Source organism: Candidatus Jidaibacter acanthamoeba (assembly GCF_000815465.1).
In the GTDB taxonomy this organism is placed as follows: Bacteria; Pseudomonadota; Alphaproteobacteria; order Rickettsiales; family Midichloriaceae; genus Jidaibacter; species Jidaibacter acanthamoebae.
On sequence record NZ_JSWE01000092.1, the window covers coordinates 1 to 115,343 of the forward strand.

110 protein-coding genes, 5 tRNA genes and 1 pseudogene (1 of these 116 running past the window's edge) are annotated in these 115,343 nt (G+C 34.8%); 76 read left to right on the top strand and 40 right to left on the bottom strand.

Translation table 11 applies throughout. From position 1 onward, the window contains the following. Nucleotides 1-2: 2 nt before the first annotated feature. Together tuf and NF27_RS02965 are read left to right on the top strand one after the other, a co-directional pair. Nucleotides 3-1,178 (top strand): elongation factor Tu, encoded by a 1,176-nt coding sequence (tuf, locus tag NF27_RS02960; RefSeq protein WP_039455024.1) that lies wholly within the window; start codon nt 3-5, stop codon nt 1,176-1,178. Between the two features lie 59 nt (nt 1,179-1,237). After that, nucleotides 1,238-1,313, top strand: a tRNA-Trp gene (locus NF27_RS02965). A 369-nt stretch (nt 1,314-1,682) separates the two neighbouring features. On the opposite strand, the gene NF27_RS02970 is transcribed toward NF27_RS02965, so the two are convergent. Next, the gene (locus NF27_RS02970) at nt 1,683-1,961 is read right to left on the bottom strand and encodes a hypothetical protein (protein ID WP_039455628.1); all 279 of its coding nucleotides are present in this window, start codon (nt 1,959-1,961) and stop codon (nt 1,683-1,685) included. 761 nt (nt 1,962-2,722) lie between these two features. Here NF27_RS02970 and secE point away from each other — a divergent pair. The 9 genes from secE (at nt 2,723) to NF27_RS03010 (ending at nt 15,381) form a co-directional block, all read left to right on the top strand. Continuing rightward, the gene (gene secE / locus NF27_RS11740; protein ID WP_075260584.1) at nt 2,723-2,905 is read left to right on the top strand and encodes a preprotein translocase subunit SecE; all 183 of its coding nucleotides are present in this window, start codon (nt 2,723-2,725) and stop codon (nt 2,903-2,905) included. A gap of 3 nt (nt 2,906-2,908) precedes the next feature. Continuing rightward, a complete protein-coding gene (nusG, locus tag NF27_RS02975) occupies nt 2,909-3,445 on the top strand; it encodes a transcription termination/antitermination protein NusG (protein WP_039455629.1) in 537 nt (178 codons plus the stop codon). Nucleotides 3,446-3,460: 15 nt separating this feature from the next. After that, complete coding sequence (gene rplK / locus NF27_RS02980) at nt 3,461-3,901, top strand: 50S ribosomal protein L11 (protein WP_053332532.1); 441 nt, start codon at nt 3,461-3,463, stop codon at nt 3,899-3,901. A 28-nt stretch (nt 3,902-3,929) separates the two neighbouring features. Continuing rightward, nucleotides 3,930-4,634: a 50S ribosomal protein L1 gene (gene rplA, locus NF27_RS02985; RefSeq protein WP_039455631.1), complete on the top strand. Its 705-nt coding sequence runs from the start codon at nt 3,930-3,932 to the stop codon at nt 4,632-4,634. Nucleotides 4,635-4,677: 43 nt separating this feature from the next. Beyond that, nucleotides 4,678-5,190, top strand: a complete 513-nt coding sequence (rplJ, locus tag NF27_RS02990; protein ID WP_039455633.1) for a 50S ribosomal protein L10 — start codon at nt 4,678-4,680, stop codon at nt 5,188-5,190. Between the two features lie 28 nt (nt 5,191-5,218). Beyond that, on the top strand, nt 5,219-5,593 hold the full coding sequence (gene rplL, locus NF27_RS02995; protein ID WP_039455634.1) for a 50S ribosomal protein L7/L12: 375 nt from the start codon (nt 5,219-5,221) through the stop codon (nt 5,591-5,593). A gap of 98 nt (nt 5,594-5,691) precedes the next feature. After that, a complete protein-coding gene (rpoB, locus tag NF27_RS03000; protein WP_039455636.1) occupies nt 5,692-9,792 on the top strand; it encodes a DNA-directed RNA polymerase subunit beta in 4,101 nt (1,366 codons plus the stop codon). Between the two features lie 32 nt (nt 9,793-9,824). Then, the gene (gene rpoC, locus NF27_RS03005) at nt 9,825-14,039 is read left to right on the top strand and encodes a DNA-directed RNA polymerase subunit beta' (RefSeq protein WP_053332533.1); all 4,215 of its coding nucleotides are present in this window, start codon (nt 9,825-9,827) and stop codon (nt 14,037-14,039) included. A gap of 436 nt (nt 14,040-14,475) precedes the next feature. Beyond that, nucleotides 14,476-15,381, top strand: coding sequence for a 2-oxoadipate dioxygenase/decarboxylase family protein (locus NF27_RS03010; protein ID WP_039455638.1), 906 nt, complete (start codon nt 14,476-14,478; stop codon nt 15,379-15,381). A gap of 59 nt (nt 15,382-15,440) precedes the next feature. Here the strand turns inward: NF27_RS03010 and NF27_RS03015 are convergent, their stop codons facing one another. Continuing rightward, nucleotides 15,441-16,391 (bottom strand): hypothetical protein, encoded by a 951-nt coding sequence (locus NF27_RS03015; protein WP_039455640.1) that lies wholly within the window; start codon nt 16,389-16,391, stop codon nt 15,441-15,443. Between the two features lie 334 nt (nt 16,392-16,725). Between NF27_RS03015 and NF27_RS03020 the strand changes: the two genes are divergently transcribed. Then, nucleotides 16,726-17,148 carry a hypothetical protein gene (locus NF27_RS03020; protein WP_039455642.1) on the top strand — a complete coding sequence of 141 codons (423 nt, stop codon included), beginning with the start codon at nt 16,726-16,728 and terminating at the stop codon, nt 17,146-17,148. A gap of 14 nt (nt 17,149-17,162) precedes the next feature. Here NF27_RS03020 and NF27_RS03025 read toward each other — a convergent pair whose 3' ends face one another. Continuing rightward, nucleotides 17,163-17,984 (bottom strand): ATP-binding protein, encoded by an 822-nt coding sequence (locus tag NF27_RS03025; RefSeq protein WP_039455644.1) that lies wholly within the window; start codon nt 17,982-17,984, stop codon nt 17,163-17,165. A gap of 88 nt (nt 17,985-18,072) precedes the next feature. Here NF27_RS03025 and NF27_RS03030 point away from each other — a divergent pair, with 88 nt between their 5' ends. The 3 genes from NF27_RS03030 (at nt 18,073) to NF27_RS03040 (ending at nt 21,004) form a co-directional block, all read left to right on the top strand. Next, nucleotides 18,073-19,581: a YifB family Mg chelatase-like AAA ATPase gene (locus NF27_RS03030; protein ID WP_039455646.1), complete on the top strand. Its 1,509-nt coding sequence runs from the start codon at nt 18,073-18,075 to the stop codon at nt 19,579-19,581. Between the two features lies 1 nt (nt 19,582). Continuing rightward, nucleotides 19,583-20,050: a DUF721 domain-containing protein gene (locus NF27_RS03035; protein WP_039455648.1), complete on the top strand. Its 468-nt coding sequence runs from the start codon at nt 19,583-19,585 to the stop codon at nt 20,048-20,050. 111 nt (nt 20,051-20,161) lie between these two features. Next, a complete protein-coding gene (locus NF27_RS03040) occupies nt 20,162-21,004 on the top strand; it encodes an ankyrin repeat domain-containing protein (protein WP_039455650.1) in 843 nt (280 codons plus the stop codon). A 100-nt stretch (nt 21,005-21,104) separates the two neighbouring features. Here NF27_RS03040 and NF27_RS03045 read toward each other — a convergent pair whose 3' ends face one another. Then, nucleotides 21,105-22,535, bottom strand: coding sequence for an Npt1/Npt2 family nucleotide transporter (locus NF27_RS03045; RefSeq protein WP_039455652.1), 1,431 nt, complete (start codon nt 22,533-22,535; stop codon nt 21,105-21,107). 392 nt (nt 22,536-22,927) lie between these two features. Beyond that, on the bottom strand, nt 22,928-23,155 hold the full coding sequence (locus NF27_RS03050; RefSeq protein WP_039455654.1) for a hypothetical protein: 228 nt from the start codon (nt 23,153-23,155) through the stop codon (nt 22,928-22,930). Between the two features lie 166 nt (nt 23,156-23,321). Between NF27_RS03050 and NF27_RS03060 the strand changes: the two genes are divergently transcribed. Continuing rightward, complete coding sequence (locus NF27_RS03060) at nt 23,322-24,005, top strand: response regulator (protein WP_052646370.1); 684 nt, start codon at nt 23,322-23,324, stop codon at nt 24,003-24,005. Here NF27_RS03060 and NF27_RS03065 read toward each other — a convergent pair. Next, nucleotides 24,002-25,282 carry a PAS domain-containing sensor histidine kinase gene (locus tag NF27_RS03065; protein ID WP_039455656.1) on the bottom strand — a complete coding sequence of 427 codons (1,281 nt, stop codon included), beginning with the start codon at nt 25,280-25,282 and terminating at the stop codon, nt 24,002-24,004. The two genes, NF27_RS03060 and NF27_RS03065, sit on opposite strands and share 4 nt — an antisense overlap. Before the next feature lie 157 nt (nt 25,283-25,439). Between NF27_RS03065 and NF27_RS03070 the strand changes: the two genes are divergently transcribed. After that, nucleotides 25,440-26,180, top strand: a complete 741-nt coding sequence (locus NF27_RS03070; RefSeq protein ID WP_039455658.1) for a helix-turn-helix domain-containing protein — start codon at nt 25,440-25,442, stop codon at nt 26,178-26,180. Between the two features lie 190 nt (nt 26,181-26,370). Further along, complete coding sequence (locus NF27_RS03075) at nt 26,371-27,258, top strand: DMT family transporter (RefSeq protein WP_039455660.1); 888 nt, start codon at nt 26,371-26,373, stop codon at nt 27,256-27,258. Here NF27_RS03075 and NF27_RS03080 read toward each other — a convergent pair. Genes NF27_RS03080 through NF27_RS12350 form a run of 3 tightly spaced genes read right to left on the bottom strand, consistent with a single transcriptional unit; the run spans nt 27,251 to nt 29,180 of the window. Further along, the gene (locus tag NF27_RS03080; protein WP_039455662.1) at nt 27,251-27,895 is read right to left on the bottom strand and encodes a thiamine diphosphokinase; all 645 of its coding nucleotides are present in this window, start codon (nt 27,893-27,895) and stop codon (nt 27,251-27,253) included. The two genes, NF27_RS03075 and NF27_RS03080, sit on opposite strands and share 8 nt — an antisense overlap. Before the next feature lie 15 nt (nt 27,896-27,910). Next, a complete protein-coding gene (locus NF27_RS03085) occupies nt 27,911-28,951 on the bottom strand; it encodes an alpha/beta fold hydrolase (RefSeq protein WP_161791785.1) in 1,041 nt (346 codons plus the stop codon). Continuing rightward, nucleotides 28,905-29,180, bottom strand: a complete 276-nt coding sequence (locus NF27_RS12350) for a hypothetical protein (protein WP_039455666.1) — start codon at nt 29,178-29,180, stop codon at nt 28,905-28,907. The genes NF27_RS03085 and NF27_RS12350 overlap by 47 nt, the downstream gene beginning before the upstream one ends. A 45-nt stretch (nt 29,181-29,225) precedes the next feature. Here NF27_RS12350 and phaR point away from each other — a divergent pair, with 45 nt between their 5' ends. From phaR to NF27_RS03110, 4 genes are all read left to right on the top strand, one after another. Beyond that, the gene (gene phaR, locus NF27_RS03095; protein WP_053332534.1) at nt 29,226-29,717 is read left to right on the top strand and encodes a polyhydroxyalkanoate synthesis repressor PhaR; all 492 of its coding nucleotides are present in this window, start codon (nt 29,226-29,228) and stop codon (nt 29,715-29,717) included. A 21-nt stretch (nt 29,718-29,738) separates the two neighbouring features. Further along, nucleotides 29,739-30,287 carry an ATP-dependent protease subunit HslV gene (gene hslV, locus NF27_RS03100; protein WP_039456018.1) on the top strand — a complete coding sequence of 183 codons (549 nt, stop codon included), beginning with the start codon at nt 29,739-29,741 and terminating at the stop codon, nt 30,285-30,287. Between the two features lie 123 nt (nt 30,288-30,410). Beyond that, nucleotides 30,411-31,151 carry a hypothetical protein gene (locus NF27_RS03105; RefSeq protein WP_039455669.1) on the top strand — a complete coding sequence of 247 codons (741 nt, stop codon included), beginning with the start codon at nt 30,411-30,413 and terminating at the stop codon, nt 31,149-31,151. A gap of 194 nt (nt 31,152-31,345) precedes the next feature. Beyond that, nucleotides 31,346-31,939 carry a TetR/AcrR family transcriptional regulator gene (locus NF27_RS03110; RefSeq protein ID WP_038538985.1) on the top strand — a complete coding sequence of 198 codons (594 nt, stop codon included), beginning with the start codon at nt 31,346-31,348 and terminating at the stop codon, nt 31,937-31,939. 62 nt (nt 31,940-32,001) lie between these two features. Here the strand turns inward: NF27_RS03110 and NF27_RS03115 are convergent, their stop codons facing one another. Continuing rightward, nucleotides 32,002-32,835 carry a zinc-ribbon domain-containing protein gene (locus NF27_RS03115; protein ID WP_039455674.1) on the bottom strand — a complete coding sequence of 278 codons (834 nt, stop codon included), beginning with the start codon at nt 32,833-32,835 and terminating at the stop codon, nt 32,002-32,004. A gap of 87 nt (nt 32,836-32,922) precedes the next feature. On the opposite strand from NF27_RS03115, the gene dapD reads away from it, so the two are divergent. After that, nucleotides 32,923-33,744: a 2,3,4,5-tetrahydropyridine-2,6-dicarboxylate N-succinyltransferase gene (dapD, locus tag NF27_RS03120; RefSeq protein WP_039455676.1), complete on the top strand. Its 822-nt coding sequence runs from the start codon at nt 32,923-32,925 to the stop codon at nt 33,742-33,744. Continuing rightward, the gene (dapE, locus tag NF27_RS03125; RefSeq protein ID WP_039455678.1) at nt 33,745-34,884 is read left to right on the top strand and encodes a succinyl-diaminopimelate desuccinylase; all 1,140 of its coding nucleotides are present in this window, start codon (nt 33,745-33,747) and stop codon (nt 34,882-34,884) included. 51 nt (nt 34,885-34,935) lie between these two features. Here dapE and NF27_RS03130 read toward each other — a convergent pair whose 3' ends face one another. The 6 genes from NF27_RS03130 to NF27_RS03155 form a co-directional block, all read right to left on the bottom strand. Further along, nucleotides 34,936-35,865: a class I fructose-bisphosphate aldolase gene (locus NF27_RS03130; protein WP_039455679.1), complete on the bottom strand. Its 930-nt coding sequence runs from the start codon at nt 35,863-35,865 to the stop codon at nt 34,936-34,938. A 100-nt stretch (nt 35,866-35,965) separates the two neighbouring features. Next, entirely contained in the window at nt 35,966-36,883 is a 918-nt protein-coding gene (locus NF27_RS03135; RefSeq protein ID WP_053332535.1) for a TerC family protein, read from the bottom strand. 78 nt (nt 36,884-36,961) lie between these two features. Beyond that, nucleotides 36,962-38,116 (bottom strand): cell division protein ZapE, encoded by a 1,155-nt coding sequence (gene zapE / locus NF27_RS03140; protein ID WP_161791787.1) that lies wholly within the window; start codon nt 38,114-38,116, stop codon nt 36,962-36,964. After that, nucleotides 38,088-38,825, bottom strand: coding sequence for a 3-oxoacyl-[acyl-carrier-protein] reductase (gene fabG, locus NF27_RS03145; RefSeq protein WP_039455684.1), 738 nt, complete (start codon nt 38,823-38,825; stop codon nt 38,088-38,090). Before fabG ends, zapE begins: the two co-directional genes overlap by 29 nt. Nucleotides 38,826-38,837: 12 nt before the next feature. Then, on the bottom strand, nt 38,838-39,776 hold the full coding sequence (fabD, locus tag NF27_RS03150) for an ACP S-malonyltransferase (protein WP_039455686.1): 939 nt from the start codon (nt 39,774-39,776) through the stop codon (nt 38,838-38,840). Between the two features lie 10 nt (nt 39,777-39,786). Then, entirely contained in the window at nt 39,787-41,568 is a 1,782-nt protein-coding gene (locus NF27_RS03155) for an ABC transporter ATP-binding protein (protein ID WP_039455687.1), read from the bottom strand. 149 nt (nt 41,569-41,717) lie between these two features. On the opposite strand from NF27_RS03155, the gene NF27_RS03160 reads away from it, so the two are divergent. Together NF27_RS03160 and NF27_RS03165 are read left to right on the top strand one after the other, a co-directional pair. Continuing rightward, nucleotides 41,718-42,269 carry a hypothetical protein gene (locus NF27_RS03160; protein ID WP_039455689.1) on the top strand — a complete coding sequence of 184 codons (552 nt, stop codon included), beginning with the start codon at nt 41,718-41,720 and terminating at the stop codon, nt 42,267-42,269. A gap of 4 nt (nt 42,270-42,273) precedes the next feature. Continuing rightward, nucleotides 42,274-43,095, top strand: a complete 822-nt coding sequence (locus NF27_RS03165; RefSeq protein WP_039455691.1) for a WD_0702 family putative metalloprotease — start codon at nt 42,274-42,276, stop codon at nt 43,093-43,095. Between the two features lie 20 nt (nt 43,096-43,115). Here the strand turns inward: NF27_RS03165 and NF27_RS03170 are convergent, their stop codons facing one another. Next, nucleotides 43,116-43,436 (bottom strand): hypothetical protein, encoded by a 321-nt coding sequence (locus tag NF27_RS03170; RefSeq protein ID WP_039455693.1) that lies wholly within the window; start codon nt 43,434-43,436, stop codon nt 43,116-43,118. Between the two features lie 202 nt (nt 43,437-43,638). Between NF27_RS03170 and NF27_RS03175 the strand changes: the two genes are divergently transcribed. Together NF27_RS03175 and NF27_RS03180 are read left to right on the top strand one after the other, a co-directional pair. Beyond that, nucleotides 43,639-44,649, top strand: a complete 1,011-nt coding sequence (locus NF27_RS03175; RefSeq protein WP_039455695.1) for an aspartate-semialdehyde dehydrogenase — start codon at nt 43,639-43,641, stop codon at nt 44,647-44,649. 21 nt (nt 44,650-44,670) lie between these two features. Next, the gene (locus tag NF27_RS03180) at nt 44,671-45,969 is read left to right on the top strand and encodes a pentapeptide repeat-containing protein (RefSeq protein ID WP_039455697.1); all 1,299 of its coding nucleotides are present in this window, start codon (nt 44,671-44,673) and stop codon (nt 45,967-45,969) included. Here NF27_RS03180 and NF27_RS03185 read toward each other — a convergent pair. Beyond that, on the bottom strand, nt 45,966-47,696 hold the full coding sequence (locus NF27_RS03185; protein ID WP_053332537.1) for an aminopeptidase P family protein: 1,731 nt from the start codon (nt 47,694-47,696) through the stop codon (nt 45,966-45,968). The genes NF27_RS03180 and NF27_RS03185 overlap by 4 nt on opposite strands. 60 nt (nt 47,697-47,756) lie before the next feature. Between NF27_RS03185 and terL the strand changes: the two genes are divergently transcribed. Continuing rightward, nucleotides 47,757-49,166, top strand: a complete 1,410-nt coding sequence (gene terL / locus NF27_RS03190; RefSeq protein ID WP_068982003.1) for a phage terminase large subunit — start codon at nt 47,757-47,759, stop codon at nt 49,164-49,166. Between the two features lie 34 nt (nt 49,167-49,200). Continuing rightward, nucleotides 49,201-50,703, top strand: coding sequence for a methionine--tRNA ligase (gene metG, locus NF27_RS03195; protein WP_039455699.1), 1,503 nt, complete (start codon nt 49,201-49,203; stop codon nt 50,701-50,703). 50 nt (nt 50,704-50,753) lie between these two features. On the opposite strand, the gene NF27_RS03200 is transcribed toward metG, so the two are convergent. Then, the gene (locus NF27_RS03200; protein ID WP_039455701.1) at nt 50,754-51,077 is read right to left on the bottom strand and encodes an FtsB family cell division protein; all 324 of its coding nucleotides are present in this window, start codon (nt 51,075-51,077) and stop codon (nt 50,754-50,756) included. A 93-nt stretch (nt 51,078-51,170) separates the two neighbouring features. Here NF27_RS03200 and secG point away from each other — a divergent pair, with 93 nt between their 5' ends. From secG to dksA, 4 genes are all read left to right on the top strand, one after another. Continuing rightward, nucleotides 51,171-51,506 (top strand): preprotein translocase subunit SecG, encoded by a 336-nt coding sequence (secG, locus tag NF27_RS03205; RefSeq protein ID WP_161791788.1) that lies wholly within the window; start codon nt 51,171-51,173, stop codon nt 51,504-51,506. Between the two features lie 2 nt (nt 51,507-51,508). Continuing rightward, complete coding sequence (locus tag NF27_RS03210) at nt 51,509-53,140, top strand: CTP synthase (RefSeq protein WP_039455703.1); 1,632 nt, start codon at nt 51,509-51,511, stop codon at nt 53,138-53,140. A gap of 30 nt (nt 53,141-53,170) precedes the next feature. Further along, complete coding sequence (locus tag NF27_RS03215) at nt 53,171-53,644, top strand: hypothetical protein (protein WP_039455705.1); 474 nt, start codon at nt 53,171-53,173, stop codon at nt 53,642-53,644. 145 nt (nt 53,645-53,789) lie between these two features. Continuing rightward, a complete protein-coding gene (dksA, locus tag NF27_RS03220; protein ID WP_039455707.1) occupies nt 53,790-54,218 on the top strand; it encodes an RNA polymerase-binding protein DksA in 429 nt (142 codons plus the stop codon). Nucleotides 54,219-54,394: 176 nt separating this feature from the next. Here dksA and fliQ read toward each other — a convergent pair whose 3' ends face one another. Further along, nucleotides 54,395-54,661, bottom strand: coding sequence for a flagellar biosynthesis protein FliQ (gene fliQ, locus NF27_RS03225; protein ID WP_039455709.1), 267 nt, complete (start codon nt 54,659-54,661; stop codon nt 54,395-54,397). Continuing rightward, nucleotides 54,661-55,143, bottom strand: a complete 483-nt coding sequence (gene secB, locus NF27_RS03230; RefSeq protein ID WP_053332539.1) for a protein-export chaperone SecB — start codon at nt 55,141-55,143, stop codon at nt 54,661-54,663. The genes fliQ and secB overlap by 1 nt, the downstream gene beginning before the upstream one ends. A gap of 117 nt (nt 55,144-55,260) precedes the next feature. On the opposite strand from secB, the gene NF27_RS03235 reads away from it, so the two are divergent. The 5 genes from NF27_RS03235 to NF27_RS11095 all read left to right on the top strand — a co-directional run bounded on the left by NF27_RS03235 (nt 55,261) and on the right by NF27_RS11095 (nt 59,391). After that, on the top strand, nt 55,261-55,908 hold the full coding sequence (locus NF27_RS03235; RefSeq protein WP_039455711.1) for a Tim44/TimA family putative adaptor protein: 648 nt from the start codon (nt 55,261-55,263) through the stop codon (nt 55,906-55,908). Continuing rightward, on the top strand, nt 55,878-57,053 hold the full coding sequence (gene mltA, locus NF27_RS03240) for a murein transglycosylase A (RefSeq protein WP_084212772.1): 1,176 nt from the start codon (nt 55,878-55,880) through the stop codon (nt 57,051-57,053). The genes NF27_RS03235 and mltA overlap by 31 nt, the downstream gene beginning before the upstream one ends. A gap of 63 nt (nt 57,054-57,116) precedes the next feature. Further along, nucleotides 57,117-57,929 carry a PhzF family phenazine biosynthesis protein gene (locus NF27_RS03245; protein ID WP_053332540.1) on the top strand — a complete coding sequence of 271 codons (813 nt, stop codon included), beginning with the start codon at nt 57,117-57,119 and terminating at the stop codon, nt 57,927-57,929. Beyond that, nucleotides 57,919-58,434 (top strand): deoxycytidylate deaminase, encoded by a 516-nt coding sequence (locus NF27_RS03250; protein WP_039455715.1) that lies wholly within the window; start codon nt 57,919-57,921, stop codon nt 58,432-58,434. Before NF27_RS03245 ends, NF27_RS03250 begins: the two co-directional genes overlap by 11 nt. A gap of 111 nt (nt 58,435-58,545) precedes the next feature. After that, nucleotides 58,546-59,391 (top strand): ankyrin repeat domain-containing protein, encoded by an 846-nt coding sequence (locus NF27_RS11095; RefSeq protein WP_053332541.1) that lies wholly within the window; start codon nt 58,546-58,548, stop codon nt 59,389-59,391. 581 nt (nt 59,392-59,972) lie between these two features. Here the strand turns inward: NF27_RS11095 and NF27_RS03260 are convergent. From NF27_RS03260 to NF27_RS03275, 4 genes are all read right to left on the bottom strand, one after another. After that, the gene (locus NF27_RS03260) at nt 59,973-61,451 is read right to left on the bottom strand and encodes an amino acid permease (protein ID WP_038538941.1); all 1,479 of its coding nucleotides are present in this window, start codon (nt 61,449-61,451) and stop codon (nt 59,973-59,975) included. 27 nt (nt 61,452-61,478) lie between these two features. Next, nucleotides 61,479-62,381 carry a protein translocase subunit SecF gene (secF, locus tag NF27_RS03265; protein ID WP_039455717.1) on the bottom strand — a complete coding sequence of 301 codons (903 nt, stop codon included), beginning with the start codon at nt 62,379-62,381 and terminating at the stop codon, nt 61,479-61,481. A gap of 122 nt (nt 62,382-62,503) precedes the next feature. Next, complete coding sequence (locus NF27_RS03270; RefSeq protein ID WP_039455719.1) at nt 62,504-62,812, bottom strand: hypothetical protein; 309 nt, start codon at nt 62,810-62,812, stop codon at nt 62,504-62,506. A 105-nt stretch (nt 62,813-62,917) separates the two neighbouring features. After that, nucleotides 62,918-64,048 carry a DUF2066 domain-containing protein gene (locus NF27_RS03275; protein WP_039455721.1) on the bottom strand — a complete coding sequence of 377 codons (1,131 nt, stop codon included), beginning with the start codon at nt 64,046-64,048 and terminating at the stop codon, nt 62,918-62,920. A gap of 24 nt (nt 64,049-64,072) precedes the next feature. Between NF27_RS03275 and ispZ the strand changes: the two genes are divergently transcribed. After that, entirely contained in the window at nt 64,073-64,618 is a 546-nt protein-coding gene (ispZ, locus tag NF27_RS03280; RefSeq protein WP_039455722.1) for a septation protein IspZ, read from the top strand. On the opposite strand, the gene NF27_RS03285 is transcribed toward ispZ, so the two are convergent. After that, the gene (locus NF27_RS03285; protein ID WP_039455724.1) at nt 64,550-67,099 is read right to left on the bottom strand and encodes a phosphoenolpyruvate carboxylase; all 2,550 of its coding nucleotides are present in this window, start codon (nt 67,097-67,099) and stop codon (nt 64,550-64,552) included. The genes ispZ and NF27_RS03285 overlap by 69 nt on opposite strands. 132 nt (nt 67,100-67,231) lie before the next feature. Here NF27_RS03285 and NF27_RS03290 point away from each other — a divergent pair, with 132 nt between their 5' ends. After that, entirely contained in the window at nt 67,232-69,001 is a 1,770-nt protein-coding gene (locus tag NF27_RS03290; RefSeq protein WP_039455726.1) for a PHA/PHB synthase family protein, read from the top strand. A gap of 145 nt (nt 69,002-69,146) precedes the next feature. Here NF27_RS03290 and NF27_RS03295 read toward each other — a convergent pair whose 3' ends face one another. Both NF27_RS03295 and NF27_RS03300 read right to left on the bottom strand, forming a co-directional pair. After that, a complete protein-coding gene (locus tag NF27_RS03295) occupies nt 69,147-69,629 on the bottom strand; it encodes a DUF805 domain-containing protein (protein WP_084212773.1) in 483 nt (160 codons plus the stop codon). A 166-nt stretch (nt 69,630-69,795) separates the two neighbouring features. Beyond that, nucleotides 69,796-71,952, bottom strand: coding sequence for a RelA/SpoT family protein (locus NF27_RS03300; protein ID WP_152606832.1), 2,157 nt, complete (start codon nt 71,950-71,952; stop codon nt 69,796-69,798). A gap of 150 nt (nt 71,953-72,102) precedes the next feature. Here NF27_RS03300 and thyX point away from each other — a divergent pair, with 150 nt between their 5' ends. Then, nucleotides 72,103-73,038 (top strand): FAD-dependent thymidylate synthase, encoded by a 936-nt coding sequence (gene thyX / locus NF27_RS03305; RefSeq protein WP_053332544.1) that lies wholly within the window; start codon nt 72,103-72,105, stop codon nt 73,036-73,038. Between the two features lie 131 nt (nt 73,039-73,169). Further along, the gene (locus NF27_RS03310) at nt 73,170-74,072 is read left to right on the top strand and encodes a hypothetical protein (RefSeq protein ID WP_039455728.1); all 903 of its coding nucleotides are present in this window, start codon (nt 73,170-73,172) and stop codon (nt 74,070-74,072) included. Here the strand turns inward: NF27_RS03310 and NF27_RS03315 are convergent, their stop codons facing one another. After that, nucleotides 74,073-75,824, bottom strand: coding sequence for an ArnT family glycosyltransferase (locus NF27_RS03315; protein ID WP_039455730.1), 1,752 nt, complete (start codon nt 75,822-75,824; stop codon nt 74,073-74,075). Nucleotides 75,825-75,957: 133 nt separating this feature from the next. Between NF27_RS03315 and NF27_RS03320 the strand changes: the two genes are divergently transcribed. From NF27_RS03320 to fliN, 6 genes are all read left to right on the top strand, one after another. Next, nucleotides 75,958-76,032 (top strand) — tRNA-Cys (locus tag NF27_RS03320). Between the two features lie 35 nt (nt 76,033-76,067). Further along, nucleotides 76,068-76,883 carry an ankyrin repeat domain-containing protein gene (locus NF27_RS11570; RefSeq protein WP_275574606.1) on the top strand — a complete coding sequence of 272 codons (816 nt, stop codon included), beginning with the start codon at nt 76,068-76,070 and terminating at the stop codon, nt 76,881-76,883. Nucleotides 76,884-77,019: 136 nt separating this feature from the next. Continuing rightward, nucleotides 77,020-78,666 carry a flagellar basal-body MS-ring/collar protein FliF gene (fliF, locus tag NF27_RS03330; protein ID WP_053332545.1) on the top strand — a complete coding sequence of 549 codons (1,647 nt, stop codon included), beginning with the start codon at nt 77,020-77,022 and terminating at the stop codon, nt 78,664-78,666. A gap of 16 nt (nt 78,667-78,682) precedes the next feature. After that, the gene (gene fliG, locus NF27_RS03335; protein WP_039455732.1) at nt 78,683-79,678 is read left to right on the top strand and encodes a flagellar motor switch protein FliG; all 996 of its coding nucleotides are present in this window, start codon (nt 78,683-78,685) and stop codon (nt 79,676-79,678) included. Next, nucleotides 79,641-80,405 (top strand): FliH/SctL family protein, encoded by a 765-nt coding sequence (locus tag NF27_RS03340; protein ID WP_152606833.1) that lies wholly within the window; start codon nt 79,641-79,643, stop codon nt 80,403-80,405. The genes fliG and NF27_RS03340 overlap by 38 nt, the downstream gene beginning before the upstream one ends. A 29-nt stretch (nt 80,406-80,434) precedes the next feature. Continuing rightward, a complete protein-coding gene (gene fliN, locus NF27_RS03345; RefSeq protein WP_039455736.1) occupies nt 80,435-80,716 on the top strand; it encodes a flagellar motor switch protein FliN in 282 nt (93 codons plus the stop codon). 96 nt (nt 80,717-80,812) lie between these two features. On the opposite strand, the gene NF27_RS03350 is transcribed toward fliN, so the two are convergent. From NF27_RS03350 to NF27_RS03360, 3 genes are all read right to left on the bottom strand, one after another. Beyond that, a tRNA-Met gene (locus NF27_RS03350) sits at nt 80,813-80,888 on the bottom strand. 100 nt (nt 80,889-80,988) lie between these two features. Beyond that, nucleotides 80,989-82,371, bottom strand: a complete 1,383-nt coding sequence (locus NF27_RS03355) for a hypothetical protein (RefSeq protein ID WP_039455738.1) — start codon at nt 82,369-82,371, stop codon at nt 80,989-80,991. Nucleotide 82,372: 1 nt separating this feature from the next. After that, entirely contained in the window at nt 82,373-83,011 is a 639-nt protein-coding gene (locus tag NF27_RS03360; RefSeq protein WP_039455740.1) for a diacylglycerol/polyprenol kinase family protein, read from the bottom strand. A gap of 76 nt (nt 83,012-83,087) precedes the next feature. Here NF27_RS03360 and NF27_RS03365 point away from each other — a divergent pair, with 76 nt between their 5' ends. Next, on the top strand, nt 83,088-83,552 hold the full coding sequence (locus NF27_RS03365; protein WP_039455743.1) for a hypothetical protein: 465 nt from the start codon (nt 83,088-83,090) through the stop codon (nt 83,550-83,552). A gap of 122 nt (nt 83,553-83,674) precedes the next feature. On the opposite strand, the gene ruvA is transcribed toward NF27_RS03365, so the two are convergent. Further along, entirely contained in the window at nt 83,675-84,298 is a 624-nt protein-coding gene (ruvA, locus tag NF27_RS03370) for a Holliday junction branch migration protein RuvA (RefSeq protein ID WP_039455745.1), read from the bottom strand. Nucleotides 84,299-84,404: 106 nt separating this feature from the next. Here ruvA and NF27_RS03375 point away from each other — a divergent pair. Further along, nucleotides 84,405-84,490 (top strand) — tRNA-Leu (locus tag NF27_RS03375). Between the two features lie 109 nt (nt 84,491-84,599). Then, complete coding sequence (locus NF27_RS03380; RefSeq protein ID WP_039455747.1) at nt 84,600-86,150, top strand: hypothetical protein; 1,551 nt, start codon at nt 84,600-84,602, stop codon at nt 86,148-86,150. Between the two features lie 362 nt (nt 86,151-86,512). On the opposite strand, the gene NF27_RS03385 is transcribed toward NF27_RS03380, so the two are convergent. Next, a complete protein-coding gene (locus NF27_RS03385) occupies nt 86,513-86,866 on the bottom strand; it encodes a hypothetical protein (RefSeq protein WP_039455749.1) in 354 nt (117 codons plus the stop codon). Between the two features lie 10 nt (nt 86,867-86,876). After that, nucleotides 86,877-87,248: a DUF883 family protein gene (locus NF27_RS03390; RefSeq protein ID WP_039455751.1), complete on the bottom strand. Its 372-nt coding sequence runs from the start codon at nt 87,246-87,248 to the stop codon at nt 86,877-86,879. A 364-nt stretch (nt 87,249-87,612) separates the two neighbouring features. Between NF27_RS03390 and NF27_RS03395 the strand changes: the two genes are divergently transcribed. The 3 genes from NF27_RS03395 to NF27_RS03405 all read left to right on the top strand — a co-directional run bounded on the left by NF27_RS03395 (nt 87,613) and on the right by NF27_RS03405 (nt 91,919). Next, nucleotides 87,613-88,914, top strand: coding sequence for a hypothetical protein (locus tag NF27_RS03395; RefSeq protein ID WP_039455753.1), 1,302 nt, complete (start codon nt 87,613-87,615; stop codon nt 88,912-88,914). A gap of 6 nt (nt 88,915-88,920) precedes the next feature. Further along, nucleotides 88,921-90,198, top strand: coding sequence for a DNA recombination protein RmuC (locus NF27_RS03400; RefSeq protein WP_039455755.1), 1,278 nt, complete (start codon nt 88,921-88,923; stop codon nt 90,196-90,198). Nucleotides 90,199-90,443: 245 nt separating this feature from the next. Further along, nucleotides 90,444-91,919, top strand: a complete 1,476-nt coding sequence (locus NF27_RS03405; protein ID WP_039455757.1) for an ankyrin repeat domain-containing protein — start codon at nt 90,444-90,446, stop codon at nt 91,917-91,919. A gap of 108 nt (nt 91,920-92,027) precedes the next feature. Here the strand turns inward: NF27_RS03405 and dusB are convergent, their stop codons facing one another. Beyond that, nucleotides 92,028-92,999: a tRNA dihydrouridine synthase DusB gene (gene dusB / locus NF27_RS03410; protein ID WP_039455759.1), complete on the bottom strand. Its 972-nt coding sequence runs from the start codon at nt 92,997-92,999 to the stop codon at nt 92,028-92,030. A 148-nt stretch (nt 93,000-93,147) separates the two neighbouring features. On the opposite strand from dusB, the gene NF27_RS03415 reads away from it, so the two are divergent. From NF27_RS03415 to NF27_RS03475, 13 genes are all read left to right on the top strand, one after another. Then, nucleotides 93,148-94,413, top strand: coding sequence for a porin (locus tag NF27_RS03415; RefSeq protein ID WP_039455761.1), 1,266 nt, complete (start codon nt 93,148-93,150; stop codon nt 94,411-94,413). A 228-nt stretch (nt 94,414-94,641) separates the two neighbouring features. After that, nucleotides 94,642-95,907, top strand: a complete 1,266-nt coding sequence (locus NF27_RS03420; RefSeq protein ID WP_039455762.1) for a porin — start codon at nt 94,642-94,644, stop codon at nt 95,905-95,907. Between the two features lie 285 nt (nt 95,908-96,192). Then, the gene (locus NF27_RS03425; RefSeq protein ID WP_039455764.1) at nt 96,193-96,492 is read left to right on the top strand and encodes a hypothetical protein; all 300 of its coding nucleotides are present in this window, start codon (nt 96,193-96,195) and stop codon (nt 96,490-96,492) included. 158 nt (nt 96,493-96,650) lie between these two features. After that, on the top strand, nt 96,651-97,046 hold the full coding sequence (gene sdhC / locus NF27_RS03430) for a succinate dehydrogenase, cytochrome b556 subunit (protein ID WP_039455766.1): 396 nt from the start codon (nt 96,651-96,653) through the stop codon (nt 97,044-97,046). Nucleotides 97,047-97,048: 2 nt separating this feature from the next. Next, a complete protein-coding gene (gene sdhD / locus NF27_RS03435) occupies nt 97,049-97,441 on the top strand; it encodes a succinate dehydrogenase, hydrophobic membrane anchor protein (protein WP_039456057.1) in 393 nt (130 codons plus the stop codon). A gap of 11 nt (nt 97,442-97,452) precedes the next feature. Continuing rightward, nucleotides 97,453-99,237, top strand: a complete 1,785-nt coding sequence (gene sdhA / locus NF27_RS03440; protein WP_039455768.1) for a succinate dehydrogenase flavoprotein subunit — start codon at nt 97,453-97,455, stop codon at nt 99,235-99,237. Nucleotides 99,238-99,421: 184 nt separating this feature from the next. Next, the gene (locus NF27_RS03445; protein ID WP_039455770.1) at nt 99,422-99,682 is read left to right on the top strand and encodes a hypothetical protein; all 261 of its coding nucleotides are present in this window, start codon (nt 99,422-99,424) and stop codon (nt 99,680-99,682) included. Nucleotides 99,683-100,105: 423 nt separating this feature from the next. Further along, complete coding sequence (locus NF27_RS03450) at nt 100,106-100,864, top strand: hypothetical protein (protein WP_039455772.1); 759 nt, start codon at nt 100,106-100,108, stop codon at nt 100,862-100,864. Between the two features lie 108 nt (nt 100,865-100,972). Further along, a complete protein-coding gene (locus NF27_RS03455) occupies nt 100,973-101,203 on the top strand; it encodes a FeoA family protein (protein ID WP_039455774.1) in 231 nt (76 codons plus the stop codon). Nucleotides 101,204-101,221: 18 nt separating this feature from the next. Further along, entirely contained in the window at nt 101,222-103,504 is a 2,283-nt protein-coding gene (gene feoB, locus NF27_RS03460; RefSeq protein ID WP_039455776.1) for a Fe(2+) transporter permease subunit FeoB, read from the top strand. Continuing rightward, a complete protein-coding gene (locus NF27_RS03465; protein ID WP_039455778.1) occupies nt 103,485-103,718 on the top strand; it encodes a FeoC-like transcriptional regulator in 234 nt (77 codons plus the stop codon). The genes feoB and NF27_RS03465 overlap by 20 nt, the downstream gene beginning before the upstream one ends. 12 nt (nt 103,719-103,730) lie before the next feature. Next, the gene (locus tag NF27_RS03470; RefSeq protein WP_039455780.1) at nt 103,731-103,991 is read left to right on the top strand and encodes a hypothetical protein; all 261 of its coding nucleotides are present in this window, start codon (nt 103,731-103,733) and stop codon (nt 103,989-103,991) included. Nucleotides 103,992-103,993: 2 nt separating this feature from the next. Beyond that, the gene (locus NF27_RS03475) at nt 103,994-104,278 is read left to right on the top strand and encodes a hypothetical protein (protein WP_039455782.1); all 285 of its coding nucleotides are present in this window, start codon (nt 103,994-103,996) and stop codon (nt 104,276-104,278) included. Between the two features lie 148 nt (nt 104,279-104,426). Here NF27_RS03475 and ubiE read toward each other — a convergent pair whose 3' ends face one another. Then, nucleotides 104,427-105,173 (bottom strand): bifunctional demethylmenaquinone methyltransferase/2-methoxy-6-polyprenyl-1,4-benzoquinol methylase UbiE, encoded by a 747-nt coding sequence (ubiE, locus tag NF27_RS03480; RefSeq protein WP_039455784.1) that lies wholly within the window; start codon nt 105,171-105,173, stop codon nt 104,427-104,429. Next, nucleotides 105,160-105,894 carry an N-acetylmuramoyl-L-alanine amidase gene (locus tag NF27_RS03485; RefSeq protein ID WP_053332547.1) on the bottom strand — a complete coding sequence of 245 codons (735 nt, stop codon included), beginning with the start codon at nt 105,892-105,894 and terminating at the stop codon, nt 105,160-105,162. Before NF27_RS03485 ends, ubiE begins: the two co-directional genes overlap by 14 nt. 175 nt (nt 105,895-106,069) lie before the next feature. Here NF27_RS03485 and alr point away from each other — a divergent pair, with 175 nt between their 5' ends. From alr to NF27_RS13230, 6 genes and pseudogenes are all read left to right on the top strand, one after another. Beyond that, entirely contained in the window at nt 106,070-107,332 is a 1,263-nt protein-coding gene (gene alr / locus NF27_RS03490; protein ID WP_039455787.1) for an alanine racemase, read from the top strand. Nucleotide 107,333: 1 nt separating this feature from the next. Beyond that, complete coding sequence (locus NF27_RS03495) at nt 107,334-108,107, top strand: MlaE family ABC transporter permease (protein ID WP_039455789.1); 774 nt, start codon at nt 107,334-107,336, stop codon at nt 108,105-108,107. Between the two features lie 3 nt (nt 108,108-108,110). Beyond that, on the top strand, nt 108,111-108,881 hold the full coding sequence (locus NF27_RS03500; protein ID WP_039455791.1) for an ABC transporter ATP-binding protein: 771 nt from the start codon (nt 108,111-108,113) through the stop codon (nt 108,879-108,881). Between the two features lie 271 nt (nt 108,882-109,152). Further along, a tRNA-Arg gene (locus NF27_RS03505) sits at nt 109,153-109,229 on the top strand. Between the two features lie 719 nt (nt 109,230-109,948). Continuing rightward, nucleotides 109,949-110,344 carry an integrase family protein gene (locus NF27_RS12985; RefSeq protein WP_239647814.1) on the top strand — a complete coding sequence of 132 codons (396 nt, stop codon included), beginning with the start codon at nt 109,949-109,951 and terminating at the stop codon, nt 110,342-110,344. A 15-nt stretch (nt 110,345-110,359) separates the two neighbouring features. Further along, nucleotides 110,360-110,800, top strand: a pseudogene (locus NF27_RS13230) (site-specific integrase); the annotation flags it as partial. Nucleotides 110,801-111,030: 230 nt separating this feature from the next. Here NF27_RS13230 and NF27_RS03515 read toward each other — a convergent pair. Beyond that, nucleotides 111,031-112,203 (bottom strand): hypothetical protein, encoded by a 1,173-nt coding sequence (locus tag NF27_RS03515; protein ID WP_039455793.1) that lies wholly within the window; start codon nt 112,201-112,203, stop codon nt 111,031-111,033. Nucleotides 112,204-112,752: 549 nt separating this feature from the next. Next, nucleotides 112,753-114,714: an NAD(P)-dependent oxidoreductase gene (locus NF27_RS03520; protein ID WP_039455795.1), complete on the bottom strand. Its 1,962-nt coding sequence runs from the start codon at nt 114,712-114,714 to the stop codon at nt 112,753-112,755. A gap of 392 nt (nt 114,715-115,106) precedes the next feature. On the opposite strand from NF27_RS03520, the gene NF27_RS12355 reads away from it, so the two are divergent. Together NF27_RS12355 and NF27_RS03525 are read left to right on the top strand one after the other, a co-directional pair. After that, nucleotides 115,107-115,271 carry a hypothetical protein gene (locus NF27_RS12355; protein ID WP_161791789.1) on the top strand — a complete coding sequence of 55 codons (165 nt, stop codon included), beginning with the start codon at nt 115,107-115,109 and terminating at the stop codon, nt 115,269-115,271. Then, nucleotides 115,240-115,343, top strand: partial view of a hypothetical protein gene (locus NF27_RS03525; RefSeq protein ID WP_152606834.1) — the 5' portion only. The gene runs 358 nt beyond the window's last position; only the first 104 of its 462 coding nucleotides appear in the window; its start codon is at nt 115,240-115,242; the stop codon falls past the right edge of the window. Before NF27_RS12355 ends, NF27_RS03525 begins: the two co-directional genes overlap by 32 nt.

A 115,343-nucleotide genomic window follows, 5' to 3' on the forward strand; every position in this document is an offset into this window, starting at 1 on the left:
AGATGGCCAAACAGAAGTATGAAAGGAATAAGCCGCACGTTAACATAGGTACGATAGGGCACGTTGACCATGGGAAGACGAGTTTAACGGCAGCAATAACGAAGTTTTTTGGAAATTTTGTAAGTTACGATAATATTGACAAAGCGCCTGAAGAGAGAGAAAGAGGTATTACAATTAATACCGCGCATGTTGAGTATGAGACTGAAAGTAGGCACTATGGGCACGTAGATTGTCCTGGGCACGCTGACTATGTTAAGAACATGATTACCGGTGCTGCACAAATGGATGGAGCGATATTGGTGGTTAGTGCAGCTGACGGACCTATGCCGCAAACCAGAGAACATATATTATTAGCACGTCAGGTTGGTGTACCTGCGCTTGTAGTGTTCTTAAATAAAGTAGATATGGTAGATGATCCCGAGTTACTGGAACTGGTAGAGATGGAAGTAAGAGACTTGTTAAGCAAGTATGACTATCCTGGTGACGATATTCCGATTATCAGAGGATCTGCATTGTGTGCGCTTGACGGAAGTAACCCCGAGCTTGGCGAGAATGCGATCAGAGAGTTATTAAAGCAGGTTGATGCGTATATACCGTTACCTGAGCGTCCGGTTGACAGGCCGTTTTTAATGCCGATTGAAGATGTATTCTCTATTTCCGGAAGAGGGACTGTGGTTACCGGAAGAGTTGAGCAGGGTGTAGTTAAAGTTGGAGAAGAGATTGAAATAGTTGGTCTTAAGCCTAATGTTAAGACGACTTGTACGGGAGTTGAGATGTTCCGTAAGCTTCTTGATCAAGGACAGGCGGGGGATAACGTTGGTGTGTTGCTACGCGGTATTGGTAAAGAAGATGTAGAGAGAGGGCAGGTTTTAGCTAAGCCCGGAACTATAAAGCCGCATAAGAAGTTTAAGGCTGAAATATATGTATTGAATAAGGATGAGGGTGGAAGACATACACCGTTCTTTAGTAACTATAGACCTCAGTTTTACTTCAGGACTACTGATGTAACGGGCTCTATCGCGTTACCTGAAGGAGTGGAGATGATTATGCCGGGAGATAACACAGCTATAACGGTTGAGTTAATATCTCCGATTGCTATGGACAAGGGTCTTAAGTTTGCTATCCGTGAAGGCGGCAGAACTGTAGGTGCAGGCGTCGTAGCTGAAATAATTGAGTAATTAAAAAGAAAGGGATTTTACCTATTTTCTCCTTTTAAAGCAAAATAGGTATCTTTTGTAGGAGTGTAGCTCAATTGGTAGAGCACCGGTCTCCAAAACCGGGGGTTGGGGGTTCGATCCCTCTCGCTCCTGCCAGCTTTTCGGTAATATTCTACATAGTTATTTATAAAAAATATTATTTTTTTAACCGATAGACTAAAAGTACTCCTTGTCGGATTTATAGCTTAATTTACTATATATGCAGTAGGTAAGGTATTGTTGCCGATATAAGGCATGTATTTATGAGTTCCTATAAACCCATACATATCAACTTTTATTCTTAACATATTATATAACAAATATGAGTTTTTTATAGAGATATAAAAAGGTTTAGTAAAGTAATGCTTAAACTTTATAAAATTAATTTAATTTCTTAAAGATTGAATTTTATATAATAAAAAAACTGTAATAGAATTTTAAATATTTACTACAGCTTAATTAAAGGTAGATGTTTTAGTAATGATTTTATAAAGGAAAGCCGTCAGGCAGAAATGCTACAGGATCACAAATTACAAATTCAGTAATAAAGTCTTTTGAACATTCATTATAAGAACAATATTCCTTTAATAGCTCACTGAGCTGTAAGTGTGCTTCATTAGCGGTATTATGAAGTGATTTACATTGTGCTTTAATAAAATTATTTTTAGTATCTTTTAGAACTTGAACTTTCTCAATTTGATTAAATGCCTTAATTAGATCGTCATTTTGCTCGTTTATTTTAGCTCTATAATCCCCTAACTCCACAGTAATTAATTTAGAATGTCTGCTTTCACACTTATTAGATTGTGCTTTATGTTTCTTATATTCTGGTGTTTCTACTCTCTTACCATCTTCTTCGCGTAGAGTATCTACAAATTCCCAGGTACTCCAATCAAAGCTACGTTAATATTCATATTTTGCACTTTTAGGAAAGCCTGTACCACACTCATTTCTGCTATTCAGTAATTTTTCATACCTTTCTAAAATAGGAGCAGCAATGCTTACAAACTTTTTAGCATCAAAGATATTTCCAATAGATTTTTTTACTTTTACTTGGTGAGCAGGAGTAAGTATTGAGCTCTTTTCATCTTCGGGTTGAGATTGAGAAGTACTGTGTTTGTGAGCTTTATATTTATTTATAATAGTACACTTAATAAGTTAATAACTTAAGTATTATACACTACAAGTAGTTACAAAAATATTAAGGCATTGAGAAAAACTTTATTTTTTTGAATTATACGATTTGTACAGGATTCAGATCATCTTATCCCGTTTTAAATTGCTGCATGTTAGTGAATTAAGTTTGAATAACGGTTAATGTAATTTGCTGTAGAAGAATTGTAAAAAGAATAAATTATATGTTTTGTATAAATATTGATCAAAATGTAAGCAGATTAATCTTGCCGAAAAGCTAAGCACTTAAAAAAACGCCGCAAATGAATTATATTACCTTGACATTAAATAGGTTTAGATATAAAAGTCACTCTCATATATTGATTAAAGAGTTATTTTTTTTAGAGTAAAGTGTGAAAATAGCGGAGTTTGCCAGAGAAGTAAAATTAGAGACAATGAAGATATTGTGGCCTACACGCAAGGAAAGCTTAATGACTTGTGTAATGGTGCTATTTATCACAGCAATCTCTGGTGTGTTTTTTTTGCTTGTTGATTCGGCTATATACAAAATTATTCAGTTTATATTAGGTATTTAAATAATGGAATCGCCGGCTCGTTGGTATATAATAAATACATTGTCTGGTTATGAGCAGAAGGTTGCAAAAGCAATCCGTGAAACCGCAGAGCAAAAGGGTGTATTGCCTTCATTTGAAGATATTATCGTTCCGGTTGAAAATGTTACTGAGTTAAGAAGAGGAACAAAAGTTACCTCCGCAAGGAAGATCTTCCCCGGATATATTTTGGTAAAGATGGTATTAAACGACTTAACATGGAATATTGTAAAGAATACTCCAAGAGTTGCAGGTCTTTTGGGTGGTAGTAAACCGCTTCCGGTTCCTGAAGTTGAAGTTAATAGAGTTTTGAAGCAGGTCGAAGAAGGTGCGGTTACTAAAGAAATTGAAGTGATGTACGATATTAATGAAACCGTGAAAATAATTGATGGGCCGTTTGAGACGTTTGCAGGTGTGATTGAAGAAGTTGATTCAGAGAAAAAACGAATAAAAGTTTTGGTATCTATATTCGGCAGATCAACCCCTGTGGAATTAGAATTTGGTCAAGTTGAGAAGTTAAAATAAGAAAGGAGTCTAGTTGTGAAAGGCGGAGCAAAAAAAACTGTAGTAGCCAAGATAAAATTACAAATCCCTGCAGGGAAGGCTAATCCTTCTCCTCCCGTAGGGCCGGCATTAGGGCAGAGGGGTTTGAATATAATGGAGTTCTGTAAGCAATTCAATGACAGAACTAAAGATATGGAAGTCGGTATGCCGATCCCTGTAGTGATTGAAGCATATGCTGATAAAACATTCACCTTTATAACCAAGACACCTCCTACTTCTTACCTTGTGAAGAAAAAAGCCGGAGTTGCGAGTGGTTCTAAAACTCCCGGGAGAGAGTTTGCCGGTAAGATTACGATGCCTCAAATTGAAGAGATCGCTAAAATGAAAATGGCGGATATGGGAGTAGATTCATTAGAAGCTGCTATTTCTCAAGTAATAGGAACAGCGGCTTCAGCTGGAATTAAAGTTGAAGCTTAATTAACGTTTAGAGGTTGTGATAAATAAAATGGCTAAACTTAGCAAGAGATTAAAAAAATCATTTGAATTAGTTAGTGAAAATCAAGTGTATAGCTTAGATGAAGCATTGCAGATAGTTAAAAAATATGCTGTAGAAGCAAAGACTAAATTTGATGAGACTGTGGATGTGGTGTTTAAACTCGGGGTAGACCCAAGACAATCCGACCAAATGGTAAGAGGTGTGGTTGCCATGCCTAACGGTTTAGGTAAGCAGGTTAGGGTTGCGGTGTTTGCAAAACCTGAGCGTATGGAAGAAGCTAAAAAAGCCGGTGCTGATGTTGTCGGTGGAGATGATTTAGTTGAAGAAGTTAAAAATGGTAGGCTTGATTTTGACCTTTGTATTGCAACACCCGATATGATGGTTAAGGTTGGTACTTTAGGTAAAGTTTTAGGTCCGAAAGGAATGATGCCGAACCCTAAGTTAGGTACGGTGTCAAATGATATAGCGGCTGCTGTTAAGCAAGCTAAGTCAGGTCAAGTTGAGTATAAAACGGAGAAGGCCGGGTTGGTGCATGCGGGTGTGGGTAAAGTAAGTTTTGAAGAAAGTTCTTTAAAAGAGAATATTATTGCTCTTTATCATGCGCTTATAAATGCTAAACCGAGTAGTTCTAAGGGTGTATATATGCAAAAGATGCATTTATCTACATCAATGGGTCCTTCTATACCTCTTGACATACAAAAAGTGGTAAGCTAGTATCACCCCCTGCTAATGCTAAAGTTTTAATTTGGTAAAGACTGTGAATAAGAATAGAGAAATTAAATGTCAAGTTGTTGAAAGTATGCAAGAAGTATTTGCATCCAACAATATTGTCATCATAATGCATAACAAAGGTCTGACTGTCTCTGATGTAAAAGATTTGAGAAAAAAGGTGAAACAGGCAGAAAGTAAATATATAGTTGCTAAAAATACATTAGTAAGACTCGCTTTAAGAGAATCGAAATTTGCTGAATTGGAAAAGCTAATGCAGGGTCCGACCTCGATAGCTTATTCTAATGATCCTGTTGCCGTCTCTAAAATACTAAGCGACTTTACTAAAGTAAATGAAAAGCTGGAGATCCGTGGTGGTATCATGGATGGTGCGTATCTTGATGTTAATGCGATTAAAACATTAGCTTCATTACCATCTCTTGATGAACTAAGAGCTAAGTTCTTAGGGCTCTTGAATGCGCCTGCGACAAAAATTGCTCAGATTCTTCAAGCTCCTGGTGCTCAGGTAGCAAGAGTTTTAAGTGCATATTCTAAAAAATAACTAAAAATAAACGTAGAAGGAGAGAAAAATGGCAAATTTACAACATCTAGTTGACGAGTTATCAACCTTATCAGTTCTTGAGGCTGCTGAGTTATCTAAAATGCTTGAAGAGAAGTGGGGTGTTTCTGCTGCTGCACCGGTTGCTATGGCTGCTATGCCTGCTGCTGGCGGGGGCGAAGCTGCGGCTGAACAAACTGAATTTGATGCGGTTTTAACTGATGTCGGTGCAAATAAAGTTAGCGTAATTAAAGAAGTAAGAACCTTTACAGGACTTGGTCTTGTTGAAGCTAAAAACTTAGTTGAGTCAGCGCCTAAAGCAATTAAGAGCGGAGTTTCTAAAGACGAAGCACAAAAAATTAAAGTTGCATTAGAAGCTGCTGGAGCAAAAGTTGAGATTAAATAATTACTGCTATTAAGTTAGTAGTAAATAAGATCAAAGGGTATATTTTACTTAAGGTATACCCTTTTTAAGCCTTTGACTAACAATATAAGGTAGTTCGTGTGGTAAGCTTAACAGCTAAAAAAAGAATTAGAAAAAGCTTTGGCAGAATCAAATCAGTTGCTGAAATTCCAAACCTAATACATGTTCAAAAAGCCTCTTATGAGGATTTTTTGCAATTAAATAATAGATCAGAAAATCGTGAAGAAAAAGGGCTTGAGTCAGTTTTTAAGTCAATATTTCCTATTTCCGATTATGAAGGTCAGGCAACTATTGAGTATGTAAAGTATGAGTTGGATAGACCTAAATATGATGTTGAAGAGTGTATTCAAAGGGGGGTTAACTATGCTGCGCCTCTTAGAGTTACCCTAAGACTGATTGTATGGGATATTGATGAAGAAGCCGGTATTAAAGAAATAAAAGGCATCAAAGAGCAAGATGTTTATATGGGTGAAATTCCTCTTATGACTGATAGGGGAACCTTTATAATTAATGGTGCGGAGCGCGTAGTAGTCTCCCAAATGCACCGCTCGCCGGGTGTGTTTTATTTCCATGACGGCGGTAAAACTCATAGTTCAGGAAAATACTTATTTTATGCTCGCGTTATACCTTATAGAGGTTCGTGGTTAGACATTGAATTTGATGTTAAGGATCTGCTTTATTTTAGATTAGATAGAAAGAGAAAAATTTACATTACAACTCTTTTGCGAGCTCTTAATCTTTCAAAAGACGATATTTTAAATGAATTCTATAAAATTATCAGTTATTATAAAAAGGGAGAGGCTTGGGTAGCTAAATTCTCTACCGAGAAATTTAAAGGTGCCAAAGTAGCTTTTGATATAGTAGATTACGCTACCGGTGAAGTTATTATTGAAGCTAATACCAAAGTAACGCCTAGAGTGGCTAAAAAAATTGCCGAAGCCGGGGGAGAAAGGGAGTATATTGTTCCTAAAGACCAGCTTATCGGATCCTATATTGCCCAGGATATTATAGATGAAGAGACCGGAGAGATTATTATTGAATCCGGTGATGAAATTAATGAAGCTATTTTAGAGAAAATTGACGGAATCAAAGTTAAAGAATTAAATATTCTGGATATTGATTATGTCAAAGTCGGTCCATACATTAGAAACTCTTTAGTATTAGATAAAAATTTAACTAAAGAAGATGCATTATCTGATATATATAAGGTAATGAGACCGGGTGAACCTTCTACTCCGGAAGCTGCTGAAGCTTTATTCAGGAGTACATTTTTTGAAAAAGAAAAATATGACCTTTCACCGATAGGCAGGATGAAAATTAATGCTAAGCATGATTTGAAAATTCCTGAAGATCATAGTGTGCTAACAAAGGAAGATATAATAGCTATTGTTAAGCATATTATTAAATTAAAAGACGGGTTCGGTGAAGTAGACGATATTGATAACCTCGGCAATAGAAGAGTAAGATCTGTAGGTGAGTTAGTTGAAAATCAATTCAGACTAGGTTTAGTCAGAATGGAAAGAACTATAATGGAAAGAATGGCTTCGGTTGAGATTGATACCGTAATGCCGCATGACCTTATAAATTCTAAAGTTTTGATGTCAGTACTCAGAGAGTTTTTCGGTACTTCGCAGCTTTCCCAATTTATGGATCAAACTAATCCGTTATCCGAGATTACGCATAAACGTAGGTTATCTGCGCTTGGACCTGGTGGTTTAACTAGGGATAGAGCGGGGTTTGAGGTAAGGGACGTACACCCGACTCACTACGGAAGAATATGTCCGATTGAAACTCCTGAGGGGCAAAATATCGGTCTTATAAACTCGCTTGCAAGTTATGCAAGAGTTAATAAATACGGATTTATTGAGAGCCCATACAGAAAAGTTGTAGAAGGAAAAGTAACTGATGAAGTACATTATTTATCAGCTATTGAAGAAAGCAAATATGTTATTGCTCAAGCAAATGCCAAATTGAATAAAGACGGAACTTTTACAGAAGAGTTAGTCAGATCCAGAGAAGACGGAGAAATTATCGTTGCTACTCCTGATAAGATGAACTACATGGATGTATCGCCTCAACAATTAGTTTCCGTTGCTGCTTCATTAATTCCGTTTTTGGAAAATGACGATGCTAACAGAGCCTTAATGGGGTCAAACATGCAGCGTCAAGCGGTTCCGCTTGTTAAGTCCGAAGCACCGTTAGTTGGTACCGGAATGGAAGGGGTTGTAGCTTCCGATTCAGGTGCGACTGTGGTTGCCAGAAGAGACGGAGTAGTAGATAGGGTTGATGCTAACCGTATTGTGGTAAGAAGCCAGGAGCACGCTGAGGATGCGCCAGGTGTTGATATATATACGCTTGTAAAATATCAAAAATCTAACCAAAATACTTGTATAAATCAAAGACCGGTTGTCAAGGTAGGAGATATCGTCAAGAGTGGTGATATTATTGCCGATGGGCCGAGTACTGATCTTGGTGAGCTCGCTTTAGGTAAAAACGTTCTTGCGGCATTTATGCCGTGGAATGGCTATAACTATGAGGATTCTATCCTTCTTTCTGAAAGATTGGTTAAAGAAGATGTATTTACTTCTATCCATATTCAGGAATTTGAGGTGGTGGCAAGAGATACACGTTTGGGGCCTGAAGAGATCACTCGTGATATTCCGAATGTTGGCGAAGAAAGCTTAAAACATCTTGATGAAATAGGTGTTGTACACGTCGGTGCCGAAGTGAAGCCTGGAGATATCCTGGTTGGTAAAGTTACTCCGAAAAGTGAATCACCGATTACTCCGGAAGAAAAATTACTTAGAGCAATTTTCGGTGAAAAAGCGGCTGATGTACGTGATTCCTCGCTTAGAGTGCCTCCGGGAGCTAAAGGTACGGTAGTTTCGGTAAGAGTCTTCACCAGAAGAGGTGTTGAAAAAGATGAAAGAGCTATTGCGCTTGAAAGGCATGAGATTGAGAGGTTGTCTAAAGATAGGGATGATGAGCTCAATATTCTGCAAAACTATGCTTTCGGTAGGGTTAAGGAATTGTTGCTTAACAACACGATTGTTTCAGCTCCGAAGCCTCTGAAACAAGGTGATATAATTACCGAAAATACTTTTAATGAAATTCCGAAGCGTATGATTTGGCAAATTGTAGTGGATGACACCACAGCAATGAATCAGCTGGAGAAAATTAAATCTATTTACGATCAGTATATTGAAAAACTGGAAGATAGATTTAAGAAGAAAGTTGAGAAAGTACAAAGTGGTGACGATCTTCCACAAGGCGCGCTTAAAGTTGTTAAAGTTTATCTTGCAACTAAGCTTAAAATTCAGCCTGGTGATAAAATGGCCGGAAGGCATGGAAATAAAGGTGTTGTATCTAAAATTGTTCCAATTGAAGATATGCCGTTTTTAGAAGACGGAACTCCGGTTGATTTAGTTTTAAACCCGCTTGGTGTACCATCGAGGATGAACGTAGGACAGATTCTTGAAACTCATTTAGGCTGGGCATCGGCAAATTTAGGTAGGCAAATCGGTGCGATTCTGGATAAATTGGAAGAGCGTAAAAATATTGAAGAGCTAAGAAGTAAACTCGACGAGATTTATGCTTCAGAAGTGAATCGAAATGACCAAGATCTTATCGCAAGTATGAATGAAGATGAGCTAAAAGAATTAGCGGGTAACTTAACTAAGGGTGTACCATATGCCACTCCGGTATTTGACGGAGCAAAAGAAGAGGATATTACTAAAGCTTTACAAAAAGCCGGTGTTAATATCTCGGGTCAGGCAACTCTGATTGATGGCAGAACCGGTATATCTTTTGATAGAAAGATTACGGTCGGTTACATTTACATGATGAAACTTGACCACTTGGTAGATGATAAGATTCATGCTCGATCAATCGGACCATATAGCTTAGTAACTCAACAGCCGCTTGGAGGTAAATCTCATTTCGGTGGACAAAGATTCGGTGAAATGGAATGTTGGGCATTACAAGCTTATGGAGCGGCATATACTTTGCAGGAAATGTTAACTGTTAAATCAGATGATGTAACAGGGCGTATTAAGATGTATGAAGCAATTGTAAGAGGTGATGTATCATTTGAATCAGGGGTGCCGGAATCATTTAACGTTATGGTTAAAGAATTAAGTGCTTTAGGCCTTAATGTTGAAAAGAGAAAAAGTGAAGAATAATTGAAGAAAGTCCTAATTTAAGGGGTAACTTAATGAGCAATTTTGGATATTTTGGATTGGCAAATAGTCGCCAGGAATTTGATGAAATAAAAATTTCAATCGTAAATCCTGAGCAGATTAGAGCGTGGTCTTTCGGAGAAGTTAAAAAGCCGGATACGGTTAACTATAGAACAATCAAGCCTGAAAACGGCGGGTTGTTCTGCGCCCGTATTTTTGGTCCGATCAAAGACTATGAATGCCTATGCGGAAAATATAAAAGGATGAAGTATAGAGGTATCGTATGTGAAAAATGCGGAGTTGAAGTAACTACCTCTAAAGTAAGACGTGAAAGAATGGGACACATTGAGCTTGCGAGCCCGGTTGTGCACATTTGGTTCTTGCGTTCGCTACCTTCCAAAATCAGTAATTTGCTTGATATCCCGATTAAAGACATCGAAAAAGTTCTCTATTTTGAATCATATATTGTAATTGACCCGGGAATGGCTAATTTACAATATGGCCAGCTTTTGAATGATGAAGAATTTTATCAAGCTCAAGATGACTTCGGTGAAGATTCCTTTGAAGCATCAATGGGTGCGGAAGCAGTTAAAAGATTATTGCAAAAATTAGACCTTGAAGAAGAAAAAAATAGGTTAAGAGGAGAATTAAAAGATGTTTTCTCTGAAACTAAGCGTAAAAAAATAGCTAAAAGACTTAAGCTTATTGAAGAATTTATAGAGTCGGGTAATAAACCTGAATGGATGGTTTTAGAAGCTCTCCCGGTAATTTCTCCTGATTTAAGGCCGCTTGTAATGCTTGATGGCGGAAGATTCGCGACCTCTGATCTTAACGAGTTATATAGAAGGCTAATCAATAGAAATAACCGACTTAAACGCTTAATCGAGCTTAAAGCGCCTGATATTATTGTACGTAATGAAAAAAGAATGCTTCAAGAAGCAGCTGATGCATTATTTGACAATGGTAGAAAAGGAAGAGCTGTTAAAAATTCCAACAAGCGTCCGTTTAAGTCTTTAGCGGATATGCTAAAAGGTAAACAAGGAAGATTTAGACAGAACTTGCTTGGTAAGCGTGTTGACTATTCAGGTCGTTCGGTAATCGTTGTCGGTCCGGAACTAAAATTACATCAGTGCGGATTACCTAAAAAAATGGCATTAGAATTATTTAAGCCGTTTATTTATTCCAAGCTTGAAATGTATGGAATTGCAACTACACTTAAATCCGCTAAAAAGATGGTAGAGTTGGAAAAGCCGGAGGTATGGGATATCTTAGAAGAAGTTATCAGAGAGCACCCGGTGTTATTAAACCGTGCCCCAACCCTTCACAGACTCGGTATTCAAGCATTTGAACCCCTACTCATTGAAGGTAAAGCTATTCAATTACACCCTCTCGTATGTGCAGCATTTAATGCTGACTTTGATGGTGACCAGATGGCGGTTCACGTTCCGCTTTCTATTGAAGCTCAGCTTGAAGCAAGAGCGCTTATGATGTCTACTAATAACATTTTAAGCCCGGCCAACGGTAAGCCGATAATTGTACCTAGCCAGGATATTATTTTAGGGCTTTACTATATGACTATCCAGCTTGATAATGAAAAAGGCGAGGGGATGGCATTTGTGGATGTAGCTGAAATAGAGCACGCATTACATGCCGGAACATTATCATTGCATGCAAAAATTAAAGCCAGAAGAAAAAGAATTGACGGCAACGGAAATATAACTACCTTTATTGCCGAGACTACTCCGGGAAGAGTTATTTTATCCGAGTTACTGCCAAAAGATGCGAATATGAGCTTTGATTTAGTTAATAGAGTTATTACTAAGAAAGAAGTTTCCAAACTAATTGATGCGGTTTATAGGCACTGCGGACAAAAGGCTACCGTAATATTTTCCGATCAACTTATGCAACTAGGATTTAGTAACGCTTGCATCTCAGGTATTTCATTCGGTAAAGATGATATTGTTATACCTGAAACTAAAGAGAAGCATATTCAAGAAACCCTAAGTGAAGCAAGACAATATGAAAGCCAACATGCTGACGGTTTGATTACCAGCGGTGAAAAATATAACAAAGTAGTTGATGCCTGGTCTCGTTGTACCGACCGCGTTGCAAATGATATGATGAAAATTATATCAAGCAAGCCGAAGAGCAATAACGATAACACTCCCGGTCAGCTGAAAATCAACAGTATATTTATGATGGCTGATTCAGGTGCCAGGGGTTCAGCTGCACAGCTAAGGCAGCTTGCAGGGATGAGAGGGCTTATGACTAAGCCGTCGGGTGAAATTATTGAAAACCCGATTACTTCTAACTTTAAAGAAGGTTTAACCGAGCTTGAATACTTTATTTCAACTCACGGGGCAAGAAAAGGATTGGCGGATACTGCGCTGAAAACAGCTAACTCCGGATACTTAACCAGAAAATTAGTAGATGTAGCACAGGACTGTATTATTGTTGAGAACGATTGCGGGACTCAAAACGGTATAGTAGCTAAACCGATCATTGAAGCAGGTGAAGTTGTCGTTCAACTTTCCGAAGCAATACTCGGAAGAGTTGCGATTACTGATGTTTACCATCCGACAAGCGGTGAGTTAATCACTAAAGCTAACGAAATGATCACCGAAGCAGTAGTTGAAAGAATTGATGAAGCAGGGGTTGATAGAATTAAAGTCAGATCCGTACTTACCTGTGAAAGTAAAGGCGGAGTATGTGCTAAGTGTTACGGTCGAGATCTTGCTACCGGGGATATGGTAAATATCGGTGAAGCAGTGGGTGTAATTGCTGCTCAATCGATCGGAGAGCCGGGAACTCAATTAACTATGAGAACGTTCCACATCGGGGGAGCTGCGCAGAAAGGCGCGGTTCAATCATCGGCAATAGCTTCACACGAAGGGAATATTAAAGTACTGCACAAAAATATCGTAACAGATAGCCAAGGTAAAAAAATTATTATGAGCCGAAGCTGTGAGGTATTAATATTTGATGATAAGGGAAGTGAGAAGGCAAGCTTTAAAGTTCCGTACGGTGCCAAATTATTAGTCGATGATGGCACAAGAGTTAAGCCGGGTCAGAAAATGGCTGAGTGGGATCCGTATACCATTCCGATTATTACTGAGAAATCAGGTAGAGCGACTTTTGCAGATTTAATGTCAGGTGTTTCATTAAAAGAAGTATTGGATGAAACTACTGGAGTAAGTAACAGGGTTGTAATTGATTGGAAACAACAAGCCAGAGGCTCTGAACTAAGACCAAGAATTTTACTTCAGGATGAAGAAGGAAATGTTATTACCTTAGCTAACGGATTGGAAGCCAGATATTTCCTACCTGTAGATGCGATCTTAAGTGTAAGTGATAATCAATATGTTAATGCGGGTGACGTTATTGCTCGTATACCGAAAGAATCTTCGAAAACTAAGGATATTACCGGTGGTCTTCCGAAAGTTGTGGAAAGGTTCGAAGCAAGAAAACCGAAAGATCACTCATTAATTAGTGAAAGTGACGGTTATATTGAGTTTGGTAAAGACTATAAATCTAAGCGTAGAATTATAGTAAGATCAAAAGATACTGCACTTGAGCCTGTAGAGTATTTCATTCCGAGAGGCAGGCATATCACGGTTAATGAAGGAGATTTTGTTTCTAAAGGTGATATGTTAATGGAAGGAAACCCATCTCCTCATGATATTTTAAGAATTATGGGTGTTGAGGCTCTTTCTACTTACGTGGTGAATGAAGTACAGCAAGTATATAGGTTACAAGGTGTAAAAATTGATGATAAGCACATTGAAGTTATTTTAAGACAAATGTTGCAAAAAGTTGAAATTACTGATCCGGGTGAAACTACATTCTTAACCGGGGAACAGGTTGATCGTGAAGAATTTGAAATTGTAAATAACAAAGCTTTAGAGCAAGGTTATATGCCTGCAGTTGCTATCCCGATTTTACAAGGGGTAACCAAAGCTTCGTTACAGACTCGTTCATTCTTCTCAGCTGCTTCGTTCCAAGAAACCACCAGAGTTTTAACTGATGCGGCAGTTGCAGGTAAAATTGATAAGCTACAAGGCTTGAAAGAAAACATTATTGTAGGTAGGTTGATTCCTGCGGGAACCGGTTTTTATACTAATGTAATCAAAAAAGCTGCTTACAAACGTGATAAAGATTTTGCCATAGCAAACCAGGCTGCGTATAGCGCAGGTTCTGAAAATGAAGAAAATTCTTCAGATCAGGAAAATTTAAAGAACGCTGCTAACTAGTAACTGAATAAAATAAATAATGATGGCCTGACCATTAATTGGTTAGGCTATTTTTATTTCTTAGTAGTTTTAGTTATTTATGAGCATGTATAGTACATTAAGCTAAATAACATACATATATATAGCGAGACTGAAAGATTAAAATTAAACAAAGTTTGCATATAAATGATGGCTATACACGGGCTTTTTACTGCTTCAATTTTTTATATGTTATTTTAACCACAGTCCGGTATATGGGGATATATTAAAAGCAATTAAATTGTGGTACAATAAAAAAATAAGGCACTATAGCCTTTAAGGCTTATATCAGTTTGTTAGTACCATAATACAGCTTATTTTACTATAGTATTAATATTATCTACTATTTTACCTTTGTATCAAAAAACTAATGTGTTATTCTTGCCCATATTAAGGGATAACAAATTAGGGAGGTTTTATGAAGGAAAAAATTAGGCAGCAGTTAGTTCAAATGTTATGGGATGGTTATAAAGAGAGCATACCATTTTATAACCGGATTTTTAATGAAAATAATATACATTTAGATCATTTTGCAATAATTGATTTACCTTCCGAAAACTCAGGGATGAATCATTTAAAAGCCATTTTTTCAAGTTTAGGCTTTGTTTATAAAGGTGAAGGATATCTGCCTGAGAAGCATAACCCTTTTGCATGGATGCGAGAAGATAATTACGATGAAAAATTAGCACATCATACCACAGCTCAACCTGTTATTGCTGATTTCAAGCTTGATGCACTTTCTCCTCAGGTAAGGCATATAGTAGAAAAATATGCAGCACTTATAAAGCCTCTGGAGATGGAAAAGTTTGAATACTATAAGGAGCAGATTGATAAAAATAATGAAGCTTTAATTCCGGAAATTACCGGTTTTCTATATAATCACTTAATTGATAAAGAAAGACCTAAGCTGACTTCTAAAGAGTATGAAACAGTATTTAAAGAAAACGAGTTGATTGCATGGGTGCTTGCTTTCGGAAGAGTAGTTAACCATTTTGGGGTATCAATCCATTTAGATAATAAAGCGAGTAACCTTACTGAATTTAATGATAATGTTTTAAAAAGTAATATAATAACCCTAAATGCTACTTCTAATTATATAAAAGGTGGTGAATATTGCGGAATTGCGCAGTCTTCAACTAATGGTTTGCCTATAAAAATCCGACTTAAAGATAAAGAAATAACCACACATAATAGTTTTTTAGAATTTGTGTGGAGATACTCAAATTTAGACAAGCCAACTTTAGCAAAAGACTACTATTGTAATTTCATTCCACAAAATGCGAATCATGTGATTGAATCACTTTATATAAAAAAGACTGTATAATCCATGTAGTACCTAAATTTAAGGTAAAACTAAAAAAAATGTATTTAACTGAATAATGCTTATTTGCCGCAGGTATTGCTATTTTTATTGTATAAAATTCTTTCAGCAAACTTAGTATCTGTATTATCAGGTTTAAACTTTTTATGGCGAGAAGAGTTTCCGGCATAATCCTCCTTGATCTGTAATATAAAAGATTTTTTTGTAGAGCTTAAAGAAATTAAGGCTTCTGCAGCAACTTCTTCTTTATTAAACTTTCTTTTTTTATCTAAGGGTTCACCTGTAGTTTCAATGTCAACTTCCTCATCATTATCTTCAGGCTGTTTATAAACGGTACAAAGTGCAGGTAATTCGCTTGTGGAAACTGCGTCATTGCTTGGTAAAGACAGAGGGAAAAAATGTTCTATGCATTCCTGTAACTTTACTCTCTCTACTTTCATATTAACTAATGCTGAAGTTAGTTCGGTAATATATATTCTATTCTCTGATTGTTCTAGCAATAACTTCTCTATAATCATGATATTAATAGTTGATTGCATAATAAGCTCTCTTAGCTCCTTAACTAAAGTTGTTTTAAGTTCATTTTGTTCATTTAAAAGTATGTTTTTTTCTTTTTCAAGTTCGGAAGCTTGTGTAAAACTTTTATGATTTATAATTTCGTCTTCAGTTAGCAAAACGTATAAAGTATTGATATTTTGGCGATTATGATTTTTTATAAAGTTTCTATTAATAAGTTTATCAAGTCCGGTAAACTTCTCAATATCTGAACTTGATATTAGGAGAGCACATTCCTTAATATTTAATTTAGTATTTTCTAATTTAATAAAATTTTTATTGAAATAATTCTTAATTATAGTGAAGATTTTTAGTGCAATATCATTATCATAAACAGATAGATTTATCACATCACATTCAGGGTTACCAATTAAAGCGAAAATAAATTTTTCTTTTAATAATTTAATTATTACTTCTTCATTAACGCTAATGCTTTGGCTACGAGTTTTACGTTTCATCTAACGGCTCTTATTTTTAAATTATTGTTATAATAAGGTATAAAGTTACTAAAGGCTTATATAAACTTTAGCTGGATCAATTCCATAAATATATAATCAGTGTTAATATAAAATTAATATTTTGATAATACTATTATTACAAATTAATTAAAATGTAAATAATCAGTAAGCATTCGCAGTTAAATTTTAATAAATTATTTGCCGGTTTTTTGGTGGTATACTTAAAATATTTTTATAAAATTACATTTTAAAATAATAAAAATTATCTGAAATAATTAAAAAAATTAACGTTTTATTAATAACTTATATGGGAAGATGAAGGTATGGGAAGAATATGGGGGATCAACCTATGCAGAAAGAACGATTAAAATTAGTGGAATATGGGCTTAAAGAAGCATTAATTATTAAGCTTAAAGATGAGCAAATAAAAGATATTATAGCTTTTTCGATGGATAATATAAAAGCTTCTAACTTAGTACAGATGTTAATTCAACTAGCTTCAATGGAAGTAAACGGGAAATACGGTGCAGCATTCTTAGCAAGTGAAGGGGTTGCAAGTACCATGCAGCTTAAAAATTTAAGTGCGGAACAAATTGATGAAGTAGTTTGGGACTATAAAACACATCAAGATAAAGCTCTTGCCATAAAGGCGGTTAAAGAAAGGATTATAGAAGGCCAGCAGGATAAGTTCAGCTCTTACGGGTATGATAAAATTAACATCAAAGCTGCAATGGATGACGATGAATTAGGCTTATAAATATTTAAGTTAAGCTAACAAAGTTTTAACCTGGATTCAGGAATTAAAATAGCAATCGTAGTACCGATTTTATCCTCACTATCAACTTCAATTATTCCCCCATGCAGTTCAATAAAAAGCTTAGCCAAAGGCATACCCATGCCCAACCCGTTATTTAAACTTTTGGTTTTTTTAGTATCATCAGGGAATAAAAATAGAGTATCCAGAATATCTTGATTCATACCTATACCCGAATCAGCAATACAGATTTTAAGAAACTTATCTTGAATACTTGATTGTTTTATAGTGACTTGCCCGCCTTTTAAAGAAAATTTTACAGCATTATCAATAATATTTCTAAAAACCTGAACCAACTTATTTTGATCTCCCATAATTTGACAGTCAATAGGTTCCAAATCAGTTAAAATACGAATTTTATTAGAAGAAATCTTAGTTTTAAGACCATCTATAGCTTTATCAATTATAACAGAAAGATTTGTCCCGGTTTCAATCAGTTCAACCATACCCGATTCACCTTTAGATAAATCGATTAAATCTTTTATTAAGCTTTGAAGCTGATTTCCACATGTATATATATCATGCACCCGCTCTTGTTGTTTTGGGGAAAGTTCACCGAAATATCCGGCTTCCAGCATTTCCGAAAACCCTGCAATACCATTTAAAGGATTACGAAATTCATAAGCTAATTTTTGCATAAAAAGTGATTTTGCCTTACTTGCTAAAAGAATTTTTTGGTTACTTAATTTTAGGTTTAAGTAACTTTTTATTAAATATATATTAAGTAAAACAAAAACTGCGCTTAAAATTAGTAGTATTATAATAAAATTCATTTTCATAATATAAATATATAAAATTCTTTCCTAGAAATAGCATATTTAACATGCTATAGCAGTAATAACTTTAATTAAATAATATAAATTGCTAATGATTGCTAGTGTAAAAACTGTTTGTTTTTTAGGAATAGAATGTAAGGAAGTAGATGTCCAGGTACATATAGCACCCGGACTACCATGTTTTAATATTGTCGGGCTTGCTGATAAATCGGTTGCGGAGTCGAAAGAAAGAGTAAGAGCAGCATTTCATAGTATGGCGATTGCTTTCCCGGCAAAAAGAATTACGGTGAATCTTTCCCCTGCCGATCTTTTAAAAGAAGGTAATCATTTTGATTTGGCTATTGCCGTCGGATTATTAGTTTCACTTGAAATAGTTTCACAAGAGGAAGTAGAAAAATATATTATTATGGGTGAACTCTCGCTTGACGGTAAAATAAAGAATGTGAACGGCGTACTTCCGGCTGCAATATTTGCTAATTCACAGGAATTAGGGGTGATCTGCCCGGAGTTAAATGGAAAAGAAGCAGCATGGTCGGGTAATAATTCAATAGTTGCGGCAAGTTCGCTTATAGCTTTAATTCACCACTTAAACGGAAAGCACTTTATTACATATCCGCAAGTTGATAAGATTGAAGATGTATGTGAGTATCCTAATCTTAAGGATATAAGAGGCCAAAGAATTGCTAAGCGAGCTTTAGAGATTGCTGCTGCAGGAGGGCATAATATGTTGATGATTGGTCCTCCCGGTTCCGGTAAATCGATGCTTGCAAAGCGCTTACCCGGAATTGTGCCACCGCTTACGTCTGAAGAAGTGCTGGAGGTAAGTGTGGTTGCAAGTATTTCAGGGATTATTGCCGATTCTGAAGGAATTATTACTAAAAGGCCTTATCGAGATCCTCATTCATCCTCTTCAATGGCTGCAATTGTAGGGGGCGGAAGAAATGCTAAACCCGGAGAAGTGACCCTTGCTCATAACGGAGTATTGTTTTTAGATGAACTGCCTGAATTTCCCCGTAATGTTTTAGAATCCTTAAGGCAGCCAATAGAAACTGGTAGCATAACTATTGCAAGGGTAAATTCTCATATTACCTACCCCTCGCGTTTTCAGCTAATTGCTGCGATGAACCCTTGCAGGTGCGGGTATTTCGGTGATATTAACTCATCTTGTTCCAAGGCTCCCAGGTGTGCTGAGGATTATCAATCAAAAATTTCAGGCCCTCTTATTGATAGGTTTGATTTAAAAGTTGATGTGCCGGCTGTAAATATTTTAGAGATTGAAGAAGAAGAGAGTGAATCTTCCGAAAAGGTGGCTGCCCGCGTAACTAGTGCTCGTGAAATACAAAAAAACAGATATAGGGGAGTAAAGATTCAGCTTAACGCACATGCCGATGGTGAAGTGCTGACTAAAGCTACTAACCTTAATAAGGAGATAATTGACTTTTTAAAGAAAGCAGTTGAAAAATTTAATCTTTCAATGCGAGGTTATAATCGAGTACTAAGGGTTGCCAGGACTATTGCAGATCTTGACAATCAGGAAAATATAAGCAAAAACCATATAGCTGAAGCCTTAAGCTTTAGAATAAGTAAATTCCAAAAATGATATGCAAAAAATTTCCTCACCCAAGAAGCTGATAAACATTATTGAAGAAGTGACTAAGCCGATATGTAAACAATATGGGTTTATAAACTTTAAAATAACGGCCAATTGGCAGCAAATTGTGGGAGTAAGAATTGCTCAAATTTGTTCTCCGTTAGGAGTAAAATTTCAAGGTGAACAAAACACCAACGGTATTTTGACTATAGGAGTTGAAAACCCTGGGTTCGGGTTAGAAATTCAGGCGAATTCTAATATAATTGTTGAAAAAATTGCAACCTATTTCGGCTATAGAGCAGTAGATAAAATTAAACTACAGATAATACCTAAACGAAAAAAGAAGGATGCAAGCTTAGATACACCACAGCCGAAAAAAACGGGTATTATAAATAGTACCATGACTAATGCGTTAGCAGAGATTGAAGATCCTGAAATTAAAGAAATATTTCAAAGCATTGCCGAGCAAATTTCTTAGTAAAAGAATTAAATAATCTACCATTTTTTAAAAAGATAAGATATCGGGCTTTGCATTTATAAAATTAAAATTTATAATGGTTATACAGCCTTAAATAATGAAAAGGTAGATATGTCCCTTAATATAGCAAATTCTATAACAAGTTTTTATTATAACCATGGCAGCTTTGAAAATGAGCAGCAAAAATTAGCTTATTCTTTAGCAAAGACTATTATCATGAATGACAAGGAAAATATTGCAAAAGTATTAGAAAAAAGCGCGAATATAAACGGACTTATTTTTGAAGATGAAAATAATAATTATTATACTCCCTTACAATATGCTGTTGAACTTCAAAATAAAGAACTAGTTGAAATGCTTATAAACAAAGGCGCTGATGTTAATATCAAATTTTATGATAATTCGACTCTTTTACATAAGCTGGTAACTTCTCCTCATGAAATCGATATTGAAATAGCTAAGGTGTTAATTAATCATGGCTTTAATGTTAATGCATTAGATAATCAAGGAGCTAGCCCGTTTTATAAAATGCTCGCGTCCTCAACTTTGTTGGAAGGGTGGGATAAAAATAAGATAGGCTTGCTTAATCAGATTTTGGATCAGGAAATATCAAATTTTAATGTTCCCGATGATTACATAGGCTCTATTGTACATAGCGCTATTACCAGTTCATTATATCAACCGAGTGATAAAGAAAAAGATATCTATATTGCTGAGGCAGTTAAAAAAATGCTTGATAAAGGTGTTCATATTGATGAAAAATATGAAACGGGTAGTGAGCTGGAGTATGCATTAAGGTTAGAACAATTCAGTGTCGCGAAATTATTAATTTGTAACGGAGCAAGCAAAGATTTAGTAAGTGAAGACTATCAGCATCAAATTGCAAGATTAGGTGAATTTAATTGCGATGAGCAATTTACGATACAACAACCGATACAACACGAAGAGCTATAAACTAAAAGGAAAAGAAGATTAATAATTCGGCTTTTTTTATTTAAAATATTTTTAAAAAAGCGGCTTATACTAAATAGTATAGGCCGCTTAAATAATAAAATTAGTTAGAACCGGAAGATTTTATTTTAAATTCTTTATTGAGCTTAATTACGGCAATAAACCATATGCACATAACTACTACAAAAATAATAGAAAGTATGGGAGCAAGGCTAACAAGTGTAGAGCCGGTTATGAAAGAGAGCATGCTCCACTGAATGATTGCACCTCCCGATTTCCCCAGTCTTCCACCGATAACGTCAGCAGCTGCTTTCCCTTTAGCTTTAAGTTCCTCGTCAAGCGGTATATAAGCCATTTCTTTGGTCGGGTCAAAGAAAGAATACTTTATAGCTTTACTTAAAACGTTTTGTGTAGCGCCGAATATAACTGCGAAGAATAGTATAGTTGCACTTGTCACATCCAATGTATTTGCAAACCATCCTTTATAACTTACAAATATGAAAAACGGTACTCCTGTAATTAAAATAATGATAGGAGTTATTATAGCAGCCGTTCTCCAGCTAAAAATACGAAGCACAAAAGAGCTCGCCAGCATTGCAGTAAATGTAGCAAGTGCAGTGTACATTTGTACTTTCCCGCCGAAATTACTAATATCTTTCGGATCTGGATAAACTATTTGAATAAGCTTTTTCCATACTCCTTCCACCAGATTAATTGAAATACCATAGCATATAACAAGAAGAGCAATTAATCCTATATATTTAGAAGAGAAAACATATTTTAAACTTTCAACTAAACCCGGCTTTTTCTTTTTGGATTTAGTTTGGGTTCCGTTTATTGTATCATTACCGACAAGGTAATTACCTAAAACAAATAATGCAATGCTAAGTAATATTCCTGATAATAATATAGAAGAAGTTATATAATGTAATGAAGTTTGCCAAGTTGTACCAGTTTTAGTAAACAGCATCATAAATGACCCTGCTGAAAACAAGCCTATTTGTCCGACAAACCCGAATAGTGAATAAAACTTTTTCGCGTCGTTTATGGAATAAATTTGGTTTGCAAGTTGCCAGAACATTAATGATAGCATCATACTGCCCCATAACTCGGACATTATATAAAATAGAGAGTATGACCAATTTTCAACCATAACGAAAAAATATTTCAGTGCCGGAAGCTTAGCTATCATATTGCTTAAATCAAAATGAATTAAATGTGTATTCGGGTAGAGAAATAGATCAAATACTATGAAGAAGCTCATGAAAAACCAGTTTACCACGTGGTAGGTAGTGACTCTATTTAAGTAATCGATTATTTTTGTGTAAGCTACCATAAATATTATTGCAAAGGGTAGTACGCCGAATAACTTTAAGGTACTTATTAATTCAGCACCAACGTTAGAAATAATGATTGCGTCTTTAGCATTTCTTACAATGCTATATATATAAAGGGTTAGCACCATCATAAAAGAGGTGAGTAAAAATTTAGGTAACTCGTGTGCTTGTATCGGGATAAATTTCTTATAATTCATATAATTTTGATTAGTTTATGTTGTTAATGCTTAAATAATATAATCTAATATGGTTAATAATTTATTAAGAACATGGAACTATTTTTGATTATTAGATAAGATTTATAAAAAAAGAAGGTGGGATGGTTATAAAAAAGATTGAAAATATTAGTTTAAGGAAATGTGAGAGTTATAATATCTACTTATTTAGTACCCAATTTAAACAAATATTTAGTAAAAAGTGGTTTTTCTTGTTATTCAATTGAAGGGTAAGGGTGCTTTAAGAATCTTTATAAAAAACCCGTAGTATATTATTTAATGTTTTTAGAAATAATTAATACTTCGGGTTTTACAATTTAGTCTTCAATATTAAGCGAATATTTTAGTATGAAAAAAATATCCCTGCATAAGAACTATTTATTTTCTTTCTCTTTATTAGTATATGAAGAAGAATGAGCCATTTGCTCTTTACGTGCATTCCCACCTTCTTTACCGATGTTTTTATAAAATTCACTGCCGTAAGTTTCTTTGGTAGTGTCTCCGCCTTTTTTGCCCATTGCAGCGTAATTAGCGCTCATTCTTTGCTTATCTTCGTTGGTTAGATTTTGTGAATTTGACTTTTTATTTTGATTAACTGCCATAGTTTCCTCCTTAAGTTTTATTTATGAAAGTTTAATAACCTGACATACTAACTAATAAACCATAATGCTTGTTTGGATGCTGCATTAAAAAAACAAAAATTTTACCTTAGCTTTTTACCTTATTTTTGCTAATATATAAAAAAATCATATGGTTTATTGATCTTATATGAGTTTAGAAATAAATAATTTAGATAAGTTTCTTGGTAAAAAGGTTCGTAATTTTAGAGTAAAAATGCGTTGGCCTTTAAAAAAATTAGCTAGTGAACTTAATATTTCTATTCAACAAGTTCAGCGATATGAGCAGGGAATAAATAAAATATCCGCAAGCTTGCTATATGAAATTGCTAAAATATTCAATGCTCAAATTACATGTTTTTTTGAAGGCTTTGAAGCGGAGAATTCCGTGGTAGAAGAAAAGAAGACGCATTTTAACGTATTATTAGTTGAAGATAACTTACAGGATGAATTTTTAATTCGCAAAGCATTAGAGGATTTTCCCGAGCAGATAACTATATATACCATACATAGCGGTCAACAGGCTTTAGAATATTTTAGAGATTCAAATGAAGAAGGTAAAAGCCAATTTCCGAAACCTGATTTAATATTACTTGATATATATTTGCCCGGGATGAAAGGTTTTGATATTTTAAAAGATATTAAAAAGCGACCGATATATCGCGACATACCGGTAATTATGCTAACCAGTAATGTAAGCAGCGAAGATGTGCTCTCTTCTTATCATTTGCAGGCGAGTGGTTTTATAAGAAAATCTTTTTCTTTCGAGGAATTTAAAGATCAGTTCCATAAAGCTTTCACTTATTGGACTAAAACCGTAACCTTACCTAGCTAATCAGCTGCCGGAAGAGTTAGGGTAACGGTAGTACCGTGTTTTTTTGTTGAATTAATATCAATGGTTCCGCCGAAAGAAGTAACAATTTTTTTACAAATCATTAAGCCTAAGCCTGAACCATCCTTATTGGAAGAGCAAAAGGGTTCAAATATATTTTTCTTAATATAACGTGAACTACAGGTGCCTTCATTGTGAATAGTTATCCTATAGAAATTATTATTTAATTTCTCACTATATATTGTGATTAAAGGGTTTTTCGTAGAAGAGTGTTTTACTGCATTAGTAAGCAAGTTTTGAAATAATTGCAGCATGCAGGTTCTATTGGCCTTTAGATATATGGTGTCATCAAATAAGAGATTTAAGTTTAGTTGATTGGACATAAGGCAGCTGCTGCTTATCTCATTTATAGTTTGTAATAAGGATACCGGTTCTAAGCTAATTGCTAATTCTCCTTTCCTACAATAAAGGATAATACCTTCTGAAAGAGTATTAATTTGAGATAAACTTTTATTTATTATTGAAAAGGTATGTTCTATTTGAGTATTTTTTATATTGGCTTCTTTAAATTGTTCTCCTAAAATTCCGATAAAATTACTAATTTGTCGTATCGGTTGAATTAAGTCGTGAGAAAAAATTAACGCAAAATTCTCAAGTAATTGGTTGCTCTGTTCAAGTTTTTTAGCACGTAAAGTAAGTTGTTGCCTTTTGGTAATATCCTCACAAAAAACTACAACTCCGAGAGGGCGCTGTTCATGGTCGCGCCAAGGGAAAGATTCCCACCTGACTGCACGTGTGCGGTTTTTAATTTTATATTCTAAAACATCTCTAAATTCACTGACGCCTTTTAAGTTATTATTTAATATTTTTTTTATTAGCTTCGGACAGGGAGAAAGTAAATCAATTATATTTTTTCCTTCCAGCTGGGTAGAATTAGATTTAGCAGCTAAGTTCTCCTTAAACCATAAAGTCCATTTAGAGCTATAAGTAACTATTCTTAAATCAAGATCTAAAAAAGCTACCGCAATCGGAGCATTCTTAATAAAATTCGTAATATATTCTTTAACAACTTCTTTATAAGAAAGCCCTGGATCTTGCATTAACCTTAAATTAGTTATATGGGTGATTAAAGGTTGCATCATTTCAAGAAGCCCGTTATTACTACTGAAACATTCGGAATAAGAGGGTAAAATACAGTTGACTGGTGCTAAGGTTCTCTTAGTATTTTCTTTAGGTATTATCTGATGGGGGTTGGGTAATAATTTTTGTAATCTATTCATAAAGCCCTATACTTTTTAAGGATTAAAGGGTATTTAAGTAAATTTTTATTTTTTTTCACGTTCCTAAGGTTACTTATAATCTTTTAATATCATACTTAAAAAAAAATAATAGCGCTAACTTGTTAATTTATTAATTTTGATAACAGGATATATTATCATGGATCACTTTATAGATATACTGAATTTTCTTCAGGCAATATCATGGCCTATCGTTGCACTCTTTGTATTTAAGTACTTTGCGCATCCTTTAAAGAGTATTATGGTATCAGTAAATGATGCTGTTCATGAAAGAGGTTTGAAGGTTTCAAGCCCTAGAGGAGTCGACGTAGAAATACCTGGAAATCAAGAGGAAATAGGAAATATTAAAGAATTTGTAACAAAGGCTGTCCCCCAAAAATATATGAAGGCGAGGCAAATTGAAACTACCCCTCTTGAACCTTTACAGGAAACAGCGGCTAATTCACCGCAAAGCGCTGAAGAGGTAGTTAGAATGCATGAAATAAGTTTAGTTAATGATATATATTCTGCTATAAATACATTTTTAGAAGAGAATGAGGATAAGGAATCAGAAAAAGAACTTCTTAAAGGGTTGTTATGTGATGCATACATATCGCTATATTTTGAACGTACATATCAGATAATTTTACCAAGCCAGTTAGCTTTACTTAAAAAATTAGCTGGCGCGGAAGATAAGGCGGTTGATAATAAAGAAATAAGCTCGATTTTTAAACTCCATGAAGCTGGGCAGCCTAAAATTTCTTCTGAAAAGTTAATAGATTTTCTACAAAAATCCGGCTTAGTTGTAAAGGAGAAAACCCAAATTAAACTTACTGATGAAGGGAGAGAATTTTTAGAATATATTTCTGCCAGAGGTTATGCTGCTAAGAAGATAAAATAATATTTGCCTACCTTGTCGTGTCTGAATAGAATTACTGATAAATCGATGGGAATATATTGTAAACCATAATTTTAAAAAGGATAAAAAGTGTGTACTTTCCCATACAGTTGGGAAATAAAAAAGATTAATTTATTGCTTTTCTTATGTATTTTGGTTAAAGTTCTACTGATTTCATTAAAGAGGAATTAGTATGGTTTCTAATCAAAATACTCGGAGTGCAACCTTACTCGGTTTAATTGCAGTTATATTTTGGTCTACCCTTCCGATCGTTTCAATCTATACAAAAGGAATTCCTCCTTTTTTATGTCTTTCTATAGCTTATTTTTTTGCATTTATAGTGCATATGATTTATTGGAAATATAAATACGGCAGCATTACGCTTAAATTTAAGCAGCCGTTAAACTATGTGTTGACCTATGTAATCGGAATATTCAGTTCTAATGCTACATTCTTAATTGCCATGCAACATGGTGACCCTGTTCTTTCTTATCTGGTATCTAATCTGTGGCCTATTTTTGCCTTATTCTTTGCTGCATTTCTTTTCAAAGAAAAGCTTAGTAATTTGCATTATATCGGTGCAGTCATCGGGTTCATCGGAGTTATTTTTATTTCAGCTAAAGACGGCGGGATGAGTATGAAAGGAGAAGTATTATTCGGATTCATGATGGGTTTTTTGAATTCCGTTATTTGGTCATTTGTTTCTGTTATTAACAGAAAGTTCTCCGATATTCCTGCTGATTCGGTAGGGCTTCCCCTTGGAATTATATCAATATTAGCTTTTGTTACTCACATATTTGTTGAAGGGTCGACAGTCATATCTACTCAACATTTATTAGCTATTATGTATCTTGGTATCGCCCCTTGGGGAGCTGCTTATACTATTTGGGGGTATGCCGTAAGGTTCGGTGATGTAAAAGCTGTTATGCTATTCGGGTACTTAATGCCGCTTCTAGGGGTAGTATGGATGATTCTACTTGGAAAAGCAGAGTTTAGTATGAATGTATTAATTTCAATGATTTTAATTTTGGTAGGGGCTAGTTTAGGCTCAATTAAACTATTTTTAAAGAATTCTAAATAGTTTGTATTTTGCAATTGAGTTCATATATTAAATATGCGCTACCCACAATTTTTATAGTTGCCTGCTCGGCTTTTAACGAGTTTGAGGTGCTTTCACTCAAGCCGAACTCTAGAGTATGATTATCCATATCATATTCTAAACCTTGAGAGGTAGTCGCTGCAAGCGGTGCGGCAAGTAGTGCGAGATTCGATTTCGGGATGCCTGAAATTATCAAAGTTGAGTTAGCAAACAATTCTAAATATGACTGCTGTTCTTTAATTTTTATTCTGCATTGCTTTGAGTAATGTCTTTTCAGTAATCTATAATTCATTAAGCTATGATCAAGTCTCGTGCCGCCAAATGCATTTATAATTACAATTTCCGTTGCACCATTTTGTTTGCAAAAACTAATTCCTTTATCCAGATCAGTGCTGTTTTGATCATTAATTCTACGCAAAATTACATCAAGTTTTTTTAAATTAACTAAAGTTTCAGCAAAAATTGAGTCAAAATCTCCTACAACCGCGTAAGGTATTATATTAATGTTTAGCAGATGATTAGCAATACCATCGAGTGCAATAATTTTTGCTTCCCCTACAATATCCTTTATCTCTTCCTTTGAAATGGTTAAAGAATTAGCAATTATAATAAACTTCATCTTTATTCCTCCTCACTAATGCTCAAAATTCAATTTTATCCACTCGATAAGTGAAGGGGATATTGAATGCTTGTCACTGATTATCATCCCTAAATGCCCTGAATTCACAGCTTTTAATACGGATTTTCTAAATGCAATACCTAAAGGGAGAGTTGACAAAATAGGAGTAATTTTATCATTCAATGCCACGCCACAAAATGACTTTTGCTTTAATTTATCAGGAGTAATTATTTCTCCATTAATTCGCCATTCATTTAAATAGCTTTTATTTTGAATAACCAAATCCTGCATACATTCCAGAAATAGGGTGGTCGATATATCCAATCCGTCATTAGCCCAGTTCTCAAGCATAGCAAACTCATCAGGCTGGCATTCTCCTTTACCTAATTTAATATATTTATTATTAATCTCTCTATATTTTAAAAAGTAAAAAATAAGCTGAATTAAATGTTTTGAGATAGAAGGAGAGTTTTTATATAGGAAATTCAGTAATGCTGCATAATAGGGGCTCAAGGGGTAATCAAGGAAGCCCGGAGTATGAAAATTCCAAGGAGTTGAAAGAGTAATCAAACCATCCACTAAATCTGGGAATAATTGTGCAGCTGCAAGTGCAAATAACCCACCCATACAATAACCTGCAACAATCACTTTTCTTCCTTCTCTTTCTTTAACAAATTCAAGGAGCGGTTTTAAATGGTTGTTAAGGTAATCCTCGAAGTTAAAACACTTTTCTTCTTTAGGCTGATTCCACTCTATTAAATAAGGGTTAACTCCTGCGATCTTAAGCTTTTTAATAAGACTGCATGATTCGGAAAAATCTAAGATATAAGCTTTGTTAATATGAGAGGGTATGAATACAAGCGGTACTCCCTTACCTTTAAAATGAAATAATTGAGTTGAACCGATTTTTTTAACTAAATCTTTTGGTGAGCTATAAGTGCTTATATGAGAAGTGTTATATAGTTTAAGCCCTTTTTGTAGGTAATAATAATCGTTGTTTATCCGGTCTTTAAGTGTTTCCGGTATTGTTTTCCAATATTCTGATCCGTTCTTCAAGTTCATTAACCCGGTTGCTGAGCTTAACGATTGCATTAAGTATGTCGTGAGATAAATTAATTCCGGGACTTGAACTGTCTTTATTTTCATAGAAATTTAAAATATTTTTCTGCAATTTTAAAAAATTTTCCGTCATTGCGTCGAGAACTTGAGGATCTTGAGTAAATTTTTGGGTTTGTTCCGTCCATTGTTTTAAAAGTTCCTCGAAAGGGTTTTGATTAGTTGCCATTTTTTCAGTATGATAAGTATATAAAGTAATTTTATAGGTTGAACATTGCCAGAAAATAATAAAATTGTCATCAAAAAATATCCTAATCGTAGGCTTTATAACACTGCAATCAGTGCTTATATTACATTGGAGGAATTAAGTAATTTGATTAAAGAGGATTACAACATAATAGTTATAGACGCAAAAACCGGAGAAGATTTAACCAGGGTAACTTTAACCCAAATTATATTGGAACATGAATCTAAGGGGTATAGCCTACTTCCATTAGAGTTTTTAAAGCAAATAATAAAGCTTTATGATAACAACCTTTCATCAGTGTTTAATGCATATATAACTCATAGCATGGATTATTTTAAGAAAAATGAAAATAGTATGCAGGAATTCATGAGTTCTACAGGCGGGGGCAATTTCTTATTCACAAATAACTGGACAAAAATGTGGGAAGACTATAGTAAGAAAAATGCTGATTTTATGGAAGCAATGCTTAAAAATATGTCCGGGTTGAACCCTTCTTCCAACAATAAAAAAGATAAGTAATTTAAACGGGTAATGAAATTTATGCAGCATGATGATCAAAATAAATGGTACGGAACAACTATTATATGCGTAAGGAAAGACGGGCAAGTGGTGATAGCCGGTGATGGCCAGGTGAGCATGGGGCACTGTGTAATGAAGTCTACGGCTAATAAACTGAGAACACTTGCAGGTGGCACAATTATTGCAGGGTTTGCCGGCTCAACCGCAGATGCTTTTACTCTCTTTGAAAAATTGGAAGAAAAATTGGAAAAACATCCGCAGCAACTACTCAGGGCTTCTGTTGAATTGGCTAAAGATTGGCGTACTGACAAGTATTTAAGGAAATTAGAAGCAATGCTGATTGTTGCAAATAAAGATATAACTTTAATTGTTTCCGGAACAGGTGATGTATTAGAACCTGAGCATGGTATAGCTGCGATAGGATCAGGTGGAAATTATGCACGTTCTGCCGCAAGAGCCTTAATTGATATTAAAGAGGTTAGTGCGGAGGAAATAGTTAAAAAATCTATGAAAATTGCAGCTGATATTTGTGTTTATACCAACCATGAAATTAGAATTGAGAAAATTTAGCTTTTTTATATATAATAGATTTTAGTTTGTATATTAATAATAACTTAACATATTTTATGCTGCTTTTTATTAAAAAATAGTCATAATTTATGTATTAAATAAATGAATGTATTTGAGGTTGTTATGGGAATAAAAAAGGCATGGAAAGAGGTTAAAAAAGCTGTAAAAGAAGTAGCAAAAGAAGTTAGTAAAGAAGTAAAGGCCAATGTCGGCGATGATAAGATGGAAAGAGCAGAGCAGTGTCTTGAATACTTAAACCAAGAGAAAGGCATAAAAATTTGCAATCTTGAATCAGGTAGGGAAGTAATAACCAAAAGTGATATTGCGGGTATCGGAATTAGTAGAAATATTGCTTTTGAACATCGCAAGGATTTTTGTTTGGAGGAATTCCTGAAAAAAGGTTTTGTTTCTTGTGATTTGTTAGATAGTTATAAGGTTGTTATGCCTGTGTTTCAAGAAACTCCTGCATCAGATGGAACAAACTTTAAAGCTGCAGCTGAATCAAGCGCTGCAATATTACAAGTACATTATGACGGCGGTGAAATTGTAGCTATCCCGAATACTTCCGGAGATGATACTATTTCTATAGGTAAAGCGTCTAAGCTAAGCGGTAAGGAAATCAACGGGTGCAAATTTGTAGTTAGAGATTTTGCTGAAGAAAAAGCAATACTAGACTTTTCTAATTTTCCTGAAGCAACTTTTGAAGATTTGTTTATTACAAACATAAAGATGAATGAATTGGCTACAAAGGCTATACACTTGGCTGATGTTAACCCGGAATATTTGGTGTGCTTATATAATTACAGCGGTTCATTAGTTGAAGATAGCTTCATCTTTAATGGCCAAGAAAATATGCACGCTTAAATGTAAATTAGAGATATAATCTATATTAGGTGTTTGCTTTATAAGTAAGCACCTTTTTTAATAAATATATTCCTAAATTTATATGAATAATATCGTTAAAATGAAATTATGTTAATAAATTATTATTTATTAACTTGAACAACTTTTTTAAAAATGGTAAGTTTTTCACACTTTATCATATTAGTTATAAACAAATGGCACGCAGAAGCGATCACACAAGAGATGAATTAACCAAGCTAATATTGGATTCGGCTTTTAACCTGGTAAGTAAAAGCGGATATACCCAAGTAAGTACTAGAAAAATTGCTGCTGAGATAGGCTATACGGTGGGTACGTTATATAATGTTTTTACTAATCTGGATGATATATTTATTCATGTAAATGCAAGAATAATAGATATGCTTTTAAACCGTCTGAAAGCGGTGATTGATCAAGAGGCTGTTCCCGAGAAATCTATATATCTGCTTGCAGAAGAATACTTAAAATTCAGTAGAGAAGATTATAATTTATGGAATATATTATTTGAATACCGTTTTTCAAATAAGCAGATATTACCGAATTGGTATACTAATAAAATTGCAGAGTTATTTGATCTCTTAGAGGGAGTTATATCTGATATTGCAAGCAATAAGACATCGGATATTAAATCTACCACTGCAATTATATGGGCAGGAATTCATGGTATTTGTTCACTCGGCACTAAAGGCAAGCTCGCAAGAATAAAGCTAGATAATCCGGAAGTTCTGGTTAAACAATTTATTAATGGCGTAATTGCTAACTTAAATTAATAAGTTTTATGTCTTGGCAACTCTTTTGTTTCTTAAGGACTGGCAAAAACCCTAATAAATAATTATTTCAGTGAAATAAAAGTCTTAATATACTTTGAATTATATAAATAAAAATCCGGGTAGTTGCCCATCTCTACGCTGATAAAGCGGGTTTTCTTAGAAACTGCATTAATAGCAATGTTAATTAACTGTTCTTTATTGGGCTTAATGGCTTTCATCTGCTTAACTTTAAAATCACCAAGTTTATTCATTTTTTTATCAAATGTGGTAATCTTTATATAGCTTAAACGTTGGGTAGTTGAACCGGTGTTTTTTACCCTTAAATTTATATCAACGGCTTGGGTTTTTAAGGTTGACGTAGTAGAAGTTTGCTGGACAATTTGACAGTTTACTTCATCAAAAATCAAGTTGCTGTAATTATAAACACCGACTTTTTTATACATTTTTTCGAGGCTCGGTAATTTTTTAATTACGGCATCTCTATAAACTAATAAAGAAACTCCAGTTAATAATAAAGCAGCAATAAGAGTTATTAGTAACAAACTATAAAAGAAGAAGGTTTTTTTACGTTGAGGCGGGGTAATTTCAGGAGTGGTAACTTTTTTAGGACGTAGGGCATTTAAATCAAATTGCACTTCACTTCCCGTGCTCGCTTTAGGAGATAAAGCAGTTTGCTTTAGCTCCTTTACTTCAGAAAGATTTTTATCCGGTAAAGGGGGCGGGGGAGGGACTATTTCCTTCTTTATTATTTCCTGATCTAAATGAAACGGCTTTCGGGGAAGTGTGGCTACCCACTCATGCCCGCATTTGGAGCAGCGTACAAACCGGCCATGTTCACCGATAGCACTTTCAGGCACATTAAAACTAGTACTACAATTATCGCAAGTTACAATCATGTTAAGAGGAATAAAATCATTTGTTATTGTTTATACCTCTATTTTAGGTATATTTTCAATTATATTTAATTTGCTTCGAGTAAAAATATGGTAAATATAATCGATTTTATTGAGTCAGCTTGGGAAAAGCGTAACTCAACCTCAGATGCAACAAAAATTTTGGAAATAAAAGTAAAAATTTTTCAAGTATTACAACAGCTGGATAAAGGAGAAATTCGAGTAGCCGAAAAAAAAGAGGGAGTGTGGCAAGTAAATGAATGGGTAAAAAAAGCTATTCTTTTATCATTTAAATATAATCATAATAGGATTATTTCCGATGAATCGGATTTTAAATATTATGATAAGGTGCCTTTAAAATTTGCTGATTATACTGAAGATGATTTTAAAAATTCCGGCTTTAGAGTAGTGCCGGGCTGTATAGTACGCCATGGTGCCTATATTGCTGAAAATGTAATATTAATGCCCTCATTCGTAAATTTCGGTGCTTATATTGATAAGAGCACATTAATTGATACTTGGGCGACTGTCGGAAGTTGTGCTCAGATCGGGAAAAATTGTCACATTTCGGGCGGAGCAGGTATAGGGGGAGTTTTAGAACCGTTGCAGGCAAACCCGGTGATAATTGAGGATAATGTATTTATCGGGGCAAGAAGCGAAATTGCCGAAGGTGTAATTGTAGAACAGGGAGCTGTTATTTCTATGGGTGTATATATCGGTTCATCAACCAGGATTTATGATCGTGAGAAGAATGAAGTTATTTACGGTAGAATTCCCGCTTATTCGGTAGTGGTACCCGGGACGCTACCGAGTAGTGACGGCAAGACTAATACTTATGCAGCTATAATAGTTAAAAAAGTTGATGAAAAAACCCGCTCGAAAACTTCTTTAAATGAATTATTGAGGCCATAAATGCAGCTGATCCCTTTACTTCAAAAGCTGATTGCATGCAAAAGTATAACCCCTACGGATGATGGTGCAATTGATTTAATTTATCAGGTTCTTAAAGAGCATGGCTTTAACTGTGAAATCATGACTTTTAGTGGGAATGGTTCATATGAAGTTAAAAATTTATACGCGCGCTTTGGCTCTTCTTCTCCTCATATTTGTTTCGCCGGGCATACCGATGTGGTGCCGACCGGGGATATAAGTAATTGGAAATTTGATCCCTTCACAGGAATTATTAATGAGGGGATAATTTACGGGCGGGGTGTGGTGGATATGAAAGGCGCAGTTTCTGCTATGATTTTTGCTGCTTGTAAGTTTGTCAAAGCCAGTCAATTTAGCGGTAGCATTAGTTTTTTAATTACCGGAGATGAAGAAGCAGAGGGAATAAACGGCACTAAACAAGTTTTAAATCAGCTTTCTAAGATGGGGGAAAAGCTTGATGCCTGTATAGTAGGTGAGCCGACCTCAACAATTAATTTTGGCGATACAATTAAAGTCGGCAGAAGAGGAAGCATTACTTTTTATTTAAAAATAAAAGGTACGCAAGGCCATGTTGCTTATCCGCATAATGCTGATAACCCGATTAATTATATAATCAAAATATTGAATGCAGCAAAAATATATAACTTAGATCAGGGGAATGAATTTTTTGATCCGTCAAACCTTGAAATCACCTCGGTAGACGTCGGTAACTCGGCAGATAATGTAATTCCTGCGCTTGCCTCCGCTACTTTTAATATCAGGTTTAATAATAACCATACTTCAGAAGGATTAATTAATTTTATTAAATCCATTTGTGATGATATAGCTCTTGAAAAATATGAGTTAAAATATCGCATAAGCGGGGAATCATTCCTTACCGAATCATCTGAACTTATCAATATTTTGCAGGACAGTATTACTAAAATCACCGGTAAGCAAGCTGCGCTCAGCACTTCAGGCGGCACCTCCGATGCAAGGTTTATTAAAGATTATTGTCCCGTGATTGAATTCGGTCTTTTAAACAGTACTGCTCATAAGGCAGATGAATGTTCGTCAGTAGAGCACATAGAAAAGCTCGAAGGAATCTACCGGCAGTTCCTTGTTAAGTTTTTTAAGATATAGCTGAGTTTACAAACTCAGGATCAAGATACTTAACCCTAACTTTGATTCAATTTATAACCTACCTTTATAAATTTCTATAATATCCGAAAGAAGTTTTAAAGCTTCGGGCCTCGGTCTTTGGAAAGTATTTCTACCGATGATTGAACCGTTTCCGCCGCCGTCTCGAATCGCTCTTACTTCATTATATACATCTTCGGTAGATTTTGTTGCTCCGCCTGAAAACACCATTAGCCTTCTGCCGTTAAAGGTAGTTTTCACAATATGTGCTATCCTATCTTTTAATTCTTTTATTGAGACGGGGTTTTTCTCGAATGCTTTTTTAGCATTATCTAATTCAATAGCATCAATAGAAGGCTTAACTTTAATGATATGTGCACCGAGTAGTGCTGCAATATGTGCCGCATAAGCTATCACGTCATGAGCCGTTTCTCCATCCTTAGAAACCATGCCTCCTCTTGCATAAGACCAGATTACCGTAACTAATCCATAAGATTTAGCTTCAGCAGACATTTCCTTAATTTCTTCCATCATATGAAGGGAATGATCCGATCCGGGATAGATAGTAAACCCTACAGCTGCACAACCGAGCCTAAGCGCATCTTTAACGCTTGCAGTAATACTTTGATCGGGAGCTAGGTTTTTGTTTAGTAATAAATTAGAGCTGTTAACTTTTAATATAAGGGGAATTGCTCCCGCAAAAGTATCGGCTCCTGCTTCAAGCATGCCGAGAGGGGCGGCATATGCACTTAAGCCTGCATCAATTGCAAGCTTATAATGATAATGCGGGTCATAAGCTTCCGGATTCGGCGCAAAGCTTGCTATAGGTCCGTGTTCAAAACCCTGATCAACCGGAAGTATTACCATTCTTCCCGTGCCGCCCAGCTTCCCGGCCATTAATATTCTTGCTATATTTGTTTTAGTTCCGGGGTTATCACTTTCATAATATGATAAGATTTTTCTAACTTTTTGAGTGGGGTTCATAATAAAATATTACTTAAAAATTATTTATATTAAGCTTTTTTAGAAGATTGAAAATCTAAATGCAATGGTTTTATTAAAACTCTATATTTCAGCTTATAAGTTATTCTATTTTTTTAGCTTTATTTAAAGAAAGCAATATGGAAACTAAAATAGATAGGATTATCACTCCCAAGGATAAAGGAGTTGGGATATGAACTCCTTGCACTAGTAAAATCATCTTTGTTCCTATATAAGCTAAAATAACACTTAACCCGTATTTTAAATAAACAAATTTATGCACTACTTTAGCAAGCAAAAAGTAAAGTGATCTAAGTCCGAGAATTGCAAATATGTTTGAAGTGAACACAATAAAAGCATCTTGAGTGATTGCAAGGATGGCAGGGATCGAATCCATGGCAAATATGAGGTCACTTTGTTCAACTAAAATTAATAGTACGAATAGGGGGGTGAATACTCGTTTACCTTTTTCTATAACAACAAATTTATCACCATGGTGCTTATTGGTGACCCTAAGATAACGTTTTAAGAAAATAATTAACTTATTATCTTCAATTTCAACTTCTTCACTTTCTGAAAAAGCAATTTTATAAGCACTAAATATTAAGAATGCACCGAATAAGTAAAATATCCACTGGAAGTGCTGCACTAAATAAATCCCACCCGTAATCATGAGGAATCTCATTATAATTGCGCCTACTATTCCCCAGAAAAGCACCCTATGCTGATATTTAATATCTACTTTAAAATAATTAAATAATAATACGAATACGAACACATTGTCGACACTTAAAGAAAGCTCCACTAAATAACCCGTGATGAACTCCATTGCTTTTTGGCTGCCGGCATAAGCATAAATCAATCCTCCGAATAAGAAAGCAAGAATAATCCAGAAAATTGTTAAAAAGAATACCTCTTTAAATTTCGGTTCTTTAGGCTTTTTATTTAATACCCCAAGATCAATTGCAAGCATTACTAAAACAAAAGCAACAAATCCTACCCAAAAATAAACTGAAAACATTATATCCACTTAAAACATACATAAACTTTAAGTATAAAATGAACTTTTAAGCTTGTCTATTAAAGATAAGAACTAAACCTAAGGCTTTTGTGGAGCCATCATATATTCCGCACTCTGCATTTCCGTAAGTCTTGATATAGTTCTACCAAATTCAAACCGATTTCTGGTGCCATTATACATCTTCTCAATCGGATTTGCTGCGGAGCATATAAGGCGGGTATGATTCTCATATAAGCAATCAATAAGAGTAATAAACCTTAAAGCTTCATTATGGTTATCATTAGTTAATTCGGGTATATCTTCAATAACTAACGTATTAAAATTTTGTGCAATTTTAAAATAGTCAATCGCGCCGAGCGGCATAAGACATAACTCATTAAAAGTGAAAACAGCTATATTTCCATACGTCCTTTCCAGCTTTAATATTTTATTATCTTCAATAAATAATTCCTTACGCTCTAATTTTTTATTGCCGGTAATAGTGCCGATGATCTCGTTAATTCGGTCTTTCGTTTCTTGATTTAAGGGGGAGAAAAAAAGCTTATCTAAACAGGTTAGTTTATCCAGGCGATAATCTTTAAAATTGTTAAGGTGGAATATTAAAAAATTCTGCTTAATTAAATCTATAAAGGGTACGAATCTTTCTCTTTGCAAACCGTCTTTAAATAACTCTTCCGGATGACGATTAGAGGTAATAACTATAAAAGTTCCTTCGCCAATTATAGCAGTGAATAGCCTATCCACAATCATAGCATCAGCTATGTTATTTACCTGCAACTCATCTAAGCAGATAACTGTGGCCTTTTTTGCAATTTGCTTGGCAAGCATAATTACTTGATCATCACTATTACTTATACTTTGAATTTCTTCACGATATTTATGTAAGGCATTATGAAAATCAAGCATGAATTGATGGAAGTGAATACGCTGTTTATTCTTTAAATTTAAGCTATTATAAAATAAATCCATAATCATGGATTTACCTCTACCTACATCACCGTAAATATATATGCCTTTCTTTTTTTCTTCTTTATTTGGAGAGCCTTTAGAAAAAATTCTTTTTATAAGCGGTTGGTTTCTTGTTTCAAGGGAGGGTTTATATTGATCTAATATATTCACCAACTCAAATTGGCCGGGATCGTTTTCTAATCCCTTATTTTTTATAAAATTACTATATAATTCCTTTAAGTTAACTCCCATGAAATTAAGCCAAGTACATGCCGCCGTTAACATGCAGAGTGTTCCCCGTGATGTAAGAAGCTTCTTCGGAAGCGAGGAACAGCACTGCATTTGCAATTTCTTTAGGTGTCCCCATTCTTTGCATTGGTACTTTTTGTAATATCTGCTGCTTGACTTCATCTTTTAGAATATCGGTCATAGGAGTTTCAATAAATCCGGGAGCAATACAATTTACTGTAATTCCCCTGGTGGCTGATTCTATTGCAATTGCTTTAGTCATCCCTACTACTCCTGCCTTAGAAGCACAATAGTTAGCTTGACCGAAATTGCCGGTAAAACCGACTACCGAGGTTATATTGATTATACGGCCGAATCTTCTTTTCATCATTTTCTTTACGGCTTCCCGGTTCAGCTTAAAAGTAGCGGTTAAATTGATTCTGATTACTTCTTCCCATTCCTCATCTTTCATTCGTATAGTAAGATTATCCTTCGTAATTCCCGCATTACAAACTAAGATATCAATACCACCCGTCATCTCTTCAGCCTTATTGAATAAACCGGATAACGAATCGGAGTCACCAAGGTTAGCTACCAAATAATTCGATGAAGAACCTAAAGCATTACAAACATCTTTTAAGGCTTGTTCCCTGGTTCCGGTTAAAATTACTTGTGCGCCGGCTTCAACTAAGCTCTTTGCAATTTCTTTGCCTATGCCTCCGCTTGCTCCCGTGACAAGAGCTTTTTTATTATTTAAGCTAAACATTTTTTGTTTCTCCTACTTTAAAAATTCTTCTATATCTTGGAGGGATAATATGCTTAAAGATTTATACTCAGGAAACATTTTAGTTGCAATAGTGCTTAGCACTTTCCCTGAACCGATCTCTATAAATCGTTCAATGTTATAGTCATTAACTAAAGTATGCATGGTTTCTCTCCACCTTACTCTTCCGCAAACCTGTTTAATCAAATTTTCTTTTATTTCTACGGCAGATGAATAGGCTTTAACCGAAATGTTAGCTATTATCGGAATGAGGGGTAAATTAATCTTAGATGCTGATAATGCCTGCTCCATAATTTTTTCGGCATTTTCCATTAAACCCGAATGGAATGGAGCGCTGACCGGGAGTTTGACAGCTCGTTTTATACCAAAAATTTTATAGTTTTCTAAAATATAATGAATTGCCGAGATCTCACCGCTTAAAACAATTTGCCCTGCGCCGTTATCATTGGCAATATTACAAATTCCGAAATTATTAGCTTCTTTGGAAATACTTTCAGCTTGTTCTATCTCTGTTCCAAGTAGCGCAACCATACCGCCTTTTCCGGATGGAATGCTTTCCTGCATTGCATTACCTCTAGTTCTTAACAGCTGTGCAGTATCGGTTAAGCTAAAAGACTTAGCCGCTGCAAGAGCTGAATATTCTCCTAAGGAATGGCCGGCGCTTGCGGAGATATCTTTTGATATATTTAACTTGCCTTGCTTTTCCAATACTCTCATGACTGCAATTGAAACTGTCATGAGGGCAGGTTGAGTATTTGAAGTTAAAGTTAAGGTTTCCTGATCGCCTTCAAATATAATTTTAGAGAGGTTTTGCTTTAAAGCTTGATCGACTTCCTGGAATACTTCTTTAGCTTCTAAGAATGTATCATAAAGTTCTTTACCCATTCCAACGCTCTGTGAACCTTGGCCGGGAAATAAAAGTGCAGTTCTCATATTCTAGCCCTTATTCAGTTTTTTTATTCATATCAGGTAGCAGTCCGTCATGCTGTAGGCTCCACAATAAAGAGTAATGACCTTTGTGACTTAAGAGCTCGTTATGAGAGCCGTCTTCAAGTATCTGTCCTCTATCGAATACGAGGATTCTATCTACATGTAATAATGTTGAAAGCCTATGCGCTATGATAAGAGTAGTTTTTCCTTCCATTAAGTATTTTAAACTTTCTCTAATTTGCCTCTCCGTTACCGAGTCCAGGGCGGAAGTTGCTTCATCCATAATTACAATCGGCGCATCTTTTAATATTGCCCGTGCAATTGCTATTCTTTGCCTTTGCCCGCCCGATAGTTTAGTGCCCCTTTCTCCGACGGTAGTATTATATCCTTCATCCAGGCCGAGGATAAACTCATGGCAACCGGCCTTTTTAGCTGCTTCAATTACTTCTTCATCGGTTGCGCGAATATTTCCGTATTTAATATTATCAATTACCGTCCGGTGAAATAAAATCGGATCCTGCGGAATGAAGGAGATATTTTTTCTTAAAGATTTAGCGGTAACTTGGGTTATATCCTGATCATCAATGGTAATTTTTCCTGAATCAATCTCATATAATCTTAAAATAAGGTTGGCAAAAGTTGTTTTACCACTGCCTGAAAATCCGACCAGCCCGACTTTTTGTCCGCCGTGTATAGTTAAAGATTGATCGTAAAACATATTTTCATTATGACGATACCTGAAGTTAACACTTTCAAACTTAATAGTACCGTTTTTAACTTTTAATTTGGTTGCATTCGGGACATCAGTAACAGTTACCGGATCTTGGAAGATTCTGAGAGCTTGCTGACAAACTCCGATTTCTCTAATTAAATAAGTCATTTCTTCAGCTGCTACGCCCATTTGTGTCATTAAATTTAATGTAGAGTTAATTACTAACACCACCTCACCGATGGAGATTATCCCACTACTCCAAAATTTAAAAGTTGTAGAAAATAACACTACCATCCAAAAAATTCCCATCACCCCTAGAACTAATTTAATTATTTCAACATAATGAAGAGTGGCTTTAAGTTTATCTTTTTCATCTTCGGAAATTTCATTGATTTTCTCTTCTTCATGCTTGTGATGGGTAAATAATCTTACGTTAAGATGATTGCTGATAGTATCGACTATTTTACCTTGTAAATAAGTTCTGGCTTCTGATTGGGTGCGAGAAAGACTAGCAGCTTTTTTGCACATAAAGAATAAAATAAGTAAATGTAACCCGAGCCAAGTAGACAGCACTAAACATAAATAAGGATTAACCGAAAAGAAAAAGGAGCAGGAGATTATTATTGCAACCAATACCGGGATAAAGATGGTAATTAAAACATCAACCACCATTTGTGCGCCGCGCGGGAGGTCGGATATCCTGTTTGCTATCCCTCCGACATAGTTACTTACAAAATAAGCATGTGAATGTTGACTCACGTATTTAAAAGCGCTTAATCTGATGGCCGCCTGAAATTTAGGCATAACGGCGGATAATGAAAAGCCTCTGATTCGGGATAAAATTTCGATAACTATCCAAAAACAAAATGCAACAATAATTGGTTTTTTTAGAGCTTCAAAGGCACCTTCCATAGAGCCCGAGTAATCAACGAAAGCATCGACTAAATTGCCTGTAACATAAGGCCACACTGTGCTTGAAATTGCATTTACCAGTGAGGTCAGAGTAATGATTATAAAACCGATCGGTTGTTTCTTAATGAAAAACCATAAAAAGTTAAAAAATTTTGTCGGTATTTTATACATCTTTCATGCAATCAGTAAAAAAAATAATATTAAAATTTAAAGGCCAACATATACTTTATCAGGTCTATATGCAATAAAATTATAAAATAAATTGACCTTTTTACTACTCTTAGCGCATTATATTAAGTAGACTTAACTCTAAACAATATATGAAAAAAAGCTTATTAGTTTTTTTGTTGATAATAGTGGTATCTCAAGCGGCATATTCTAAAGTTTATGCGTCCTCTTTGAATAAAGATAGTGCTGAAAAGCTGGTTATGGATATGTATGCGGCTCTTTCTACTCAGGATGCTGCTAAAATAAAGCGCTTTTTTAGTTATTATGCTGACACTGAAGCAAGGTTTATCTATCAGATAACCGGAGTAGATTCCACCTTACCTGATAAAACCGAAAGGGGCATTATAAACAGAAGCAGAGAAGAGTATATAGCGTATTTGATAAGAATCAGTAAATCTACACTATCAATTAATTATCAAGCAAAAGTAGACTCTTTTAAGCTGGCTGAAGACGGTTTATCAGCAGTGGTTTCAATAAGTGTTGATGAGACCTCAATCACGGTTATACCTGATCGTACTCAGAGAGGAAAGAATCAGAGAGTTAAAGCTAAGGCGGCAACTAACTGCAATATAAGCTTGTCGCGAGCTGTGGCTACCCCGATAATCTCAGGAATGAATTGTATTGAAAAAATTATTATAAAATAAATTTATGAATTTACCGATCATTAATAAAACCCCGCTTGAAATAATCCAACTGAACACTAAAGCTGAAAATACTTTAAATATGACCAGGTTCATGGCGGAGGTTAAGAAGCTTTATCAGTACGAAGTATTTAAACATATGTTTGATTTAGTTACTACATTATGTATGAAAGGTAGGTTGAGCTTTAATGTTTATGATAAAAGATTTTTCGAGCTTGACGAGGGTAATTGTAAAACTATTGAGGGTAGCTCATTTAATAAGGTTTTAAATAAGATTAAATCGGAAAAAAATTATGTGATAACAATAAAAAAAATATCCGCTGATGTAATTGTGCATGAGCTTGCGCATATGTTGGAAGGAGAAGGGGATTTTATTTCTCTTCAACCGTTTGCGGATAAAATAAGTCTAGATTTAAAAATTCATAATTCAAATAACGTTTCACTGCGAGCCGCTATAAAGCAAATTATGGTTAGTGAGGTGGAAAATTACCCTAGCGCCCATAAGATATCCGAATGGTTTGCGCGATTTTTTCAGCTGGTAGCTACTGCAAAGGAAGTAGCGGGGTTTGGTGCTCAATATGGTTATAATATGCATGAGACATATCAGTTTTTTGATAATACGGTGAAGTTTTTAGCCGGAGATTTTTATAATACAATAAATTCAAAGATTGATTTTAATATTGCGACTAAAAGCAAAGAATATATAAAGCCTTTAGAAGAGATTAAGCCTAAATGGGCTGAAACCAAGCATAATTCAATTCATGAGAACCCTAATAAGCCTGCTTGGGGTAAGGCGGTTAAGTCAATAAAAAGTAATCCTTTTGGTTAGAGGAATACATTTACTGAGGTCTAGCAAGGTTCGTAAAGTTCCCAATGAATCTCGGGATCTATAGAGTCTTGAAAATTATCTCCATATTTTTCATCAAAATCTTCCATCATCTCTTTTATGGTTAATTGAGCTTTAGAGCTTTCGAATAGCTCTGAGGTTTTCTGAAAGGAAAGTTCATTCACATCTGCTATTTTAATCTCGACTATATATTCAGGTTCAATATTGGCAACCGGTGCAGTTGCCAGGTGGTAATTATTTTTATATGTATGATCATCTCTTTGCTCGGATGATATGTTTTCTTCTGCTAAGTTAAAGTTCTCATTAATTTTAGCTTCTGCCATTAGCAACACCAAATTTTATTTAATTAAAATTATTATATTCTCCTATAGTAAGATATCTATAATTATTTACATATAATTCATATTTTTACAAAATTTATAATTATGATTTTGTTATTTGTTTTTTGCCGCTAACATTTCCTTGTTGTAAAAAGTAAGTTTTATACTACAATTCGGGCTAAAATTTAAGCATTTGGAGCTAAGTATGTCGTTTAAAGTAGCAGTTGTCGGAGCCACGGGTAACGTCGGGAGAGAAATGCTTAAGTGTTTATCTGATAGAGAATTTCCGGTAAATGAAGTAATTGCTCTAGCTTCACAAAAGTCGAGGGGTAAAAAACTTAGCTTCGGAGATAAAATATTAGAAGTTCAAGCTCTCGAAGGTTATGATTTCACGGGAACTGATATTGCGCTCTTTTCCGCAGGTTCTGAGGTAGCAAAAAAATATGCCGATATTGCTGCAAAGAGCGGGTGCATAGTAATTGATAATTCATCTTACTTTAGAATGGATCCTGAGGTCCCGCTTATTGTTCCTGAAGTAAACATTGATGACCTAAAAGATTTTCATAAGAAAAATATTATTGCTAATCCTAATTGCTCAATAATTCAGCTGGTTGTTGCGTTAAAGCCATTGCATGCATGTGCGAAAATAAAGCGGGTGATAGTTTCTACCTATCAGTCGGTATCAGGAGCAGGTAAGAACGCAATGGATGAGTTGTTTAGACAAACTAAGTCAAAATATATGAACGCTCATGTTCCGGCAAACGTTTTTCCTAAAAGTATAGCATTTAATATAATTCCTCATATTGATGAATTTTTAGAAGATGATTACACTAAAGAAGAATGGAAGATGCATGACGAAATAAAGAAGATTTTAGATCCTAATATTCTGCTTTCCGCAACTTGCGTAAGAGTGCCAGTGTTTGTCGGGCATTCGGAATCCGTATATGTAGAGTTTGAAAGCAGCATTACCGCTGAAGAAGCAAGAGAAGCATTAAATGAAGCCGACGGAGTATTAGTTATAGATAATCCTGAAGATAATCATTATATAACGCCTATAGAAGCTGCAGGCGAAACCGCCGTATTTGTTTCCAGAATAAGAAGGGATCTTACTCACCCTAACGCTCTTAATATGTGGGTAGTTTGTGATAACTTAAGAAAAGGAGCAGCTTTAAATGCTGTACAAATTGCCGAAGAACTTGTACAAAAGTATTTATAATAGATTTTTAAGTTAAATTCGATGGATATCAAAAGCTTAGCTTTTAGAGCAATATTTGTTGTAGCAAACATATTTTCAGTTAATGCTTATAGCCAAGAAGCAAACGATTCTAATATATTACAAGAGTTTGATGATATTATAGGAGAAATCAGCTCTTCTTCAAGCGATAGAAAAATAGAAGAAGTTAAAGTTGTTAAGTCCAATCTTACTCGTAAAGTAATTGAAAGCTATTTAGATAAGCAAAGAGATAAACAGGAGCCTATTAAAATTACTCAGGACTTAGGCACTAATTTATCAGGATTGGATTTATCAGGGCTTGATTTTTCTAATGCTCAATTATTAAGGGCAAATTTTGCTAATTCGGTATTAACTGATTGCAACTTTAAAAATGCATATTTGGAAGAATCCGATTTTAGAAACGCAAAGGCTGAAAGAGTTATTTTTGATGAGGCGAGCTTAGCAGTTGCTAATTTTTCCAAAGCTGAACTTAAAAAAGCCAGCTTTAACTCGGTTTATGCTGAAGAAGCTAAATTCTATAAAGCAAATTTGGTAGAAGCAATCGGTAATAAAGCAAATTTTAAAGGTACCGATTTTGAAGAAGCAACTTTAAATCATGCTGATTTCTCCTATAGTGATTTTACAGCTAGTGATTTCAGTAACAGCAAAGCATTTGAAGCGAAGTTCAAATATGCAACTTTATCTAATATACATTTAAAAAATGCCGATTGGCAAAAAACTAACTTATATTCCGCAGATCTATCTAATACTAAAATTAATAACACTAACCTTAGTAACTCAGTTTTATTTTTTGTAAATTTTCAACGCAGCAATATTTTAAAATCAAATTTAACTAAGATATATGGAGAAGCGGCTGATTTTAGTAATTCGATAATTTTAGAAAGTAAGTTCTCTAAATCAAATTTAGAAGATACTATTTTTAAAAATGCCAGTCTGGTTAAGAGTAATTTCACTAAATCTGTTTTGAATAACGCTGACTTCGGAGGTTCAAATTTAACGGCAATTAACTTATCCGATTCTATTTTAACTAATGCGAAATTGAATAATACCATCTTAAAAGACGCTATAATAAATTCAACTTATATGAAAAAAGTAGATTTATCATTTTCTAATTTATCGGGTGCTCGTATATATAGCAGTAATTTGGATTTAGCGATATTAAACGGTATTAAAGTTGACGGGCTTAAAATAACCAATACTTCCATGCAAAATGTTAAAGGACTTTCTAATCAAAATGCCGAGGCGATTTTAACTAATTCTCAACCAGCACCACAAGCAGCAGGGAAGGTACCTGCTTCTTAAAGCGGATCGGTTTTATCTTTAAGCCACTTTTTTTCTTCTCGATTTAAATGGGGTGCTATGTTGTTATAGACTTTCTCATGATAATTATTAAGCCAGGTTTTTTCCGCATTATTAAGTAAATTTATATCAATTAATCTGTTTTCAATCGGGGCTAAGGTTAGGCTCTCAAATTCTAAAAACCCGGAATATAGTGATTCCTTTACGAGAGCTAAATTCTCAATCCTTATCCCGTATTCACCTTGTTTATAAAATCCCGGTTCAATTGAAGTGATCATACCGGGCTTCAATGCTACATATGAGCGCTTTGCAGGAGATATATTATTCGGTTTTTCATGTACAGAAAGAAAATGCCCGACTCCGTGTCCGGTGCCGTGCAAATAATTTAAACCATGTTGCCACAGCGGATAACGAGCTAACGCATCAAGTTGAAGTCCAGTGGTGGATACCGGGAAAACAGCTTTTGAAAGGGTGATAAAACCTTTCAGCACCAGAGTAAAATTAGTTGTTTGTTCTTGAGAAGATTCTCCTAAGCAAGTGACTCTGGTGACATCGGTAGTACAATTCAAATATTGTCCTCCCGAATCAATTAAATATAACCCCTCACGGGTAAGTTTAAGGCAAGTTCTTGGGGTAGGGTGATAATGAATGATCGCACCGTTTTGTTTAAAAGCTGAAATAGAACCGAAGCTCGGGTATTGAAAATATTTTTGTTCTTTTCGCAGCTCGAGCAATTTTTTAGCTGCACTCACTTCATTTATTCCATTATCAATATTTTGCTCAAGCCAAAATAGGAATTTACAAAGTGCTATGCCGTCTTCAATATGTCCATCTCTAAAGCCCTTGATTTCAACTTTATTTTTACAGGCTTTCAGCATTTGGCAAGGATCTGAAATAGACATGATTTGCTCACGCTCAGCGTTAGCAAAAAACCAGTAAGAACAGGAAGTCAGATCCAAAGCTATTTTTTTGTTACTATTAACTAACTCCAGGTAATATGGTTTTAATTCTTTAAATGTTCTTACCTTGATATTTTTTAGCTGAAAATCTTGGTTGTTTTGATCTAGGAAAAGCTCTAGGTTGCCTTCTTTATCCATAATCAAGTATGATAGTAAAAATGGTGTATAGCTGATATCATCAGCTCTTATATTCAACAGCCAACAAATTGAATCTAATGAGGTGAGCAGTAAATAATCCGCACAATCGGAAAAATTTTCAAGAACCTGTTTAATTTTCTCTTCTCTGCTTAATCCAACAAACTCTAAACCTAATTCAATAATATTACTTTTTTTTGGTAATGGTTTATCCAGCCAGATTTCATCAATTAAATTTTTAGGTAATGGAATTAACTCAATATTAAGCTTTTTAGCTAAAGAGCAGTAATGATCATATGCTGATTTGGTGAGCAGGTTTGGATCAAAGCCAAGCTTAGAGCCTTTTATAGAAGTGAAGAATTTAGTATAATCTTCATTTGTCATATTAAATATTTGATAATCATCTCCGAGCTCCGTTTCAGCTTGAATTAAGTAACGCCCGTCGGTAAAAAAAGCTTTAAATTTATCAGTAATGATACATAGGCCGTTGGAACCAGTAAAGCCGGTCAGCCACCTTAAACGCTTTAAGTGCTTAGGGAGATACTCATTATTAAATTCGTCACTTGAAGGGATGATATAACCGTCAATATTATATGTAGGAAATAATGCTCTTAAATTAAGGATCTTATCTTGCATGGGCTTCCGGGTGCTTAGTAGTTATGTTAAAATTCTAATGAATTTACCATTTTAATTATAATGCAAAATTTAAACAAAAAAAGTGAAACCCAAAAAATATTAAAAAAATTATATCATCTTGATCTGAAAAGTTTTCTGGTTAAGAGCTTTGAAACTTTACATCCCAATCAAAAATTTATTGATAACTGGCACCTTGATTTAATTCTTGAGCACCTAAGAGCAGTTGAGAAAAAACAGATAAAGCGATTATTAATTAATATGCCGCCTCGTGCCCTAAAATCATTTTGTATCAGTGTTGCCTGGCCGGCATGGATACTGGGCAATAACCCTAATAAGAAAATTATCGTGGCTTCTTATAGCCAGGCATTAAGCAATAAGCATTCGCTGGATTCAAAATGTATTGCGGAAACCGAGTGGTTTCAGCAATATTTTCCTAAGTTTAAAATTAAGCACGGGCAAAACCAAAAACACAAATTCTCAACCGGTGAGCACGGGTTCAGGTTTGCAACCTCGGTAGGTAGCACACTGACGGGAGAAGGAGCAGATATTATAATAATTGATGACCCTGTTTCATCCCTCAAAGCAATGAGTAGACCTGAGCGCTTGAAATGTATTAATTGGTATGAGCAAACTCTTTCTTCACGCTTAAACGATAAAAAAAACGGGGCGATTATTTTAGTTATGCAAAGGTTACACCCTGAGGATTTAAGCGGATATTTACTTAAGAAGAATATTTTTAAACATTTAAAGCTACAAGCGGTTGCTGAAAAAAATGAGGAAATAAAATTTAACGGTTTTTATCGCTTAAGAAAAGAAGGGGAGATACTTAATGAAAATATAGATAATGCGGAAACTTTAAATATGTATAAACAAGAGATGGGAGCTTATGCATATGAAGCTCAGTATCAGCAAAATCCCTTAACGACTAACTCAGGAATAATAAAACCCAACTGGATTTCAAGATATGATAGTGCCGAAGGGATAGAAGAAATATATCAAAGTTGGGATACCGCCATCAAAAATGGAGAGTCGAACGATTATTCCGTATGCACTACATGGGGACTAAAAGAAAACAATTTTTATTTACTGGATGTTTTTCGTGACAAACTCAATTACCCTGAGCTTAAAAAAAGTATTTTGCAGCAACAGCAGAAACATAATGCAATCGGGATTATAATAGAAGATAAGGCAAGCGGTCAGCAACTTATTCAGGAGTTGTTATCTTCTCCGCTTAACATTATTAAGTTCACTCCGAAATATGATAAAGTTACCAGATTAGTGCTTACCTCAATATTATTTGAAGCCGGGAAAGTTTATTTCCCTAGCTATAGAGGGTGGCTTGAGGGGCTGGAAGAAGAGCTGTTTTGCTTCCCGAATGTAAAAAATGATGACCGAGTTGATTCTATAACTCAGTTTTTACTTTGGGTGAGAAATAAAAAAGAACTGGAAATGAGCTTAAGAAGAGTATAAAGTTTGCTTACAAAATCATAGTAATATAGCTAATATGTCGGTAAAACCTAAATTTTACATTACTACTCCAATTTATTATGTAAATGATATTCCCCATATAGGGCATGCTTACACATCGCTTGCATGTGATATCTTAGCAAGGTTTAAACGGCTGGATGGGTTTGATGTTATGTTCTTGACCGGAACCGATGAGCATGGGCAAAAAATCGAAAAATCTGCATTAAAAGCCGGAGAGAACCTGCAAGCATTTACTGATAAGGTCTATGTAAGCTTTAAAAATCTTTCTCAAATAATGAATTTTTCTAATGATGATTTTATTAGAACCTCCGAGGAAAGGCACAAAAAATATGTATCTGAAATTTGGCGGAGATTAGTTGATAGCGGTAATATTTATTTAGGTAAATATTCAGGATGGTACGCAGTTCGTGACGAAGCTTTTTACGGGGAATCGGAACTGGTTGACGGCAAAGCACCGACCGGCGCTGATGTCGAATGGTTGGAAGAGCCCAGCTATTTCTTTAAATTGTCGGCTTGGCAGGATAAGCTGCTTAATTTCTATGAAGAAAACCCGCATTTTATTGCCCCTACCTCAAGAAGAAATGAGGTGATATCTTTTGTAAAATCAGGTCTTACCGATTTGTCGGTATCGAGAACCTCGTTTAAGTGGGGAATACCGGTTCCGGGCGATGAGCAGCATGTAATTTATGTTTGGCTGGATGCTTTGTTTAATTATATATCAGCACTTGGAGGAGAGAATTCATCTTACTGGCCATGTGATTTACACGTGGTGGGTAAAGATATTTTAAGGTTCCATGCGGTTTATTGGCCGGCATTTTTGATGGCTGCCGGAATTGAGCTCCCGAAAAAAGTTTTCGCGCATGGTTGGTGGACTAACGAAGGGGTTAAAATATCAAAGTCATTAGGTAATACTATTAATCCTGTAAATTTGGTTGAAGAATTCGGCTTAGATTATGTTCGCTACTTTATGATGAAGGAAGTGCCGTTCGGTAATGACGGTAATTACTCAAGATCAAGTTTTATCAGCAGAGTAAATGCGGATCTGGCTAATAATATCGGTAATTTATCGCAAAGGGTGCTCTCTTTTATATATAAAAATTGTGAAATGAAGATCCCTTCTACCGAGGCCCTAAATGATAATGATACTGAATTCTTAAGTTTTGCCTATCAGTCACTTAATAAGGTTAGGAAAGAAATTGATCAACAGGGTATAAACCATGCCATACAATTTATTATAGATTTAAGTGCAAAAGCTAACGAGTATATTGATCGTGAGGCCCCGTGGAACTTAAGAAAAACCGATATTGAGAGAATGGGGTCGGTATTATACACTTTAGCCGAAGTAATCAGGGTGATTGCAGTTTTATTACAACCTATAATGCCTGATGCTTCCGGTAAAATTCTTGATACTCTAAATGTTAAAGAAAGAAGCTTTAATACTTTAAACAAAGACTTCGCTTTGAAAGAAGGCCACGAAATTAAAGAGCCGTTCGGGGTATTCCCGAGGTTAGAAGGTTAAACTAACCGGTAACACCTTGCCGATTATAATATGGGTGAGGTGTTTTATTATTAATCCTTCTTAATTATTATCATGATATCATTTTTGCCGGCTAGCCCAAGTTTTCTTCTTGCCAGTTCATCAAGCATATCAAGATCAACTTTATCTTTGGCTATAAGTCTAACTTTATTTTCCAGTTGAAATTTCTCTGTAGTTAAGTATGCAAGAGTACTCCGTTTTATTTCCAGTTCCTTAGAAAGTCTTCGATATGCAAATATACCGCGTTCCCCGTTTAACGAGTGGTAAATAAAATAAATAACTAATAAATATATTATAAGATTAAGCCCGATTATGCTTAAATTGGCGGCCTTTTTGTTATTTTGATGTTTACTCATATTGATATATTAATTTAAAAATACTGAAATCAAAGTTGCAAGTTATACTTAAAAATATTATTATATTCCACTAATTAGCATAGCATGGGATATATGGCAACAGTACTCTTAATCTTACAAATCTTCATCGTTTTAGCGTTGGTCGCAGTTATTTTAATACAAAAAACAGGGAATGACGGGCTTTCAGGTCTATCAGGAGGCGGGCATAACGTTTTATCCGGCCGAGCAACCGGTAATATTTTTTCTAAGTTAACTATGTTTTTAGCTGCGGCATTTATGATAAACAGCTTAGCTTTAGCAAAACTTGTGATATTAGAAAGAAAAGAAGCGAAATCAATAATTGAATCTATCGGAGACGAACATCTGGTGATTGATCGTAAGCATTCCCTTAAAGCTAAGGAAGCGCCGCAAGCACCGATTGCAAAATAAATATGGCAAAATTTATCTTTATTACGGGCGGAGTCGTTTCTTCTTTGGGAAAAGGCCTGGCCTCCGCTTCATTGGGAGCATTGCTGCAAGCAAGAGGATATAAAATAAGACTGAAAAAACTTGACCCATATTTGAATGTTGACCCGGGCACAATGAGCCCTTACCAACACGGAGAAGTTTTTGTAACTGATGATGGGGCAGAGGCGGATCTTGATCTCGGGCATTATGAAAGATTCACCGGGGTTCCGGCGAGAAAGGGTGATAATACTACTGCCGGCAGAATATACTCCAAGCTTCTTGCTAAAGAGAGAAGGGGGGATTATTTAGGCGGCACGGTACAAGTAATACCGCATGTGACCGATTTAATTAAAGAGTTTATCAAAGAAGGTACGGAAGATGCAGACTTCGTATTATGTGAAATAGGCGGTACGGTCGGAGATATTGAAGCACTGCCGTTTTTCGAAGCAATTAGGCAGCTAGGTTATGAGTTCGGTAGCAATAAGTCTATCTATGTACATCTGACTTTAGTTCCTTATATAAATGCGGCAAAAGAGCTAAAAACCAAGCCTACCCAACATTCAGTAAAAGAATTAAGATCGATCGGTATTCAGCCTAATATCTTATTATGCCGTTCGGAAAGAGAAATTCCGCTCTCCGAGCGTCAAAAAATTGCCCTGTTTTGTAATATTCCGGAAGATTCGGTAATCCAGGCGTTAGACCAGAAAAATATATACCGTGTTCCCGTCGCCTACCATGAGGAGCAACTTGATAAGCAGGTATTAAAATGCTTCAATCTACCTTATGATGTAAAACCTAATCTTGATAAGTGGCATAAGATTATTCATTCGGCTGAAAATCCGGAACAAGAAGTAAAAATTGCGATTGTCGGTAAATATAATAAGCTTAAAGATGCTTATAAATCTTTAATTGAAGCTTTTGATCACGCTGGGATATATCATAAATGTGTAGTTAAACTATGTTGGGTAAATGCATCAAGCATTAATGAGTTAAATGCAGATGAAAAACTTAAAGACGTACATGGAATAATGGTACCTGGGGGTTTCGGAAGTCGAGGCGTAGAAGGGAAAATTGCTGCAATAAAATATGCACGTATTAATAAAATTCCTTTTTTCGGTATTTGCCTCGGGATGCAATTAGCTTCTATTGAAGCGGCCAGGAATTTACTGAACATTGAAAATGCAAGTTCAACCGAATTTACCGAGCACTGCACAAATATTATCGGCTTACTTACCGAATGGGAAAAAAGTGGAGTTACCGAGAAGCGCGAAATAAATGAAGATTTGGGCGGTACTATGCGCTTGGGAGCTTATGATTGTGTATTACAAAAAGATACCCTTGCATACCAAATTTATAACCGGGAAATTATAAGCGAACGCCATCGACACAGGTATGAATTCAATATTAATTATAAGGAGAAGCTGGAATCCGCCGGTTTCACTTTTAGTGGAATATCAAAAGATAGAAAGCTTATGGAAATTATCGAACTTAAAGATCACCCATGGTTTTTAGGGGTACAGTTTCACCCTGAATTAAAATCTAAGCCGTTCGATCCACATCCTCTCTTTACATCTTTTATAAATGCTGTGATAAATAATAGAAAAGGCATTTTATAAATTAGGGTTAAGGGTTAAAGGCTCATACATATGAGAAAAGCGGAAAAACAAAGTGAGGCAACTTCCCCGATAGGTATCGGCGGGTTTTTTATAACCGTACTTATGGTTATTATCGCTGTCTTTTCTACTCATGTATTATTTTTAATTCTCTTCGGTATGTTACCCGGATTTATTGCAGGAGTAGTAGATCGTTATCAAAACAGATACTTAACTAAAATAGTATTAATGTTTAACTTTGCCGGAGTAGCCCCGTACTTAATACAAATTATTCTCAATTACAGCCAAGCTCATGAGATGGCGATCAAATTTATTCTTGAGCCTAAAACCTGGTTATATATTTACAGCTATAGTACAATTGGTTGGGTGGTTTACTGGTGTTTTCCGAATATAAATTTATTAATAAAAAATGTTTTAGTTCAGTTTAAGATTAATAAGCTCAATGATGAACTTGATAAGCTTGTTAATGAATGGGGAAAAGAAGTTAAGAAAAGAGATGAGGAATAATTTAAGTTATTCATTCTCTTTAAGAAAGGAGATTTAAAATACTTTTTACCTAGCTTAAACCCTAAACTATTTAATTAATTCTCCTTGATCATTTGGGGCTTTTAGATATAAAATTAAATAGCTTAATTAAATTTTAGTTGCAAACATGTCAGACATAAAATTAGTAGATTTACCTCACGACTATAAGCCTTCTGAATCCGAAGAATATATGGGGCCTTATCAGTTGGAGTACTTTAGAAGAAAGCTATTAAAATGGAAAGCCGATTTACTTTCCGAATCTATGCAGACAGTTGAACACTTGAAGGAAGAGAATTGGAATGAACCGGATTTAAATGATCGGGCAAGTATTGAAACAGAGACTACTTTTGAGCTCAGAACGCGTGACAGGTATCGTAAACTTATCGATAAGATTGATGCTGCGCTAATGAGAATTGCTAAGGGTACTTATGGGTATTGCGATGATACCGGTGAGCCGATCGGGGTTAAGAGGCTGGAAGCAAGGCCGGTTGCTACTCTCTCAATTGAAGCGCAGGAAAGGCATGAGCGTTTTGAAAAGAGTCATAATGAAGATTGATTTACGGATAGCTCTGGGTATTAACAGTGAAAATGTCAATTTAGCCGTGTTTAATTCTTGCCCTGAAAAGTAGTTTTTAAAGAAGATTTAAGGGATCTATTTTGAAATAGAGTTGTGCGTCTTTAATCGCTAAAAAGGCTATCGGCTTTTATTTGGGAAAATTGTAAAAAATGCAGTTAATCCAAATTGATCATAAAAGAGAACAGATGATCGCTAAAGTCACTTAAGCTACTGCCGATAAAAGGAAAAAGAAAAATAAGGCTTAAGAATACTACGATGACTTTCGGTACGAATGAAAGAGTAGCTTCTTGAATTTGAGTTAATGCCTGGAAGAGGGATATTACCAGACCGATAAAAAGTGAAATAAGTAAAAGAGGTAAAGCTAACTTAAAGTATACCCAAATCGCCTCTTTTGCTATATCAATTATTAAATTAGGTTCCATCAGTTTATAACTTTGCTCTCTTCTTCTTTATTCGGTGCCGCTTCATTGGCTTTCTTCTGAGAATAAAGCCCCATAAAATCAATAGGTGAAATCATAAGTGGCGGGAAGCCGCCGTCTCTGGAGATGTCGGAAATAATCCTTCTTGCATAAGGAAAAAGAATAGAAGGACAATAAACAAGAAGGGTGAGTTCTTTTTCGGCATCATTCTCAGCTTCAAGGGTAAACACTCCGCCGTAATGCAAATCAATAATGAATAAATCTTCTCCCTTAGCAGAGCTCCGCACCTCAATACTCAGTACTACTTCAAAAATCAGGGGTTCCAGAGGAGTAACTAAAATATCAAGAGAGACATTCATGTGGGGTTGTTCTTCGAGCATTAAGCTCATAGGAGATTTAGGATTTTCAAATGATAAATCTTTAATATATTGTGCATTTACTACTACTGAGCTCTTTTTCTGAAGTTGCTCCGAATTATTTTCCATATTGCTTCCAAACTAATTTACTAAATTTAATTTATAGCAAATTATCTTGTACAAGACAAAGATAATCTGATAAAAATATAGTATGAATAAATTTATAAATTTGAAAGTATTATTACTATGTTGGACGTATTGATTTTAGCGGTTATTGCAGGTTTTATATTTACTAAGCTTTTTAAAACTTTAGGAAAAGTTGAAGATGGGGATGAGACAAGAACAAATGAAATAATAAAGAACTTCAAAAAGCGTCAATTCAGGGAGGATAATACCGAGGCTGATATTAATATTGATTCGGCCTTTGAAGCCTCAATGCCGCAAAAAGTAAGAGACACTTTTGATAAAGCACGAAAAATAGATCCGAAATTTAATGCGGAAAAATTTATAAACGGCGCAAAGCAAGCATTTGAGGTGATTGTGAAGGCGTATGTAGGAGGTGATAAACCAACATTACAACAGCTGCTTAGCCGCGATGTATTCAGTAGCTTTGCAAGAGAAATCGAGAGAAGAAATGAAGCAAAAGAAGTACATGAAAATACACTTATAAGGTTTAAAGAGTGCGAAATTACCGACGCTGAGCTAAACGGTAATATTCTAACCATTTCAGTAAAATTCATTAGTGAGCAAATTAATCTGATTAAGGATCACTTAGGCAATATTATCACGGGTGACCCTTCAAAAATTCAAACAATTCAAGATGTCTGGGTTTTTGCTAAGCACCTTAAAGGTAACACTTCTATATGGGAACTGGTAGAAACAAAAACTATATGAGTTTAAATAAGATAAAAACTCCATGGATTATGTTCCTCTTAGTTATGCTTGGGCTGAGTTCTTGTGCCCCGACCAAAACTAAAAAACAATTAAAAGAAGTGCATTTCCAGCAAGCAGCTTTCAGTGATTTAAAACACTGGGAATATGATTGCCAACTTGATGCCTTTCAAGCTTTTCAAAAATCCTGCCAAGCTATAATAAAACGAAAACCGAATAAGCACATCAGCAAACTCACTGAAATAGGCGGAACCGTAAGTGATTGGATGTCGGTCTGTAATGAAGCACTAAATTCAAACTTAAAAAATAATTTAGAGGCGAGGCTATTTTTTGAAAAATGGTTTATTCCTTATAAGGTTTTTGATGCTAAAATGAGTAATGTAGGTAAATTTACCGGTTATTATGAAATTGAATTAAACGGCAGCAGGAAAAAAACAAAAAAATTTAAATATCCGATATATGCTACCCCTAAAGACATTTTAAAATTAAAAGGTAAAGCTCACTTTTCGCATTCTGCAATTAATAAAGGCTTATTAAACGGTAAAAAATTAGAAATCGCTTATACAGATAATAAAGCCAGGCTTTTCTTTATGCATATCCAAGGATCAGGGGTAATTAAATTACAGGAAGGAGGGGAGCTTAAAGTCGGTTACCATAATGAGAACGGGCATTCCTATAAGTCAATAGGCCCTCTCTTTAAAAAGCATTGTAAGGATAAAATATCTTCAGCTGTTGATATGATGGTATGGCTGCATAAAAATCCAAGTGCGGGCAAAAAGATTATGGAAGAAAATCCGTCTTATGTATTTTTCCGTTCAGTTAAAGGTGATAGCCCGATAGGCGGGCAGGGCGTGCCGTTAACTTCCGAGAGATCAATAGCAATTGATGCAAGATTATATCCTTATGGAGCTCCGATTTGGGTGGAAACCACTACTCCGAAAACTACTAACTTTCCCTCATTTGATTATAATCGTTTATTTATAGCGCAAGATACGGGTGGAGCGATTAAGGGAGCGATACGTGCGGATATATTTTACGGTAGGGGAAAAGTAGCGGAAGAGCTTGCGGGATATATGAATAATAAAGGCGCATATTATATTATGTTTCCAAAGAATATCAAAATTCCTTGTGTTTATCATGCTCATTAAATAATTTTGCATCTGATTTAAATAATGGTAAAGTGGTGAAGAAATTTATATTTAGTATTCCTCATGAAAATCCGGATTGTAGATGCTTTTACCTCTGAGCAATTTAATGGTAACCCTGCGGGTGTCTGTATTGTTAAAGAATTTCCTTCCCAAGAATTAATGCAAAATATTGCAAAAGAAATAAATCATTCCGAGACTGCTTTTGTGAAGCCGCTGGCTAAAAATTCCTACCATATTAGGTGGTTTACCCCTAACTCCGAAGCTCCGCTCTGCGGGCATGCAACTCTTGCATCAAGCCATATCCTTATTCAAGAAGGATTACATAATGAAAATGATGAAATTAGTTTTAAGAGTTTGGCCGGGGAACTAATTGTCAATAAAACCGGAGAATGGCTAAACTTGAATTTCCCGCTTTATAATGTAACCCCGATTGAATATTCTCCGTTAATTGCTGAAATCATTAAAATTAAACCTGCATTTGTCGGCTTTTCTGAGAATTGTATTTTTACCGAGTTTGTCGATGCTAGAGAGGTAAAAGAATTAGCTCCCGATCTGGCGTTGCTTACAAAATATCCCTGCCGCGCTTTGATCGCAACTTCTCGCGATGATAAATATGATTTTATTTCAAGATATTTTGCCCCTCGAGTAGGGATCAATGAGGATCCGGTATGTGCATCGGCACATTGTAGGCTTATTCCATATTGGAGCGAAAAATTGAATAAAACTGAAATGATCGCTTATCAGGCTTCTGCAAGGGGTGGGGTGATTAAGTGCAAAAATCTTGGAAATAGGGTTTTAATTTCAGGTAAAGCTGTTACAGTAATAATAGGTGAATTAAACTTGTTAAATATTAAAGAGTTAAGAGATGTTGCATAGTATACACTGGGATGAATATTTTATGACCATGGCTTATTTGGTCTCAATGAAAAGCAAAGACCCGAGCACCCGCGTTGGGGCAGTAATTGTGGGGCCTGATAAAGAAATAAGATCAACCGGATATAACGGGTTGCCTAGAGCAATTGCAGATCACGATTACCGCTATTATGATAGAGAGTATAAATTGCTTGCGGTTAACCATGCCGAGGAAAATGCAATTTTACACTGTGCACGGATTGGGGTTTCAGCTAAAGGCTGTACAATATATACGCCTTGGATACCATGTTCAAGATGCGCAAAATCAATTATACAGGCTGGTATTACCGAAGTGGTTTATGATGTTAATTTCCCGGGCAATCATCAGGATAACCAGGAAGATTGGAAACGCAGCATTGAAATTTCCCGTGAACTTATGACTGAAGCTGAAGTTAAGATAAGAGAATTTAGCGGTAAAATAGTTAAAATTGAAGGTTTATATAAAGAAAAACCTTACGATCTTTTTTAGTAATTATCAAAGTTTTCAAATAGCATTTTTTATATTTTCAAATTTTATTATTTATTTTTACATTTGAAATGTATTATAGTGAATGAAAATTGAGTAAGGAGATAGAAGAATATGACTCGAGAGGAGAAATTAGTTTTACGTAATACTTTATATAAAAATTTGGATGAAGCTAAGAATTTTTTTCTTGATGAAAAAAGAATTAAACTTTTAGCAAAAAAGGCAGAAAGTACTTTAAATAAAGTGGTTGAAAATACAAAACCTCTTGGTGATAAAATTGTTGATCAAGCTTTGAACTTTATTACCAAAGTAGCGTCTGCTATAAGTGAAAAGAGCGATTCAAAGTTACATCATGATGTAATAATCAATAACCCTAAGCTTTTGATGAAGGATTTATCTTTAGGCATGGATCCTGATATACAACGTAAAGAGGATGGGTTTACGCCGCTTCATTTAGCAGCTTTTGAAGGCAAAAAGGATTTAGTTGAGCTATTACTAAAATATAGAGCTGATCCTAATATATTAAGTTATGAAGATAATTATACCGCACTTCATGCGGCCTCTGTTTGTAAGGATCAGGAGAATGCATTTGAGGTAGCAAAGTTATTGCTCAGGTATGGTGCAAGAACAGACTTAATTGATGATCAGGGTAATAAAGCTTATAATTATGCGCTTAAGAATAATGAAAATATAGCCGGTATGCTTAAAGATACCAAAGCATCCAAAGATATATGGAGCGGATACCATAAGATAATAAAAAGTGATGAGCTGCCCGGGATTGATATAGTTGAGTTAAGGCATGCACTTAATAACAATCAGTTTGATGTGATGTATAAAATTAGCGAAGAAAACCAGGTTGATTACCATGAAGTGGCTGACTGGGCTAAATATCATAGCTATGAAGATAAAGTAGGTAGTATTTTGAGTATGTGTGAACATACTCACCACCATGAGTTGTAAAAATTATTAATAAATAAAAATTGAAGGTAATTATATCATTATAATTACCTTTTTTATTTTAACTTCTTTCTGTATCTTGGCTCTGTAGTTTGCGTGCATTGCCTAAAAATAAGTTACAAATCATACAATAGCATTTATCTAACCCGGGTGCTTTATAGCAAGGTAAAGATACATAAAAATTATTTAATAATTTTTATGAGCGCTGCCCCTCTAAAGGGGGGCGGAGGGGCGCGCTACTATTATTTAAGTAATTTCAGAAAAGAAAACATTAAGGCGATTAAAGTCTTGTCCAAATAAAGATGTAAGGTATTTAACTTAATTGATTATATTTCGCAGGTGTAAAGGTGTATTCTTTATCCCCAAAGTGATTTTATTTTATTATAACAATTTTACTATAAATTAAGATTAGGATAAATGTATGTCAGAAGGGGCAGAGCACTCCCCTTTGTGACGCGAAGAGCTAAGCTACTTTCAGAATTCTTCGAATTCCACCCGTATAGCAATATTTAATTTTATCCATAAACAAAAAGAGCGCTATTACTGGCGCTCTTTTTTTAAGTCTTAATAAATAAGATTTATACTTATAGAACTTCTTCTTTAAGCTTACCTTCGTTTATGCTTTTCTGAAGGTTACTGTTAAATTGCCCGTATGCAAAGTAAATAACCAGTATAAATGCAATCCAAATACCTGCATAAATAAATGTGGTTAATGAAAGCCCGGCAATAATTTGTACGAACAATATAACCCCTGCAAGCGGAATCCATGGAACCAGCGGGCATCTGAAGCCTCTTGGTAGGTCAGGATATTTATATCTTAAGTAAAGTGTACCAAAGCATACAATTGCAAAAGTAACCATTGCACCGAAATTTGCAAGTTCAACAAGCTTATTGATTTGTAAAGTTGAACCAAGTATTGCTATAACACCTGCGGCAAGGAAAGTTAAAATATGCGGAGTATGATACTTCTTGTGACATTTAGCTAAAGCTTTAGGCAATAAACCGTCATGAGTAACTGTATATAGAACTCTTACCACTCCATATATTAAAACTAGAATTACCGAAGTTAAACCGGCAACCGCTCCAATTTTAATTACAGTCGAAAACCACGGCATATTCATTTTATCAACCGCAACGGCAATCGGGCTACCGACACCGAGTTCAGTATAGTTTGCAACACCGGTTAGCACTCCTGATACTAAAATATAGGTAATGGTACTGATAAAGAGAGAGCCTAAAATCCCGATCGGTAAATCTCTTTGCGGGTTTTTAGCTTCTTGTGCAGCAGTTGCAACTGCATCAAATCCTGTAAATGCTAAGAATACTACTCCTGCTCCGCCTATAATCCCAGAGATACCGAACTCTCCGAATTTTCCTGTATTCTCAGGAATAAACGGTATCCAGTTATTTACATCGACCTTAGTTGCACCGATTGCAATAAATCCAAGCAACACGGTCATTTTAATTACAACTATAATAGTATTGATTGTTGCAGAAGCATCAGATCCTAAAAAAACCACTATTGCAAGTAAGCCTACAATAATTGCCGCAGGAAGATTTAAAATACATGTAACTGAAGAGCCGTCCGGTAAGCTTAGCGCATTACCTGTCGGGCAGGTATACTGAGGTGCTAAAGTAATACCATAATCACCTAAGAAGCTTAGCATATAATCCGACCAACCACTAGCAACTGCCGATGCTCCTAAAATATAGGTAAGTAAAATCATCCCTGAAATTATCCATGCTACCAATTCACCTAGCGTGGCATAGGTATATGTATAGGAACTTCCGGAAATCGGAATAGCGGAGGATAGTTCTGCATAACATAAACCTGCACAAGCACAGGCAAGGCCGCTTAAGGCGAAAGAAATAACAACTGCAGGGCCGGCATAGTGGCCTGCCGCCGTTCCGGCTAATACAAATATTCCTGCTCCTATAATTGCTCCGATCCCAAGCATTATTAGTTGGAAAGCACCTAAAGACCTTTCCAGGCCATCTGAGCTATTTGCTTCTTTTACTAATTCGTCTATAGGTTTTCGAGTAAAATACCTTTTAAAACTCATTGTTATGCTCCTTTAAATTAAGCTAAATTATAATTTAGTGATTTTAGTATGTAGCAGTATTGGTGCTGCTATATATATGGACGAATAAGTACCAAAAGCAATACCTATTAACATAGCCATACTAAATCCGTAAATTACTTCACCTCCAAAGATGACTAATGCAATACAAACAACTAAAGTAGTAAGTACCGTCATTATTGTTCTTGAAAGAGTTTCGTTTAAACTTAGGTTGATCAGTTTTACAACATCCGTAAGTTTATATTTTCTAAAGTTTTCTCTGATTCTGTCAAAAATTACTACCGAATCGTTTATCGAATAACCGATTACGGTTAAAATCGCAGCAATGGAAGTTAAGTTAAACTCTTCACCTGAAATTATATAAAACCCTAAAGTAACAAAAGCATCATGAGCTAAAGCCAATATCGCGCCTACTCCGTATTGCCAGTTAAACCTGAACCAGATATATATCATCATGCATATTAAAGATAGCACGGTTGCTGAAAAGCCCTTGAATATTAAGTCTTTACCTACTTTAGGCCCGACATAATCAACTTTTCTGAATTCCACCTGCTTATCAAGGTGACGGACTAATAAATTTTTAACTTCTTCAACTTCCTGTTTCTGTTCCGCGTTATCTTTAGGTTGGATCCTAATCAAAATTGTATCCGCTTGGCCTAAATTTTGTAAAGTTGCACCTTTGTAGCCCGCATTGCTTAATAAATCTCTAAGGTCTTTCAGCTCGACTTCTTTTGAGGTTTTTATTTCAAATATTATTCCACCTGTGAAATCAATACCAAGGTTCAAACCTTTTACAAAAAAAAGCACACATATTATAAGTGTTAACACCAAACTGAATACAAATGCTATTGATTTTTTACCAATAAAATCAATCTGTGTACCGGCAGGTATTAATGTAATCGGGAACTTCATCTTTACCAAAATAAAAAATAAAGCCTGATTATATAAAAAAGATTATATATTTCAATAAAATTTATCGAGAATTTTTATCTACTGATTTTAAAAGGTGTTAAATTTGTGCTTTGCAGCTTATTTTAATTATCTTTTACTTCAAAAGGTAAATTATGCAAATTTGATGAGTATATGCTATCTAAAGCAAATTCCAGTTTATTTCTTTCTTTGTAAATTTCATACCAAACTCCGTATGTCAAAGGTTTAGGTATTTCCTTATCAAGGTTGCTCCTGCTCGCTATCGAATTAGTTGCGCTGCCTGAAGTGCTCAGTTTTTTTTGTTTAAAGTAACCGGTTATAGAAAATAATGATAACCAAAACCCTTTTAAAGAGAGCAGGCTAAATTTAGACGGTGTAGTTTCTAAATTAGTGAATAAAGTAACTGTTGCCATTTTATTCCTCATGCTTGATTTATTCTTGCAGGTTAACAATTAAAAGTTAACAAATGGTTAACGAATCACTAAGAGGAAAAAAAAATTTATTTAACGGGCGAAACTTTAACGACTGACTAAATGAATCTGCCCTTCTGTTTTTTTAAGTGCATAGCCTTTATATAATAATTCATTGGAAAATATAGCGGGAGGTAATGTATAAATAATTTCAATTTCAGCTTCGGTTGCGCTTTTGCTTAAAAGCTTTATCTGTAGTATTTCTTTGATCTCTTCTAAATCTTTTTTAATTTTCATCCACCGGGCAGGCTTGTTATATTTAACTATGAGTTTTGAAGAGTAGTATCGTTCATTATCAAATACTCTTTCACCTTTCCAATCGGCATCAATTTTAATAGTAAGCTCATGTGCCACACGCTTATAAAATTCTTTTTCGCTCTCATCTTTATTTCGTAAAAGCGAAGTATATCTATAATAATTATTGGTAGGATTCAAAAACCTTATGGTGATATCGAGTTTATTATCAAGTTCGGTGCTGAATATCGCAATCAAGCTTTCCGATTCATAGTCATCAAGTATCGAAGTATATTTTTCAAGAGGTGCCGACATTATTTCCTTGGGATTAATCGTGCCTATATCAATCAAATCTCCTTCGCTTAAAATATAATTCATTAAGCCTACTTTCAGCGAAGTTTCCTCCCAGGCATTTCTCCAATCATCGTTACTCCATATAGTGACATTACCGTCCTTGCTATGTAAAATCGGTATCAATAAAGCATTTTGTGCAGTTCTACCGACGTATTTTATCCCCGATGAATTTAAAAGGTTGCGGATTTTTTTATGGTTAAATTTATAAGTAATAGTTGCTTTATAGGAATGAGAAGTCATTCTTTCAGATTCAATTTCTGTGTAGTTAACAAAATCATAAGCATTGGTTCGATTAATTATGGAGCTGCTTTTATGGCGTTCATCAAATACTATAATATTATTCAGCAATTGATCCAAAGCTTCAATGCTTCCCGCTCTAAGTGCTTTATCGGTCGCTTCCTCTAAAGTTTCTCCTTCTGCATAAATATTAATATTTTTCACGGTAAAAATTTTTTGATCGCTGTGCTCTTCTTTCTCCTCGGAATATGTAATTTGTGCTAAAAATATAAAAAGAAGAGTAAAAGCAAGCCTGATAAGAACTGCGCCTATATTTTGCTTGTGGTTGGAATTATTTAACAATAGTATGTTCATAAAGTTTCTTATAAAATTATAAAAATGCAAAAACTAATTGAAAAGTTATGTGATTTTCTTCCTCTGCTTGTATTCATAATAGCTTATTACAAGAGTGATATTATAACTGCCACTACTTGCTTAATCATTGCTTCCCTTCTTTCTCTCTCAGTTATTTATATTATAAAGCGCAAGCTACCTAAGGTTATGGTTTTTTCTAATATTATTCTCATAATTTTCGGCGGAATCACAGTCTTTAGCGGAGACTCCACTTTCATTAAAATTAAGCCTACAATATTATATTTAATCTTTGCTTCAATACTTATATATGATCTTATCGCAAAAAAAGCTTTATTAAAACATTTGTTTGGCCAAGCATTTGAGTTAGATGATAAAACTTATCTTAATTTATCAAAACAATGGCTGGTTTTCTTTATTACCTGTGCGGTTTTAAATGAAGTAATCTGGAGAAATTTCTCTGAAAGAACTTGGGTTTCTTTTAAAACTTTCGGGGTGTTGGGTTTAACTTTTGTCTTTACCTTTTTGCAGGTTGTTGCTTTGCAAAAGAAAAGTAAAACTAACATCAAGTAAAGAATAGGGAGGGGTGCGATATTCGGTAAACCCGCAATATGCCGCGCCGAAAAGGTTAGTAATAAGTTCCAGGTATTTTTCTTCGGTTAAATCGGAAGGAAAAAGTTCCCTAATTGTTTTTGGATGATAGTTTACGGATTTATATACTAAATGCTTACAGGCAAAGCTGATGAAATGCTTAATTGGGTTTGCATAATCTTTTTTAGATGATAACTCACTCACTACTTGGATGGGTAGTTTTAAATTCAATTTATTTATAGTATTCATTAAAGAATTATATTTCTGCTCAATTGTTAAGAAGAATTTATTATCAACCTCAGCAGGAAAAAACTGCCTAGCTAAATCTAAATCGATAAGTTCTATTCCGATTAGTGATTTTAATAATAAGTCATAAACTACCGGTGAAGCGGTTAATAAGTTATTAAGTTTACTCGGCTCGGTTGCATTTAAAAATTCCTCTAAACCATACCATAAATTAAAGTTTAAAAATGTTCCTTCAATGGTGTTCACTTGAGAAATCGCTCTAATTCCTGATAATACTTCCCCGCTCGGATAAAACTTTGGGGTGAGCCATGGCTTGAAAGCCGCACTTTTACTATCCTCAGTTTTTCTGGAGCTAGGTCTGGAACTGAAATTGTTAGTTTTAACAAACAACCAATAAGGTGAAGCCGAAGATAAATAATTTTCAAGTGAGCTTAAATTATCTCCTTCTTTAAAAAGATCCTTAAAGGAAATAACCGAAGATTCGGCTAATTTAGTGACCTCAGGAAGAAAAGTATCTTCAATTTTGTGTAATTTAAAATTTAGTGTATGGAAGAAATATATTAAGGTGTTATCTACCGTATTAAATAAGTAACGTTTTTGATTACCCTGAATGGTTTGCTCGCTTTCAAAAATAGTTGGCCCGCCTCTGGATAAATCAAGCCCGTTGCCATGAAATATAGAAAGTTCCAAGTTTTGTTTTTCAAAATGCTTTTTAATATCCGTGGTAACTTTTTCAATTAACGGAAGGATAAAAATCCCTGCTTCTTTTTCCGAATCACTATATCCCAGCATTATCTTTATCGGCTTATTTCCCTGTATGTCTTGATAATGGCTGTTGTTTAAACAAGCTTGCATGATAGAGCGTGCATTAGTTATAGCCTCTATAGTTTCAAATAGAGGAACTATGGTCGGGTTCACTTTAAATATTCTGCATAGTGCAGCCGGGTTTAATATATCTGATATATTTTGGGTATCAGATATGATTAAGTTAGAAAAGATACGCGGAAATTTAGCAATCGCCTCAATTCTTAGGAATTCAGTTTGAATTAACGGGTAATCCTTCAGAAACTTATTTTCTTTAAAGGCTTTAAATAAAGTTTCTTTGAGTGAGCTATCTTGAATAATATCCGTATAGGTTATAGGTTTTTTAAAAAACTTAGAAATTTGCAGGTAAACCTCATCGTAAACTCTAGCATTTTGTCTTACATCTATTAAAGCAAGGTGGAAACCGAAAGTAGTCAGCTGCATGCTAAAGTTTTCCAACATTGTTCTGATATTAGGATATTGCTTCAGAGCCGCTTCATTTTTAAGCATAATATTATTAAAGAATGCTATAAAGCTTTTATAGTTTTCTTCTATATTTTTAATATCGCCGTGATATTGCACTAAAAGCAGCCTTAGCTGCATGATATTTTTATATAATCCGAAGTCAGGAATATCTTTTAGGATTAATTGATTTAATACCTTTATATGCCAAGCAATAACTGCCTTTGATTGTGCTTCAACTGCGTTTATCATAGTGAGAGCGGTAATATTCGGATTACCGTCGGCATCTCCGCCCGTCCAGCTTCTCGGTCTCATGAAATTATGTTTTTTAATTGTTTTTATGTCACTACTTGAAAATGTCTCAACTATTCTATTAATAAGTATAGGCAGGGCTTGATATAACTTATAAAAATACTCTAAATTATCTTTCACTTCATCTTCAACTGAAAGCTTGCATTTCGGTGTGAGCGGAGTTTGTATCAGCTCCAGCAAAAGAGCAGCCACAAACTTATCATCAAAAGAAGCCGAATTTTCTTCCAGGTAAATATGCAGTTTAGAGACTTTATATAACATTTCATGAGAAAGCGGCTCAGTCGGATGTGCAGTCAGCACCGGATCAAAGGTTATACCGGTTAGCTTTTTTAATAATGTAGTACTATCAATATTATCTTTATTTATGATGAAATTATCATATTTTTTTTTATACTCTGCAACAAACTCCAGGTTATTAATTAGGTTATTTAACAGCAGTTTAATTGTCGTGTATTGAATAAATTGTTGTAAGCATATTATTGCTTCCGTATTTGTCGTATTCTTAAGAAAGAAGGTATCTTTATCTTTTGAGCAATTAAACTCTTCTTCGAGCTTAAGCAAGGTTGGGTAATATGTGCTGATTACTTTTTGAAGTGTAGAAAACAATAAGTTTTTAAGATTGTATTTATTAGTACTCATTTAACTTTTCGGTTCTGTATAAGTGTTAATTTATATGAGTATAAATCAAATAGTTAGTGTGTTATATAAAAAAATGTTTTAACTTAATATTTATAGAATTTCAATATGTTAAAGACCAATAGGGGAGGAGAAATGAATACCAACTACGATTCTCATAAACTATCCGAGAATTTAATACATGCATTCATGGCTTACCAAAATGCTTTTAGTGAAATGGCGGCAAATATGGCCGATAAAATGAAAGCTGTGGAGCCGGATCCATTTAATTTATCCGATGCAACACGCAAGGCTATGCAAGAGATATATGTTCATCCGGAAAAGATGTTTGAACATAGCTTGGAGCTATATAAAGATTACTTAAAGCTTATGACTAATGTAGCGCAGAAGGCTGCGGGTAAAGAGATCGAACCTGAGTTTAAGGCCGAAGGTAAAGATAATCGGTTCATCGATGAAGCATGGGAGAATAACCCGTTCTTTAACTTTATTAAGCAAGCTTATTACCTGAATTCCGCTTGGGTAAAAGATGTAATGAAAGAATGCCACAATCTTGATAAAAAAGAAATTCATAAACTTGATTTTTTCATTAAGCAATTTATTGATGCAATGGCACCGACTAACTTTCCTCACCTTAATCCGCAGGTGATTAAAGAAACTTTGGAAACAAACGGGGAAAATATTGCCAAGGGAGCTGAAAATTTCTTAAAAGATGCGATAAGAAGCAAAGGTAATTTTTCAATTGCTACCACTGATTTTAAAGCTTTTAAAGTAGGTGAAAACTTAGCGATTACCGAAGGAAAGGTGGTATATCAAAATGACTTGATGCAGCTGATTCAATATGCACCAACAACTGATAAGGTAAAAAAAGTTCCTTTAATCATGATGCCTGCATGGATTAATAAATATTATATTCTGGATCTTAAGCCGCAAAATTCTTTTGTAAAATGGATTGTAGATAAGGGCTATACCGTATTTATGATTTCTTGGAATAACCCGGATGAAAACTTCAAAAGTAAGAATTTTGAAGATTACATGAAAGAAGGCCCACTTGCTGCGCTTAAAGTTGTGCAGGAAATAACCGAAGAAAAAGAAGTAAATTTCTTAGGCTATTGTCTAGGGGGTACATTACTTGCCTGTACTTTAGCTTACCTAAAAAGTAAGAAAGTTAATAATATTAAGTCTGCAACCTTTTTAACTACGCTGATTGATTTTGAGGAATGTGGTGATTTAGGCGTATTCATTGATGAAGAGCAACTTTCCATGCTTGAAAACAGGATGGATAAGAGAGGTTACCTTGACGGTTCCGAAATGGCGCAAACTTTCAGTATGCTAAGAGCTAATGACATGATTTGGTCGTTTTATGTAAATAACTACTTGCTTGGAAAAGAACCGTTTCCGTTTGATATTTTATACTGGAATGCCGATCCGACCAGGCTTCCATCTGAAATGCATTCATTCTATTTAAGAAATATGTATCAAGATAATGCACTAATAAAGCCAAACGGTATATCACTCTGCGGCCAAGGTATTGATTTAAGCAAAATTGATCTGCCTACCTATGTGCTTTCAACTCGTGAAGATCATATCGCACCATGGAAGGCTACCTATAAAGCAACTTCAACCTATAAAGGTGATGTAAGATTTGTGCTCAGTGCATCAGGACATGTGGCGGGAGTTGTCAATCATCCGAGCAAAAATAAATATAATCACTGGGTGAATGAAAAGTATGATGCAAACCCTGATACTTGGTTTAATAATGCTAAGGAAGTGGCGGGTTCTTGGTGGCTTGATTGGGACAAATGGCTGGAGCCTAAATCGGGAGAATTAGTTGAACCCCGTAAAATTAATGCTAAAGCTGCTATTGAGGCTGCTCCCGGTTCCTATGTTAAAAAACAGATTGTTTAGATATTAAGTTAAATTAATAGTTTTGAAAAGCGCGCCCTAATTTACTTTAGGCGCGTTTTTTTATATTATGTTTACCCTTCTGCTTTTGAAGTTCTAGCCGGAGGTAAGCCGAATTTATTTTCTCTATTAATGTCGGAAAAGATAGTTAAGCTATGTATCTATAATATGTATACTTCCCTATAACATATAATATAAATAAAAGTATAATAAATAACGGTATTACAGCGATAATATATTCCGTTTTTGTAGCTTTATCAGGACGTGCACCAAATTTATTATCCCCCTTAGTCCCGTCGGTTAAAAAAAGTGCTAGTTCAAAGAAAGCTTGTACACCGGGGATAAAAGACAGTAATACCCACCCACCTTTAGAATTTAAATCATGTAGCCTTTTTATTCTTAATATAATCATATTAATAAACCCAATACAACAAGGGATACCAAAAGCAGCTAAAGCAACATATGAATTAGCATCTTTAAATTTTTTTATAACACCAGGAAAGATAATACTTAAACCGTACATGATGGCTATTAAACTGAAAAATACAGCGATTACAATCAATAAATTTAACCCGGTTCTAGCAAAATATCTAATTCTATTTATCCTTGAAGGAATATTAAAAAAAATAATTTTTTCAAATAATTAGTTTAATTTTCTTGTTATGTTAGTCATAAGTTATAATCATATTTAAAACTTGCCTATTATATATCTTTATTTAAAAAATACCAAATAGTTTTTTAAATGTCGACTATTATGAAATGTTTTTCAAGAAAATCAAGAAATCATTAACAAATTTTTAACTCTTCGCTCTATCCACCGAATGGACGCAATTAAGTGCCCTTACCGCTGTGATTAAACCGACAAGTTGCTGTGTACCTTTAATCTCAATATCAATCAGTAATTCAAAAAAATCCAGTGAACGACCGACTACTTTTATATTGGTAATATTAACATCCTGTGCGGCGATACAGCTCGTGACCGCTGCCAGCCCTCCGGTTTCATTAGCCACTACTACCTTAATTCTTCCGACATAAGCTTCATCTCCAGTACCTTCCCAGCCTACATCTATCCACCTTTCCGGTATGCTTGAGAAGTTCTCCAGCATCTCACAATCCAGCGTATGAATAGTAATTCCTTTCCCTGTGTTTACGATCCCGACGATTCTATCGCCCGGGAGCGGATGGCAACAACCTGCAAAGTGCACTGCCATGCCGGGAATCAAGCCTTTTATAGGCAAAGATTGGCTTGCCTCTTCTTTTTTAGGTTTAAAGCGTAGTAGAGAAAGAGGATTTAAAGATTTACGTGCAGGTTTTTCTTCCGGATGAATCGCCCTCAACACTTCAAGCCTGTTTAATATACCGTCTCCCACCGAAACTAAAATATCTTCAATAGTTTTGCATTGGAACTGTTCGCAAATCGGTTCAAGATCTTTCTCTTTATATTCTTTTCCGGCTTGCTCAAAAGTTTTAGTTAAAATAGCCCGACCGAGATTAATATATTCTTCCCTCTGTTTAGAGCGAATGAATTTTCTGATTTCCGCTCTTGCTTTGCCTGTTATAACGATTTTCTCCCAGGTTGGAGAAGGCATCGGCACTTTAGAGCGTAAGATATCGACTTGATCACCGTTTTCAAGCTCGGTTTTAAGCGGTACTATCCTACCGTTAACCCTGGCTCCGATACAGCTTAAGCCTACATTAGAGTGAACGGCAAAAGCAAAATCAATCGGGGTGGCGCCTTTAGGCAGTGCAATTAAATCACCTTTGGGAGTGAAGCAGAACACCTGATCATAATACATCTCAAGCTTAGTATTCTCCATAAACTCTTCGGGAGAGGAGGCATTTTCTAAAATATCCAGGAGTTCTCGTACCCATCTGAACTGGGTGCCTTCATGGCCGTAAGGATTATTTTGTTTATAAGACCAGTGAGCTGCAAAACCAAGTTCGGCAACTTCATGCATCTCATAAGTTCTGATCTGAATTTCAATGCATCTGCGCTCCGGACCCATTACGACCGTATGCAGGGATTGGTAGCCGTTAGCTTTCGGTGTACTTATATAATCTTTAAAAGTTCCCGGTATAACATGGTATTTGGAGTGCATTACCCCAAGTGCATGGTAACAATCCTCAATATTATCAATTAAAATTCTGAAGGCAATAATATCGGATAATTGTTCAAAAGTAACATTCTTGCGTTCCATCTTACGCCAAATAGAGCAGGAAGTTTTTTCTCTACCGTGTACCTCTGCTTTTATTCCCGATTGAGCAAGTATACCGGTAATTTCGTTAACAATAGTATCTACCAGAGAGCATCCTTCTTTTCTGAGGAAAGTCAGTCTGCTTAGGATAGATTTCCTCATATCCGGATGCAGCTCGGCGAAAGCTAAATCCTGTAATTCATTTTTAAATTTATGGATACCGATTCTTTCAGCAAGTGGTGCATAAATCTCCATAGTTTCATGAGCGATTCTAAGCCTTTTATCATCACTGCCCATATAGCTTAGAGTGCGCATATTATGCACTCTATCGGCAAGCTTTACAAGAAGAACCCTAATGTCCTTAGAAATTGCCAGTAATAATTTTCTGAAATTTTCAGCCTGCTTAACATTTTCCGGTTGGTTTTCAATTTTGTTTAATTTAGTTACTCCGTCGACTAGCTTAGCTACTTCCTTGCCAAAGGTTTTTTCAATGTCTTCAATGGTTACATGAGTATCTTCTACGGTATCATGCAGTAGAGCGGTTATAATTGAGGCGGTGTCGATGTTTAAATCCAGTAAAATATCAGCAACTGCAAGCGGATGAAGAATATAAGGCTCACCGGAAGCGCGAAACTGTGGCTTATGTGCTTCATAAGCCATATTAAATGCAGCCTCGATTTTAGCTACCTTTGCTTTAGATTTGGATTCTGCGATCCGCTTAATTAATTTTTCTTTTTCCTGTAAAACAATCGGTTCCATCTAAGCGCCTTATATAGGAGTAGTAGTACTCTATTAATTTACATTATAATTAATCACAAGAAAAGAAAACCTTAGGAAATTTTTAAACTCAATTTGCAAAAGTTTTTATTTGGGTTAATAGTATATAAAAAACTATTTGATTAAGGGATTATGAGTTTAAGTCAACTTCAATTAGATGAAATTAGAGAAGCAAAGCAATTTAAGAAACAAACCTCAAGAGCAACCGTAGATGCACTTGAAGAAATACTTTTTGAACCGATCAAGGTTTTGGATCACGGCTTTGTAAGAGTAATAGATTACATGGGTGATGATTCTGCAATCGTCCAAGCGGCAAGGGTTTCATACGGTAAGGGTACTAAGAAAATTAATGAGGATAAAGGGCTTATTAATTACTTAATGCGCCACTGGCATACCACCCCGTTCGAGATGTGTGAAATAAAGTTGCATGTAAAACTTCCTATATTTATTGCAAGACAATGGATAAGGCATAGAACTGCAAATGTTAATGAATATTCCGCTCGTTATTCTATTTTGGATAAAGAATTCTATATCCCGGCACCGGAAAATTTAGCCATGCAATCACATACTAACAGGCAGGGTAGGGGAGGAGTTTTAGAGGGCGAGGAAGCAGCCAGAGTACTAGAAATTTTAAAAAATGATTCCGAACAAAGCTATAAGCATTATATGGAAATGCTTAACCTTAACGAGGAGACTAACGAAGTATTAGATCCGAGCCGTGCAGGGCTTACTCGTGAACTTGCCAGGATGAATTTGCCGGTGAATTATTATACTCAATGGTATTGGAAGGTGGATCTGAATAATCTTCTTCACTTTTTAAGGCTTAGAGCGGATGCGCATGCTCAATTTGAGATTAGAGAATATGCTAATGCTATTATTTCAATCTTAGAAAAATGGCTACCGCTGACTTTTGAAGCATTTAAAAATTATCGTTTGAATTCAGCCTCGATTTCCGAGCAGGGCATGGGTGTGGTAAAAAGAATGCTTGCCGGCGAAAAGGTAACTCAAGAGTTAAGCGGTATGTCTAAGCGTGAATGGGATGAGCTTATGATGGTACTTGAAAAGTAATATAAATTAATACGTTAAATTATATTTTATTTTACCTGTCTTCTTCTAAAGAGTAGAAATAGTATAGATTATAATGCTTTAACTGAAAGTATTAAAATAAGTTTAGTTTACTTGAAAAGGAGGTTATTAAGATGAAAGCTTTAATTCAAAGTCCTGAAAGTATAATAAATAAAGAAATTGAAAAAGCCTGTTATGAGGCAATGAGGTTAGTTTTAGAAGAAAACTATGAGTTAAAAAATGACTATGATAAGGTAGCCAAGATTGAGCAGGGAATGAAGAAAATTTTTGTTCCCGTGCTAGCATCATCAATTCTTAATAGGTTAAAAGTTGAGGAAATATCTGAACCTATGATTGCACGTGTGATTTCGGCAGGAGATGAAGCAGGGGATGGGAAGGGTAGTTTAAATAATGCGCTTGAAAAAAACATATTAGCTCAACTTGAAAAGCTTTCAGGCTCAGAAAATTCTGAAGAGCAAAAAGAAGCAGTAAAAAGCTTTGATGATTTTTATAAAGAAATGGCTAAAGATTATAACGCAAAATGTAATCAAAGAAGATTACTTGTAAAAGAGTGTATTTCCCAATCTAGTCCGAAAATAGGTAATTTCGGATGTTTGTTAATTTACTCCATAATAGGAGCTACACTCGGTTCGGCTCTTACTTACTGGAATGAATATAAATCACAGGAAGCATATTCCGTAGCCATTTATGGTGCTGTTGCACTTGGAATAACTTCGCTTTGTACAATTGCTTGGAATACGCTTTTTCCGAGTAAATCAAAAGAGCAATTATTAACAGAAGAAAGTATACTTAATATGAATGAGGTAAAAAGTAAATATTTTAAATGTGTAAATGAATTTGTCGGTGCTTATAAACATGAATGCTCTTTGCTTAAAGGTGAAGGCGAAGGCAAAAAAGTTAAAGAGATTACAGAAGAAGTTTGTTCAGAAAAAATGAATAAATGGAAAGATAGATTGGAAGGATTGAAAAAAGCTGTTCAGGGTAATGAAGGGCACGTTTCATCAAGTAGAGGATAGTTAAATACAACTGTTAAAATCATAAAGCATGAAAGTCTGCCCGATTCTTCGGGCACCTTTGCATTTTGCTATATGTAACTTCTTTTCCTTAGGCAGTAGTTTAAGTAACGGGATACTAATTAATAAGTACCTTGAGTTGCCGAAATTTATATTAAAGTTTTTATGGTGCAGTTCTATCTGATAAAGTACATATTCTTTGAAACCAAAGAACCCGGGATCAGCAAGGCCTGAGTAGTAAAGTTTTAAGCTATCAATATTATTATGAACCTCAGGAAAGGTAAGTGCATATTCCAGCTCTTGACCTATATCAAAATCACTATCAATTAAAATTTCTTCTCCCCTATCCTGAGCCATAAAATTAAAATAAGCTACATAAAACGGGTGGGATAGAGCTGTGGTAACTAAGTAGGCTGTAAGTAAAAGAATAGTTACTCCTTTTATAAATAGTGATCCCCTATTTAGTAAAAAGTCCAGTGAGTAGCCTGCCGTAATACAAAGAAACGGGAAAATCGGTAATAAATGCCTAAGTCCTATATTCATGTTGAAAGTTGTGCTTGCTAAAAGCAGCGTAAATATCACGATAACCGGGACTACTACTTTCCAATTTTTTTGGCTGATAAATATTTTTATTAATAAGCAGCAGCCCAATAGCCCTAAAGCTAAAACAAGTAGGGGAGTCTTAAATAAAGCCGCAGCAGGGAAGAAATACCAAACTCCTTGAAATAGTAAAACTTTACCGAAAATATACCCGGCATAGACATAAGCGATACGGTCACTTAAATCTGATAAGCCATGAAAAAATTCAGGAAACGGTAAAATTTTTACGGTAAATAATTTATTGACCAAGTTTTCGCTTAATCCTAGATCCGATAAGACGGCTTTTAAGGCGCTTACTTTTTCAGGAGTTAAAAAATAAGGATAAGATAAAGTTGCAAGCTCAAAATTATAAGTATACCAAATTGTAATGAAAGTAATTATGCTGATTAATATAATTGATGTAACTCTTGCTCCGTTAAACCCTCTTGAAACTTTGCCGGTTGCATAGTCTTTAGCAAGTATGACGGGTGCGGCAACCATTAGAAAAAAAATAGCACCCGAAAATTTTGCTACCACAAGTAGCGCAAAAGAAAAGCCAAGCAATAAAGTATTTTTAAATGAAGCACTCTCTAACCAATTCAGTAAGGAAAAAATCGTGCAGACTAATAATGCACACATCGGCATATCGGTAGTGGCAAGCCCGCTATTTGCAAGTATTATCGGAAGTGTGGTATAAAACAAAATTGAGTATAATGCAGCATAGCTACCTATATGATTTTTAACATATATAAATATGACTAATCCGCAGAGAAGAAAATAAGGCAGTATGCCTAAGCGGCTTAAAAACACCATTTTCTTATAGTTATCATGGCTCTTAGCAAAAAATATCTGCTGACCGCCAAGGTTCCTTCCTTCAAAGCTCTGCTTATAACCGCTATTTTCATTGAAGGGATGGGAATACTTAGTATAAAATTCTTCACTCAAACTTGCTCCTCCCAGATAAGGAAGAATTGCAACCGATAACCTTGCCAGCGGTGGATGCAGAGCTTCTAAATAATAAGTTCCGTTCTCAATCAGTTCTAAACCGGTTGCAACATGCACTAATTCATCAGGAGAAATAGTAAGCTTATCATATGTTAATATAATCCTTATGCTTCCTACTAAAAGAAGAATAAAAGCTATAAAATACAAAAGTTTATTGGTTGAGGTTTTCATTGCTTGCTAATTTGAATTAAAACGATAATACTCAAATAAGTATAAAAATAAATTATTTCTTTTATTTTTTAAAATATGCAACTTGACCTATTAAGATTAATCAATAAAATAAGCGGTGCCTTTAGGATACTATGGCCGAGTAGCAAAGTGGTAATGCTGCGGATTGCAAATCCGCCACTCGTCGGTTCGATTCCGGCCTCGGCCTCCAAAATTAAAATCCTTTTTTTATTCCTTGTTTTCTTAATTCTCTCCAATACTTCTTATTCGAAAGAAAACTTATTTAGAGACCCGCTTATTAATGCGGCAAATAACGGCGACCTGGCCATGGTAAAAAAAATTGCAACTTCAGGGTATCCACTTGATATACAAGGTGAAATAAATGCCACTGCTCTGATAAGAGCCGCCTATATGGGGCATACGGAAGTGGTGAGATATCTGCTTAAAAAGGGAGCAAACCCTGATCTACAGGATATGGGAGGTGCTACTGCTTTACACTTTGCAGCTAGAGAAGGCCATTATGAAATAGTAAGTTTACTAATTGATTATAGCGTTTATGGAGAAATCCCTGATTTTGAAGGATATACTCCTTCCATGCGAGCTATACTCAATGACCGCGTTAAAGCATTCGAAGCACTGCTTAATACTCTCGACTTAAAGAGGAAAAATGATAAGGGAGAGGATATATTAACTTTAGTTAGGCGATCATCTGGCACAAAGATTAAAGAACTGGTTAATAATAAACTAGCCATGAATAATTCTGTTCTAAATCCGGTACCTGAAGCTAGTTTAAGTACTGAAGAAAAAGTAATCAAAAATAAAAAAAATATCATTATAACGGATGACGGAGATAAACCGAAAGGCTCTTTTTTCAGCACCATTCGTCAAAAAATATTTAAGGCTAAGCCCAATACTATACCGGATGATAATAAAGTGATCATTACAATTGATAATAGTTTTGATAGCTACATAGCGCAAAAATCTTCAAATAAAATTAAACTCAAGAAAGCAAGAAAAGTTAAAATTACTGAGGCTGTAAGGGTAGAAGATAGCTCAGAATAAGTAATATACTTTTAGTTCGAAGCGGCTGTAAGGCAACTTATAAATATTAAAAAATAATTAAAATTTGAAGCACCCTCTTTATTTATATAAAATTTTAGTTATGATACATATAGATGGGTAAGAGGTTAGAGGGTTAATGGAGTTTTTAAAGAAGCTGGGTGCGGCAAAAATCTCTGCTATTATTGGTGCTGCAATAATAGTGATAGCTTTCTTTATTTTTCTGGTTTTTAAAATGTCTTCGGCGGTTTTAACTCCGCTTTATTCAAATCTTTCGATAGAAGATGCAAGTATGATCGGAATGAAATTGCAATCAATGGGAATAAAGTATGAGAACAACACAGAAGGTACTGAGATAAGCGTACCCAGTGATAAGCTTTTAATGCTTAGAATGATGTTCGCTCAAGAAGGGCTTCCGACTTCCGGAAATATTACAGGTTATGAAATTTTTGATCGTAATGATGCATTAGGTACTTCGCAATTTGTCTATAACGTTAATTTAGTAAGGGCATTGGAAGGTGAATTGGTGCGAACTATCAGCAGCCTTAACCAGATTGAAAATGTAAGAGTGCATCTTGTTATACCTAAAAAAGAATTATTCTCAAAAATCGGTTCCGAGCCTTCAGCATCGGTAGTACTTAAAATGAAAGGGAATCAAGTGTTAAGTAAGCTTGAAGTGGCTTCCATTGCCAATTTGGTCGCAACTGCGGTGCCCGGACTTAAAATTGAGAACATAACTATAGTTGATAACCTCGGTAGGCCTTTGAAATTGGGGGCTGAGGATACGAGTGCGGCCAATCTTGCTTCTACTGCAATGGAAATGCAGCTCAATATAGAAAATAAACTCAAGCAGGAAATTGAAAACTTACTGGAAAGAACGATCGGGATCGGAAAAGTTAAAGCTAATGTTGCCGTAGATATGGATTTGGATCGTGAGGTTATCAGCTCAGAGATTTATGACCCGAGTAGTCAAGTAGTGAGATCGCAAAAAAGCAGTGAAGAGAATGAAAATGATACAGAGCCTAGCGGTGTGGTCGGTGTTTCATCAAATATTCCGAATGCTAAGCAAGGGACGGCGGCAGGCAGTTCAAGACAGCGCTCAAGGACTGATGAAATTATCAATTATGAAATTTCAAAAACCGTCAGTAATAAAGTTATAGAAAACGGAAAGGTAAAAGCCTTATCGATTGCAGTGCTTGTTGACGGTAATTATGAAATCGATCCGACTACCAAGCAAATGAAATATAACGAAAGAAGCCAAGCTGAATTAGATAAAATAAAATCGCTGATTATTTCAGGTGTCGGAGTAAACATTACGAGAGGTGATAAAGTAGAAGTTATAAATATGCCTTTTGCTACCGATTTCGTTGATGCTCCCGTTAAGGAAGGAATGTTTGATTTCATTAAAAATGATATACAAAATATCGTCCAAACGGTGGTAATCGGAATAGTGCTGATATTAATGGTTCTTTTAGTAATAAGGCCGCTTGTATTGCGTTCCTTAGAAAAAGCTAAGAGTGTAATTCAAGAACAAGGATTAACCTCTGATGTTATGGCAAGCCTGGAACAGGAAATGAAAGGAATGGCTAAAGGATTAGCTGATACGAAAAACATGGCTTTGGGGAATGGTTTAATGTCGGGAGGAACTAATGCCGGCACCGACCAAACTACTTTGGAAGAGCAAAAGCAAAGGAAAGAAGGGGTGACTAAACGATTTAACGAACTCGTTGAGAAAAACCCGGAGGAGACGGTATCCTTGATTAAAAACTGGATATACCAAGAATAATAAGGGGTAGGGAGAAATGAAAAATAAAGGGGTTGAAAAGGCGGCAATGTTAATTATGACATTGAATGATGACCTTGCTACTAAGATATTTTCAATGCTTGAGGAAAGTGAGATTAGAGAAATTTCTTTAGCAATGTCGAATTTAGGAAGTATTCCTCCCGAATCAATTGAAAAGTTAATTAGTGAATTCAGTGTTGAGATTACCGAAAACCTATCATTAGTCGGAAATATAGAAAATACGGAGCGCTTCCTTAGAAAAATATTAGGTAAAGATAAGGTAGATGCAATCCTTGAAGATATCAGAGGCCCAGCGGGTCGGAATATATGGGATAAACTCGCCAATGTCGGAGAAGAGTTGCTCGCTAATTATCTAAAGAAGGAATATCCGCAAACTGCAGCCTTAGTTTTAAGCAAGCTTGACCCTGTGCAATCTTCTAAAGTTCTTAGTTTATTTAGTCCCGAGTTTGCTTTTGAAGTAATTAAGCGGATGCTGGTTATGGATACGGTTAAAAAAGAAGTATTAGAAAGAGTAGAGAAAACTTTAAAATCAGAATTTATAAGTAGCCTCAGCAAAACCCAAAAACGTGATAATAATCAAATTATAGCTGAAGTATTTAATAACTTGGAACGAAATGTGGAAGAGAAGTTTATGGGGATGCTTGAGGAATATAGCGTAGAAGCGGCAGAGAAAATCAGAAGCCTGATGTTCACCTTTGAAGATCTTAAGAAAATTGAAGGCAACGGTATTCAAACCGTGCTTAGAGTTATTGATAAATCTAAACTTGCGCTCGCATTAAAAGGAGCTTCTGAAGTAATCAGAGATTTGTTTATAAAGAATATGTCGCAAAGGGCTGCTAAAATATTATTAGAGGAGATCGAAGGTATGGGTCCGGTGAAATTGAAAGATGTTAATGAAGCACAGACTGCAATCATTAATTCGGTCAAGGAATTAATCAATAAAGCTGAGATAGAGATTGCAACCGGCGAAAACGGCGATCAGATGGTGTATTAATATGACAACTGCAAGGTTCCCGTTTACTGAATTCGGAGCGTCATCTTATATTCTTACTAATGATGACAATGCTTTATTATTTAATGATAATTCAGAAGTTGAGAAAAAAACAAATGATGATTTAAAAGATATATTTTATTCTCAAAAAGATTTAGAGGATGCGAAAAAGCAGGCTTTTAAAGAAGGCGAACTCCAAGGGATCGAAAAGCAAAAAGGATTAGAAGAGCAATTTAAACATACAATCCTTACTACGCTTAATAGTATAATGGAAAAAATTAATGAACTAAGTTTGAATATTAATTCCGATCAGGATGGGTTAATTCAAGGTTGTGCCGAGCTTGCTTTTGCTATTGCCGATAAAATTAAAGGAAGCGCTGAACAGTCAGCTGATGAAAACTCTATTATTAATTTTATAAAAGATAATTTTAACCATTTTGCCGATGAGCCGGTATTAAATATTAAATTAAACCCGGAAACTTATTTACATATTAAAGATGAGATAGAAAAAGCGTATAGTGAGCATAATTTTAAAGGAAGTTTAATGTTTGCTATCGATCATAGCTTAGGTAGAGAGGATTGTGCGGTTGAGTTTCAAGATGCATGCATTAAAAAATCCAAACAAGAAATCATTGCCGCTTTAGATAATATATATGCAAAATATTTTAAAGCAGAAAAATATGAAAATGATGTTGAAAATAATTTAAAACAAACTGAAAATAAAGAATAAATGGTAGCAGTTAACGAGGAGCATAGTATATGACGGAAAATACGGAAAATTTAGGCAGCAGCCTTGAAGGTGATATTAACTTGCAAGTAGTATATGATATCCCGCTACAGATTTCAGCAGTGTTGGGCAAAGCTGAAATGAAAGTTAACCAACTGGTTAAGCTTACCCGCGGAGCGGTAATCGAGCTTGATCGTAAGGTCGGAGATGCAATTGATATTTATGTTAATGACCGCTTGGTAGCTAAGGGGGAAATAGTGCTTGTTGACAATAAAATCGGTATTACTTTAACTGAGCTTATAAACAAAGAATAAAACTTTCTTAGGCTTACCATAAGTAAAGAGAATTTATATTATACTTACAAGTGATATGAGATATATAATTTAAAAAATTGCGTTAATTTAAATAAGTGGTAGCGGAGGAGGGACTTGAACCCCCGACAAAAGGAGTATGATTCCTCTGCTCTACCAGCTGAGCTACTCCGCCGTAATGATTTCAGAAGAGAATCTAATAACAATTTGCTCTTTTTGCAACTGCTTTTTTATATTTTAGGGACTAATATGCTCTATTCTCATACTTCTTAACTCTAAAGCGAGCGTATTGAACGAAGATTTTCAACTATCGGAGAAGAGTATTCCTCAAGAGAACTAAAGCGGATTGTGCCTTCATAGCCTTGGGATTTGCTAATCATTGAAAATAAGTTTCTTATCTCTTCTTCAAAATCGAAATTGAAAATAGTTTTGGACTTTAACTTTAAGAACAACAAAGTAATATTTTTATTCTTGGTAAATAATCCGTCCAATACTATTTTCCCCGACTGCACGGTATCAAGTTCAATTATAAAGCGCCTGACTAATTCTTTGGGTTCTTGTATAGGCTTCTTGATAAAAAATTTTATGAAATATAATATTTCGTTATGAATGATGGGAGCAATTATAACTTGCCACGGCATGTTTAAGCTTAGCTCATATATGCGGCCGGTAACAATTTGAATTTTTTCTCCTAAATTCTCCTCCTCTACTCTTGCCGGTTTCTTTTGGAAATTAACTAATAAAATTTGTGCAAGATTGATAGCTAAAAAATCATCATCGATATCAAGCTTGAGTTTTAATAAATCTAAATAGTCAATAGGTGGAGCGGATCGGGGAATAGGCTTATGTTCCATACTATCCAGAAACTGTAGCATTTCATTTAGGTTATTAAGCTTTAAAGCTTCAACTTCCAAAGGTAAAATTGCACTTAATTCAAGATAAATAAAATCCTCGTTTTTAAACTTCAGTTCATGATTACTGAAAGTAAAATTGCCGATAATAGTTTCTAAGATAGCTTCGCTAAATTTATCGTTAGAGTTTATTGTTGCAGATAAAATTATTTTATTTTCCGAAGATAGGTATATTACCGATTCGTCATACTCGGTGATTTGCAGCAATTTAAATTGAAATTTGCTTCCTTCGTAAAAGATTCCTTCTAAGTTGCTTATATTTTTAGGCAGATGGCCTGAAATGACTTCTAAAATATTAGGGTTGTCAGTAATTAGTTTTAAGTTTCTTTTATTGACCAGTATTGCATGTATAAATTCAGGGGTTTTATCGATTTTAAACGCTTGCTCAACATAGGTGTTTTTTTTGTATGGTTTATGTCTCCGTACCAGGTTAAAAGTCGTAAACGCAGCTTTATTTTCAGAATTTAGAGCGTAAATCTTGAGCTTAACGTCCTCCCCCTGTATATAAGGCTCAATAGTCAGTTCCGTGCCGGTCTCATAATTTAGCTTTGATTTAAGTATCACTTCACCAAGCGCGGTTTTTACCGTAATCTGTTGTTTATCTACGCTTACAACCAGTCCTTTAATCCGTGTTTTAGGTTTTTGTCTTATCAAGCTTTGCGGAAATGAGGTTATCAGGTTTTCATACCCTATCGGGTCGATTGGTCTTATTGGGCGTATGCCGGTTATTTGATCTGACTCATCCATATCAATTATAGTGCATAAAATATTTATAAATTAATAAAATTAAACCAAAGCTAATCGGGATGCTTAAATTATCATCCATTTTAAATTTTTTGGAATAAAGCTCAACAAGCGTAGTAACTGCAGATGCTATAACCAGAATAGTTAAACTATAGCCGATCTTCTGTAACATAAATACATATAAAACCTCTGAAATAATTAGAGCGGAAATAAAAAATGTAATGCTTCCTTCTAATGTTTTATTATATATAGGACGTTTGCCTATGCTTTTACCGACTATTGCGGCTAAGGTATCTGAAATGATTAAAATACTAAAGCTAATTATAAAAATTTCCGCATCAAAAATAAATGAGCAAAGGGCAGCAGAAATCATCATATAAGTCGCACCGCTCAAATTATTTATTTCATGTTCGCGATAAATAAAATTTAGCTTAATTATATTTAAAAATTTTCTTATTTTTTGACCGACCGGTTTTTTGCTGATTCTTAAACTATCAAATAAAGTGAGTGATAGAGCTAAAGTAAAAAAGACTGCTTGCATGAAACCGATCGGAATGAAAAATAAAGAAAGCGGAACCCATATGGAAGATAAGTGTATGAGTTTCCTAAATATCTCATTAGTTAAATTTTGTTTATGCTGCATTTTTTCCAAGGTATCTTATGTTGTTAATATTTTATAGGAATGATATTATAAATATATAATAGCTAAAAATCTTTTTATGCAAAATTTAATTTATATAATAATTGCGGCAAGCATATTAATACTATTTTTAATAATAGTAATAAGCATTCTTATATCTAAATCCGAGCAAAAGAAGGTGAATAAATTGGTTGAAGAGATTGTTAATGAATCTCCTTTCCGTAAAAGTGACCCTAAAGCAATCAGGCCGCATAATGAACCGCTGGCACGTAATAAACTTGCAGAGAAGTTAAAACAGGAAGAGATGGAATCGGCGGTTAGCATATATAATCCTAAAGGTCTGGACAAACAATTTGAAGACGCTAAGATCGTCGGCCTTGCTGAGCCTAAAGGTTTTTGGTCAAGGTTTATCATGGGTCAGAAAATGAGTTATATTATGGCAAGACTGCAGTTTCAAAATAATTCACCTAATAATGGGTTTTGGACTAATTTAATAAAAGCCCAATCAGCTTCTCAAGGTAAAAGCCAGGGTAGGGGTAGGTAAGGTTTGTAATAGTATTGAAATATAAAATTTGGCTTGATCGCATTTTGCCTTTAGTAATGTGAGCGTTTTTAATCTGACTATGAAGTTGTAATATCTTTGCAACTTGCCTCTCTTCAGCTCCTTCATCCTCTTCTGCCTAATGTTGCCAAGCCTTGTTTAATCAGCTGCTCTAAAGTTATTTCGTTATTCTGATTATATATTTCCGTCAGCACCCTATAAGCTTCGCTACGATTAAATCCTAAATTTGAGAGGGCGGAAAGAGCATCTCCTACTATATTTTGTGATTGTGAGGCAAAAGCGGAGGATTTGTTTGGTGAACCCCCGGTTAAGCCACCGGATAGCGAAGTTATGCCTTCTTTGTTTTGCAGCTCGTTAACAATACGAGAGGCTAGTTTAGCTCCAATCCCTGATACCTGCTTAAAGCTATTATAGTCCTGAGCTAAAATTGCGCTGATCAGTTGGTCGGGAGTTAAGATGCCTAATATGGAAAGTGCCATCCTAGCCCCTACACCTTGCACGGTTTGTAGCAATTTAAACCATTTCTTTTGGGAAGTATTGGTAAACCCGTATAAAGTGAGCTGATCTTCTTTTACAATCATTTCAGTAAGAATAGCTAAATTTTGGTTTATATTAAGGGATGCCAAGGTGCTACCCGCGCAATAAACTAAGTAACCCACCCCGTTTACATCAAGAATTAAATGATCATCTTCTATTGAGTCAATAATTCCGGTAAGTTTACCTATCATATATAAATTCACATAAGTTTTTTATATAGAGCCATAAAAAATGATTTACTGCAATAAAAGTTGTTGAATTATTTGTAATAATAGGCATAATGCAGTTTCATATTGTGCCCGCATGATGGAATGGTAGACATAACGGACTTAAAATCCGTGGGGAGCGATCCCTTGCCGGTTCAAGTCCGGCTGCGGGTACCATTTATTCCTTATTTTTTCAATATTCACATTTTATTAATAAAAATTCTATTTAACTAGTAAATCTTATAAATTATAATTATTTTTATATTATTAATTTAGGTGAATTGATATGCTTAATACCCCGTTAAAAAATACTAATTTAACTCTCTCGTTTCCAATTGAACAAGACCCGGAAAGTGAAACATTAATGATATATAACACGCTTCCTGCGGCATTTGAGAGAGTAAAAGTTGATGTCGGCTTCATTGGCGTGGAACCGGGCGAGCTACAGGAAGAGGGGAAATATGAAAATTTAATTGAACGTTTGAAGGCGGCAGGATTTGATGACGCGGAAACGGTAGCCGGTAATGCAATGGAGTTATCGGAAATCGGAGGAGACATGTGTACATCCAGCTTTTCCACTAAGATGGATTTTAAACGAAATGAAGTAAAAGGTTCTATTAAAAATTTAGTGTTTTGTTTGAATAGACAGCCACAAGTATTACAAGAAGAAATGAAGAATACATTTAAAGATATTAATAAAATGTTTAATTTTGCGATAGAAAATTATAACAATATAATTAGCTCGGGAGAAGATGAAAAAGCTCGTTTTTTTGAAAATCATCCAAACCTAAAAGATATGGTATATCTATTGGACAAAAATGAATTTCCGTATTCTCTACCGCATATATTATTAACCAAAACTAAAGCTGAAGCCGGATATAACAAAGAAATATTGTTTAACGCTTATAATCATGAAAGCGTTCTTAGTGCTACATTTATGCATCAGGATATATTTAATATAATTACCGCTGACTATAAACCGGGATTTACTATTTATGCCTCAAGCGGAGTAAAAAAAAGTGATGATATAGCAGTATCTTTTCCGGACGGGGAGGTTTTTATGGTGTTACCAAGTGAAAGCTCGGAAATTGCGAGGGCAGGTATAGTTCATGAAGCGGCGCATAGTATGTTTTATATGCTTTTTTCAAATGATAATAAACCTTTCGGCAAAAATGATTATTTTATGCAGGAATTATACCTGAAAGCTGAGCGCAGTACTTTGGAAAAACTGGCTGAAGTATTAGGTTTAACTGAAGAAAATTCTGATTTTTCAAGTTATTCGAATCGTGAGCTTATTGACTTGATCAAGAATAAATCCCTACTGGGTTTATTTGCTTTTAAAGAAGCTTATGATCAATTTAATTCAAGTAAAATTGATGACATTCAATTGAGTAATCATGTAAAGGAATTAATTAAAAGATTTAGTGATAAGTCTGAAGAAGATCTGGAAAATATCTACCAGATGACTGGTAAAGAGCAGTCCCATGAAATAATTAAAATTATAAATAACGTGTATAGTAATTACCAAAATGAGATTGGTTCATTAATTTCAAAATTCGGCAATGAGGAACTCATTGAAAGAATTTATGATTTTATTTATAGAGAGTCTCACGAATATGAAGCTGAGCTAATAGTAAGAGTGCCTGAACTATTTACCAAAGGTGTTAATGAGGAGCTGATCAGTTATTATTTTGCAGATATGATATCTTTTTGGAAAACAAATATTTCACCTGAAGTCTCAAAATATTTAGACTCTAATAAGGAGCAATCCGGCTTAGAAGAATTATCTTATAATGAGTTCATCGTATCTCCGGGTGAAAACGAGATCATTCAATAAGTTTTACCCGCTTTATCAATAGCCTAAAATATGTTTTTGTGCGGGAGAAATTATAGTAAATTAAGTTGGATACCCTACATGTAGGGAGTATAGTTGAACTATAAAAAATTAAACTAAGTTTACATATAAATGACATAGTCATTTATACGAGCACGCGTTATAAATGGCGGCTAGGCGCGTGCTTCTTACTGTTCTTATTATCTGATTTTTCAGTTGTAGGCTATATAGTCATATTAAACTTACTTATTATATTTGAATAAATGCGTTAGGTATTCAACTTAATTTACTATACATAATAAAAAAGGGCTCTTATTAAAAGAGCCCTTTTCCAAGTAAGCTTTAATCTTTTTTATTCTATATTGTTATCTTGATTGAAAGCCTTGAATAAAGGCTGAAGTTATGCTTTTAACTTTATCCTTTTCTTCAGTTACCCAATTTTTTTTCATAGGCTTCTTAAATTTTAAGTAACCTATACAAATGAGAATAACAGCTTGCAGTAAAAATATACTTGCAGTTATCGCGGAAGCTTTCAGCTCGGAATAATGAAGTAAGGTTATCGCATATTTATATATATAATAAGACAGATAACACTCCGCTACTATTAAGCTGATAAATCCTAATAACATAAGCACTATAACGCATATAGAAAAATTACTATTTTGCTGCGGGCTTACTATTCTGTTTTTAAGATATTCTAAAACCATATATTTAAGCATATGCCTACTCTTATTTTTTTGAAAAAAGTTTAGCTAGCATTGCACCGACAAGCATTGCAGCAGTGACTGATACCATAGGATGTGCTCTAACTTGATCTTCCAGGCAAGAAACACCTTTTTTAAGTTTGTCTTCGGCATCGTTCATCATATCTTTGGCTTTTGCGCCCATTTCATAAGCTCTCTCTTCAATATTTTCCGCCATTTCTTTACCTCTTTCTTTAAGCTCGTTGTATTTGTTTCCGATATTTTCCGCGACCTCTTTGCCTTTTTCTTTATATTCATTGTATTTATCTTCAGCAGCAGCGCCGGCTTTTTTTGTTGTATCGGCTAGATCTTTTTTGAGGGATTGGTAGTCGTTCTTTAAGTTTTCAGTCTGTTTCATAAACTTATCTCCTATAATTTATTATTGTGTTTAAAACAATATTAGTTAGTAAAAATCGTTTAATGACCTAGATATCATTTGTAAAAATTTACATGATAGTTAGATACCTAGCACACAAATTTATCTTTTACAATTTTTTTTATCAGTTTTTATTATATATATTATAATTATTTAATATTCACTATTTGATCATAGTAGCATACTAGATAAACATAAGTCTCTTTTTTATCCGTAGAGTAAACCCGTTGTATGGCTTAGAGATATTTTTTCTTAAGTTATATTGAGTTGTTTCAACTTCCCGATTGACAAATCAAGAGTACGCTAACAATATCTTTATAAATACTTTTTAACTTAAGCTTTATCCATGCGTAAATTTTTTACTTCTATCATTGTAATAATTATAATACTTTTAATAGCTAACTTTGGTTTTTGGTTTGCACACACCCGTACCATAACAAAATCAGTGGAAACTATGACCAAGCAGCTGGTTTTAAAAGGAGTGGAATTTAAGTATAAAGACATAAAATTTACTAATTTTCTGGCTTGGGATGTAAAAGCGGTAATTGAAAAACCTTCAATAAAATACGGTTCAGGTAAATATTATAATATTAAAAATATGGAGAGAATCGACTTAAGAAGTAACCCCATTCGTAATCGGATAAAAATAATTTTTCCGAATCATCTGCACTCGGTAGCTAACTCCATAAGTCATAAGCAGGAATTACTAATTAAGTTTAAAGATTTTGAAGGTAATAAACGGCCCTTTTTAAGTTTAAAGCTGAACGGATCTCTTGCAAAGCTTAAAGATGAGACAGATACTTCCAAGTTTAATAATCACATACAAGAAATGCTTTATTATAATGATAAGTTTGAAGCATATGATAAAACCAATGAAAATCAGTTATTATTTAGTGGAGACTGCTTTAGTTTTTGGATAGTCAACAAAAATGAAAATAATAGTGCTTCATCGGGTATAAAATTTACTATGCCAAATTTGAAATATAATCCTAACTATGCTGCTAAAGACCCTAAGATGCAATCCAGGCATTTAAGTCAAGTTGAGTTAGGTAATATAAGTTTAGAGCTTGATTTGTTAAGTAATGAATTAAAGCACTCTTCTGATGAAAATGAGAAGAAAAATAAATTATCGCCTGCTTCAAAACCTACAGCTAATACCCATAAAATTGAGTTTAAAAAAGTTGAAATCAGTACCCGGCCTTTCGGTATAACTATTCAAGGAGGGTATGAGAAAATTCCAAGTAATTCTTTCCCTCTATTTAACTTTAAAGTTTATTTAAGAGGATATGAAAAGATGTTGGAAATCTATGCTTCTGAAATCAATAATTATATTGATCAGGTTTCAAGCAATCAGCGTTTAATGCCGATAAAAAAGGTAAATGAGGAGCAGGTTCACACTTTTGCTGGTATGTTAAAGAGACTTTCCGTCGGTGAGGTGGAAAATAAGAATGATATTATTTTAGAGATAATCAGAACACCTGATGCGGCCACAATTTCAGGTAAGCCGATAATGCTGGTGATCAAGCAGATTCAAGCCATTTTCTTTGCTAATCTTCCGGGGCTTAGAGCTTTTAAAGCTCCCGATGAAATAGCGGAAGATAACTCTATCAGTTCGGAAGAAATAATGAATCCTGCTAAGGAAAAATAATTTTATATGCCTTTATATTTAATATATGCGTTGCTTGGGATTTCAATAGGCATGGCTATAACTATAGCTGTGCTTCTTATTAAGCATCAAACATCCTGTAATTTAATCAGGGAGCTTAAGTTTAGTCTTACAAGATTATCAGAAATAATTGAAGTTAATTCCAAGCAGGCCAGGGAAGATAGCTTCCAGCATTTAACTCATACTAATAATTCCATTAGAGATAGCTTGCAAAGTATGGGGCAAATGCAAAAGAATCAATTGGAATTGTTTGGTAAGCAAATTTCCGACCTCACTAAGCTTAACGAAATTAAATTTGATAATATTAGAAAAGATTTATCGGAAAGTTTACATAAACTTCAAACCGACAATAGCTTGAAACTGGAAAAAATGCGTGAAACCGTGGAAGAGAAGCTTCATAACACTTTAGAAACCAGATTGAGCGAATCATTCAAAATGGTGAGTGAAAGGTTGGAAGTGGTGCATAAAGGCTTAGGAGAAATGCAGACACTGGCAAGCGGTGTAGGAGATTTAAAGAAAGTTTTAACTAATATAAAAGTACGCGGTATTTGGGGAGAAGTCCAGCTTGATTCCCTGATCACACAAATGCTTACTCATGAACAATATGAAAAAAATGTATTAGTGATTCCGGAGAAAAGCAATAGAGTTGAGTTCGCAGTTAAATTACCCGGAAAAGAGCTTGAGAAAACGGTATGGTTGCCGATTGACTCTAAATTCCCTATTGAGGATTTTCATAGGTTACTTGAAGCTCAAGAGAAAGGAAGTTTAGAGGAAGTAGAGCAATATTCGAAATTGCTTGAAAGCAGTATAAAATCTTGTGCTAAACTAATATCCGAAAAATATATTCAGCCTCCTCATACTACCGATTTCGCCATCATGTTTTTGCCTGTGGAAACCCTTTATGCCGAGGCAATCAGAAGAACGGGTTTGATTGAATATTTGCAAAGAGAATATAGAATAATTATTACCAGTCCGACTACATTAAGCGCAATTTTAAACAGTCTGCAAATGGGTTTTAAAACTTTGGTAATTGAAAAACGTTCAAGTGAAGTTTGGAAAGTTTTAAGTGCGGTTAAAAATGAATTTTATAAGTTCTCCGATATACTTAACAAAACTAAGCTGAAATTAGACCAGGCAAGTAAGGTGATAGGGGATGCCGAGGTCAGAACCAGGTCAATTCAGCGCAAACTTAAAAATGTAGAGAGTTTATCTGAGAATGATAACTCAGGTGAGCTTCAAGACCTGGTAGAACCGCCGATAATGTAGATATCCTACTTAAATATATTGAATTTAATAAATAATCTGCAATAGACACAGAGGTAGTATTTGAAGAATATTGATAACAGATTACTATAAGGAATTTTATTTATATTAGTTAATATAGCTTTACTATGAGGATTGCTGATTTTTAATCAAAAAACGCTCGAATTTAAAAAATAAGTTTAATAACTTTTTATTATATGTTAAAATTGCAAAGTATTTTGTAATTTTATTTTGAGAAAGAGGTTGGTATGAGAGAAGCTTTTTTTAATGCAGTAAAAAACGGTAATTTAGAAGAACTGCATAATCTCCGTGTGCAAGTACCTGAACTTATTAATAAATTGGATCAAGGGTATATGAAATACAGTACCTCTAATACAATTACAAGTGTACCTCGCACGTTTGGAAGCCAAGGCTTCCTGCTTGCCGCCGTGCATGGGCAAGTAGCAGTAATGGATTATATTTTAGATCTAAATGCCAAATGTATTAATGCTATTGATGATATGGGGGACAGTGCGTTCTTTATTGCTGCTAAGCATGGTAAAATAGAAGTGATGATGCACCTTTTATTAATTGATCAAAATTTAATTGATTCGATTAATATGAAAGGAAAAAATATCTTTCTATATGCTGCCGAGCATGGCCAAATAGAAGTGATGAAATATATTTTAAACAAAAAACCAGAACTAATTAACTCAGTTGACGAAAATAGAGAAAACGAATATTCAGACTATGAGAAGGGATTCCAGCCGCTTAATGCTTGGTCTTCACCTCGTGATATCAATATTGCCGCTTTACTTATGGCTTATGATGTTAAAGGGTTTCTTCCTCCTGCTAAAGAACAAGGGCTCTGGCAAATATTAGGATCAAAACCAAAATCTATATCTTATTTAAGAAGGCAGGAAATCTTACCTGAATGGTTGAACTTATTAGGGTTGCAAAATGAAAGTGAATTTTCTTTGCTAAGAGACGAGGTGACTAATTTCGGTAAGAATTTACTCTTTATAGGAGCTTTCAATGACATGCGCTCAAATCTATTTTCTTTAAATATAAAATATATGCCTAATGAAGTAGTTGAATATATTATAAAAATAGCAGCAAATTCATTAGCAAGTGAGTCACAGTACTCAAACTTACTTTCGGCAATATTAAAAGATAATGAAGCTTTGGTACAGTTAAAGCAAAGGTGTGCAAGAGAAATGCTACAAGAATTTTATCCTCACTTTATTAGAGATCATTCACCTGAGCTAAATTATATAGAAGAATTGCAGAAGGCGAGAAATTTAGATCATATTTTAAAAGCTTCTAAATTTATGGCAGATATTGTTATAAATAAATGTAGAAAACATAATAGTAGTTTTGATAAACTACCTGCTGCGGAAGAGATAAGTAGTTGGATAGCGCCTGTGCTCGGAGGTAAGTCAGAACAATTTGAAAATTATGTATCTCAAGAATTAAGAAGTGATCTTATGAATGTAATGTATCAAGCGTTGATAAAACATTACAATAAAAGTAAAGAAGAAATTAAGGGCGCAATTATAAGCGGAATTGATGAGATTATAGATGGATGTACTACCACGGAACCGCAATTTTCTCGGGAAATTAAAAATGCTAATAAAAGGGCAGCAGATAATGAAAACACTTCTAGCCGGGAAAGTCATGCGCGTAAAATTAAAAAACAGGATGATAAGGATCGAGGAGATGAAAATAAGGGTAGAGCATTGTAATTATCAATATAAGTTACATTACACTTACTTCTTTTCTCGGCAAATGTGTAATACTTGGATTTAAAATAAGTTCTGAAGATTTAAGGTAAAATTTTACCTTAAATCTTTTTATTCAAACCTGCCGAAGAACTCTTTAATCAGCTGAGTTACCTGGTTATGATCCGAAGAGTGGTTGATAGATGATCTGAATTCAGCTGAGCCATGTAGGCTTGAGCTATACCAGCTAATATGCTTTCTTGCCATCATCATCCCTGCTTGCGTTCCGTAATATGATAATATCTCTTCATAATGTTCCAATAATGTTTCAAGCTTAACGGCAATAGAAGGATCAGGTAGTTTTTCACCTGTTGATAAATAATGAGCTAATTGGTTTATAAGCCACGGTTTCCCGTAAACACCACGCCCGATCATTATACCATCAGCTTTTGATTTTTCTAATGCCTCGTCCGCATTAGAAAAAGTTTTTATATCCCCGTTGGTAATAACCGGAATACTTACGCTGTCTTTAACTTTCCTGATAAATTCCCAATCTGCCGAACCGGAATAGAATTGACAACGGGTGCGTCCGTGAACGGTTATCATTTTTATCCCGACATCCTCTGCCATTTTTGCAAGTTTAGGGGCATTAAGGCTATTATCGTCCCAACCCATTCGCATTTTGAGGGTAACCGGAACCTTCACCGCTCTAACAGTCGCTTCTAAAATTTTAAAAGCTTTATTCTCATCGCGCATAAGCGCAGAGCCTGAGTAGCTGTTAACTACCTTTTTAGCAGGGCAGCCGAAGTTAATATCAATAATTTTTGCTCCCATATCTTCGTTTAACCTCGCAGCTTCAGCCATGATATCAGGTTCACAGCCGGCTAACTGTACGGAAGTTAAGCCTCCCTCCTGATCAAGCGCACACTTTTGCATGGATTGGCGAGTTTGCACGATCATCGCGCGACTTGCAACCATTTCTGTCACTAGTAATGGTGCACCAAACTTTCTTACCATCTTGCGAAAAGGCTTATCAGTAACCCCGGACATTGGGGCAAGAATAACAGGTGAGCTAATTTTATAATTTTCAATGCTAAATGTCATATATGTAACGTTATTGAAAAGATATTTGTGATATAAATGCTACTTATTATTTAAAAATAAATAAAAGTATGGGTTTTAAGCTTGTAAATCATATCTCGATTCATAATATCGCCCAAAATACAGCAAAACATATTGCGGAGCAAGTAAAATGAATAAATTTATAACGGCAACTATTCTTGGGTTGTTTCCCTTAACAGCATTAGCAGGAGACGATTTCGGAGGTTTGAAATTAAAATTAAGCGGTAGCCTTAATACTCAAGCAGGGCATGTTCAACAGAAAAAATATTTTAGGTATAAAACGCCTGGCAAAGCGGATAGTGGTAAACTTAACTCTTCATCAATTGTTAACGATACAAAAATAAAAATTGAAGTTGACGGAGATTATAACGGGTTAAAATACGGCGGCGCAATTAAGCTTTATGCGGATACTTCAAAAGCTAAAAACGGATCTAAAGATATTGCCGACAACGTAATGACTTATGTTGAATCAGGTTTTGGAAGAATTGAAGCGGGAAGCCACGGCGGCGCGACCGATAAAATGAAAGTTTCTGCGGTAAGCGTTGCAAAAGCTACCGGCGGTATCGATGGAGATTATAAATTCTGGATCCATGGAAATACTTCACAACTTGAGGCTAATCCAGATCCTGTTAAGCCGGAATATGAAAGTTATGAAGATATTTTTGTTTCTGATCCTTATTTAGCAGTCGGGACTGAAATCACTTCTAAAGCTAATAAAATTTCTTACTATACTCCTTCATTTAACGGTTTTAAAGCCGGTGTAAGCTATGCTCCGGACTCCGAAGCCAAAGGTACGATTGAAAATGCGAAAAAGCATACCCGTAAAAACGACAGAGGCTTAGGTTATACTAATATAGTGGAACTTGCACTCCAGTATGAGCAAACTTTCGATGACCTTGAATTTAACACATCTTTCTTATATCAGCACGGGAAAGCTAAAAAGTATATTGTTAACGGAGTAGAAAAAGGCAGGAAGAAATTAAATGCTTGGGAAGTCGGTGCTCTTATTAGATACCAGAATTTTGCGGTTGCAGGTTCTTATATCGATTGGGGTAAAACCGGGGCTACAACCGCTAAACTTGCCGGACAAAAATACGGGGCTTCTCTATGGAACGTAGGAGCAGCATATGAGACCGATAAATTCGGTGCGAGTGTAACTTATTATGAGAGTAAGCGAGGTGCGACTGTATCGTGGAATAGTGGAAGTGGAAAGTTTTCTGATAATTTAGCTTCCGAGTATAATAAGTTAAAAGTTCTATCTTTAGGGGTGGAATATAAACTTGCTCAGGGACTTATGCCTTATGCTGAAGCAACCCACTTTAAGCATGACAGAGCGGGAACTGTTAAAGATAACAAAGGCCAGGTTTACTTAGCCGGTGTGAAGGTTTCTTTCTAAATAAGACTCATTACTAATATAAAATGAAAGGCGGTACTTAAGTGTCGCCTTTTGTTATTATATAAGGTGCTTTTCAGCAAAAACCCCTGTTGCTGAATCGCAACTTTTTCTTCTTAAAAAATAGAAATCAAAAAGTAAATGTTGAGAGCTTAGGGTAACTTATGCTTAATTAAGATCTATAAACGAGCCGATAGGCTTTTTAATAATAAACCTAAAAAAGGGAAAACGATGATTAAGAAAGTATTATTAACATCTGCACTTGTAGCAAGCTTCGCAGCTACTGCTAATGCTGGTGATTCATCTGAGGTTTCTGGTCCGCAAGTAACACTTGGCGGTTCGCTTGATACTCAACTCGGATATGCTCAACAAAAGAAAGCTTTTAGACACAAAGACCCAAGTAATACAGCAACTTCTAAACTTAACAACCATTCGCTTGTTAATGATACAAAGATATCGATCAAGATTGACGGTGAATTTGAGTCAGGTCTGAAATACGGTGGTGCGATTAAGCTTAATGCCGATACTTCTGAAGCTAAGACAAACTTCTTCGGTAAAGATGATACCAACAGTAAAGCTGAACAAACTATGGCTTATGTTGAAGGCGCATTCGGTCGTATCGAAATGGGTAATACTCCCAGTGCGAGCGACGCAATGCATGTTGGGGCTCCCGGAAGAGGATCTGAAGCAAGATATTGGATCAATCCAAATACCTCTTCAAAAGTTGTAGGAACTGCTACTGACCCGCAAACTACTCAAGATTCATTAGTAACAAACTTCCTAACCGCTCCGAATTTACCGACAAATGAATTAGGTTTGGTTGGTAATAAAGGCCGTAATGCCGGTAAGGTTTCTTACTTTACACCAAGCTTTTCAGGAATCATGATCGGTCTTTCTTATACTCCGGATGTTCAATCTTATGGAACCGTGGCTCAAGCTAGAGGAGTAACAACTTCTGTAACCAGCGGACAAGCATTTAAAAATGTATTTGAAGCCGGTTTAAAATATGAATATATGTTTAACGATGTTGGCGTGAAAGCCGGTGTTACCGGTCAAGCAGGTGATTCCAAGAAAGTTAATGACGGAACAAACTTAAACAAAACTTATAGAAGTTTAAGAGCTTGGAATGCAGGCTTGAATTTAAACTTTATGGGTGTTACTCTTGGTGGTTCTTACGGTGACTGGGGTAAATCTACAGTGGCTAAGAACAGTTCCGTTAAAGGTACTAAGTATTGGACTTTAGGTGCAGGTTATGCATTTGGCCCAGCTGATGTGAGCTTAACCTATGTTAATACACAAAAGGGTGCTATAGCAAATGCTAAGAGAAACAAGTTAGAAATGCTTTCTTTAGAGCTTGGTTATAAATTAGCTCCAGGTTTAATGCCTTATGCTGAAGTTACTTGCTTTAAAGCTAAAGACAACAGAGCTAATGGTACTTCTAATTATGCGAGCAACAAAGGTACAGTATTCTTACTTGGATCTAAACTCCAGTTCTAATACTTGTTGCTTAAAAAGCTTTAAGACTAAAAAAGCAGAGTGTAAAAGCTCTGCTTTTTTATTTTTTAATAACTTAGTTATTGAAATATAAAAAATATTAAAAGTTTAAATGCCTATAAAACCTAACTTTTATTAAAATCAATTGAATTATTTTAATTTATATTACCTTGGTAGATTGAAAAGTATTTGAAATTGCTATTTAATTAATAAATAAGGGGCTAATTTATTATAAAAGATAATTATTATGAATTATTCTCTGGTGAATTAACTAAGAGGGAGGCAATTATGGACTCAATAAGCAAGATTAACTATGCTAAAATGGTTGATGAGTTAAATCAAAAGATAAGCTCGGGAGAAGTTAAAATTGAGAAACCTTTATATGAGAGTATGGGTACTGCAAACGAAGCTAGTGAAGTTGAAGTAAGCGGCAATGAGTTGGATTTTTCAGCATCGATTGCTAAGGGTGCTATGCTTCATGAGCTAATTAGTAAAGTCGCGAGCGGTGAAGCTCAATATATTGATTTTGAGTCAAGTGAATCTGTTAATGAATTTGTTAGTAAAAGCTCTGATTTTGAAGTGGCTTAAACAATATATATTCATATTTTAAAGTAAGTTAAAAATTTACTAAAAAGGTCTTAAGTAGTTGTAAGCTTAAGGCCTTTTCTGTTGCGAGCCTAAATTATCGCTTGCATATCAGCAATAAAATACTAACATATAGATATTTAGTGGAATATTTATTGAATATGCAACATATAAAAGAACGGCCGCTATCCCCGCATTTAGGGATATATAAGCCACAAATAAGCTCAGTCTTATCCATATTTCATCGCGTCTCAGGTGTGGCTTTGTTCATTGGTTTAATTGCTGTCATCTGGTGGATTATCTATTTGCCGTATATGCAAGATCCGGAAAACTGTATTATATGGAAGTTTTTTGCTCATCCTATAGGCAAAGCATTTTTAATGCTTTGGAGCTATTCGCTTTTTTTTCATACCTGTACAGGTATTAGGCACTTATTTTGGGATTTCGGAATGGGTTTTTCGATAGAGGCTATGAATAAAAGCGGTTGGCTGGCAGTCATAATTTCCTTAATTCTAGCTGTAGTTTCATGGATAATAGCTTTAAGGATGGGAGTATAAATATGGATTATAATTCATCGTTAAGTAAAGCTAAGGGCTTAGGTTCCGCAAGAAACGGAACTGCACATATGATTCATCAAAGGTTTACCGCAATCGCTCTGGTTCCTCTTTGTATATGGTTTGTAATCTCCGTAATATTAGTTTTAAGAAGCCCTAAAGAGATGATCCCTCAATATATCATTTCACCGATAAATATGACTTTTATAATTTTATTTATATGTGTTTCCATTTATCACGGCATGATCGGGATGAGAGTGATAATAGAAGATTACGTGCATCATAAGTATATTAAAATCTGGTCGCTTATAATATTGTATTTTGTTTCAATAGTGACTTTAACATGCGGGATTATTTCATTGTTCAGCATGCATATTGTGTTTAGAATTGTCGGGTGAGAGTAAAGAAAATGAGTACGTATAAAATTATTGATCATGAATATGATGTGGTTGTGGTCGGAGCAGGTGGAGCCGGATTAAGAGCGACACTTGGTATGGCTGAAAAAGGTTTAAAAACTGCATGTATTTCAAAAGTATTTCCCACCCGAAGCCATACGGTTGCTGCGCAAGGCGGGATTAGCGCCGCACTCGGCAATATGGGAGAAGATGATTGGCGTTGGCATGCATATGATACGGTTAAAGGCTCGGATTGGCTTGGAGATCAGGATGCAATCCAGTATATGTGCCAAAATGCCCCGCAGGCAATCATTGAACTTGAGCATTACGGTGTGCCGTTTTCACGTACAAAGGAAGGAAAGATTTATCAACGCCCGTTCGGTGGGATGACTACCGAGTATGGTGAAGGTAAAGCTGCGCAAAGAACCTGTGCTGCTGCCGATAGAACCGGGCATGCTATTTTACATACTTTATATCAGCAATGCTTAAAACGTAATGCAGAGTTCTTTATTGAATATTTCTCTCTTGATTTAATTATGGTTGACGGTGAGTGTAGGGGAGTAACTGCATATTGTTTAGAAGATGGAACACTACACCGTTTTAAAGCTCATATAGTAGTTCTTGCCACGGGAGGATACGGTAGGGCTTATTTCTCGGCAACTTCTGCGCACACCTGCACCGGTGACGGCGGGGGTATGGTGTTAAGAGCAGGATTACCACTACAGGATATGGAATTTGTTCAATTCCACCCGACGGGAATTTACGGAGCCGGATGTTTAATCACCGAAGGGGTAAGAGGAGAAGGAGGATATCTTATAAACAGCAATGGCGAAAGATTTATGGAGCGTTATGCTCCGACAGCTAAAGACTTAGCTTCAAGGGATGTAGTAAGTCGCTCGATGATGATGGAGATCAGAGAAGGAAGAGGATGTGGTGCAAATAAAGATCATATTCACTTAGTGCTTTCTCATCTTGATCCGAAAGTAATTCATGAAAGGTTGCCGGGTATATCGGAAACAGCAAGAATATTTGCAGGAATTGACGTAACCAAGCAACCGGTACCGGTGCTACCTACCGTGCATTATAATATGGGCGGTATACCGACTAACTATATGGGTGAAGCTTTAACTAAAAAGGGCGAAGAAATGGTAAAAGTTCCCGGGCTTATGGCGATCGGGGAAGCAGCTTGCGTTTCAGTCCATGGTGCTAATAGATTAGGATCTAACTCATTGCTTGATTTAATCGTGTTCGGAAGAGCGGCGGGAATTAGAGCGGCAGAGCTGGTTAAACCTAAAACACCTCATAAAGAGCTATCGAAAGAAGCTCAAGAAGCAGGCTTTGCAAGGTTCGATAAAATTAGAAACTCGAGCGGCAAACTTCATACTTCCGTGATCAGGAAGGATATGCAAAGAACTATGCAAACTCATGCCAGCGTCTTTAGAACTGAAGAAGTGATGGCTGAAGGGGTGGAAATGATGAAGAATGTTTATAACTCATATCAGGATATTGGTATATCCGATAGAGGGCTGATTTGGAATAGTGATCTGGTCGAGGCATTGGAACTCGATAATTTAAGAGCACAAGCAGTGGTAACCATCAATGCGGCTTTAAATAGAAAGGAAAGTAGGGGGGCGCACGCTAGAGAAGATTATTCCGAACGTGATGATAAAAATTGGATGAAGCATAGCTTAACTTATTTAGATAACAAAGGAGAAGTTAGTATTGATTACCGTCCTGTGGTTCTTACTACTCTAGATGAGGAAATGAAAGTGATTCCGCCTAAAAAGCGAGTGTATTAATAATGATAAGAATGGTTATGTAAAAGCCATTCTATCAAGCTTAAAATCCTACCTTGCTGTCAATTTAATAGATATTATAATATATAAGAAAATATAAAAAATAGTTGTATTTTATCAAATAAACTTGACCTTATTTGATGAAATATTTTATAATTAAATTATATACTAAAATAAGGGGGGTTATATGGCAGCGCCATTAGTAGCTGCGGGTGCAGCAAAAGTAGGAGGCATGGGTGGAGCAGGCGGTAAATTAGGTTCCATGATGGGAGGCGGCGGTGGCGGTAAAGAAGGCGGCGGAATGGGGGACATGTTAACAGGAGCGTTAAAAGAGGGTGTAAACATGGCTAAAGAAGGCGTGTCAGCTATGAAAGATGCTGCCAGCGGTAGTAAATCACCTTCTGCAGGCGGAGGTAAGGAACAGAGTAAGGGGCAGGGTATTGTATAGTATAGTGTATTAAGTTGAATATCCTACATACATGAGGCATAGTTAAACTATAAAGAATCAAACTAAGTTTGCGTATAAATGACTATGTCATTTATACGAGCACGTGCCATAAATGGCCGCGAGGCGCGTGCTTCTTACTATTTTTTTTATCTGATTTTTCAGTTGCACGCTATATAGTTATATTAAACTTAACTTATTGTATTTGGATAAACGTGTAAGATATTCAAATTAATTTATTATATAATTATCCACTATATAGCAAAGGCTTAAATGCATATACAATAAATAAGCAATATTTATTACCTTAATAAAATATTAGTAATATTTAATGAAACTTAAAAAATTTAAGGAAATTGATGTTTTGTTTTCAATGGAATTAGGTTAAAATGCCCTTAGAAAAACTAATATTTTAAAGAGGGGTGAATGGTTTGTTCAAATTGTGCGGTTGCCGGAGCAGCCGGTGCAGGATTAGGGTTAGCCTTACATAATCGTGCTCTTGAAAATCCGAATACTTTTTTGAATTCAATGATTTTAAAATTTAATGCAGCTACTGTTTCCGTTGCATTCGCCGGTGCTGCATATCTTACTTCAGCGGGGACTATGTCTTTCCTTGCTTATTGGTATGGGGGTAGAGTTTTAAATAGCATAGGCTTCAGCTGTCACGATGAACATGATATAGCCGATACTTCAAACACTAACAACCATAAAGACTATGTTCTCTTCACTCATCATAGCGTTGCTGATTATGACCTCATAAAAGAAGTAAACGTCCAAAGGATTCCAACTGATATTATTATGATAGATAATAATAATGAAAATAATTCTCTAATTGCTTCTACGCAAGGAAGTAAGATATTCATTAAAGGCGGAGTAAATTATATTAGCGGGAATAGAGGAGAGGATAAATTTTTCTTTAGTATGTGCAGCACTAAAGTTTATGGTGAAAAAACAAATGTAATAGATGCATTTGAAGAGGGGAAAGATAAAATATACTTGTTTTGCAGCAAGCGAACAATAGAGAAAGAGGATTTAGCCATCTATTATAATGAGCAATATAATGCAACGTTCTTAACTATAGCTAATAACCCGAGCGGTGAGATAGCAATTGCCTTTACAGGTGAGCACCCCGATCTGCTGAATGATGTATATCTAAATGAAAACTGGGCTGATCACTTAATTTAAGCTAATGCTAAAACTTTCTGTCATTCTTTAATAGTATTGACTAATCAGCTAATTTATAGTATAAAATGAGAATGATTCTCAATCTCATTTTTTGTCTAGGAGATTAATATGACTACTCCTGTTTCTACACTTAGAGAAGGTTTTAAAGGTATTGTCAAAAATATTGATCTTGAACCTATAATGAAGAAAAGGTTAATTGAGCTCGGGATTACGCCTGAGACAAAGCTTACGGTAGTCAATAAGCAAAAAAGTGGCTATATGATTATTGCCACTGAGAATTTTAAGTTGGCTTTTGATAGCTATATTGCTAAACATATAATTGTTCAGCCGATCAATTAAGTTTTAGGTTTAAGGTAGATGAAAAAGATAAGAGTTGCAATTATCGGTAATCCTAATTGTGGTAAATCTACAATATTTAATGCTTTAACAGGCTTAAAACAAGTTGTCGGCAACTGGCCTGGTGTTACGGTTGAAAAGAAAGTAGGTAATTTCCAGCATAATGATACTGAAATTGAAATTATTGATTTACCGGGTGTATACTCTTTAAATCAATCCGGTTCTTTAGATGAAGAGATTGCACATAACTTTTTAGTTAACGAAGAATACGATTTAGCCGTTAACGTTATAGATTCCTCCAACCTTGCCCGTCATTTATATTTGACCACTCAGTTACTGGAAATGCAAATTCCTTTGATTTTAGCTTTTAATATGATCGATGTTGCTAAAAATAAAGGGATTAATATTGATAGTAAAAAGATCGAGCAAGCCTTAGGGGCGAAAGTTGTTAAATTGATTGCCAGAAAAGATGTCGGTGTTAATGATTTAAAAGAAGAAATAACCGGGTTTCCTGAAAATACGGAAAATAAAGAAAGTTTTATAGAGAAAATTTATCCTCCGAAAATATATGAACAGATAAAGTGGATTGCTAAAGAAAATCTGATAAGCGAGCGGCAAGTTTTACAGGATCTGGAAAATAGAGCAGAGGATAATAAAGCGCCGGTTGCCTCTCATCAGATTCAGGCTGCTCAACAGGAGATAATTAAAGAATATGATGAAGAAAGCTCAATAATTATTCCCGGCATCAGATACGAATTCATTAATAAAATAGCAGGGGTTGCTATAAGTCGGGAAAAAATTACACGTAGTGATTTTAGTAATAAGCTGGATAAAGTATTTTTAAATAAATTTTTTGGTATACCTATTTTTCTACTTTCAGTATATCTAGCTTTTACTTTTAGTATAGTAGTGGGGGGGGCATTTCAAGATTTTTTTGAGTTATTCTCGGAAGTAGTGTTTATGGATATACCGAGATTACTGCTGGAAAAAATTTCTTCACCTAAATTACTTACTTTTCTGATTGCTGATTGCATTGGGGGAGGCATTCAAACCGTGCTTACCTTTATACCTATCATATTTGGATTATATCTGTTTTTATCTTTTTTAGAAGATAGCGGCTATTTGCTTAGGGCTGCATATTTAATTGATAGAGCAATGAAAGCGATCGGGCTTCCCGGAAAAGCATTTTTCCCGCTTGTGGTGGGATTCGGCTGTAATGTACCTGCTATAATGGCTGCCCGCATTGTGAATAATCAAAATGACAGAATTGCAATCGCTATGATTGCACCGTTTATGTCTTGCGGGGCAAGGCTTTCGGTATATGCTTTATTTTGTGCGGCATTTTTCCCCAAAAGCGGCCAGAATATTGTTTTTTTACTTTATATTATAGGAATCATGGTCGGGATATTTACTGGGTGGTTACTTAAAAAAACATTTTTAAAATCCGAGCCTGAACATTTAATGTTGGAGTTGATTGATTATCATTTACCTACCCTAAAAGGATTAATGCTTAAGACTCTCGATAAAGTGCATTCATTCGTGTTTGGTGCCGGAAAACTCATAGTCATAGTGTTTATTGTGCTGCAATGCTTGAACTCCGTAAGTTTCGATTTGACTGTCGGCAATCAAACTAACGGTAAGTCCATGCTTGCGGTTATCGGTAAAAAAATTACTCCAGTTTTTAAGCCGATCGGGATAAGAGAGGAAAATTGGCCAGCGGCTGTTGGGCTGTTTACCGGGATTTTTGCGAAAGAAGTAGTGGTGGGAACTTTAAATTCTTTATATCTTTCTATCGAGGGCAACAGTGAAATTAAGCCTAAACCTATAAATATAGCAGAGAAACTTAAAAATGCATTTTTAAGCATTCCTGAAAATATAAGTAAAATCACGGAAAATTTATCCACCCCGCTCTGGCTTAACCTTTCCGACCAAAATATCATAGATGAATTTTTAGATGCAGAAGGGGTGTCAGCGTCAATTTACCGAGCTATGCAAAAAGGCTTTAACGGGAGAATAGCCGTATTTTCATATCTATTATTTGTATTGCTATATTTCCCATGTGTTTCGGTATTCGGAATAATAGTGCGAGAGATCGGAACCAAGTGGGCGATCATTTCCGCCGTATGGTCAACATTGCTCGCTTATGTTGTTTCATGTTCTTTTTATCAGTTTGCAGTTATATCTCATAGAGAAGATGCAAAAGAGATTTATATGAGCATAGGTTTATTAATACTGATTACCGTATTTATACTTTTTGTAACTAATAAAAAAACGGAGCAAAAAGATGCTAATCTTGGAGCTTAAAAAATATATTATAGAGCACCCAAGAGTAAGCTTACTTGAGATTACTAAAAAATTTAATCTAAGCGGTGAGCAGGCGCGTAATATGCTCGAGCCTTGGGTGGAAAGAGGTAAGCTTGATAGATTCAAACCAACCCGGATTTGCGGCGGCTGCAAATGCGTAAATGATGAGTGCTTGGTACTTTCCATGGAGCTTTATACTTGGAATAAAGTGTAGGATATTAGGTGAGTGGTAGACTTATTAACGAATATAAATGAGATTAAAAATGAATTAAAATATTATGCTGCCATAATTTATTTTAAGCCAATTAATATAATAAGAATAAAAAATATTTTTGATGAATTAATGAACCAAGGTATCTTCTATGATGAATTTATTGACATAACATATCCAAAATCAGACTATACTGAAGAATTCATTCTTGCCTTTAATGCAGTATTAAAGAGATTAGGAATTACAGTTCCTGATAATCGAGATGAAGCGGTTTAATATTGCTAAAATATTATATTACGAAGATTGCACTTATTGAGATGGATCCTATTGAAGTATTAGAAAAAATAATGAAAATTATTGACTTTAATGCTGATATTTACTCTAAAAGTAATAAGTATTTAGGTGATTCTTATGGTATTCATAGTTTATTAGGCTTGTATTACGAATATGAGGATATTCTTAATAACTGGTCTCTTAAAGATAAGACGTTTGAAAGTAGGCTCATAAAATTAAAACAGGATATGATAAATTCAGCTGCAAGGTGGATTAAACAATACTTATAAAGCTACTAACGTTGGGTTATCTCCCCAATCAATATAGTAGTTAACTTATTTATTTTGCTTATAAACTCCTTAAGAGATTTAATTATAAACATAACTGTAATACAAAAAAACAGTTGAGTGGTTTAACTTGTAATTATCAAATATTAAATTAATCCCTAACCTTATAAGCGGTATGGATTGCAACCACCCCGAAAGTTAAGGTTCTATATTTTATATTGTCAAATCCGGCATTCTCAATCATTAAAGAAAACTTTTCGGGCTTGGGAAATTTTCTGATGCTTTCAACCAGATAGCTATATGAATCTTCACTGCCGGTAATCATTTTGCCGATTTTAGGAATAACCTTAAAAGAGTAAAAATCATAAAACTTCCTTATTAACCCTTCATGCGTACTGCAAAGCTCGAGGCAAATAAATTTACCGCCCTTCTTTAAAACTCGGTGAGCTTCTTTTAGAGCTTTGTCAATATGAGTAACGTTTCTGATGCCAAATGAAATAGTATAATATCCAAAGCTGTTGTCTTTGAAAGGAAGGCTCTCGGCATTACCGCAAATATAATGCATCTTATTATTAAGATATGCATATTCATCAAGCATCTTTTGTTTGCCGGCATCAAGCATAGCTTGATTCAAATCGCAAAGATAAGCTTCTTTCCCGCCTGCTTCCAAAAATTTTCTTGAAATATCACCTGTGCCGCAGGCAACATCTAAAAGAGTATCATAATAACTCGGTTTAATCTCTTCAATTACCATATCTTTCCAAATATGATGAAGCCCGAAGCTCATTACGTCATTCATGATATCATATTTCGATGCCACAGTCGTAAACACATTCTGTACTAATTTTTCTTTCTTGGTTTCCTCTACTTCTTTAAAACCGAAATTAGCTTTCTTCATTTATCATGCTCATTAAGTGATTCAGTTTTTTTTCTGCCTCTAAAGTCCATAGTTCCTGATTATTATTTAAGAATGAAGAAAAGCAGAAATGGCGCTTAAATGCAATAATAACCCGCGCGGTTTGAAAGTCAAACTCACCGGTGGGATTAATGCTATAGCCGAAAATTTTAAGCTTATGTTGAATTTTGATTATATCCTCGTAGGATAAATTGCTTAGAACCTTTTGTTTAGCAGTATAATTTATGTTCGGAAATATGCCGATACCTTCGCTTGCCAGCAATTCCCACTTAAAAAAGTGGTTAGGGTCATCTTTACGATGGGGTGCGATGTCATAATGAGCGATAACGTTTCTGGCTTCGATCGGGTGCTTGGTTATAAGTTCTTTACTTAAAGCTATTAATGAATCAATTTGTTGAAGTGGGAAAGGTTCCGCTCCTTGGTTATCCAGCTCTATGCCGATGGAAAAATTATTTACCGATTCTCTGCCTCTCCATGAACTTATGCCGGCATGCCAAGCTCTTAAATGATCTGGTACCAGTTGATAAATAACTCCATGCTTATCAATCAAATAATGGCTACTTACAGTGTATTCTGGGCTACAGAGCCTTTTTAGCGCGGAGTCAGCATCCTGCATGTTGGTGTGATGAATAATGAGAGTATCAATAGATGAATTATCTGGTCTTTTATCAAAATTTGGAGAATTTAATTTTAAAATCTTCATAAAATAAAGCAAAAGGAAGCGTCCCTGGAGAATAAGGGGGAGGGAAGGGACGCTCTTAAGAATCATTATAATACACCTAATATATATATTCAATTCTTTTTTTTAAAAATTATGATATCTTAATTAGTATGTTGAAAATAATATAAAAAACTCTGTGGGGAAATTCGCAAAATCGGTGCTTGAGATAAACTTAGACAGGATATCGCAAAACTATAAAATCTTAAAAAGCTACTTAAGGAAGGCAATTTGTGGAGCATCAATAAAAACTAATGCATATGGTATTGGGATGATGCCGGTTGCCAGAAAGCTTTTTGCCGAAGGCTGTAATGATTTCTTTGTTGCTAATCTTGATGAAGCTTTGGAATGTAAAAAAGTTTTGAGCAATAATAATATTTATTCATTAAACAGAAGTTGTGATTATAGTTTACCTAAGGTGGTTAATGATAGCGTTATAAGTTTAAATTATAATGAACAAAACTTCTCAGCAAGTGGTGAAGATGGTTATGAAAAATTACAGAATGAACAAGTTATAAGTATAACTGAAGTTATTGACTCTAAAATTTATTCGAGAAACCCTAATATTTATATTCTGCACGGCGTAAATTGCATTGACGGGGCGAAAGCTGCCGCTGAGATGGGGTTAACCCCGATAATAAGTGATTTATCTCAATTGGAAATCTGGAATAATTACGGGAAAAAAATCGGTAAGAAATTGGCTGCCGTGCTGCATTTGGAAACAGGTATGGGAAGGCTTGCTTTACAAAAAAGCGATGCTCTACAAATCAGTACAAATTCGGAGCTTATTTCAAATGTTGAATTAACATATATAATGAGCCATCTTTCTTGTTCCGATGAAATTAATCATGTAATGAATAAAGAGCAACTTAACGAGATGCAGGAATATCAAAAAATGTTTAAAAATATTCCGGTTAGTTTCTCTAATTCAGGAGGGATATTTCTAGGAGAAGAATATCATTTTGATTTGGTAAGGCCGGGAGCGGCATTATTCGGAATTCATTCCTGTCATCAAAAACAAACCCCGTTTTTACAAGTCGTAACTTTAAAAGCAGGCATCCTTCAGAAAAAAATATTGGAAAAAGATCAGGCGATAGGATACGGCGCAACCGTAAGTGCAAAAAGGGGCGATAAAATAATAACGCTTGAGTGTGGCTACGGGGATGGATACTTTCGAAACTTAAGTAATTTAGGTAAGGGGTATTACAATAATAAAGAGCTCCGGCAAATCGGCAGAGTTTCAATGGATATGATAATCTTTAATGCTAACAATCTGACTGAAGAAGAATTTAATGAAATAAACTACGTTGAATTGCTCGGAGATAATATTAACGTAAACGAAGTTGCAAATTGTGCTGGAACAATTGGCTATGAGGTGCTAACCTCATTAGGTAGTAGATATAAAAAGGTTTATATAGGGTAATATGAACTTCGTTGGAGTAGTCGGTAGGGTTTTTTTAGATTTTGTAAGGTCTTTAGGAAGGCTTGGCATTTTTACTTATGAAACTGTAAAGTCTTGTTTTTTCGGCAAGTTTTATTTTAAAGTGCTATTTAGGCAGATGATAGAAATAGGCTATTATTCTCTGCCCGTGATCGGTCTTACTGCGGTTTTTACCGGTGCAGTACTTGCTTTGCAAAGTTATACCGGGTTTTCTCGTTTTAATGCCGAAAGTTCCATAGCCTCGGTCGTTGTGTTATCAATTACCAGGGAGCTAGGTCCTGTATTAGCGGGGTTAATGCTTGCAGGCAGAATCGGTGCGGCAATTGCTGCGGAAATCGGTACTATGCGGGTAACCGAGCAGATTGATGCGTTATATACTTTAAATACTAACCCGTTTAACTATTTAGTTATTCCCAGGGTTTTAGCCGGGATCATAATGCTTCCGTGTTTGGTGTTAGTTGCTGATATTATCGGAGTATTCGGGGGATATTTGGTAAGTATTTATAAGCTTGGTTTTTCTCCGCATACTTATTTAAAAAGTACTATACAATTCCTTGAAGTTAAGGATGTGACTTCAGGTTTAATTAAAGCTTCGGCATTCGGTTTCGTGGTGACGATTATGGGATGTTATCATGGTTATAACTCCAAAGGTGGAGCGCAAGGCGTTGGAAGTGCTACTACAAATTCCGTGGTTGCAGCTTCAATTTTTATTTTATTTACTAATTATATTATTACCGGACTTCTTTTTTCAAAGTAAATTATGGCAGAAAATTATAAAATAATATTAGAAAACTTATCAAAATCATTTGGAACCAAGCAAGTTCTAAAGCGGATTAATTTAAATATACCTGAACAGGAATCGCTGGTTGTAATCGGCGGTTCAGGTAGCGGGAAATCCGTATTAATTAAAACGATTATGGGTTTGCTGGAACCTGATGGAGGCAGCTTAGTAAAAATTGACGGGCAAGATGTAACACACATCCCGATCATAAAGCGCGGAGAGTTGCTTAATCAATTTGGCATGCTATTTCAAGGTGGTGCTTTGTTTGATAGTTTGAAAATCTGGGAAAATGTCTCATTTACTCTTCTGCAAGGCAAAAATATTTCTCGTAAAGAGGCGAGAAGAATAGCTGAGGAAAAGCTGGCGCTAGTGGGTTTAAACCAAGCAACACTAGATCTTTACCCTAACGAGCTTTCGGGTGGGATGCAAAAAAGAGCAGCGCTTGCAAGAGCCATTGCAAATAATCCGAGTATTATATTTTTTGACGAGCCGACTTCCGGGCTTGACCCGATTACTTCGCAGGTAATAATTGAGTTGATTGCTAATCTTTCTAAAGAGCTTAAAGCAACCACAATTACTATTACTCATGATATGAAGTGTGTTAAAACTATAGCTGATAAAGTGGCCATGATTTATAAGGGCGAAATTATCTGGCAAGGTGAAGGAAAGAACATCGAGTCTTCAGGGAATGAGTATGTTGATCAATTTATCAGCGGAAGAACTACCGGGCCAATCACCAATAATGCTTAAAGCAAAGCTAAGCATTTCCTTAACATTGATAAAAAATTCCTCTAACTCTTTTAGAGGAGTAACTACTATATCCCGCTTATTTTCGGCAACAGGGGAGCAGGGGCTCTAAAGGTTTGCTAAACATAAAGTATCAAAAGGTATAATTATAATGAAAAAGTGATAAGAAAGAAAAATTGTAAGTTAATTTTTAAGTTATCACTTAAATGAGCATGAGTTGTATATTTTAATTGACGTAAGAAAAGAAAAAATTTATATATTAGCAACAACATATGTGCCCGTAGCTCAGCCGGATAGAGCAACTGCCTTCTAAGCAGTGGGTCGGGGGTTCGACTCCTCCCGGGCACGCCACATAAAATAAGGTTTTTAGCCAATATTTTAAAACCGATAAATCTTTCTATGCTATCATTTGATAGATAGATATAATTAGGTAATTGCTAATTATAAAACCTTTGTTGTTATATCGTTCTATATAGGCTTGGAGTAATAACTAATATAGAATTTCTTGAATAATTTAAAACCTACTTTAGATTGATTATTATAATTTCCGATAAGAAATATGAATAAAGATTATATGCTTACATAATTTTATAAGGTTAGTTAATACAATAAATGTTGAATGAATACCATCAACTTAACTAATACTAACAATTTTTATCATGTTAGATATAATAACTGATTTTAAAAGAATAAAATGAATCTTCATTTTATTAATCATGTTTATTAAGAGTTTAGTTCCTAGTCCCGGAACGTGAGAGCAAGTAAATACTAAGATGTTAACTTGTCTAAAATAATAAAAACAATATATCCGCCCTTGCGACACTGATGCGGCACCAAAGAAATTTTGTGATTTTATAAAAACGCTGGAATATTAGGAAATACTTGGTTGCGGGGGCTGAATTTAAACCAATGACCTTCAGGTTATGAGCCGCAAGTTCTAGCTGTTTATAGGAGCTTATCAAGCTGTGTATAGCTTGACATATCCTAGGTTTTACAGTGCTTCTATATCTATAAAATATAATGATTTTATAGGCGGTTTTATTTATATGGTATCCCCAAAGTATCCCCAAGTGAAAGATAAAATTTATAATTTTACTAAGAAATTTTTAGATGAACTGCCTATTTCTGCTCCCGGAAAACGAGATTATTGTAAAGACTATAAAGGGAGCGGACTGGAAATTATAGTCACAGATAAAGGAAATAAATCTTTTGAAGTAACAAAAAAAAATGGCCGTATTATTAGGGTGACTATCGGGCAATATCCAAATATTTCAATTGAAAATGCACGTAAAGAAGCTCTGCATATTAGCTCCCAAATTGCTCAAGGAATCAAAAAATTTAAAGAAAAATCAAGAGACAGATTTTTACAAGCAGACGAATTACCAAAATTTTTTAAAGCCTTAAATGGAGAGATAAATGAAACTGCTAAGGGTTATATACTAATTTCACTTCTTACCGGAGCGTGAAAAAGTAATGTATTAGCTATGAAATGGAATGAAATTAATTTCCAGACTAAAACTTGGAGAATCCCGGAAACTAAAAACGGGGAGTCTTTAACTATTCCTTTAACAGAGCAAGCATTGGAGATATTACACCAAAGACAAATTGCTAACTTAAAGACAGAATTTTCAGAAAGTGAGTTTGTATTCCCTTCTAACAGCTCTTCAGGGCATCTGGCAGACCCGAAAAAAGCATGGAAAAGGATACTGTAGAAAGCAGGGATTGAAAATCTCCGTATACATGATTTAAGGAGAACTCTTGGAAGTTGGCAAGCTGCAACCGGCGCAACAACCGCTATTATAGGCAAATCTTTAGGTCATAAAAGCCAACAGGCAACTAGAGTCTATGAAAGATTAAATATTGACCCGGTAAGAGATTCTCTAGAAAGAGCAACAAAAGCTATGTTTAATAATCAATACTAAGCTTATCATGTAAGTGGAATTGTAATAATAGTTTTAAAACATTGTCCAATAATTTAATAATATTCATAGAAAGTAAATTAAAGAAATAATTTCATTATAAAAATACAGCCTTTGTTTTTCCTAACAGAAAACTACCACTTCTCTCTTATTTGTAAAACTTGGTTTACATAGCCTAGATGCTCAAATAAAATATAAAATAAAGTATAATAAAAATTATAAATTTTTAAAATTTAAAAACCTCTTGAGCTCCCTGAATTTCTGTCTTTCTCTTCCTCTGTATTGGTTTTGTCGGCTAATTCATCATTTGTTCTCCTACGTTGGGCAGGTGGTCTCGGTGCATTGAAGGAAGAGGAAGTAGTACCAACTTGTTCTTGAGCCTCTTCCCTTGAGCGCTTGCTACCCTGCCGTTCCTCCAGCTCCATATCGGTATCTTGTGAAACCCCTAAAAGTTCCAAGCTTCTTATGCATTCTTGAGTTTTTTTAAACTCATTTGATTCTTCTCCATATAATTTTATTTGAAGATCAAGAGCTTCTTTGTAACAAAGCTTTGCAATTTCTGCGCTGCTATCCTTATAATATTTTGCAAAACGATTTAATAGTTTACAATAAAGTGATTTGTTATTCCTGCTCCATTCTGAGTATAATTGATCCGGGTTAGATTTAGCCTTACTTGAATCATCAAAATTATATCCTGTGCTTTTTTGAATAATTTCTTTAACCAAATTTTCTGATTTATGCTCTTTACCTTTCATAAAAAAGTTTTTAGTAGTGATACGAATTGCTATTTCTAAAGAGTTATTTCGCTTATCTTGTTCTACCTCCCCACCAAATAGTTCAAGTTTAATTTTACTTCCCCTGTAAACCGCTCTAAACATACCTTCGTCATCTTTTTCAATAAAGCCCATATCTTCAAGTTTTGTAACAAGCTTTTCGTTTTTAGCTAATTTTACTAAAGCCTCTTCAGAAATAATAAATTTAGGTTCATTTATACTTAAAATATAGAATATTTTTAATAACTTTTTTTCTTTCTTATTAAGTTTTGCGATTGCAAAGTTGAGGAATTTAAATATATTATCATTATCAGTTTCATTATATGTACTTTCAACTTCAAATATAGACTTTATAATTGTACCTAAATCAGAATGTAGTTTATCTATATTGTATCTTATAAATTTAGAAGCTAAATTAACAATGCTTACAAATTCCAACTGGTTGTCATCAGGGGTGCTTATTTCTAGTCCTTCTTTATAAGCATTAATTCGTTGCTTAGGATTAGCTAAAACCCATGCTAATTTTTTAAAAGCAGCTTTCTCTTTCTTCCATAAATCTGTGTTATTTATTAAAAATTTAAAAAGTTTTAATTCACTAAATTTTTTAAGATTTATAGTAGTGGTATACTCCATTAATTCATGATAGCGTAATAATCTGTTTTTTATTGCCGGGGACGGTTGGGAGGAACTGCTAGTACTTGATTCTGCTGGGCTATTTGTTGTTTGATCTAATTGTGGAATGGGATTTGAATCATGTGTTAAAATTATATGTTCTCTTTTCTTTTTTGAAGAGTTAGGAAGTAAATTATTTATCGCAAATTTTGATTCATGTATATCTTCAAAAATAAGTAAATATGAATGCGAATGTTCAACAAGATATTTATTAACACGGCTTAGTATAGTGCCTTCGCCTTCTTCATAATCAATTCTTTTACCCGAAAAAATTTCTTTACTAATTTTACTATTAATTTTATCTGCTAAGGCTTTAAATTGCTTCTCAAAAGAAATTGAGGCATTAAATTTCCAAGCTATATCATATCTACCCTTATTAAGTATAAAGAATCTTTCTGCTATTTGGGATTTACCAAATTTTGCTCCTCCGATAATACGTACTACTCTATTAGTTTTTAATTGATCCGTTAATTCGTTATTTTCTGAATCTCTTGGTATATATCTTTTTTCTTAATTAATTTTAATGTTTGAAATTATAGGTTCATCACGTAATTTATGTCTCATAAGGATTTCAGCTATAATAGATTGACAACTTTTATTATTTAATTCCTGTGAGGAGGGTGTTCTTACTTCGGATGTTTCACTTAGATCAATCAATTCATTAAAATCATTTAGCTGCCCTTTATTTAAGTTTTTATATTTCTCTATTGAATTAAAATAGATTATAATAGAAGAAATTGCTAAAGAAGCTAATACTCCATGTATAAAATATCCATGCACTGCTTTTTCTACAAAATTAACAGAGTTTCCATTATTTAGTAGATTAATTGTTTTACCACCAACCATATAACGAGATATATGACTTTTTATTTCTATTTTATTTTCTTCTCGTAGCTCTTTAATACCTTTTTCAAGGTCATGAAGAAACTTGCTAAGTTCGCTTTTTTCTAATGTATGTGAAGCACTGCTACTTATAAAATCTAATAATTCCCCCTCGTCTTTTTCTTTACCTTTTTTTGAATTCTCTTGTCTAACGTATTCATTTAGCTTAGTAAGGAATTGATCACCTAATTTGTCCTTTATTATTGTGTGAAGTTCCAGATAACTAGATATGTAATTTATTAGTTTATCTCCATCTAGCTTCTCTTTCTTTTCCTTATCTAATTTTGGTGACTCTTTGATATGCTTTTCCAGATCAGTAAGAAATTCTTTAGTAAACTCATCATCCCTTGAGGTACAGGAAGCAATATAAACATTATTCTTAAGAAATTGGATATGTACTTTGTCTAAGCATTTATTTCCGGTACAACATATCACTACATCAGCTTGTTTTAAACCCTTGTATATTGAAACTACTTTAAAAGAATGAGCTGAAGCTTCTAACTTTCTAACTTGATTTGTTTCGCATATAAGAACAGGCCCCCTAGTTTTTTCTGAAGCTACCCTTGCAGCAGCTGAGCCTATTTTACCGTATCCAATTACTAAAATTGTATTTGATTCAGCTAAATGAGTATAATCTTCAACTCTAAGAATATGGTCAGTAGCATCTGTTATTGCTTTACCGACATTATAATCTTCATTTATTTGGCTTCTTGCAACGCTTATTATAGGTGGAGCTTTGTCTTGATATTCTCTTTTTATTGCTTCTTTTATTTGTGGCAAAGACTTTATAATATTAAATTCTTTCAATTGCTCTGTGCGTATCACACTAGATAATATTTGCTTTTTTACTTCTTTAAGTTCTTTCCTATATTTTTGGTGGCCGTTTTCGGTGTCTTCTACTATTCCTAGTAAAGTATTATTTAAGCTACTTCTTTTAGTTAATAAATCTTTTAGCGTATATGAAAAATATCCTCCTATATCTATAATTATAATTTTTTTATCTTTTTGTGCCCACTTATTAACAAAAAAAGCCCCGTCTAATGCTAACCATTCTTTTACTTCAGTACTTTCAAGACAAAATTTTTCAAGACCGCGAGATTTTATTTCTTCCGGGTTTTCTTTCAATTTAAGTAGTTTTTCTTCTAATTCTTTTCTTTCATCCTCATTTTGAAATGGCTTAAATTTACCTTTTACAATTAAGTGATTTGCAATTTTGGTCTCTTCTAACCATATTCTTATATTGGTATCTGCAATAGAGCCTTTAGCTATTACTGCCGCAATACTACCTATTTCTTTCAATCCTTCTAAATAAAAAGGGAGTGTAGGAACAACATGACCAACAACAATAAATTGTATATCTTTCATGTTCTCAGTTTCATCGCCTGCAAATCTTCTAATTACATCCTTGTAAAAATCTCTAATAAGTTCTTTCTCTGCTTGAGGCATTTTTATCTTATCTTCAATCTCTTTTTCATTAGGGAAATTAAACTCTAAAGGTCTTGTTTTGTTACCTTCCTGTTGTAGCCTTCTTGAATTTCTAGACACTTTAGGTGTTTCATAAGGTGTGGTATTATTTTTATCTTTACTCATAACAACTACCCTTTTATTGAAAGTTTCAAATATTACTTAAGTTTTTCTCAAGTTAGTCATATAAAAACTATTTGTAACTAGAAGTTATATTAAATAAGCAGGTAAGCAATTGCTTGCTAACATACTAATATAGCCTTTTGTGATATAAATCTATTAATCCTCTATCTTTATTAACAGTGTAGGTAATTTAGATGATGATTCGGTTATTAGCCGTTATGTTCGGCAAATATATTTGATATAGCTTGTCCAACAAATATTATTTTAGGCTTATAAAGCATATCCTATAAATGATAAGCTGGAACAAGTTAATTATATATGGTGGTTACTTCCTTTTGCTGTAAATATTTAAGATTACAGGAAACATAAAAGAAGTTAGGAGATACCTATTAGGTGTGATAGAGCATTTGCTCGATCATAATTTAAGTTACCTTGAAATAGGTGAAGAAGGCAAGCTTAGGTTGCCTAAACACTTTATAAGGGCTGCTGCTAATAATAGAATTAATTCATGCTTACCGGCTTTGCCCTTTGGGGGACCAACCTGGGCAGTTATCATATGAAGAGCAGGTAAGGATGTTTACTGCTTCAATAGTTAATGGTAAGAAGTTAATTAGACTTATAAAAGAAGAGCT

Excerpts from the sequence above, each read along its gene's own strand:
- NF27_RS03250 (WP_039455715.1), top strand. The coding sequence starts at position 57,919 with ATGTTGCATAGTATACACTGGGATGAATATTTTATGACCATGGCTTAT.
- NF27_RS03485 (WP_053332547.1), bottom strand. The coding sequence starts at position 105,894 with ATGAAGATTTTAAAATTAAATTCTCCAAATTTTGATAAAAGACCAGAT.
- NF27_RS03075 (WP_039455660.1), top strand. The coding sequence starts at position 26,371 with ATGGTTTCTAATCAAAATACTCGGAGTGCAACCTTACTCGGTTTAATT.
- NF27_RS03200 (WP_039455701.1), bottom strand. The coding sequence starts at position 51,077 with ATGAGTAAACATCAAAATAACAAAAAGGCCGCCAATTTAAGCATAATC.
- dusB (WP_039455759.1), bottom strand. The coding sequence starts at position 92,999 with ATGACATTTAGCATTGAAAATTATAAAATTAGCTCACCTGTTATTCTT.
- NF27_RS03270 (WP_039455719.1), bottom strand. The coding sequence starts at position 62,812 with ATGGCAACAGTTACTTTATTCACTAATTTAGAAACTACACCGTCTAAA.
- NF27_RS11095 (WP_053332541.1), top strand. The coding sequence starts at position 58,546 with ATGACTCGAGAGGAGAAATTAGTTTTACGTAATACTTTATATAAAAAT.
- ruvA (WP_039455745.1), bottom strand. The coding sequence starts at position 84,298 with ATGATAGGTAAACTTACCGGAATTATTGACTCAATAGAAGATGATCAT.
- secF (WP_039455717.1), bottom strand. The coding sequence starts at position 62,381 with ATGAAGTTCCCGATTACATTAATACCTGCCGGTACACAGATTGATTTT.
- NF27_RS03455 (WP_039455774.1), top strand. The coding sequence starts at position 100,973 with ATGACTACTCCTGTTTCTACACTTAGAGAAGGTTTTAAAGGTATTGTC.
- NF27_RS03520 (WP_039455795.1), bottom strand. The coding sequence starts at position 114,714 with ATGAGTAAAGATAAAAATAATACCACACCTTATGAAACACCTAAAGTG.
- NF27_RS03380 (WP_039455747.1), top strand. The coding sequence starts at position 84,600 with ATGCTTAATACCCCGTTAAAAAATACTAATTTAACTCTCTCGTTTCCA.
- feoB (WP_039455776.1), top strand. The coding sequence starts at position 101,222 with ATGAAAAAGATAAGAGTTGCAATTATCGGTAATCCTAATTGTGGTAAA.
- nusG (WP_039455629.1), top strand. The coding sequence starts at position 2,909 with ATGGAATCGCCGGCTCGTTGGTATATAATAAATACATTGTCTGGTTAT.
- NF27_RS03045 (WP_039455652.1), bottom strand. The coding sequence starts at position 22,535 with ATGAATTATAAGAAATTTATCCCGATACAAGCACACGAGTTACCTAAA.
- NF27_RS03050 (WP_039455654.1), bottom strand. The coding sequence starts at position 23,155 with ATGGCAGTTAATCAAAATAAAAAGTCAAATTCACAAAATCTAACCAAC.
- tuf (WP_039455024.1), top strand. The coding sequence starts at position 3 with ATGGCCAAACAGAAGTATGAAAGGAATAAGCCGCACGTTAACATAGGT.
- NF27_RS03310 (WP_039455728.1), top strand. The coding sequence starts at position 73,170 with ATGAAAGCTTTAATTCAAAGTCCTGAAAGTATAATAAATAAAGAAATT.
- NF27_RS03300 (WP_152606832.1), bottom strand. The coding sequence starts at position 71,952 with ATGGAACCGATTGTTTTACAGGAAAAAGAAAAATTAATTAAGCGGATC.
- sdhD (WP_039456057.1), top strand. The coding sequence starts at position 97,049 with ATGGATTATAATTCATCGTTAAGTAAAGCTAAGGGCTTAGGTTCCGCA.
- mltA (WP_084212772.1), top strand. The coding sequence starts at position 55,878 with ATGGGAACTGGTAGAAACAAAAACTATATGAGTTTAAATAAGATAAAA.
- NF27_RS03165 (WP_039455691.1), top strand. The coding sequence starts at position 42,274 with ATGAATTTACCGATCATTAATAAAACCCCGCTTGAAATAATCCAACTG.
- NF27_RS03135 (WP_053332535.1), bottom strand. The coding sequence starts at position 36,883 with ATGTTTTCAGTTTATTTTTGGGTAGGATTTGTTGCTTTTGTTTTAGTA.
- NF27_RS03400 (WP_039455755.1), top strand. The coding sequence starts at position 88,921 with ATGCCTTTATATTTAATATATGCGTTGCTTGGGATTTCAATAGGCATG.
- secG (WP_161791788.1), top strand. The coding sequence starts at position 51,171 with ATGGCAACAGTACTCTTAATCTTACAAATCTTCATCGTTTTAGCGTTG.
- NF27_RS03065 (WP_039455656.1), bottom strand. The coding sequence starts at position 25,282 with ATGAATAGATTACAAAAATTATTACCCAACCCCCATCAGATAATACCT.
- NF27_RS03500 (WP_039455791.1), top strand. The coding sequence starts at position 108,111 with ATGGCAGAAAATTATAAAATAATATTAGAAAACTTATCAAAATCATTT.
- NF27_RS03180 (WP_039455697.1), top strand. The coding sequence starts at position 44,671 with ATGGATATCAAAAGCTTAGCTTTTAGAGCAATATTTGTTGTAGCAAAC.
- NF27_RS03355 (WP_039455738.1), bottom strand. The coding sequence starts at position 82,371 with ATGGATGAGTCAGATCAAATAACCGGCATACGCCCAATAAGACCAATC.
- fliQ (WP_039455709.1), bottom strand. The coding sequence starts at position 54,661 with ATGGAACCTAATTTAATAATTGATATAGCAAAAGAGGCGATTTGGGTA.
- secB (WP_053332539.1), bottom strand. The coding sequence starts at position 55,143 with ATGGAAAATAATTCGGAGCAACTTCAGAAAAAGAGCTCAGTAGTAGTA.
- NF27_RS03080 (WP_039455662.1), bottom strand. The coding sequence starts at position 27,895 with ATGAAGTTTATTATAATTGCTAATTCTTTAACCATTTCAAAGGAAGAG.
- NF27_RS12350 (WP_039455666.1), bottom strand. The coding sequence starts at position 29,180 with ATGGCAACTAATCAAAACCCTTTCGAGGAACTTTTAAAACAATGGACG.
- NF27_RS03175 (WP_039455695.1), top strand. The coding sequence starts at position 43,639 with ATGTCGTTTAAAGTAGCAGTTGTCGGAGCCACGGGTAACGTCGGGAGA.
- NF27_RS03450 (WP_039455772.1), top strand. The coding sequence starts at position 100,106 with ATGGTTTGTTCAAATTGTGCGGTTGCCGGAGCAGCCGGTGCAGGATTA.
- dksA (WP_039455707.1), top strand. The coding sequence starts at position 53,790 with ATGTCAGACATAAAATTAGTAGATTTACCTCACGACTATAAGCCTTCT.
- fabG (WP_039455684.1), bottom strand. The coding sequence starts at position 38,825 with ATGTTTAGCTTAAATAATAAAAAAGCTCTTGTCACGGGAGCAAGCGGA.
- NF27_RS03285 (WP_039455724.1), bottom strand. The coding sequence starts at position 67,099 with ATGAGTACTAATAAATACAATCTTAAAAACTTATTGTTTTCTACACTT.
- NF27_RS03015 (WP_039455640.1), bottom strand. The coding sequence starts at position 16,391 with ATGAAACGTAAAACTCGTAGCCAAAGCATTAGCGTTAATGAAGAAGTA.
- terL (WP_068982003.1), top strand. The coding sequence starts at position 47,757 with ATGCAAAATTTAAACAAAAAAAGTGAAACCCAAAAAATATTAAAAAAA.
- NF27_RS03395 (WP_039455753.1), top strand. The coding sequence starts at position 87,613 with ATGCGTAAATTTTTTACTTCTATCATTGTAATAATTATAATACTTTTA.
- NF27_RS03405 (WP_039455757.1), top strand. The coding sequence starts at position 90,444 with ATGAGAGAAGCTTTTTTTAATGCAGTAAAAAACGGTAATTTAGAAGAA.
- NF27_RS03170 (WP_039455693.1), bottom strand. The coding sequence starts at position 43,436 with ATGGCAGAAGCTAAAATTAATGAGAACTTTAACTTAGCAGAAGAAAAC.
- NF27_RS03495 (WP_039455789.1), top strand. The coding sequence starts at position 107,334 with ATGAACTTCGTTGGAGTAGTCGGTAGGGTTTTTTTAGATTTTGTAAGG.
- NF27_RS03115 (WP_039455674.1), bottom strand. The coding sequence starts at position 32,835 with ATGATTGTAACTTGCGATAATTGTAGTACTAGTTTTAATGTGCCTGAA.
- NF27_RS03420 (WP_039455762.1), top strand. The coding sequence starts at position 94,642 with ATGATTAAGAAAGTATTATTAACATCTGCACTTGTAGCAAGCTTCGCA.
- NF27_RS03110 (WP_038538985.1), top strand. The coding sequence starts at position 31,346 with ATGGCACGCAGAAGCGATCACACAAGAGATGAATTAACCAAGCTAATA.
- NF27_RS03130 (WP_039455679.1), bottom strand. The coding sequence starts at position 35,865 with ATGAACCCCACTCAAAAAGTTAGAAAAATCTTATCATATTATGAAAGT.
- NF27_RS03235 (WP_039455711.1), top strand. The coding sequence starts at position 55,261 with ATGTTGGACGTATTGATTTTAGCGGTTATTGCAGGTTTTATATTTACT.
- zapE (WP_161791787.1), bottom strand. The coding sequence starts at position 38,116 with ATGTTAACGGCGGCATGTACTTGGCTTAATTTCATGGGAGTTAACTTA.
- NF27_RS03105 (WP_039455669.1), top strand. The coding sequence starts at position 30,411 with ATGGGAATAAAAAAGGCATGGAAAGAGGTTAAAAAAGCTGTAAAAGAA.
- metG (WP_039455699.1), top strand. The coding sequence starts at position 49,201 with ATGTCGGTAAAACCTAAATTTTACATTACTACTCCAATTTATTATGTA.
- NF27_RS03020 (WP_039455642.1), top strand. The coding sequence starts at position 16,726 with ATGGGGGATCAACCTATGCAGAAAGAACGATTAAAATTAGTGGAATAT.
- NF27_RS03210 (WP_039455703.1), top strand. The coding sequence starts at position 51,509 with ATGGCAAAATTTATCTTTATTACGGGCGGAGTCGTTTCTTCTTTGGGA.
- NF27_RS03465 (WP_039455778.1), top strand. The coding sequence starts at position 103,485 with ATGCTAATCTTGGAGCTTAAAAAATATATTATAGAGCACCCAAGAGTA.
- NF27_RS03010 (WP_039455638.1), top strand. The coding sequence starts at position 14,476 with ATGAAGGAAAAAATTAGGCAGCAGTTAGTTCAAATGTTATGGGATGGT.
- NF27_RS03155 (WP_039455687.1), bottom strand. The coding sequence starts at position 41,568 with ATGTATAAAATACCGACAAAATTTTTTAACTTTTTATGGTTTTTCATT.
- NF27_RS03245 (WP_053332540.1), top strand. The coding sequence starts at position 57,117 with ATGAAAATCCGGATTGTAGATGCTTTTACCTCTGAGCAATTTAATGGT.
- NF27_RS03425 (WP_039455764.1), top strand. The coding sequence starts at position 96,193 with ATGGACTCAATAAGCAAGATTAACTATGCTAAAATGGTTGATGAGTTA.
- NF27_RS03070 (WP_039455658.1), top strand. The coding sequence starts at position 25,440 with ATGGATCACTTTATAGATATACTGAATTTTCTTCAGGCAATATCATGG.
- fliN (WP_039455736.1), top strand. The coding sequence starts at position 80,435 with ATGACGGAAAATACGGAAAATTTAGGCAGCAGCCTTGAAGGTGATATT.
- ubiE (WP_039455784.1), bottom strand. The coding sequence starts at position 105,173 with ATGAAGAAAGCTAATTTCGGTTTTAAAGAAGTAGAGGAAACCAAGAAA.
- NF27_RS03365 (WP_039455743.1), top strand. The coding sequence starts at position 83,088 with ATGCAAAATTTAATTTATATAATAATTGCGGCAAGCATATTAATACTA.
- NF27_RS03260 (WP_038538941.1), bottom strand. The coding sequence starts at position 61,451 with ATGAGTTTTAAAAGGTATTTTACTCGAAAACCTATAGACGAATTAGTA.
- rpoC (WP_053332533.1), top strand. The coding sequence starts at position 9,825 with ATGAGCAATTTTGGATATTTTGGATTGGCAAATAGTCGCCAGGAATTT.
- dapD (WP_039455676.1), top strand. The coding sequence starts at position 32,923 with ATGGTAAATATAATCGATTTTATTGAGTCAGCTTGGGAAAAGCGTAAC.
- NF27_RS03290 (WP_039455726.1), top strand. The coding sequence starts at position 67,232 with ATGAATACCAACTACGATTCTCATAAACTATCCGAGAATTTAATACAT.
- NF27_RS03025 (WP_039455644.1), bottom strand. The coding sequence starts at position 17,984 with ATGAAAATGAATTTTATTATAATACTACTAATTTTAAGCGCAGTTTTT.
- dapE (WP_039455678.1), top strand. The coding sequence starts at position 33,745 with ATGCAGCTGATCCCTTTACTTCAAAAGCTGATTGCATGCAAAAGTATA.
- NF27_RS03030 (WP_039455646.1), top strand. The coding sequence starts at position 18,073 with ATGATTGCTAGTGTAAAAACTGTTTGTTTTTTAGGAATAGAATGTAAG.
- NF27_RS03060 (WP_052646370.1), top strand. The coding sequence starts at position 23,322 with ATGAGTTTAGAAATAAATAATTTAGATAAGTTTCTTGGTAAAAAGGTT.
- NF27_RS03390 (WP_039455751.1), bottom strand. The coding sequence starts at position 87,248 with ATGAAACAGACTGAAAACTTAAAGAACGACTACCAATCCCTCAAAAAA.
- NF27_RS03515 (WP_039455793.1), bottom strand. The coding sequence starts at position 112,203 with ATGGAGTATACCACTACTATAAATCTTAAAAAATTTAGTGAATTAAAA.
- sdhA (WP_039455768.1), top strand. The coding sequence starts at position 97,453 with ATGAGTACGTATAAAATTATTGATCATGAATATGATGTGGTTGTGGTC.
- NF27_RS03445 (WP_039455770.1), top strand. The coding sequence starts at position 99,422 with ATGGCAGCGCCATTAGTAGCTGCGGGTGCAGCAAAAGTAGGAGGCATG.
- NF27_RS03415 (WP_039455761.1), top strand. The coding sequence starts at position 93,148 with ATGAATAAATTTATAACGGCAACTATTCTTGGGTTGTTTCCCTTAACA.
- thyX (WP_053332544.1), top strand. The coding sequence starts at position 72,103 with ATGAGTTTAAGTCAACTTCAATTAGATGAAATTAGAGAAGCAAAGCAA.
- rplL (WP_039455634.1), top strand. The coding sequence starts at position 5,219 with ATGGCAAATTTACAACATCTAGTTGACGAGTTATCAACCTTATCAGTT.
- NF27_RS03275 (WP_039455721.1), bottom strand. The coding sequence starts at position 64,048 with ATGAACATACTATTGTTAAATAATTCCAACCACAAGCAAAATATAGGC.
- NF27_RS03035 (WP_039455648.1), top strand. The coding sequence starts at position 19,583 with ATGCAAAAAATTTCCTCACCCAAGAAGCTGATAAACATTATTGAAGAA.
- NF27_RS03385 (WP_039455749.1), bottom strand. The coding sequence starts at position 86,866 with ATGCTTAAATATATGGTTTTAGAATATCTTAAAAACAGAATAGTAAGC.
- NF27_RS03315 (WP_039455730.1), bottom strand. The coding sequence starts at position 75,824 with ATGAAAACCTCAACCAATAAACTTTTGTATTTTATAGCTTTTATTCTT.
- rplA (WP_039455631.1), top strand. The coding sequence starts at position 3,930 with ATGGCTAAACTTAGCAAGAGATTAAAAAAATCATTTGAATTAGTTAGT.
- NF27_RS03185 (WP_053332537.1), bottom strand. The coding sequence starts at position 47,696 with ATGCAAGATAAGATCCTTAATTTAAGAGCATTATTTCCTACATATAAT.
- fabD (WP_039455686.1), bottom strand. The coding sequence starts at position 39,776 with ATGAGAACTGCACTTTTATTTCCCGGCCAAGGTTCACAGAGCGTTGGA.
- NF27_RS03040 (WP_039455650.1), top strand. The coding sequence starts at position 20,162 with ATGTCCCTTAATATAGCAAATTCTATAACAAGTTTTTATTATAACCAT.
- NF27_RS03360 (WP_039455740.1), bottom strand. The coding sequence starts at position 83,011 with ATGCAGCATAAACAAAATTTAACTAATGAGATATTTAGGAAACTCATA.
- ispZ (WP_039455722.1), top strand. The coding sequence starts at position 64,073 with ATGCAAAAACTAATTGAAAAGTTATGTGATTTTCTTCCTCTGCTTGTA.
- NF27_RS03160 (WP_039455689.1), top strand. The coding sequence starts at position 41,718 with ATGAAAAAAAGCTTATTAGTTTTTTTGTTGATAATAGTGGTATCTCAA.
- sdhC (WP_039455766.1), top strand. The coding sequence starts at position 96,651 with ATGCAACATATAAAAGAACGGCCGCTATCCCCGCATTTAGGGATATAT.
- NF27_RS03215 (WP_039455705.1), top strand. The coding sequence starts at position 53,171 with ATGAGAAAAGCGGAAAAACAAAGTGAGGCAACTTCCCCGATAGGTATC.
- fliF (WP_053332545.1), top strand. The coding sequence starts at position 77,020 with ATGGAGTTTTTAAAGAAGCTGGGTGCGGCAAAAATCTCTGCTATTATT.
- fliG (WP_039455732.1), top strand. The coding sequence starts at position 78,683 with ATGAAAAATAAAGGGGTTGAAAAGGCGGCAATGTTAATTATGACATTG.
- hslV (WP_039456018.1), top strand. The coding sequence starts at position 29,739 with ATGCAGCATGATGATCAAAATAAATGGTACGGAACAACTATTATATGC.